This is a genomic window from Pseudoalteromonas sp. J2K-J599 (assembly GCF_059295115.2).
This window is the reverse complement of record NZ_CM200271.1, coordinates 1-115,343: the sequence shown is the minus strand read 5'-3', so window position 1 is coordinate 115,343 and position 115,343 is coordinate 1. Positions and strand designations below refer to the sequence as shown.

Genomic DNA, 115,343 nt, shown 5'->3' with positions numbered 1-115,343 from the left:
AAACGTAGCCGCTTACCTTTCAGCACCGACTTTTACCAATACGATGGCACTGCTGCACCACTACAAGAAGAAATAGCTAAAAGTGTGGCGGGCACTCAACTAGGCCATGCTGGATTTCGCTTACATTACCCATTAAATACTAACGAGTATAAAGACGAAGTAATGGTATTTCAGGGAGCATCGTATTTTAGAGTCGTTGGCCCTCAACAAGTTTATGGCTTATCAGCAAGGGGCCTTGCCATTGATACTGCTGAGAATTCGGGTGAAGAATTTCCAATGTTCAAAGAGTTTTGGTTAGTTAAACCAAAGCCAGAGCAAACACAAATCACCATTTTTGCATTATTGGATAGTCCATCTATTTCTGGTGCGTACAAATTTAGCGTCGACCCTACAACGAATATGCTAGTTGATGTTGATATGCAGGTTTTTGCGCGTAAAGATATTAAAAAACTGGGTGTAGCACCATTAACGAGTATGTTTTATCACGGCGAAAATAGCACCAAATTTTTTGATGATTATCGCCCTGAAGTTCATGACTCGGATGGCCTATTAACTCAATCTGCTGATGACAAGTGGGTATGGCGTCCTCTTAATAACCCATCACAACTCAGCGTTACTTCATTTTCGTACAATAACCCAAAAGGTTTTGGGTTAGCTCAACGAGACCGAGACTTTAATAACTATCTAGACACAGAAGCACATTACCACGACCGCCCTAGCCTGTGGATTGAACCACAAGGTGAGTGGGGAAATGGTCGTGTAGAGCTTGTAGAAATACCGACTGATACAGAAACTAACGACAATATCGTAAGTTACTGGGTACCAGAAAAACCAATGAAGGCCGGAGATTCATTAAAATTAAGCTACAAAATGACGACCTTTAATTCAGTTTTAACTCAGCACGAGAAAGCACGTGTACTACGTACAAGAATTGGTAGCGCCGCATTACCAGGTGAGGACAACCCACCACCAAAAAGCCACCGCCAATTTACTGTTGATTTTACTGGTTCAGAAATAAATCAACTGTCTAAACAGTTAAAACTAGATGCCGACATTCAACTTACAACAGGCGAAGTAACCGACGTGAATGTACAAAAACTTCCGGATTCACGTGGATGGCGTGTAGCCTTTAAAATTGCACCACAGGACGATCAACCCGTTGATATGCGTTTATCGTTAAAACTACGTGACAAAGAAATTAGCGAGGTATGGAGCTATGTTTGGTACCCAAATGACATCAAGTAATAAAGGTAGGGGCACTCCAATGCCATTCAAAACACTAAGAGTATGGCTATTTGCCATTGCGGCACTTGGCACATCTGGCTACGGCATATCTATTATGTTTGAGATTTTAAGCTCAAACGGTATGACATTACTTGAGTATGCCCTTTTAGTATTATTCTCAATCACATTTGCTTGGATTGTAACGGCCTTTTGTAGTGGCACAATCGGCTTTGTACTACAGTTGTTTCGAATTGACCCGCTTACGTTAAAACGTATTAAACCAATTGAGCTCAATAACGAGGCAATTAACGCTCAGAAAACCGCCGTTGTAATGCCTATTTATAACGAAGATACCCACCGTGTTATCGCGGGCTTTGAAGTAAGTCTACAATCGTTAAAAGAAACTGGTCAGCTTGATAATTTTGATTTTTATTTATTAAGCGATACACAAGACCCTCAAATAGTTAAAAACGAGCTAAGTGCATGGCATGCATTGTGCGAACGTTTAGGGGATACAGCAAAGCATGTTTTTTATCGTCGTCGCGAAGATAACAAACACCGCAAAGTAGGTAACCTAACCGACTTTTGTGAGCGCTGGGGAAGTAATTACGACCATATGATTGTGCTTGATGCAGATAGCGTAATGACCGGTAAATGTATGTTAGAACTTACTACAAGCATGCTAAACAACCCACAAGCAGGCCTGATCCAAACGATTCCAATACCTGTTCGTCAAGATACCTTTTTTGGTCGTTTTTTACAGTTTGCGTCAGTGCTATATAGCCCAATGCTCGCTACTGGCTCAGCATTTTGGCAAACAGATAAAGCCAATTACTGGGGTCATAATGCAATCATTAGAGTTGAAGCATTTATAACGTGCTGTGGCTTGCCAACACTCAAAGGTAACGCACCTTTTGGCGGTGAGATTTTAAGTCATGACTTTGTAGAAGCATCACTACTTCATAGTGCAGGTTGGGATGTACTATTACTATCAGATATTGAAGGCAGCTACGAAGAAGTACCAAGTAATATCCTCGATTATGCTGTACGCGATAGACGCTGGGTACAAGGTAATATTCAGCACTTAGGTTTACTATCGTCATCTAAATTAAAATTAATGAGTAAGCTGCACTTTCTATTAGGTGCAACCGCTTATATTTCATCACTAATTTGGCTCTCAATGCTAGCGCTAAGTACTATTGATGCAGTAACGCGCGCATTAAATAGTGATGTGTACTTTAACCGTGTTTATCAATTATTTCCTACATGGCAAATAGCTAAAACCGATCTTATTGATTCACTCTTGTATTTAACTATTGTTATTTTATTAATGCCTAAATTAATGGGCGTAATAGTCACCCTAATACATAGAAACAAACGCTTTGGTGGTTCAATTAAGCTCATACTAGGTTCAATCATTGAAACCGTATTTGCTATTATTGTTGCGCCATTAATGATGGTATTTCATGCTTACTTTGTGCTTTGCGTATTTTTAGGTAAAAAAGTGAAGTGGGATGCACAACCGCGCGAAGGTCGTATGGTTCCGTGGAAAGAAGCGTTTGGTTATACGTTATTCTCTACTATTGTGGCTATAGCATGGGGTAGCACAGCCTACTACTTCACACCTGTATTCTTTTGGTGGCTATCACCTATATTATTAGGCTTAGTATTAGGTGCTCCAATTATCCGTTATACCAGTAGTATCAAACTTGGCGTACAGCTAAGAAAGTTAGGTATATTTATTTGCCCTAGTGAAGTTGATAACGACTCAACTCTAGAGGCGCTTAAAGTACATCTAAAAGAGATTTCCGTGCCAGAGGAAGGAACTTACCCACAAACAATTCCGGCACTGCCACAAGAGCATATGGTATCAATGCCTATACAATCTTTTAAAAAGCCACGCAGGCTAAAGATGAAAGCGCTAAAAGCTAAGGCTATAAAAAAGTTTAATTAGCGCGTTATAAAATAAAAACAAAAAAGGAGCAATTAATTGCTCCTTTTTTCTATCTAAATTAAAAAATCACGCGCTGCATTTACCGCCAATATTTTCTACTTTTTTAGCTAACTTATTACAGTACATTTTAGAAATAGCTGATTGCGTTTCATCATCAAATTGCCAGTTATAAAAATGAAAAACCTTACCATTCTCCAGTTCTACTTTAAAATAGTGAAAAGAAAAAACGAGCTAAATGATACAAAAGTAATTTCCTCACTATTGATATAACGCTCTGTGCATATACGTGTATAGCAAACCCCTTTTTTGTAACTATATATATAAATTGCTCTAGTACCTTTTTATTAATTAAAAATATAGGACTAATTAATAATAAAGAGCTGGTATAAAAAACTATAAAAAATAAAACCAAATTATAGGCAATAAAAAACCCGCAACATGTGCGGGTTTTTTTAAAGAGTTAAAGAGCTAATTACTTAGCAGCTTTTTTCTCTTTTTCTGCAGCGATTACTGTGTCTGCTACGTTTTGTGGACATGGTGCGTAGTGTGAGAACTCCATAGAGAACTGACCACGACCAGATGTCATTGTACGTAGTGAACCAATGTAACCGAACATTTCTGATAACGGAACGTCAGCTTTAATGCGAACGCCAGTTAAACCAGCTTCTTGGTCGCTTAGCATACCACGACGACGGTTAAGGTCACCGATTACATCACCAACGTGATCTTCTGGAGTGAACACGTCAACTTTCATGATTGGCTCAAGAAGTTGTGCGCCCGCTTTAGGGATCGATTGGCGGAAAGCACCTTTAGCAGCGATTTCGAACGCGATTGCAGATGAATCCACGGCATGGAAACCACCGTCAAAAAGTTCAACTTCAACGTCTAATACTGGGAAGCCAGCTAGAACACCTTCGCCCATCATTGACTTAAAGCCTTTCTCAACTGCAGGCCAGAATTCTTTAGGTACGTTACCACCAACAACTGATGATTTAAATGTGAAGCCTGAAGCAACTTCGCCTGGCTTGATGCGGTAGTCGATTTTACCGAACTGACCAGAACCACCAGATTGTTTCTTATGCGTGTAGCTATCTTCGATTTCACGAGTGATAGTTTCACGGTAAGCAACCTGTGGTTGACCAACGATAAGGTCTACACCGTAAGTACGCTTAAGGATATCAACTTTGATATCTAAGTGAAGCTCACCCATACCTTTAAGGATAGTTTCGCCTGAATCTTCATCAGTCTCAACTTGGAAAGATGGATCTTCTGCAACCATTTTACCGATAGCAACACCCATTTTCTCATTACCGCCTTTATCTTTAGGCTGTACAGCAATCGAGATTACTGGAGTTGGGAATACCATTGGCTCAAGTGTTACTGGGTGCTTAGGATCACATAGAGTGTGACCAGTTTGCACATTTTTCATGCCTACGATAGCAATGATGTCACCAGCTTGTGCGCTAGTTAATTCGTTACGGTCATCTGCTTGCATCTCAACCATACGGCCAACACGCTCAGTTTTACCAGTAAACGCATTAAGGATAGTGTCACCCTTATTAAGCTTACCTGAGTAGATACGTACGAAAGTTAATGCACCAAAACGGTCATCCATTATCTTAAATGCTAGCGCCTTGAAAGGTTCGTCAGCAGATACGATTGCGAATTCGCCATTTTCGTTACCTTCTTCATCCATAAGAGGTTGAGGATCAACTTCTGTTGGAGCAGGTAAGTAGTCAACAACAGCATCAAGGATTAGTTGCATGCCTTTGTTTTTGAAAGCAGAACCACAGAACGTAGGGAAGAAAGCAAGGTCACGAGTACCTTTACGGATACAACGCTTGATATCTTCGATAGAAGGTACTTCACCTTCCATGTACGCTTCCATAAGATCATCGTCTTGCTCTACAGCAGTTTCGATAAGCATTTCATGGTATTCATCAGTTTTTTCTACCATGTCTGCAGGAACGTCAGTGATTTCGTAGTTTTCTGGAAGACCAGTGTCATCCCATACGTACGCTTTTTTAGTTAAAACATCTACAACACCAACAAACTCATCTTCGATACCGATTGGTAAAGTCATGATTAGTGGAGTCGCGCCAAGTACTTTACGTACTTGCTCAGTTACACGGTAAAAATCAGCACCCATACGGTCTAATTTATTTACAAAGATAATACGTGCAACTTCTGATTCGTTAGCATAGCGCCAGTTAGTTTCTGATTGTGGTTCAACACCACCAGAACCACAGAATACACCAACACCGCCATCTAATACTTTAAGTGAACGGTATACTTCAACTGTGAAGTCAACGTGTCCAGGAGTATCGATAACGTTAAAACGGTGATCTTTCCAGAAACAGCTTACAGCCGCAGACTGGATAGTAATACCGCGCTCAGCTTCTTGTTCCATGAAGTCAGTAGTAGATTCACCATCATGAACCTCACCTGTTTTATGGATTTGACCAGTAAGCTTTAGGATACGCTCAGTAGTCGTGGTTTTACCCGCATCAACGTGCGCGAAAATACCAATGTTTCTGTACTTCGATAAATCTGCCATTAATTTTACTCTTAATAAAGTCGATAAATTATTCGGCAGGAGTATAACATCACTTAATGCGAACATCACCATACAAGCCGCTTAAAATGCAATCAATTCAATATATTTTTTTTATCGTCAGAATCTATTAAATATCAAACATAACAAAAAAATCGCAAGGCATTGAAATTAATAGCGTTTAATACTTAAGTTTCAGATACACCAAGTTACTTCGCTATTTTATAGCAACGTTCAGGGCGGCCAATACTGCCGTAACTTTGATCCGCTGTTAACTTACCTGATTCAAGCAAATACTCTAAGTAACGGCGTGCTGTAGAGCGACTAACACCAACCAAATCGCCCATTTGCTGAGCAGTAAATGCAGTGGTTGCGTGATCTACAAAAGCATCATGTATTTTTTGCAGGGTAAGTTGGTCGACCCCTTTAGGTAAACGAACAGACGTGTTGGTTTGCTGCTTTGAGCCAAATAACGTATCAACCATTGACTGCGTTACTTCACTTGCATCAGAAAAACATTGCTGACGTGATTCAAAACGTGCAAGTGCTTGATCAAGACGGCTTAACATTAATGGTTTTACTAAAAAGTCGCATGCGCCTAACTGCATTGCTTTTTCAAGGGTTTCGACCTCTTTTGCAGCAGTGAGTAGCATAACTTCGCTTTTAATCGTTCGGCGTCTTAAGTCGGTCAATAAATCAAGTCCGTTACCATCAGGTAAATGTATATCAAGTAAAATCAGATCGGGTTCAATTGCATGCAGTAAAGCCGTTGCCGTACTTAAATTACCTGCAATGCCCACTACCTGATACTGTGCTTGCCTTAAACTTTGCTTTGGCGTTTGATTGCCTGCAATACCATTTGGTAATAACAAGTACTGCGCTAATAGCTGTGCTACCTCTACTTCGTCTTCAATTATTACTACTGAATACGTCATGTTTAATGCTCTTATTATTTTGGAATATAAACACTTAGTCTTGCGCCAAGTAGGTCTGACTCACCAATTTCCAACGTACCGCCGCATGAGTCTAAATTTGTTTTTACTAAATATAAACCAATACCATGCTCTGCTCCTGATTTAGAGCTGTACTGAGGGGTAAAAATAACATCATGGTCAGAACCTAACCCAAAGCCTGTATCTTCTACATCAAATAAGAGGGTTTGGCTGGTTTCATCAACGGTTACCCGTACTTTTGCAGAGCGAGAGTTCGATGATCTAATAGCTGCCTCAATCGCATTATCTATAAGATTACCTAAAATAGACACGACCCGCTCAAGCATATCTTTACGTGCAATAACACCAAGTAGGCTGTCGGGGTTAAGCTCAAGCGCAACATTTAATTCTCTTGCTTTATGATATTTACCTACCAACAAACCAGCAAGCACAGGGTCTTGTATGCGCTCTAACAAGTTATGAATTTGTGCCTGAGAGCCTTGGCTTTCTTGTCCTATTATTTCTATAGCTTGTTCATTTTTCCCCATTTGCACTAACGCTCCAATTAGATTGAGCTTATTGGAGTAGTCATGAGTTTGTACCCTTAAAAGCTCTGCAAAAGCCTGGACTTTAGTTAGTTGTTGGCTTAAATACTCAAGTTCATCAGAGGGGCGCATACTCAGTAAGATACCATCAGCCTGCCCTTGCACCTGCAAAGAAAATCTCGATAAAATAAGGCGTTTATCGGCGGCAAATAATTCAAACCCCACTATTTTACGTCGCTGATTACGCAATAAAAACCCTGCATGTTCAGGTAATAAATCGTTTAAGGTGAGATTCTGATTAATAATTGAAGTTGGTTTATCTAATATTTCGCAGGCGCGTTGATTGAGTTTTCGTACTTTTCCGTCTGGGTCGAGTGCAATAATACCGCTGCGTACGGTATTTAAAATTGCATCTTGTTCTGAAAACAAACGTGCAATTTCATCTGGCTGCAGACCAAAAATAGCATTTCTGACACGTTGTCCAATATAAATAGCCGCCAGTATACTTAAACCTACAAGTATTAAGCCCCATATTAATATTTCACTACTACGAGAGAGGATAAGCGGATCGATTGATTGTACTAAAAAACCAACCGATACAACGCCTACTATTTCATTATTACCTGCGTACACCGGCACTTTGCCACGAATTGATTCACCTAAGCTACCATGAGCTACCGAAATATAGCGCTCTCCCTTTAATGCAGCTTGACTATCACCTCCAACCATTTTTTTGCCAATTTTATCTTCATCGGGATGCACAATGCGAAGCGCATTTTCATCGCCAACAACAATAAAATCAGCACCTACAAACTGTCGTAAATTTTCAATTTGCATGTTAATGGTAGTTAAGTCACTTGGTATTTCCAGTGCATTAATTATATCAGCGCGTGTGGCAATACTGCTTGCCACAGCGAGTGCTTTATCGCCAATATGGTTATGTAAGCTTTGCGCTGTAAGTTGATACACCAACGCGCCAAATAATAAAGCCTGCAATACACACAATCCTGTTACCCAAATAATTAATCGTGTTTCTAATCGCTTAGGTTTTGTGACCATGTTTTGCAATGGATTTAGCTTGTTGGTGTTTCTCATTTCATTCTCAATTATGCATTTACTTTGTCTGCACGGCGTTGCATTAAATAATCTTTTAACGGAAACAACAGCACTAAAATTGAAATTACAAATATGCTCAATGTTAGCGGACGATCCCATAAAAAGCTTAATGAGCCATCAGAAATCATCATTGAACGACGGAAGTTTCGCTCAATCATATCTCCTAATATAAAACCTAATAATAGTGGTGCCATAGGAAACGACAGTAATCGCAATACTAGCGCAACCACCGCAAATCCTACCATCATAAATAAGTCGAAGGTATTGAAGGACACTAAGTAAACACCAATTAAGCTAAAGAACAATATCATCACGGTGAGTACCGACTTAGGCATTGCTAATACTTTTGCAAAGTAAGGAATAAGCGGCAAATTTAAAATAAGCAGTACAATATTACCAAAGTACATACTTACAATAACCGCCCAAAATACACTTGGGTTTTCTTGCATAAGCATTGGACCTGGTTGAATGCCGTAAGCAATCAAAGCACCTAGCATAATTGCCGTAGTACCTGAGCCCGGAATACCAAGCGTTAACAGTGGAACAAACGATCCTGTACACGCCGCATTATTTGCCGACTCTGGCGCAGCTAAACCACGTAATGAGCCTTTACCAAACTTTTCTTTCAAACCTTTTGGCGCTAAATTTCGCTCTGTTGCATAAGCCATAAAGCTTGCAATAGTTGCACCAGCACCCGGTAACACCCCCACTATAAAACCTAAAATAGACGAGCGACCAATCACTGGTGCTATCTCTTTAATCTCGGCTTTACTTAACTTGGTTGAACCTATTTGCGGTGTGTCTGAGTCATTAATGTTTTTAGCATCTTTTTTCTCTGGTTTTACAACATTTACAAGCGCCTCGGCTAATGCAAACGTTGCCATAGCAACCAGTAAAAAGCTTATTCCGTCGAGTAAATCAGGTTGCCCAAAGGTAAATCGGTCAGTCCCTGATGATGGATCAATACCAACCGTTGCTAGCATCAAGCCAAACACCGTCATCATCATTGCTTTTAAAAATTGCCCTTTATTTGAAAATGCTGCAATAGCTGTTAAGCCTAAAAACATCAACACAACATAATCAGGGGATTGAAAACTCAATGACACTTTTGCTAATAAAGGTGCAGCTACCATTAATAATATGGCGCCAATCGTTCCGCCTATAAAGGAGGAATAAGCAGCAATTGCCAATGCTTTACCTGCATGCCCTTGTTTAGCAAGCGGGTAGCCATCAAAGGAGGAAGCTACCGTACCCGCCACGCCAGGCGCATTAATTAAAATAGATGACGTAGAGCCACCAAAAATAGCGCCGTAATAAACACCCGCCATTAAAATCATACCCGAATCGGCGCCAATGCTGTAAGTAATTGGGATCATCAAGGCAATTGCGGTAATTGGCCCCAATCCTGGTAACATACCTATAAAAGTACCTACCAAGCAGCCAGCTATAACGTACATTAAATTATTAAAGTCGAGCACGGTCGACAAACCAAGCATAATTCCATCAAACATAACTTAACTCCACAAATCGCCCGGAACCAAGTAAATACCTAATACTTGAGTCATCAAAAACCAAAAAACCACCGCAACCGGTATCGATGCAAATAGCAAAATTCCCTTACGTCTTTCCCCCATCACAAAAAAGCCCGCTAGCAAAAATGCACTGGTCGAGATTAAAAAACCAAATGGCTCAAGTGCAGCGCTATAAATCACCATTAATATCAGCAAACCAATAGTGTGCAGCACGTGCGACTTCTCAAGAACATCATTGGTATTTGTTTTTTCTTTAGGTTTGATTAATGTCGACCCTATAGAAAGTAAGCACACCACAATACCAAACCCGGCATATACTTTAGGAAGTGTCGCTGAGGTAACCGTTTCGTATTCTTCAAACGGTAGTAGCGGAATTTGCCATGCAACCACAGCGTATAAAGTAAATAGCGCCAAGAATAAACTTGGCCCTATTAATTCTCGATTCGTCATTTTAAACCTCGATTACGGCAATGTGCGGATAAAGCCAAGCTCTTCCATTACAGCTCTAAGCTGCACTTCTTGCGCTTCTAGTGACTTAATAAACTCATCTTTTTCTTGAAAAAGATTTAGCCAACCGTTACGAGCTCTTACAGCTTCCCACTCAGGTGTGCTTTGCAACTCACGTAGTTTTTTTGTGTACTGTGCTAACTTTTCAAGGGGTAAATTAGGTGCCGCAAAAAGACCACGCCAATTAACAAATTCCATATCGTAACCTAGTGACTTAAGTGTGGGTATTTTTGGGTAATCAGGTAAGGGCTCACCCGATGTAACCGCTAAAATACGTGCTTGACCACCGTTAGCGACTTCAAGCGCTTCACTTAAGCCAGTAGAAAGTAAATTCACTTCGCCTGAAAGCAACCCAGCCTTCGCTTTACCGCCTGCATCGTAAGGAATATAACGCAGGCGTCGACCATCTATACCCGCAGCTTTAACTGCTTGAGCCGCCACTAAGTGATCCATACTGCCGCGAGCAGAACCGCCCGCCACTTTTACCGAACTTGGATCTTCTTTTATTGATGTAATAACATCCTCCCAAGTTTTAAATGGAGAGTCATTACGCACTACAAACGCGCCATAATCTGCAATCATACTGGCTACAGGTGTTAAATCGCGATAGCTATAAGGAATTCGACCACTTAACGCGCGCAATACGATAGGCGTTGAGTTAACCATTAAAATATCGCCTTTTTTAGTACCCGACTCAATTAAATACGCAATAGCACGACCGCCCCCACCACCAGACATATTTTGAAAAGATGCATTATTTTCAATGCCCGACTTCACTAAACCTTCGCCTATACCACGGGCTGTTGTATCCCAACCACCGCCAGGTCCGCCTGGGATTAAAAAGTGAGTATCGGCTATTGCCAATGGACTGCTAAGTACTAACGACGCTGCCAATAGGGTCGTTTTTACTGATTTAAATGACTTAAATAACTTCATTGTGTGCTCCCTTAGAATAAATACTGCATACGTGCACTAAAGCCCATACCAGAGTCTTCATCGCCAACAAGTGCTGTAGTGCCGGCGCCCTCTACATCGCTGTAAATTAAATTACCCATAAACTTAATGTCGCTGCTTACGTAATAAGACGTACCTAATGTATACGTCGTTGCCTTCGTCCCTTGTAAGCTACTTGTCGCATCAACTTCTGAAACACGTGCCACCAACTCCCATGCATCTTTAATATTTTTAGGTTGTACAAATAATGCAGAGCTCGCTTTGTATTGACGCTGCTCGCCACCTAAAAAGTAACTAGCAGAAACATGAAAACCATCAAATCGTTCCCCATCTAAAAAATCAGCACTGTTAACTGCATCAAGCGAACGGCTTGCATATTCAGCCTCAAGCGTTAAAGAATCCGCCTGATAAGCAAACTCAAGACCGGTTTGCAATAAACTATCAAGTGGGCTTGTTACACCACCAGCAGCGTAATCAACAAGTCGAGTATTCGCTTCACGCACTTCACCACGCGCAAAACGTGCGCCCAATTCATTACCACCCATATCGCGATATGAATGCCACAAGCCTAAATGAATTACATCGCCAGGTGCTGCACTCGACCATGTAGCACGCCCAGTAATGGCAAGAGTAAGCTTGTCGTTTTCATCGCTACCTGTTGCACCAAATGCATCATTTTTATAAACGCCTATCGCGTAACGAAAGCCTGAGTCTTTAAAATATTGATAGGCAGAAGCACCCCAACGAAAAAAGGGCGAGAAAGTATTGGCAAGCGAGCTGCGCTCAATCGTATTAATGTGCTTTGAACTGGTTAATGCATTTAACGATATATCTTCGCGAATTTTACCGACTTTAACTTTAAGACCGTTATCAAACGCATAGCGAACCCGCGCCATCACTATTTCAGCGGTCCCTTCGCCAAACTCAAGTAATAGCTTATGATCCCAATTTCCATGCTCACTCTCTACGTAAGTACGAATACGTCGCGGAAAAAAGTCGCTCCCGGCAGAGCCCTCATTATCGGCATTGTAAGCGCGATCAAAATAGTTGTAGTCGAGCTGAACCCGTCCACCAAACTCTAAATTAAAACCACTGGTTGTTTTTAGTACACTTACTTCTTTTTGTAACGCATCTAATTGCTCTTGTAGTTTTTGCGTATCGTTATCGGCTAAAACGGATGTACTTGCTAGTGCGGCAGCAACTGCCAAAGCGAGTTGTGTGTTACTTGCTTTCATTATTCTCTCCACGCTTGTGTATTTGTTGTCAGGTAGATAAGCGACGACAAACTGCTATCTAACTCGCAGCTTATTGTTAACGTGAAATTAACTAAATATTTAGAAGGTAAGGTGCATTGATGATCGTTATGTGCTTTTTGCTCATAAAATTCATGAACAAAAAGAGCAAAAGCAGTTACTGTTTATATTTTGATTTATAAACACTTTTAATGGTTTGAATGATTACCATACGAATAAACAGATAAGATTTTTGCAGATCTAACAAAGCCCACAATAAAGTAGGCTTAACTAATTATGATTTAGCAATACAACTAAAAAATCATTTCAGGGACATTTAAGGGGGGGATAAGCATTTCGCACTTACATAGCAGTTTATTTATACACTATTAATTAACTGCTCAACAATGAATTTGTTAACATCTCATTGTCAAAAAAGCCTAAATTTGGTACATTATTCCTTCAATAGTATTTATAAAAACAACTATAAGACCCCACAATGAAATGGAACTTCCTTCGACTCAGTGCTTGGCTAATTGCACTTACCTTATTACTTTTATCTCATAGTATTTTTGCGCAGCAATATAAAATAGATAAACCAGCTAATTGGGTTAATACACATATAATTGAGCAACCCAAGGATTCCGACATAACCAAAGTACGTGACGGCACACTTTATTTGTTACTCGATAACCAATCCTATATACCGAGCAGGCAAAAACAGCAACGCTATACACGTTTGGTTATGAAAGCTTTAAATCAAAGTGGTGTTGATTATATAAGCCAGCTTAGTCTTGATTTTGATCCAAGTTACGAGTCGCTAACACTAAATAGCTTAACGATTATCAGAAATAATGAGCGCATTGATAAGCTTGGTAGCGCGAGAATGACGATTATACAGGGTGAATCTGAGTTAGCTGAGCGTATTTATAATGGTAGCTTATCACTCATTATTATTATTGATGATATGCGCAGTGGCGACATACTCGATTACAGCTACACAGTCACAGGCAGCAACCCTATATATGCTAATAAGTTTAGTACAAGACGCACGCTAAACTGGTCGGTACCCGTAGTGCAACAAAATATGCGTGTACTTTGGGGTAAACAAACACCTCTACATATAAATACAATAAACGGCACAGCAGATATTCAAGAAACGCTTAACAAATATGGTAAAGATTATTCTATAACTCTTTTTGAAGAACCTTTACTGGAGCAAAATTCTCAAACTCCAACATGGTACGACCCATATACACAAGTTTACTTTTCTGAGTTTGACGATTGGGGTCAGGTAGTTAACTGGGCATATCCGCTTTATCAATCAGCCATAGAAACCCCAAACAGCATTTTGGATATAGCTGAAAAAATAAAAGCAAAACACACAAAAACATCAGATAAAATTGCCGCAGCACTGCGCTTTAGCCAAGACGAAATTCGATACTTAGGGCTTGAAATGGGCACTAACTCGCATCAACCAACGTCAGCTTCAGAAACGCTTTCGCTACGGTACGGCGATTGTAAAGATAAAACAGTACTGCTTATTTCGTTATTAAGAGCGATGGATATTAAGGCCTTCCCTGCGCTAGTTGATACAGAGGAAACCAAACGTTTAAAAGAACTTCCACCTTCAGCAAGTGTATTTAATCACGTAATTGTTACGCTAAAGCAAAATGGAGAGCGCTACTGGCTCGATCCTACGGTCAGCTACCAACGAGGTACTCTCGAATATTTAGCACAGCCTGACTATGGCTATGCCCTAATAATTGATAAAGGTGAAAGCGCTTTAACGTCAATGGCGCAAAAGCCTGTACATACAAATGTATCTGTAGAAGATAACTTTTTTATTGCTGAAAAAGTATCCGAGCCATCACGTTTTGAAACCCAGTATACTTATGCTGAATTTGAAGCAATTAACCGAAGAAGTAATATAGCCAGCAGTGGTCTAAATATCGTTGCTAAATCTTATTTCGAGTATTACCAAGGCTTTTTAAATGGTCTATCAATCAATGAAGCAATGACTATTAGTGAACAAGAACAAACGGGTAAACTAATAACCAAAGAATCGTATTTAATTAGTGAATTTTGGGAAAAAACAGACGAAGGCTACGAAGCTAGTTTTTACGCGAATGAAATACAAAATAGCGTTTACGAACCAAAGCAGGTAAATCGCACCGACCCACTCTACTTTGGCTACCCCAATATAATTAACACCACAATAAAACTGCATTTTGCAGAAAAAGGTTGGGGATTTGATAGCGATCAAGAAGAAATTGATAACGACTACTTCAACTTAAAAACAACTACTGAATTTAATGATAATGTTTTAACACTGAGTTATGACTATTACGCAAAACAAGATCATATTAAAGCCGCTCAAATAGATGATTATTTAGCACAGCGTAAAAAGTTAATATCAGCAACTCATTACCCTATTCTAAAATATGCAAAGGCGAGCGAAACGTCTCAAACAACAGCTGATGTGCTAGATAGCTTTGGTTATAGCTGGCTTAAATATGTGTTGGCTGGCTATATTTTAGTACTCATATTCTTTTTCGCCGATTGGCGATTAGAGTCAGCAAAAAAAGTGAAATTTGAAGATAGTCCATTTTATGCAGTATCTATAAGTAAGTTTATTATTTACAGTATTTTAAGTTTAGGCATATTTGTTAACTACTGGAGTTATCGTAACTTTAAAGCCATTAAAGAGCGCGATAACTCAAGTATTATGCCTATTGCTCGAGGTATATTTGCTTTTTTATGGTATTACCCTTTGTATCTTGCACTTGCAGAGCACAGCCAACAACAGTTAAACAAAAATAGAGTAATGCCTAACTGGACTGCCTTAACACTCTGGCTAATGGTACTCGCCAGCGCCTTTGCTTATCGTATGGACGAATACGCAACCATAGTGATTTGTATAATGCCATTTTTATGGTTGCCTCTAGTTAGTTACATTGAACAAACCGATACAAGTAAAGAAGCCCTACATTACAACTCGCACTGGCGAATTAGGCAGTATTTAATCTCGCTTGCGTTTGCACCTCTATTATTTTTAGGCGTACTTCAAGAAGTAAATATTTTACCCAATGCTGCAATTATAAAAGGCGATAGTTTATGGCCTTACCAAGTACACTTTTTAAAACGTAATCGCCTAACACCTGAAAACGAAGAAATACTCTATTTTTATAGCGATACAATGTTTGATTACCGAGAAGACGGTAACGGAATAACCGAGAACTATATTTTTAGTTACTACAAAAACGATGACGGTAAGCTTAAATCAGATCTTAGTCATTTTAAAGACATAGAAAAAATAGAAACCACATACGGTAAAACTAAACTTGATAACACAAGTATTAAAGTAATAAAAACTGACGGTAGTGATTTCTTGCTCATTGTAGGGCGTCTAAACAAGCAGGATAAAGTACTAGTGGAGCAGATTAATTTACGTATAACAGCAAATAAAGTGCGTTAGTGGCTTAAAATATCCAATTAAGTACGAATATTTTTAGCCATAAATTAAAGGCTGTTGATCTTTAGGGGCTAAGGTTTTCCAAGCGATGCTTTTATAATAAAAATCCACATCAAATTATTTAATAAGTATTAAGCATCTATTTTTTATTAAATGGCAGTGCTAACTAACCGATTTATATATGAATAAAAAACAAGCATCACAATAATAAGAATTATTTGCATTTAGGTGTTGACAGATAGTTAGATCTAACTGATAATCAATATCAACAAGACGGATTGCATACCACTTGTTAAGGAATGAATTGATTTGTTTCTCGACCCTGAAACAACGTGTGGCGCACGTAAACAGCTATGGCTACTTGTTATGAACCGCAACGCCCCTTGATGTTGATGATGAGTAACCGCCCTACTATTTTACTTGCTACATTGCTCATATCGGTGACGGTAGATATGAAACTAAAAAAGCCCTTACGGGCTTTTTTTATGTCTGTAATTTAGTGAGTCGCATACTCACATAAATTCAACCATTAACGACGGTTTTTACGTGCGCGTGCTCGGCGTTGTTTTTTCTCTTCTTCTTTAGCTGCTTTTTTAGCTTCTGCTGCAGCGCGTAAACCAGCAACCATTACTTCTTCTTCCTCACGCATTTGCGGAGTTTCCATAGTAATACGGCCAATGATGCCGTCGCGTAATTCGTTGATTAGTATTTCAGACATTTTGTATGTGTCTATTTGGTTACCACCACGAATACAGCCACGTTTTTTACCCGCCATTTCAACAAATTCCCAATCACTTTCTGGTAATTCATCTATTTTATAACGCGCTTTTAAAAGCTCAGGGTATGCACGTAATAGGTACTCAGCGGTATAACTTGCTACTTCTTCATACTCAAGTGCTGTATCACGAATGGCACCGGTAGCGCCTAAACGATAACCTGAGTTTTCGTTTTCTACTTTTGGCCACAACATACCAGGCGTATCGTAAAGCATAATACCGTCTTCAAGCTTAATGCGTTGTTGTGCTTTAGTAACAGCAGGCTCATTACCTGTTTTTGCAACTATACGTCCAGCCAGTACATTAATTAACGTAGATTTACCCACGTTAGGAATACCCATTATCATGGCTTTAATTTGCTTATCGGCACCCACTTTATGCGGCACTAACTTTTTACAAAGCTCATTTATACGACTTACTTCAGCTGCTTTATCATGACCAAAAGAAATCGCTTTAACACCGTTTTCTTGCTCAAAATAATCTTTCCAGATTTGAGTCATTTTAGGATCAGCTAAATCAGCTTTGTTCAAAATTTTGATGACCGGCTTACCTTCACGCAAGGTTGCCACCATCGGGTTTTCACTACTGTAGGGAATGCGCGCATCAAGCACTTCAATGATCACATCCATTTGTGGCATTATTTCTTTAATTTCATTACGGGCTTTATTCATGTGCCCAGGAAACCACTGTATTCCTGCTCTACTCATTTGATTTATATGACCTTTAATTAAAGGCCGCAGCCTATTGGTACTAATATGGGTACTAAAAGTAAAACTATGCTTTTGTACTTTTCGTAATAATAAGTAAGTTTACTACAGAAGAGAGGTATAGTGCTTCTAAAAATAAAATACTAATCAACCGTAATACAATTGAGTGATTAAATGCAAAGAAGATATTGAAGCCGCTATAGGTCAATTACTCCGATATCCTTTATATCTGGGCACTGAACATTGTAGTGGAATATGGATTGTTGGTAGTAATTCACCGTTCACTGATGATTTAACATGGTTCAGCGAAATTAGAAAGAATACAGACTTAGAATTGAAGTATTTCTAAAAAGATACGCTAGCTCATTAGATAATAGTTACACTATTAAGGTCCTCTTTTTGGTTTTTATTATATAAATCAAGTATCGCCAATGGGCATTTATATAAGCAATTAATATCACCGTAGGCTGCAAGCAAATCTTTATCTTGAATACCATGTTTACTTGGTTCAGCCATATGGGCTGACTCAATCACTCCGTAGTTACCAGGGAAAATAAACATATTGGAGACTTTATTTTCAGGATAAACTGATTTTATAGCTTTAGCATAAAAAAACTGCTTAACTAAATCTGGCCAACCTGGCGCTGTTTCTAAACTTTTCGCAGCGTAATATTTAGCATCAATAACTGTAAAATGTTCTGTTTCGGGATCTCTAAGGACTATATCAGTTCTTTGCCCTTTCCTACTCGCTAACCTCAATTCACCATTTATTTTATATACTGGTTTAGCTAGTTTTTTATTAATAGGAAAAACGTTTTTCAGCGTTTTTGATAGCATATGCTCCCACATACCCTCAAACCTTTTTATTCCTATAGAAAAATCACTTTGTTGTGACATACTTTCTAATTTAAGATAGCTAATTAATTGTTTAATCAGATAGATATCACGGTCAGAGTAAGCACGTGTTAACTCATTGTTTAGGTGATAAATCTTCCCATCATTATCCATTAATGAGGCAGGAACATTGATAAGCTGCTTAGTTATAGCTTCATCATCGTTAATTAACCAGCCGACTTTCTGATCTAAATTACGTAAAACCTCCGCATGAATTTTCGCGGTCTCACAGTTGGAATATACTCGCTTGATATAACCTGCTAATTCTAAGTAAACAGGACTATCACCAGACGTATACGGTATAGATTGCTTAATCGTACGGTTCCAATCTACTTTCCCTGAGTTTACTTTCCTTTCAGATACTCGACGTGTAAAAAGGCCGTTGTTGAAGTAGTCTTCAAATAAAGCAAATATTAAACCTAGGTACTCTTGCCCATGAATGCCTTCATCAACTAATTCATCAGCACTTATAGCATTGTCTTTATCATCTAAATAACGTTTAAGTGCTTTCAATAAAGTTGCACATACCTTCTTCGAGGTTGATTCATTGATTTCTTCATAGTCACTATTTCGGGGAAGAAATACAGCAATTTGATCATCAAAGTTAATTAAGCCGCAAAACATAACTTTTTGTCCATTACCGTAAAGTAGCCCCTGCTTATTCAAATTTTGAACTAGCTTCTTGGGCATAGCTTTAACAATGTTTTGCCTATCTTCAAATAGATGTAATTTACGCATTTTTAATTACATCTATTCTGGTTGTTCATCTGCGACAACTTCTTGGTCTTTTTGCGCTTCGGTTAATGCTTCTAATAACTTAGCCTCAAAACTTTCAGAAAAGATAGGATTACCTTCTCCAAATTGATGTGACAGCTGACCGAAAGTACCTGCCACTGATGTATTAAAAATCACATCACGCTTTCCATGACGAAGTACATCATCCCAGAGATAAACTAATATTTTACCTTTTAGAGTATTATTAGCTTCTTCAATAGTAGTAAGCTCTTCATCGGAAACAAAGCGATGGCCTAAAAGACGATCTTCCGGTACTTGCAAAAAAGACAAAGTATCATTAACAACTTCAGCAAATACTTTCCAAGGCACTTCAGGTTTAGAACTATCAGCAAACGTGAGTTTAAAACTGCCATCTCCTGCCTGATTCAAGTCTATAGGTAAGTATTCGAATAACCAACGCCTCTTAAAGGCGGTGTCCATTGGCATGACTGATTGGTCACTACTATTCATAGTGGCAAGAATTGACAGGTTGGAAGGTAAGTAAAGTTCACTAAACTTATCTGATTCTTTTAGATTTTCTTTAATATGAAGCAACATATCGGGATCAGAAGCTTCTATCTTATATTGGCTTTCACCATTCATATCTCGATCTAGTAGCTGAAATATCTCACCAAAAACAGCTGCTGCTGGTGCTCTATTAAGCTCTTCAATTACAAGAAAAACATGTTTACTCGTATCATTTAAGGCTTCTATCAATGCCTTAGTGAATGGCCCAGGTCTAAACTCATAAGAAATCTTTTTTTCACCATTCGAATCTATCATAACTGGCTTTAAAGCGCCTACGAAATCACTGTACTGTGTGTCAGGGTGAAAAACCGTTGTGTAGCGACAATGGTACTCAGTTATTTTGTTTATACGATGACTCTTCCCTGTCCCTGGCGAACCATAGTAAATTTTATTTATGGCTTTTAAGTTATTAGTTGTATAAGTTGTTTGTAACTCTGTAATGGTATTATCTTTGATCTCAAACTCTTCTACATTCATTTTCGAGAAGTATGTCTTTACATCTATATCTTGATTAAAGGCATTTATAAGGACTTTAAGCTTTGACGAGTTAGCTACTACTAAATTACAAGCTAATGCGATACTTGATTCATAAACATCACTACGATCTAAAGTTTTACCTTTGGCAGCCTCAGACTTACGACCAGTTTTTATCCACCAATCACGATCTGACATAAACTTTATAAAAAAGTCTTTCTCATCTGTATTAGTGATGAGGGTATCCAAAATTTCGATAAAGTCTTTCTCTATTTCTGAACCTTGACTCCCCCAAAGCTCACTTGGAAATTGTTTCAAGTAGGTATCAATATCTTTTGCGTTATAGCCTTCTGCTCTTAAACCTTTTTTGATCTCATCTATAACACTTTTATACTCAAAAATAGCACCATATAAGTCACTAAAGCAAAGGGCATACCACAACCCAGACGATGGTACATCTGCACGTAGGCCTGCCTTCCCAATAAACGTGATTGAGAATGGGTTTATGACGTGTGTTCCAGACGAATCAACATTGCCGAGAGCTTTTATTAGTCGTGCTTTTAGCTCTTCATCGATTTGAACATCACTAGAATAATTCAATTTGGTGAATTGATTTTGACATTTATCAATTAAGGTATTGAGATTTTGTAGCAAAATTCCCTCTCACATATTGTCTGATCATTTATACAGTGCTATCCTACCAGGATTAAAACCGGATAAGTAAAACAGCATAATGAGTACTGTTTCAATGAATAACGATATAGCAAGACAAATCAAAAGTATACGAGAAAACTTAGGTTTAGGACGTACAGAATTTGCGAACTTACTTGGCATGGCTTCTACCGGTGAGCGAACAGTTAGAGGGTGGGAAACTGGTGAACACAAGCCTACAGCAAAAAAACTAACTGATATACTTAACCTAGAGTCAGAGTTAAAATCTCATTTAGACAATGCACCTTTTAAACAGAAACCTTTATCAGAATCTGAATTTACATTTATAGATTTATTTGCAGGGATTGGTGGGATCCGATTGCCTTTCCAAAAGCTCGGTGGACACTGTGTATTTACCTCTGAGTGGGATAAGTTTGCGCAAAAAACATATCTAACTAATTTTGGGGAAATGCCTAATGGCGATATTACTCAAATCGCTGCATCAGATATTCCTGATCATGACATACTTTTAGGTGGCTTCCCTTGCCAAGCTTTTTCTCAAGCTGGCCTCAAACAAGGTTTTAGTGATACCCGTGGAACCATGTTTTTTGAAATTCAAAGGATACTCACTGAGAAAAAGCCTAAAGCTTTCGTTCTTGAAAACGTAAAGCAACTTCAGGGGCATGACAAAGGCCGTACTTTAAATACTATCTTAGATATTTTAAGAGGTAACTTTGATTTAGAAATTCCAGAAGATGTGCCTTTAAGTGAAGAAACAAGACATGCGCTATCAGAGAAGTTAAATTATTGGGTTGATTATAAAGTACTTAGGGCGGGTGATTTTGGCGCCCCTCAAAACCGAGAGCGCGTTTTCATAGTAGGGTTTGATAAGAATTACTTTAAAGACTGTGACTTTGGTGAACTATTTAACTGGCCGACCCCGCCTAAAACACCAACAAGAGTAGGTGATATTTTAGAAGACTTAAGCGCTATAACCCCTAGTGATGATAAATTTACAATATCTGAAAAATTATGGGCAGGCCACCAGCGCAGGAAAGCAGAACATAAAACCAAAGGTAATGGCTTTGGTTACTCGCTGTTTAATGCTGAAAGTGAATATGCAAATACAATCAGTGCTCGTTACTACAAAGACGGCTCTGAAATTTTAATTGATCAATCAGAACTTGGTAAACGCCCTCGTAAGCTAACACCTAGAGAGTGTGCTCGATTACAGGGTTTCCCAGAAGAGTACATTGTAAATGCAGTATCCCAGGGCCAGATATACAAGCAATTTGGTAATTCAGTATGTATGAAGGTTGTAGATGCATTGGCAAAGAATGTGACCAGAACTCTACTCAGAAAGTAGTTGGTAGAGTTCATCATAAATAGCTTACAATATTAACTATACCGAGCAACTACTAATTCATTCCATAAGTTATTACTTGCTCGCCAATGTGCATAAGGCCTACGATTTCCTTCATACATTCCTGAATCAAAGAAAACATGTCCTTCTCTAACGAGATTAAGCCAGTTTTCATAACTCATTGGTTCTCCGAAAACAATTTCATGAAATACACCGCTTTCATTTAAAATACATTTAAACCAACCATTTTGATTAAATTTACGTTCTAACTTAGGTTTTATTTTAGCCTTTGTCCATTGCGCAATTAATAAGCTTTCTTTTTGTAACTCTTTGGGAACAATCTCTGATTTATTTATACGCATATCAGCAGATTTACTATAAATAGCCTGTATATCTTGACCTGGTGTAACAATTAATTTTTGCCCAAACCTGTTAAATTGCTTTACTTTGGGCACTGGCATCCCAGACCAAGAGTAACGACCATTTTTATTTGGATTAGCCTGACCAAAGGCGACTAAAAACTCCTTATCACGATTCAGTTTTTTTATTGTTGGTTCAGAACGATAACGACCCCACAACGATTTATCCGGCGACCAATCCCCAAAAGAAGTTTTCGAAGTCGTATCCGTTTTCATTTCATAACCAAGTATATCCGTTGAATTACTTGAATTTGGCTTAATGCCCATCTGTTTTTCTAACCAGTGGCCATGGCTTCCATGATGACGGTTGCCCGTTACTTCAGGCCGTTTGCCTTTTACGTTATCCATAAAAAGATCAATAATTTTTTTTCTGTTCGCTTCCATCTGATCATCCTTGTAAAATAATTTATTCATTAAAAAAGGTACAGAAAAAGTTGTATCATAAAAATTTATATCTATAAAGAAAATATTAGCTCTCTCGGCTAAACACATAACGACGCTGGCTATTATGAATTTTTAACTGGCAATTCATTTAATTGCGCTATACTGACGCAAATTTTTTCAGATTAGTTGTTATGGCTCTTAAATCCACCATTATGAAAGTGCAGTTATCGCTTAGCGATATGGACCGCCACGTTTATCAAGATTTTAATTTAACCTTGGCTCAACACCCATCAGAAACCGACCAACGGTTGATGATTCGCTTACTCGCTTTTGCACTCAATAGCTGTGATGGTTTAGAATTTACCAAAGGGTTAAGTGCTGATGATGAGCCTGAACTTTGGCATGTAAGCTATAGTGAAGAAATAGAACTATGGGTTGAGCTTGGCTTACCAGATGAAAAACGCCTTAAAAAAGCCTGTAATAAATCTAAAAAAGTGGTGCTATATACTTATGGTGAAAACAATCAAGCAATTTGGTGGCAAAAACATCAACCTAAATTGTATGAATTTAAAAATCTAAGTATTTTTAGCCTTGATTACGCAGCAACACAAGCACTTGCTGCTTTGGTTGATCGTGGAATTAAGCTCGCCATTACCATTCAAGATGGTGAAGTATGGGTAAATACCGATACAACCAATATTGAAATAAAACCGCTACAGTTAATGTAATTACGGTAGTTATACCAATTGCATTAAATTAGTTATGTATTATAGCGACAAATAAATAAGTCGATAACAAGGCGAAAATTATGACATATAGTTGTTTTATATAAATAATTTTTAACGCAGGTAGCGGATTATTTAATACGCTAGAATGATCATGTTTTTAATAAAATTGGTATTAGGGAGCATATGAAAGTTAAACACGTTATTGTTTTACATGGCTTGTATATGTCTGGCTTTGTTATGCGCCCACTTTGTTCACGACTTGAAGAATCGGGTATGACGGTATTAAACATTACCTATAATACGCTCGACCCTCACCGCGATACCATATTTGCACAAATTGATGAGTGTATTTCTAACGAACCTGCAGCGCTTGTATGCCACTCAATGGGAGGGCTGATTGCACGTGCTTACCTAGAGGCAAACTCTCCTGCTAGCCAGAATATTACGAAGGTAATTACACTGGGTACTCCACATAAAGGCAGCCATATAGCGCAAAAAATGAAGCAAAAAGGGTTTGAATCATTTTTAAAAAATAGTGTTGAGTTTTTGCTTACTAAAAATGGTAATTGGCCTTTTAAAGCTAAGCTTTATAGTATCGCAGGGGATTTACCTATTGGGCTTATGCCTTTAATAGTCAAAGGTAGCCAGTCAGATGGCACCGTATTACTAGATGAAACCAAACTTAAAGGTATGGCCGAACATAAAGTGTTTCATTTAAGCCATACCAGTATGATTTACTCGCGCCAAGTGCTCGATTACATTTTAAAGTGCTTAAACGAGAAAGATTAATCCTCAGCATTGGCTGCTATTTTATAACTAATTAAAAATATCACAGCCAGTATCAGCGGAATGGGCGCCGCAATGTAACCAAAAAAATCTGAGTTCGCAAAGCTTGCACCTGCTAAGTGCGCTACTAGCCCTAGCACAAATGCGATGACTGCAATTCCTACCACGACTAACTCTGCTTTATTTTGTTTCGCTGTTTTTGCATGCATGTTATCTCTCCTAATTATTTCGACAACATTATTATGCGCCATTAGGGTGGATGATTTTTGACCTACATCAATAAAAAAATAGCTAAGTTATTACCTTGAATAAAGTTTGTTTTAGATCATGATTTATATACTTCTGGGTTTTATTTATTTTTGAGGGGTAGTATTTTTATTAATCAGTCCCATTTCTATTAATAGTCTAAAGTGAATACAGGTATCAAAAACAGCTAATAGGTTAAAACTATTAACTAGATACATTTAAACGATTTTACTAATTTATCGAAATTAGTAATACTTATCACAAGTTCACAAACAAACGGTTATTCAGGAGCAAGTTATGTCACATGTAAACGCAATTGGTCTAAACAGCGCAAAAAGCGAAGACATCATAAAGTCACTCAATACATTATTGAGTAGCTACCAGATTCAATACATGAACGCGCGTGGCTTTCACTGGAATATTAAAGGCCGTAACTTTTTTGAACTACACGTTAAGTTTGAAGAAATTTATAACTTATTACTTCTAAAAGTAGATGAAGTTGCAGAACGTATTTTAACGTTAGATGGCGCACCTCTACATGCATTTTCTGATTACCTTGAAGTAAGTAAAATTAAAGAAGCTAAAGGTATTAGTGATGGCGTTACAGCCGTAGAGAACCTACTTGCTGGTTACAGTACATTAATTCACATGCAGCGTGAAATTTTAACTCAAGCTGGTGATGCAGACGATGAAGGTACAGCCTCACTAATGAGTGATTACATCTCAGAGCAAGAAAAGCTGGTTTGGATGTTAAAAGCTTACTTAGACTAAAGTTAAGCAAAAAAAAGCCCTCAATGAAGAGGGCACAAATAGGGATAAATCGTTAAATAATCAAGCGATTCGGTTACTATATTAGCCTCCTCCCCATACTAAACAACGCCCCTGTTACCAGTGGCGTTGTTTTTGGTTTAAGTGGGCACAATACTTATATATTGGGATAAACGATGTATAAAAAATTACTGCCGCATTATTTTTTCCAATAAAAAAGCCCAGCAATACTGAGGCTTTGTGAACGTAACTAATTAAGTAACTATAGTTAGTGTCGTTATTGTTGGTTAGAATTTACTTCTAAAACCAATGTAGAATGATTGTCCAATTGGGTCATACGTACCTGCATCCGTTTCAGTACCCGTGCTTGAACCACTTACACCCGATAAAATGCGTGGTGGCTCTTTATCAAATAAGTTACTCGCACCAGCGTAAAGCTCTGTTGAATCGCTGATATGGTAACTTGCTTGAACATCATGATATGTCACTGAACCAATCCCTACTCCACCTGGAGCAATACCAAAACCACTTAAGAATTGATCATCAAAGTCTGCAGCGCCAATGTAAGTTAAGCTCCAGTTAAAATCAAAGTCGTTAAGTTTATAACCAAAGTTCCAGTTAGCTTTATGCTCTGATGCACCAATCTCTCCAGCAAACTCATCTTTATCAGCGCCAGGAAGTGGAATGCTATAACCATCGATTAGGTAAGTATAAGCAAGGCGAGTTCTAAACGCACCTGGTCCAATATCAGTAGAGTACGTCAGTGTTAAATCAACGCCTTCTGTACCTAAACCACCACTGTTAGATACACCGCTATCAATAAACTCTAGTGAACCAGCACTATTATTACCTGATGGCGCACTACGACGAGTTACAAAGTCACAAAAGCTTGTATCGCCGCCGCCATAACATTGGTCAAGAATAAACTGACGAGGTGTTGATACGATTGCATCTGTAATTTCGATATCAAAGTAATCAAGCGTAATATCTAGGCCTGATATTAGATTTTCTGGTGTAAATACTAAACCTACTGTTACAGAGTCACCAACTTCTTCTTTTAAATCTTGGTTGCCACGGTTAAAGCCACTAATACCTTGTAAGTCAGACTGGTTAAGCGTGAACTCGCCATTTGAAGCGATATTAGTTGTAACACCAACATCTGTACGACAAGCATCACCTGCGGCACCACCGCCACTATTAGTAACCCCTAAACATGGATCGTTTAAACCGCTTGGAAAAGTTTGTGAAGGTGGAGAGAATAACTCATCAATATTTGGAGCACGCGTTGAACGTGCACGGGTAGCACGTAAACGTAAGCTATCCATTACTTCCCAGTCTACACCCACGTTCCAACTTTCAGTATTGCCTACTGTTGAGTAGTCAGACAAACGAACTGCTGCATTCATAGTTACAGAATCAAGCACAGGGATATTTGCTTCTACATAATACTCAGTTACGTCAAACGAGCCTTCTGTTGCTGGAATTGCATTACCCGCATTAAGGCCAGCTTGCTGTAGAGCATCAAATTCACTGCGTGAGAACTCTTCGCGGTATTCAAAACCAGCAGCGATACCTACAACACCCGCTGGTAGTTCAAATAAATCACCTGAAATATTACCACCAATAATTTCTTGCTCAACCGACGTTGAAAGTGAGCTAGGTGCACTTACAAAATTAATAGCACCTTGTGATAACGAATTGAAACCGTAAATATTTACCGGTGCACAGTTAAAGCCACGTGCTGTCGCATCGATACAAATAGCCTCATCAGTAATACCATCGCCATCTAAGTCTTGGCTATCGATAACAGCTTCTAAACCTTGACGAAAACTTTGTACATTAACTAGACCGCCTGATACTTGTTGCTCTTTTGTTTTACCATATACATAGTAAGTATCGTAGAACCAACCATCGGCTATTTCACCTTGAAAACCAAGCGCTAAACGGAATGTGTCACGCTCTGCTCGTGCTCCACGGTTACCTACATCACTTAAGCGCTTTGCAAAAAAGATATCTCGTGCGCCATCACCATCAGTATCAGTTGCTGCGTTATATATATCATCTGGAACAAACGCATTACGTAGAAGCTCACCGTTTACGTTAAATTCAATTGGTACTTGGCCATTTGCATAAATGTCGTCAGAGGCGAAAGGAAATGGCTCTAATTCAGAAACGGTCGTTGTTGCGGCGTAAGTACCTTCATAAAAAAAGCTATGTTTGTCGCTTAACTCGTAGCTACCGTTTGAGGCGAATAAATAACGTTCTGTAGGTATCGCTATCGTACGTACACCGCTTCGGTTAAAACCATTTGCAGCTACGCCATCGCCACCGTTAGTACTAAATGAGTTTTGTAGGTTGTTTGCATCATTAAACGTAAATGTTTCATCCCCAGCGCTAAAGCGACCCTGTGGCGGAAATGAAGATAAAAATGGGCTTACAGCATCAAATACAGAGCCTGGGTTTGCTGCTGGATCATCTTCAAAGAAAATACCTGAAAATTGGTCTACTGCCGAGCGGTCACGGTCACGTGAAAAAACAGCACCTTGATCCGAATACCCAAGGTGGAACATCGCGTGCCCTTTCCCATCTGAGCTTGATAAGCCTGAGGTAAAGTTAAATTGGCGTGATTCATCATCGCCTTCGCTTGATTCACCATATTGGCCTTCGAATTCAACACCTTCAAAATCATCTTTTAATACAAAGTTAACTACACCAGCAACAGCGTCAGAACCATAAACAGATGAAGCCCCGCCTGTCATAATTTCAACACGTTCGATAAATTGGCTCGGAATAGTATTTAAATCGACAGCAGAGCTACCAGGTACACCTGATACATAACGACGACCATTTACTAAAACCAATGTACGGTTAGAGCCTAAATTACGTAAATCAACAGTAGCAACACCCGCACTTGCGGTATTAAAGTTTGAGTTAGTACGGCTAATAGCTGGTGTACCAAATGCAGGGTTCTCTAATAGTAAGTCTTGAATATTTAACGACCCTGATGCATCAATCGCAGCACTGTCTACAACTTGGATAGGTGCTGATGACATTGCCTCAGCTGAACGAATACGAGAACCTGTAACTTGTACGCGTTCTATTTTAGTTATTTCGTCATCTTCTGCAGCCACACCTTGAAATGAAAAGCTTGCAAGTATCGCGCTGCTTAGCGCAACTGTTAACGACGATTTTTTAAATAGTCGCGCGCTACCTTTGTTAGTTAATGTCATATAATTCCCCTGAATTGTTATTTTTGTAACTAAATGGTTACTTCGCGGATTACAGTAAGGGGATTTATTTAAACACTCTACGGGCATTATTTATGAGGCGTAGTCTTTGGTACGAATAGCAGCTTTTATGGGATGAATTAGTACGTCACAATTATTTTATAAATATATTGTACTTTTCATAACAGTTTTTCCGCTAAGCACGGTCTTTATTATTATATACAGCAAGAGATATAAAATAATGATCGCTTCTTTTCATGCATTAACTTTTGTTAGTAACACTAAGTTTGCAACATTTTTAACAAAGCGCGTGCAAGATCACCGGCACTTTGAATCTCAATCTTTTCTTCAAACAAATAGATTAGATCAAATAGACACAGATCAATACAATGTACTGTTTTACGAACTAACCAACCTAGCTGACCCGATGCAAATAGTGCATTTAACAGAGCTTGCTAAAAAGCTGAAGTTAGTCATTATTGCCCAATCGGGACATTTTGCGAGTTTTGCCTTTGAAGTTGGCGCTGTTGATTTTTTAATATTAGATTCAACTGCATCACGTATTGATAAGTGCTTTGATAAGCTGATTCACCTTTGCCCGATCGCAAGTGCGGCCGAACGCCAATACCAGCAAAGCACACAAGCAGAAAAGCCATCATCACACATTGTGGTTAAAGATGTAGGTAAGGTAAGGCTAATTGATATAAATGATATTATTTGGATTAATGGTGCGGGCAACTATGTAGAGCTGCATTTTACCCAAGGTAATACGCCGGTACTACATCGCGAAACCATGAAAAATATTGAACAACAGCTAGAACCAGAAGGGTTTGTTCGTATTCATCGTTCAACGCTGGTAAGAAAACAAGCTATTTGCGAACTGATGCCTACTGACAGTGGCGATTATAAAGTAAGGCTGAAAAACGATATGTGTTTAAACCTTTCACGGCGCTATAAAGGGTGTTTAGAGAGTATTATAAGCCCTCTTCAATAGCGGTTTATAATACTCATGTTAGTTACCAGTTCTGTTTTATATAACTGTCATTTGGGTGCACTAATAAATAGCTGTCGGTATCTTTATAAAAATTAACTTCTACATCGCTATTTTTCCATACTTTTTCAAACATATTTTTAGCTATGATATTAATGTTTATATAGTCAACTCGTTGATAGCCACGTTCTTTTACACCGGCAAAATAGGTCTCTAATGAATCAAGGCCATCCAAAGTTAACAGCTCAAACTCTCTTAAATTAACAACCACATACTTAATTGTATTCTCAGGGTGAGTGCTCAACTCCTGAACAACGCCATTAGTTAACAGCGTAATGCCTTCATTGTTAAAGCTCCCCTTTAATTCTAAATACATCTGAGGGGGCTGTGAACAAATCTGAAATTCACCATGTGCTCCAAACATAAATCGCCTTACATATATCAACTTCTATATATAGGATAATACAATTTTCTGATTTTGCAGTTAATTTAATAAAGCAATAAAAAAGGCCATTTCGAGTGCTTTTTCCTCTAAACTTTTAAAGCGACCTGATGCACCACCGTGCCCTGCATCCATATCGGTTTTAAAGACTAAAAGATTACTATCTGTTTTAAGCTCACGCATTTTTGCAACCCACTTCATAGGCTCCCAATACTGCACTTGCGAGTCATGAAGACCGGTAGTAACGAGTATGTTCGGATAGTTTTGTGCGCGAATATTGTCATACGGCGAGTAAGCTTCAATTACATCATAAAACTGAGGCTCATTTGGATTACCCCATTCATCGTATTCATTTGTTGTGAGCGGAATACTCTCATCAAGCATCGTGGTTAATACGTCTAAAAATGGTACATGACAGCCAACACCGCAATATAACTCTGGTGCTTGGTTTACAACCGCCCCCATTAATAAACCACCAGCACTGCCGCCTGAGGCAAACACCTTGCTGCTATCACAATAGCCTTGTGCAACAAGCGCTTTTGTCACATCAATAAAGTCACTAAAGCTATTTTGTTTATGCTCTTTTTTACCTTGTTCGTACCACTCGCGACCTAGCATTTCAGAGCCTCGAACATGTGCTATTACATAAACAAAACCACGATCGAGCAAGCTCAGCGATGAACTTGAAAAACTTGGATCAATCGTATAGCCATACGCACCATAGCCGTATTGAAATAACGGATTTGAGCCACCTTTTTTAAAGCTGTCTTTTCGATAAACAACTGATACGGGTACTTTAACTCCGTCGCGAGCAGTTACCATTAATCGCTCAGACTGATAGTCATCGGCATTAAAACTACCGAGTACTTTTTGCTGTTTAAGTAGTGTTTTTTCGCCAGTTGCTAAATTAACATCATATAAAGAACCTGGTGTTGTTAAACTTGAGTAATAAATACGCGCAGTGCGTGTGTCTGGCTCTGGGTTCATTGCTATTGCAGCATAATAACAAGGATCGGCAAACTCAAGTGCCATACGATCCCCTTGCCTATTAACAACTACAAATCGAGCTTGCCCTTGCTCGCGTTCACTCAATACTAAAAAGTCATTAAATAACTCTACACCTTCAAGCAGTACATTCTCTCTGTGAGCTGTATGCTCAACCCATTGTGTTTTATCAGCAATTGTTTCGTTTGTTGCCGTCATTAATCTAAAGTTTTTAGCTTGCCAGTTAGTCACAATATAAAATGTGTCACCTAGCTTATCTACGTCAAACTCGTGGCCATCTTCACGCGGCATTAATGCTTTAAATTCGCCAGTGGGCTTATTAGCATCAAGCACCCATGTATCGTTGGTCTCTGTCGATGCTAAATCAACAATAATTAAGCTTTCATCGCGGCTTTTACCAAGCCCCATAAAAAAGCTGCTGTCTTGCTCTTCGTAGACCATTACGTCTTGGTTTTGCTCGCTGCCAAGCTCATGCCTAAATACTTGGTATCCTAATAGCGTTTTTAAATCTTTTTTTACATAAAAAACAGTTTTATTGTCGTTAGCCCAAACAACTTGTCCTTCTGTATTTTCAAGCACATCAGGAAGCATTTCACCGGTCGCTAAGCTTTTAAAGCGAACATTATAAATACGACGACCTTCAGTATCTTCAGAGTAAGCCATAAGCTGCTCGCATGGACTTAGTGCGACTTCGCCCAGCTCAAAAAACTCAAATCCTTCAGCTAAGACATTCACATCGAGTAAAAGCTCTTTATTATCGGCCTTTATGCTCGTACTTCTATAGTGACGCGAGTATTCATCATCACCACGAACTTCTGAGTGATACCAGTATTTCCCGTCTTTAACGGGTACCGAATTATCATCTTTTACAATGCGTGCTTTTAACTCTTCAAAAAGTGTATTTTGTAGTGGCTTCATAGCAGCTAACTGTTCATCGCAGTACGTATTTTCAGCATGTAAATGAGCAAGTACTTGCTCATCCTGGCGATCGTCATCACGCATCCAATAGTAATTATCAGTGCGTATTTTATTATGAGTACTTAATGTATGGGCTTGCTGTTTAGCAATCGGGAAATTAGGTAATAAACTTAAAGAATAGTCAGGACGAGACACAACAAAACCAATTAAAAAAATAACGTGATTTACAGTTTATCATAAAAATAAAAAAGCCCATCCAATAGTTGGATGGGCTAAAACGGTAAACGCTTCATTACTAAAACCGCTATACCTTTGGGAAGATAATTTAAGCTTTATATTTGCTGCCAAGCCATAGCCCAACTTTGTCCAATACCGGGCTCGAACATAAACTTTTTATCGTCACTCGCGCGGCAAAACTCATTAAATGGCCAAGGCCTACATTGATAAACATGCCCTGTTTTTGGCTGCAATACCTTTGTACCCGCATTATAGTTTTCACAATTTTCAGGGTACACGTAATCATAAGTATCAAGGTTATTAACAACACGCTCATCGCATTTTGCAATACAATGAAAGTCGACGTGTGCTTTACATATACCACTGCTTTGCAAAGCAAAAATTTCATTATTTCTATAGGCTACAATTAAACCCTGTTCGGTCATTTTACCTGCGCTAACCAGAGGAACATGCACATTAATATGCTCGGCAACTAAACGTGGCCATGCGTGAGGCTCACCTTGCTCAAGCGAGGTGATCTTGTAATCAAATGATAAACTAACCAGCTCTCCTTGCATGTCGTAAAAGGTTACACTCACCACATCACCAATAAATAATTGGGTATGATGATTTAAGCAACCTATTGTTGACCACTTTCCACAGGCCAACGACGTATGCATAAACACGGCAACACCTTAAGAGTTACAAAATCTTATCCATACACTATGGATACACAAAAAATACACTGAGGGCAAGTGATACATAACAACACGTTATGCAGTAGTCCCGCTACCATAGCTTTTAAAAAGCCTTAGACCGGAAACTTTGCGTCCTAACCTTTCGGCTAGTTTGCCAGCAATGCGGCGATTATAATTCGACCCCGCATAACAATCAAACAAAAGAATGTAACAAAAAACAAAAACCAACCCTTTAAGATTGGTTTAATGTGTTTTTAACTAAACAAATAAGTTAAAGGCTCTTTCGCCCACGTAAATACCAACAACACCAATAAAGATATAAATATTAACCACGCAGGCCAAGACGCTTTTGTTACTTTAGCCTCAGAGTCATCCGCTTTTAACTCTTTTGAGCCTGTGATCATCGCCTTAACTAGCGGTTTGCCTTTTATTCTATAAATGATAATAGCCAATACGTGTAAGCCAATAGCATAGAGTAAAATGTCAAAATTCAGCTCATGTAGCCAATTGGCAAAATCAATCGTATCGCTAGACACATATTGAGCAAGCGGCCCGTCAGTTAAAATACCATCACTGCTCATTAAGCCACTTGCAAGTTGCGTTATAATTAATATAAAAAACACTATCACCATACAGCTACCGGGTGCTGAATGGCCTAACGAGTCGCTTGGTGTTTTTAGCGCCTTTAAAATAGCACAAGGAGAGTGCAGTAACCCACTTAATCTCGCGGTTTTACTACCAATAACACCCCATATTAAACGTGTTACTATAAGTGCTAAAGTAAAAAAACCAGCGACAAAGTGAAGCTCAATCATGCCCTCTTCAATACTAAAATAAAGCACTGCAATGCTTACAACCAAAAACCAATGAAAGCATCTAATAAACCCATCCCACACTTTTAACGTCGTCATTGTGCCTATCCTTAAAAAAAACAGTATTATTTAATTTGTTAACTACTTTAACATCATAATATTAAGGTATCCTTATGAGCCATTCTACAAGCCGTGAGAGTAAATATCATGCAACCAGTTAAAAAAGCTATTTTAAAAGGCTTTTTAGATATGCTACCACTGTGTTTAGCCGTTGTTCCTTGGGGTATTTTATGCGGCTCTTTAGCGATTCAAAATGGTTTTAGCGCCTTTGAAACCCAAGCAATGTCGTTATTAGTATTTGCAGGCTCTGCACAGCTTGTTGCGATTGAACTTATGGCGGGCAACACACCATTGCTCACAATTTTATTCACAACATTTATTATTAGCTCTCGGCACTTTTTATACGGTTTAGCTGTGCGTCATAAGGTCATTGATCAACCTATGCGTTGGCGCTTACCGGTGAGCTTTGTTTTAACCGACGAGCTGTTTGCGTTTTCTCATCATCGAAAAGCATATAGAACAAAAACACGCTTAATATACGCATTGAGCGCTGGTTTTAGCTTTTATATTGCATGGAATATTTGGACGTTAATTGGCATTGTAGCGGGCACAATGCTGCCCGACTTAACTAATTTAGGGCTCGACTTTGCCATTGCTGCCACGTTTATCGCGTTGGTTATTCCGGGAATCAAAAATTTGGCCTCACTCGTTACGGTAATTGTAGCAGGCGTTAGCGCAACGCTTTTAAAAAGTACCGGATTTGAGTTATGGCTTGTTTGCTCAGCGCTGCTGGCAATGGCCGCAGGTTATAGCACAGCAAGGCTAACCGCTAAAAAGGAAGCAACGCTATGATGACAACTATTTTACTCATGGCGTGCATTACATTTTTTACGCGTTATTTATTTTTACACCGCGCTTTACCGTTTAAAGTAGGTCCTAAAATGCAGCAATTTTTAAGCTTTAGTGCACCTGCGGTGCTTACAGCAATTTGGGTGCCTATCGTGTTTTTGAATGAAGATGGCATTAACTTAGACTGGCAAAACCCTTATTTAAGCGCAGCGATAGTCGCCATCATTGTTGCCTATAAAACACATAATATTTATTACACTACGCTTGCCGGTATGGGGCTATTTCTGATTTTAAATTAGAGCGCTCTTTATACTTTATGAAATACTGTACTCAGGTTAAAATACCGATAACAATAATAAAAAAGACGCCAATATGCACAAATTCCATCAATTAAGCGCAACAAGCTTGCAGGGTCAACCTATTAACTTTAGTGATTTTGAAGGTAAGGTTGCGCTTATTGTTAATACCGCAAGTAAATGTGGATTTACCTACCAATACGAGTCGCTTCAAGCTTTGCATAATAAATATGCCAGCCAAGGTTTAGTTATTTTAGGGTTTCCGTGTAATCAATTTGGTCAGCAAGAACCCGGCGACGCTACACAGATAGAGCAAGGGTGTTTAATTAATTTTGGTGTGAGTTTTTTAATGGCGGCCAAAGTAGATGTAAACGGTAAGCATGCTCACCCAGTCTTTCGTTATTTAAAATCGGCTTTACCTGGTTTTTTAACACGTAAAATAAAGTGGAATTTTACTAAATTTTTAATTGCCGCAGATGGCACGCCAATTAAACGTTATGCACCTTTTACTAAACCCGAAAAGCTAGAACTTACAATTCAAAAAGCTTTAGCACAGGCTAAAAGTACGCTTTAAAAAGTAATAAAGAGGCGCAAGGCCTCTTTATTGCCAATACTATTGAAACTTAAACATACGCATAACTGCACATTTAAACTCTCAATATTAATTGGTATTTTATTTATACTAGTGAAATTTAATCGGTGTAATCGCTTAAATCGTCTTCGCCTAGATTTTTACGCAAGCGTTTTTGCTCAAGGTAGTCTTCCAACTTCTTTTTAACCTTTTGCTTGTTCTTATCGTGTTGATTACGGCCGAGCATTTCGTACTCGTCTTCAACAAAATCGTCATCTAGCGCATCGTAACTAAATGTCTTACCCACAACCCACTCCATAAAGTGTTTGAGACCAACCAAGGATTTTATTATCGCAATAGTCGGTAAAATTAAAATGTTTAACGTCAAAATGCTGTGCAAATTAACATCAAAATAAAGCCACGTGACTACTGTAAATAGTCTTCATGTCAGTAATGTGAATAAATAGCGCTAAATTTGAATTGAGGAAAGTGAGAGTTTTTTATCGTATCGATAAATAAAATTTATTAATTTTTATTAGTTAGCCAATTTGACTAAAAAATAGTTATTTATTAATTGATTTCATTTACTAAAAAACAAACAAAAACAGTTAACCATATGTTTTATATTAAAAAATAAAACTGGCATCAAACTTGTTATTAATTAATCGTCATCAACAAAAAGTAGAGAACAAACATGAAAAAATTACTATTAGTTAGCGCATTAATTTGTCCACCAGCCGCTATGGCTCATAACGATAACGATTCTGCAATTTCATTTAGTAATGATGAATGTAACGTCGAATTTAAAAATGATGTGCGCATTAAGCCAAACGAATTGGAAATTTTTACCGCCAACAATAAAACCATGCAGTTTAATAGCCATGGTGACTTAACCGTAAATGGCGAACTTGTAGCGCTGAATAATTCGCAGCGCGACGCGCTAACCAAGTACTCTGATAGCTTACGCACTCAATTACCTGAAGTAGCTAATATAGCGCTTGAGGGTGTTAAAATTGCAGGAGTAGCATTAGAAGAAGTAGGCAATGCATTTAATATTGACGGTCTTGATAATATGTCTGAGCTTATGGATGACATTAAAATCGAAGTAGAAAACACATTTTACCAGCAAGGTACATTTGTGATGGGCCAACAAAGTTTTAATCAATTTGGCGAAAACTTTGAACAACAATTTGAGCAGCAGATAGAAACAGCGGTTGAATCAGCAGTGATGCAATCAATGGGCAGTATTTTAGTAGCTTTAGGTTCTGAGTTACTTGGTTCAGGCGGTGATATGGATGCTTTTGAACAACGTATGGAAAATATGGGTGCACAAATAGAAGAAAAAGTAGAGCTACATGCAAGCGCACTTGAAGAACGTGCTAACTCTTTATGTGGAAACTTTGCTGATATTGCAAAACAAGAAGAGCAATTAGTAATGCAAGTGCCTGAGCTTAAAGGTTACCAGTTATTTAGCTTTAAGCAAAATTAGTACAGCAAACGTTATTTAACATCCCTTTGGCAGCACTTAAGTTTACTTAAATGCTGCTTTTTTGTATTTCGTTGACTTATACCAACCTGCATAAATCTTTGATCAATTTAACGAATTAAATTGCACTATAACTTCGTTAAAAATTTTTTATTTAGAACAACTAGATACAAAAACTTTTGCCTAGTTCTAGCGTAATTTTCTTAACGTTAAATAGACCCCATATATAAGCAGATTGGTATTACTTTTTAGCTAATAAAGTGAGCTTCCCCAATGTAACTATTGCTTGCTCAATTTGCGCGCTCCATTGCACACCATAACTTAACCTTACACAGCTTTTATATTTATTAGAGGCCGAAAAAATAAGCCCTGGGGTTATGCTAATACCCACTTCAAGTGCAAGTAAAAACAATGTTTGGCTATCGTATTCGCCTCCTAAATCAAGCCACATTACGCAACCTCCTTTTGGATCGCTTATACGTGTATTTTTTGGCATAGCTTGTTGTAAGCACCATCGCATACGCTCTTTGTTATCGCGCAGGCGTTGCCTAAGTACTTTTAAATTTCGGTCGTACTCGCCGCTGGCAATAAACTCAGATAACGTCCATTGGTTTATTAACGAAGCAGAGCAACTTAGTGCTCTTTTATATCGCCTTGCTTGCGTTGCAAATTTACCGGCAATGACCCAACCTACACGATAGCTCGGCGCTGCCGTTTTAGAAAAAGATGAGCAACTAATCACTAATCCTTTTTTAGAGTACGCTAAAGCAGGTGTGCCTCGTTTTGCCGTAAAATATAAATCACCGTATACGTCATCTTCAATAAGCACTACGTCATGACTTTCAAGTAGCTCCACCAGCTGCTGCCTGTTTTCATCTGGCATAAAGCTGCCTACAGGGTTGCTAATTGCAGTCGAGAATAAACACGCTTTTATGTCATGCTCATTCAAAGCGCGTTCCAAATCACTTAACCAAATGCCGTTATCTGGACACAGTGGTATTTCGAGCGCTTTAAGCCCTAGGCTTTCTATTAGCTCTATAATCCCGTGATAACAAGGTGTCTCAATGGCAACTATATCACCTGGCTTTGTCACACATTTAAGCGCAATAGCCATGGCCTCTTGCGCACCATTGGTGATAACAAGCTCGTCCATATCAATGCCAATACCAAAATCTAAATAGCGATGCACTAATTGCTTTTTCAGCGGTACAAACCCATCTGTTGGGCCATAGTTTATGGCTTTACTGCCCGCAATTGTCATTACGCGGCGCATGTTTCTGGCGAGTGCTTTATCGGTAGGTGCTGCGGCAATTGGGTTAGCGATACCAAAAGGGACTACGTTCGCTTGATGAATCGCGCTGTACACCTGCTCTATTAAGGCTTGTTTATTTACCACAACAGGTTCGCGACTTAACTTAACTCGCTTAGGTAAGTTATGCGCGGCGTTAACAGCTTTTAAAAAGTAGCCTGATTTTTCGCGCGCCTCTACTAGCCCTTGATCCTCAAGTGCTTGATACGCTTGTTTTACAGTGGGGATACTTATGCTTAAGTTATCTGCCATTTTACGCAGTGATGGAAGTTTTTCGCCGGGGAGTAAAACTTGTTGAGCACTCATATCCCTAATTAACTGAATAACTTGTTGATATAAAAAATCGTGCCCTTGGCTATTTTTTTGTCTTATCATCACACATCCAATCTGTATAGGTTACATTTTTACTTTTCTGTATATGGTAAGTATACAGATAGGTCTTAAAATAGCCATTCAATCGGGCTTTGAGGACTAACCATGAAAAGTGCAGCGTTATACATTACAACCGTTTTAATTTGGGGTTCTACTTGGTTAGCCATAGAATTTCAATTAGGTGATATTGCGGTAGAGCTATCGTTATTTTATCGCTTTGCTATTGCAGCGCTTTTAATGTGGTTATATGTAGCGTACAAAAAACCGGATATGCGCTTTTCATTAATCGATCATGGCTTTTTTGCTTTATTAGCTCTGTTTAACTTTGGTTTAAATTACTTAATGCTTTACTGGGCACAAAATTACCTAACCTCAGCCATGAGCTCCATTGCCTTTTCGATGCTGCTGGTTATGAACATAGTTAACACTCGACTATTTTTTGGCAAGCCTATCTCAAAACGAATTTATACCGGTGCCGCACTCGCTGTATTAGGTATTGCGTGTCTGTTTTGGCCACAGTTACAGCAGTTCGACTTAAGTAACGGTGCATTGGTCGGGTTACTACTTGCCCTTGGCGGTACCTTTGTGGCTTCATTAGGTAATATGGTAAGCGTTCGTAATTCTCGTAAGCAAATTGGCGTATTGCAGGGCAATGCATGGGGCATGTTATATAGTGCTATAGGCTTAGCTTTATATGTATTAATGAACGATGTGCAATTTAGTGTAAACGCGCCACCGAGTTACTGGTTATCATTACTTTATTTATCAATATTTGGCACCGTAATCGCTTTTGGTTGTTACTTTGCACTACTAAAAAATATAGGCCCCGAAAAAGCCAGCTACGTTATTGTTTTATTTCCATTAGTGGCAGTAACACTGAGTAGCTTTTTTGAAGGCTTTGAATGGCACGCAAATACCTTTGCAGGGTTTAGCTTAGTGCTATTAGGTAACGCCATTGTGCTTACCCCAACAAAACGAATCAACGCCTTTTTAGCTAACAGAGCAATAGCTAAAAATGGCTCCGTCCCCAGTTAGACGCGTTATTAACGCAACTAACGCAAAAGCGCCTACTTTACTGTAGGCGCTTTTTTTATTGGCATATGAAAAAGTAAGGCCTGTCCATGCACACTAACAACTGCAGGAGTTTTACCTATCAGCTCACCATCTGCTTCAATCAATAGCCCTTCAGTATTTATAGAAGCTGTATTTAAGCGACTATAGGTAAGGTTTTTTATATACTCATGACGCTTAAAAAATAACTTAATAAAGCTTATTACATTATAAAAAAGCCCACCCGATCGCATTTGATAACACTCAAGCTGACCATCAGTTAAATCTGCTTTTGGCGCTATTTCTAGCCCGCCACCAAAGTACTTATGATTAGCAAATACAGTAATCAAATTTTGATACTGCCGAGCATCGTTATTAAACGTACCTTGCAACTGCTGAGCTTGATAATAAAATAGCTCTTTAATACTCGTCCAACTGTAATCAAAAGATGAAAAATTAGCTTTCTCGTTAATTGTTTTAATAACATGAGCATCAAATCCGACCCCTGCAATATTAATAAAATAGCGGCTATTAATTTTTCCTATATCAATGGCTGTCGGTGTATTAAATAATGCCTTTCGCCAATCATCTTCTTTGCAATTAAACCCTCTGGAGAAATCGTTACCTGTACCGCAAGGTAATAATGCTAACGAACAGCTGCTCCCTATTAGCGCATTAACCGCCAAGTTCAATGTACCATCGCCACCTAGTGCAACTACTTTGGGAAATTTACTCAGTAACAACCTTATTTGGGCACAGTCATCGTCAAAGCTTCCCGTAGTAGTAAATATACAATAAGAAAAGCCGCGTTTTTTACAGATTTTTTTAAGCCATGCCAATGATTTTTGGCCCTGTTTTTTGATACTTGGTTTAATAATTATTAGTAGTGACAAGCTTTTGTTTCCAGTAATGTATTTTAGAGTGAGATAACAAACGTTTAATTAAATTTTTTTAATCTGAATAAATAATCAAAAAACACTATATAAAATGCATAAAAATAAATTAAAAAACCAAAAACCCCAACATCAAAGGGGTTAAAACCAACCGTCATATAAATAGCTATGCAAAAAAAGTAATACAACTTACTGAATTGCACATTAATAAAATCAATTCAGATTAGTTTAACTAATCCCTCAGGCTCAATTTTTATCGTTGTATTTTTAATCAAACAACGTGCAAAATGCACGCGATTTCAACAGATACAACCGGAGCAAAATAATGAAACCAATTAATACATTAAATCAAACAGCAGCAGCGCAAGTAGCCGTTAAACCAACTAACCGTAAAGCAAGAATGTTAGCTAAACTTAACACGATTGGTAAAAGACTAGCACTTAGCGGTGCAGCTCAATATAAATAATCACCCAACCATGATTATTTTTCGGTGCAGCGAACACTCAACCACTAAATGAAGTCACTTATTTAGCTCCCATTGTTTGCTGCAACCTATTTATTTTATTAAAAATTGCCTTAATTTCCCCTTATTTACAAAAAAAACCTCATTTACGTATATTTTTTAGGCAAACAGTCATTTTGCTATTTACACAGCGGTATCACCTAAGTATTATTCTGCGTCACGGAGAGATGGCAGAGTGGTCGAATGCACCGGTCTTGAAAACCGGCATGGGTTTATAGCCCATCTAGGGTTCAAATCCCTATCTCTCCACCATATTTTAATTGGTGGCTTTTTTTATTCCATCAATACAACCGGTTATGCGTTGGAGAGGTGTCCGAGTGGCCGAAGGAGCTCCCCTGCTAAGGGAGTATAGAGTTTGTAGCTCTATCGAGGGTTCGAATCCCTCCCTCTCCACCATACTTAATTTAAACCACTTAATTGTGGTTTTTTTGTGCCTAAAATTTAACACCGATACTAAATTGGGAGGGTGAGAACCCTCGACATGGTTCGACAAAATGTCTGGAATATTTTAGGCCGCTGCAAGCGTCGCGTAGCGATTGATTACATGGATGTAAGCAAGTCTATCCCTCCCTCTGGACCATACTTAATTTAAACCACTTAATTGTGGTTTTTTTGTGCCTAAAATTTATAAAAACTAAACAAATTGTGCCTAGTAATAACTTAGGGCATTATTAACACAACTTTAGCCACTTATAGGTTTAGCTATGATCCGGTTCATATTGCTATCATTTTGCGCGGCAGCACCATTTTTTACCTTGGCACAAAGTACAACAGTGTATAAGTGTGTAATTAAGGGCGTTCCTACTTTTAGCCAAACGCCTTGCGCTAAAGATGCACAAGTTATTACTCTAAAAGATATAAATGTAATTGAAGCATATAAAAGCTCTACGCCCGGTAAAGGTATTACCGATACCTCTGTTGATGACTACTTAGAGGTTCAGCAGATAGAGCGTGAAATAAAGCGCCTTGAGCTATCTATTGAACAAAGCCAAAAAGAATACGCAGCTAAAAAACAACAAATAGATTATATGACCCAAGATAAGGCCAATCGTTTAGGCGCTTCGTCTATTGCTGATGCTATCGCAACTAAAACAAATTCATTAAAACAAGCCTACGACGCATCAATTAGTCAAACGCAGCAAAAAATAGAGTCATTAAAGCAAAGAAAGCAGCAGCTTAGCCAAAACCCTTAAGCGCTCGTTTTACTATAGAAATAAATTGCGCAACGTCTTCTTGAGTATTATAAATATGTGGCGATACTCGTATTCCAAATTTGCGAGCATCTACACTAACTTTCGCTTTATTAAGCTCTGTAAGTACATGGTCTTGTTGCTTGTTAAAAAACAAAATAGCAGTCCCGCTGCATTTATCACCAATCATAGGTGATGCAACATATTCGCTTAGTTGCTCATGAATAAGCGTAAGCATCGCTAAGTTATGCACCCTTACCTTGTGAGCTGTTAGCTCTGCAAAGTAGGCAATACTATTTGCGGCAATAATATAAGGCGCTACAGAAGGGGTGCCCCCCCAAAACTTAAGCGCACTGGCGTTATATTCAAAGTGGTTAATATCGAACTCAAATGGATTTTGATGCGAAAACCAACCCACATCTTTAGGCTCACAATACTCTATTTGATTTTTGTTAACCCATAAATAAGCTGCACCTGGGCCACCACATAACCATTTAACGCTCGAGCCAATCATAAAGTCCGCATCGAGCACGCTTAAATCAAGCGGTATAACCCCCGCTGATTGAGCAACATCAACTATTGATAAACTATTAGTTAATTTACTTATAGCTACAATATCGTATACAGGCGCCTGTACACCTGTATTTGAATACACATGGCTTATAAAAACTAAATCGATATCACAAGTTATATAACGCTGCCAAACACTAATATCAGTTAGGTTTTCGTGCTCTGGTATAAACATAATTTGTGCGCACTCTGGTAATGCTTTTTGCATTGCAAAACCCATGCTCGGAAAATCACTTTGTGCCATTAGCACTTTACAATTTTTTTGCTGTAACCGTGGGTGCGACATAAGCAACTTTGTTAAGCCACTTGATAAATTAACCTGAGGACAAAACTGCGAACTAGGCGCATTAAATAACTTACCAAGCGCGGTAGTAAATTGCTCAACTGCGGGCAACCATTGTTGCCAAGGTTCTTTATTTGAGCTCTCCCACGGTAAAAAGTAGTGCTGAGCTAAATATTGCTGCGTATTTTTAAGAGGACGCCCTACCGAGTGGTTTAGTAAATAACAGCCATCAGCCATACAAAAATCATTTTTAAGCATGCTATTTAACCCATTCTTTAAGTGTATTTAGATCGTCAAAACGTGTTTTTATATCGTCGCGTTTGGCACTGGCCCGCCTATCTCTTAATTTTTCGAGCGAATCAAGTAACACATGAAGCGGCGGACCACTTGCTGTTACCTTGCTCATATGCTGCTGTTGCATATTTTTTGAAGGCTGAGCAATAAACTTTTCAACCAGTTGATTATGATGACCGACTGCGGTGTCGCCATGTAATTTACACACTTGAATAAATAACGTTGCGTGGCTTTTAAACCAATCTGTATTTTTATATTGCTCTGCTTGTAAAAAGTCATCCATAAAGCTTTGCATACGCATGGCTTCTCGCAGGATTTGTTGATCCTCTGGCATCATATATAAAAACTTATCCACCAGCATTTGCGAGTAACTAGGCTCGTTTGCACTACACAGCCCTAACAGCATATCAATCACGTTAATACCTGCAAAGTCACCAGCATTTGCACCTCTGTAAACCTCTTTACCTACACGGTACGGTTTATAATAAGGGCGAACGCAGTTAAAAAAGCGATCTGCATCGAGCTCAGAATAAAGTGCATTATTTGACTCAATTACATCTATAAGCGCTTGTTTTGCTACTTTTAATAACTCACCACACAGGGGGTGTGAGATACCTAACGGCAATATTTTTAATAAAGCATCACTTGCACGTTTATAGGCCAAAATACCTTGGGTGTTGTAATCAAGAAATAGCTTTTCATCAGGTAAATTGGTAAATCGTTTATAAATACCGTTAAGTGCTTTGTTATGAGTAGTTAAGTGGGCGGTAGCAAAACGAGGGGTTACGCCAATGGATGCGCCTATATGCATAGCAAGCGCTGAGGCTTCAATTAGCGGTGAAGTGGTTTCTCTGCTTGGCTCAGTAATTTCATGGCGCCTACACGCTGCCATAAATAATCCTACGTTACCGAGTAAGTCAAAAGCGCTATCAAAGCCTTGATCTGTGTTTCCCTCGGCTAATAAATTACTAATTAATGCGTTGCCTTCTTTTTCTAATTGTTGCTTTAAGGCCTCACCTATTCCTTCTACATTTGCTTTATCGGTTTGCTGCCAATAAAGCTGCTCTAATTCACTATTTAAAGTGACAAACTCTGTTCGTATCCAGTGATCGAAAATAGCGGTATGTGTGTTCATTGGTGTGCTCTATTATTTTTATAGTTAAATGCTAACAGAGTTCAATTAGGGTAAAACGCCAAAAAAATTAGTAAAAACTGCAATACTTAGCAATAATCACTACAAATATAAAAATAATTAATAAAAGCCGACAACTATGTTAGATAAAAAAGACCAGCAATTACTCATTGCACTGCAAAGCCAAGCTCGTATGTCGGTTTCAGATTTAGCTGGCAGTATTAACCTATCGGATACACCTTGTTTAAGGCGTATAAAAAAGTTAGAGCAAGAAAACATTATTACCGGCTACCACGCCGCCATAAATCCCAAAGCACTTAATCTTAATGTATTGGTATATGCGTTTGTACGATTAAGCCAAAACTCGGTTAGTGCTGCAGAGCAATTTGAGCAACATGTAGAAAAATTACCACATGTATTAGAGTGTTGTGTAATATCAGGAAGCTATGATTATTTATTAAAAATCATTGCACATGATCTTGAGAGCTACGAAACGTTTGTGAAACATCAACTAGGTGGCTTAAGCTGTATCGCAAATATAGAATCAACAGTTGTGCTTAAACAATCATTTAGCAAAAAACAGTTACCTTTATAAAAATAACCAAAATAACTTACTGTTAGCTATACTGATATTTCAAAACGACAATAATAATTGCTTGGACCTTATGTGAAAAATTTTAACTCTAAAAATCATTCCATTATTTTTTACATCATGTTTGCTTTAGCATATTTTTTAGTCGGCATAGCACTCACTAAACTTGCTTTTAACTCGCAAATAATTCCAATTTGGTTACCTGCCGGCATAGCACTAGTCGGTTGTTATATTTGGTGGTGGCGCTTTATCCCGCCTTTATTTGTAGCTGCAATTGCCTTTAACCTTAATATTTTTGACAGTTCTGTTCATGAGCTAGTCCTGGTCGGCAACTCATTCAACGAGGCTATGTATATCGCCTTTGGTGTTGTTATACAGGCAATGGTCGGCGCAGCTCTTTTAAAGTATTGGCTTGGGCACCCGCTGCGCTTTAAAAAGCGCAAGAATATAATTTACTTTATCCTTGTCATAGCAATATTGGTCAGCTTAATTTCGGCTAACTTTGGCGTATTTGCCTTAAGCCAATTCAACTCGGTTTACAGTGTTGATAATCATTGGAAGAATGTTACTTACTGGTGGCTTGGTGATACATTAGGAGTATTAATTGCGACTCCGCTTTTACTTTCTTTATTACCACAAAAGTCTAATCAACATAATATATCGGCGTTTCCGACAATTGCAGTATGCTCTATTTTATTTTTATCAGTCGCGGTAACAACGCAGTTATACGATCAAGAAAATCGTATAAACACTATTAAAATTGCTGAACGTGAAGTCCACGTTATAGAAAACAGCCTTTATAGATATACAAATCTTAGTATTATTGCAGTGCAGAGCCTAGCAAGTCAGGTACAGTCATCTCCCATGCTAAGCCAGCAAGATTTTTATTCTTATGCTAGCCAGTTACTAACTCAGCACGCATTTATTAACGCCTTATCGTGGAACGCAAAAATACCTCAAGATCAACGCGACGTCTTTGCCCAAGAAATATCAAACATTTATCATTTAGATATTGATGTAGTTGGCGAACCTCTTGAAACTAGTGATCCCCTTGTTATAGTAAAATACATAGCTCCTTTTAATGGTAATCAAAAAGCTATTGGCTTTAATGTATTTTCAAACCCTGATCGAAAAAGCTCTCTGCTTAACCCCGCTATAAAGTACATGCCAGTCGGAACTAAAATAATTCAGTTGGTGCAAACCAAACAACCTAAACCAGCCTATTTATTATTTGCCCCTGTGTACTCCCAGCATAGTGATGAAAAAACAATTAAAGGCTATGCCACTGGTGTATTTTTAGTGCGTAGTATTATTGAGCAGGCAATTTCTAAAGAACAGTCTGATATGTTTTCGATTGGTATATACGAAGATACAAACACTCCGCCGTTTTATAGTAATTACTCTCAAAATGTTCAGCAAGCTAAAGGCAGCCGCTTAATGTCGTTTGATGTGGACTTTGCAGGGCAAAAATGGATTGTAAAACTAGCCCTTAAAGAAAGCTTTTTAACACAACATAATAGTCAACTAACTTTATTATTACTCATACTTCAAGTTGCCGTATGTTCTTTAATTTTAATGGTTTTACTGCTGTTTAATCAGCAACAAATCGCACTTACACGTCAAGTTGCAGAGCGTACTCACTCACTCGCACAAGCAAAGAAGCAGTCCGATTTAGCTAATCAGGCTAAAAGCCAATTTTTAGCGAATATGAGCCACGAAATACGAACACCATTAAACGCCGTTATTGGTTTTTCTTCACTTGCTAGAGAAACAGACAATGCAAGTACACTCATTGGCTATTTAGATAAAATAAACTCAGCATCTAAAAGCTTATTAAACTTAATTAATGACATTCTTGATATATCAAAAATAGAATCCCAAAAGTTAGTTATTGAATCTATTGCATTCGACTTAGGTGCTTTAATAACACGTATAAACAACATGTTTGAGCAAAGCGCAGTTAACAAAGGTATTAAATGGCAAGTTAATTCAAAGCTACCTGTTGATACCTGGTTTATTGGTGATCCTATGCGAATTGAGCAAATATTACTTAATTTATGTAGCAACGCGATTAAATTTACAAGCCAAGGCAGCGTTACTTTAAACATAGAAACAGAGTTTACTGCCGCCAATAAAGTACAGCTTGTTATAAACGTTAGTGATACCGGAATAGGTATAAAACCAAGCCAACATAAAAAATTATTTAACGCATTTACCCAAGCGGATAGTTCTACTTCAAGGCAGTTTGGTGGTACAGGCCTTGGCTTAACAATAGCAAAAGAGCTAAGCCAATTAATGGGGGCTGATATAACACTTAAAAGTGAAATAAATAAAGGCTCTACTTTTACATTTTCAATGCGATTAGAAACAACAGAACCTAAAAAAGAACATGTTATTACATTTGATAATACTAATATTACTTCGCTAGATATTTTGGTCGCAGAGGATAACCCGGTAAATCAAATGGTTATTAAAGCGATGCTTGGCTCGTTAGGGATTGTGCCGTATATGGTAGAAAACGGTGAGTTGGCGGTCGATATAGTGAAAAAGCAGCATTTTGACTTAGTGCTTATGGATTGCCAAATGCCTGTAATGGATGGCTATAGAGCAACGGCACTGATCCGCCAGTTTAAAACTGAACAAGAGCTCCCGATTATTGCTTTAACTGCCGACGTTATGCCAGAGGATAAAGCACATGCACAAGCCGTTGGATTTAACCAGCACCTTGCAAAACCGCTTGAACTCATTAAGCTAACCGAGTGTCTTGTCCAATATGCAGAAGTTAATGAACAATAGTGGTTTAATTTTAAGAGTATTTTTAAGAGTAGCTTTTGGTTTTGTTTTAAGTGTTTTTTCTCATATTGCTGTCGCTCAAAACTGTATATCGCAGGCGAGCGACTTTAAATTTATAACAAAAAGTAAGCAACAAGGCTTATTACGCTTTGAAAATGAGCACAACCACCAGCGCTTTAATTACCACGCCATTTTACCATTTAACGATTACTTAGATTTTGCATATAAACATATAAATAAAGCCAATCCACGTGCAAATATGCCATGCCCTGTTATTACACAAACGTACCAGCAATTAGTAACGCAAGGTACGCGAAAACCTGACCCTACTATTGCAGATATTATTGCTCCTTTTGAGCTCACGCATCCAAACAGTAATAAAGTTGCACTACTAATCCACGGACTAACTGATTCACCCTTTACGTATCACGATTTAGCACAAGTGTATTATCAGCAAGGCTATACCGTGCGTACTATATTGTTACCAGGGCATGGAAGCGCCGCAAGTGCTTTACTCAATGTAGACGTTAGCCAATGGCAACAAGCAATAAAATACGGTATTGAACGCTCGGTACAAGACTTTGATGAGGTGATACTCGCAGGTTACTCTACCGGTGCAGCGTTACTTCTTGATTACGCAACCAAACACACTGTATCCCCTAAAATTAAAGCGCTTATGCTTTATTCGCCAGGCTCTGAGCCACATAATAAGTACGGCTGGATAGCAAAGTGGATTGATGCCATACCCTTTGTTAATTGGATTGATAAAGACGCCGATGTAGACTTTGCTAAATATGAGTCATTTCCTTTAAATGCAGCTGCCGCTTCGTACGATGCAATGTCACTTGCAAGCGTAAGTAGCTTAAACAAACGCCCTGCACTTAAATTACCTATTTTTAGTGTACTTAGCGATATTGATACCACGATAGATACGCGTGCCACGCTAAAATTATTAAGTGCATTACACAAAGATAATTCAGTAAAATATAAGCTGCTCGATACTTTAGTACTTTATGGAAGCACTGATATTTTACCGCCAGACTTTGCTAGTGACTACACAGTAAATAACCCGCAGTGCACATCGCCTCAGTGTAAAAAAATTCATGGTATGTCGCATATTGCTATTGTTAACTCACCGCAAAATCCACATTATGGAATTAACGCAACCTATCGTAATTGTGGCAGCTTTATTAACGACGAGTCCCTGTACAAGACATGTAAAACAACAAAAAATCCACAACTAGGAGAGCGAACAAGCGCCAACTTAAAACACTATCCGGCTTTACAACGCTTAACTTATAATCCTCATTTTACCGAGCTTAAAAAGCAAATTAGTACGTTTATTAAAAACGTAGAACAGCTTAGAACAACTACAAGGTAAGTAGTCATGGGAACGTTTTCGCACCAATGGTTTAGCAGTATTAATGAGATTGATCAGGCGCAGTGGCAACGTTTATTTGGTGATGAACCATTTACTCAACATGCTTTTTTATATGCCCTTGAACAAAGCCAATGCGTAACACAAAAAAGCGGTTGGCAGCCCCATCACCTCGCTATTTTTGAAGATGATACGCTCATTGCGCTTGCACCTGGGTATTTAAAAAGTCATTCATACGGCGAGTACGTATTTGACTGGGCATGGGCTGAGGCATACGAAAAACACGGTTTAGAATATTATCCCAAATGGCTATCTGGCATTCCCTTTAGCCCTATTGAAGGCAGGCGTATTGCTATCGAGCACGCTAACCCTAATGCGGTGTATCAGTACATTACAGAGCAACTTAGCATACACAGTGCTGAGCAAAGGTGGTCGGGGTGGCATGTTAATTTTTGCGACCAAGCCCAAGCAACATCATTAACTGAGCAACATGCCATGCTAAGAGTAGGTGTGCAATTTCAGTGGTTTAATAAAGGTTTTGAAACCTTTGACGATTTTTTGCAAATACTTAACTCACGAAAACGTAAGTCACTTAAAAAAGAGCGAGCTAAAATAGCGCAACAAAATATTGATATTGAATGGCTGCAAGGAACGCAAATTACGCCCGAGATAATGCAATTGTTTTGTGAGTTTTATCAGCGTACCTACTTAAAGCGATCTGGTCATTTGGGCTATTTAAATATGGAGTTTTTTGCGCTTTTACATGCATTAATGGCTAATAATCTCGTTATTATGCTGGCCAAAAAAGACGACAACGTGATTGCTGCAACACTTAGTTTAGTAGGTGAGAATACACTTTATGGGCGTTACTGGGGAGCAAGTGAGGAAGTAGATTCGCTTCACTTTGAGTTGTGCTATTACCAAGGTATTGAGTTTGCAATAAAGCATAAACTCAGCTGCTTTCATTCGGGAGCACAAGGTGAGCACAAAATAGCACGCGGATTTGAACCCGTACTTACCTACTCTGCTCACCATATTGTTGATGGCGACTTTAGTAATGCAATAAGCGACTACTTAAAGCGTGAACGCGGCCATATTGATATATATAAAGAGCGATGTAGCTCATTACTGCCGTTTAAAAACGAGTAACTGATTATTTGCAGGCATGGCAGTATCGCTAATAAGCGTAAGCCCTGCTTGCTTAGCTAGTTGTTCAACTGCTTCAAAATCTCTTATTCCACTTAACGGATCGCGCTCTGTTAAAAAGGCACTAAAGTCATCATTACTTGGGCTGGTAAATTCACCTTGGTATTTGAATGGCCCATAAATACACAACATACCGTCGCTATTTAAGTGACGTTTAACACCGTCAAAAAAACGTTCAACTAATTGCCAACTTACAATATGAAATGTGTTTGCAGTATAAATAGCGTCAACCTTATCTACAGGCCATTCATTATTTAAATCAAGCTCAAGTGGTGCATGTAAATTAGTTAAATTAGCTTCGCGGTGCCATAAATTAATCCCTTCGTGGTTTATAGCGCGATCACTTGTATGCCATTGTAAATGCGGTAATTGCTCTGCAAAAAACACACTATGCTGGCCTGTTCCTGATCCGACTTCGAGGACTGTTTTAGTATTTTTTAATACGCCCTTTAATTGCTCTAAAATAGGGGTTTTATTGTTTTCACAGGCTTGTGAAAATGGCTTTGTCATTACTGTGCACCAAAATTGTAGATTAATGCACAACAGTAAAGCAAATTTAGCTTATTTTGTCGTGATGAAAAAAAGCTAATTTTTAAATACTATAACTATCATATGGTTGAGCTGGCTCATTATGGTTGGTACGTAATATGCTTTTATATTGTTAACCCACTAAAGGGTTTAACTTATATTAAATTTCAAAGGATAAAATTATGCATATACCCCCTTATACCGCTGTAGACGCGGCCATTGCTATAACCGAAAAAACCACCGACGATCATAGTTACGCCGTTGATATGAGAGCTACAGTAATCGACTTACTTTCGCACCCTAAACATAATCAACAGGCGATGACCAAACATGAAACAGATCAGATATTTATTCTTGGCTACAATTAATACTCAAATTAGTATCGCAAATAATTTTTATAATAACTGTTTACACTGAAACCGATTAAATGTAATGATAACTATTATCGTTAACTTGAGTCGGTTTTTTTATGTCTTCAAATTATGCCCAGCATCGTTACCATCAAGAACTCTCTTGTCATTGCTTAAGACCTGGCCTGCATGCACCCATGCTCGTTGCCGACTACATAGAAACCGCCCTTAACGTCGCCAAAAAATTTGAGCAACAACATAATCCCTTGCTTCAAGAGTTTTATCTTAGGCGCACACACCATGAAATTATGAACAAAATGTGCGACCCTCTTATACATAATGCTATTCGTAAACAATGTTTAGAGCAGCTATACAAACCATTATTAGCATTAAAACGGTTTTATAAGGTGCATAACAATACTGCACAATTTTTAATACTTGAGCGTGAAGCTCGTATTCTTAGTCACGAATTCAACCCTTTTTAAGGAGCACACTTATGAGCAACTTTAGAACAGAATCAGACAGCATGGGCGAGCTACAAGTACCTACTAATGCGCTCTATCAAGCGCAAACACAACGAGCAGTTAATAACTTTGCCATTAGTGGCTTATCTATGCCAAAGCAATTTATCACTGCACTGGCTTATATAAAACAAGCCGCTGCACAAAGTAACTGCGAGCTTGGCCATTTAAGTAAAGACAAAGCAAATGCTATTGAGCAAGCTTGTCAAAGTATTATTGATGGCGAGCATGTTGAGCATTTCCCCGTTGATATTTTTCAAACAGGTTCGGGCACAAGCTCAAATATGAATGCCAACGAAGTTATTGCAACGCTTGCTAGCCGATTAGGCAGTGAAAGCATTCACCCTAATGATGATGTAAACATGGGGCAAAGTTCTAACGATGTAGTCCCTACTGCTATCGCACTCAGTAGCGCAATAAATGTAGTGTATGAATTACTTCCTTCGCTTGAAAACTTATCACAAAGCCTAGAAAAGAAAAAAGCTGAAGTAGGCCATATAGTTAAAACGGGCCGTACGCATTTAATGGATGCAATGCCTGTAACGTTTGATCAAACACTAAGTGCATGGCAGTCACAAGTTAATCATGCCGCAGCAGGAATTAGACATAGCTTAGAGCGTGTATGCGAACTGGCACAAGGCGGTACAGCTGTTGGAACAGGAATAAATGCAGACCCTAAGTTTGCAGCCAAATTTGCAGAAAACCTGAGTGCCAATGTAGGCATTAGATTTACGCCTAGTAGTAACTTTTTTTATAACATCGGCTCACAAGACGCCATAGTAGCGCTTTCGGGGCAATTAAAAGTACTCGCTGTAGCACAAATGAAAATAGCGAACGACCTACGCTGGATGAACTCAGGGCCACTTGCGGGCTTAGGCGAAATAGAGCTAGAAGCACTTCAACCGGGCTCGTCTATTATGCCTGGCAAGGTAAATCCGGTAATACCAGAAGCCGCAGCCATGGTAAGCGCACAAGTAATCGGTAACGACGCGACCATTACAGTAGCAGGGCAAGCGGGTAATTTTGAGCTAAACGTTATGCTGCCAGTCATTGCGTATAATATTTTGCAAAGCATAGAATTACTTGCCAATAGCGCACAAGCATTGGGCGATAAAGCCATCGCCAGCTTTAAAGTAAATCAGCCTAATATAGATAAAGCACTCGCTAAAAATCCAATTTTAGTGACTGCGCTCAATCCGGTGATCGGTTATGAAAAAGCAGCAAAAATAGCAAAGCAGGCTTATAATGAAGCCCGCCCTATTATTGATGTAGCCGAACAAGAAACCGATTTACCACGCAGTGAACTCGAAAAGCTACTTAATCCCACCAAACTAACGCAGGGTGGACTTTAATAAACGATATTTTTCACGGCTTTAATTACTTGATAATATAGTTTTTATTGCCGTAAAAAATGCACCGTGTATGATAGTGATGAATATTTCATCACTATCAAGGTTTGTTATGCGTACCCCATTGTTAGCCATACTTTTACCACTTTGTTTAACTGCATGCTTAGATAAAACGCCAACTGAAACGCAGCAAGTAACAATAACCTCAGAAACTGAAGCGCCAAAGCAAGAGCTGCAAAAGCTAAAAGAAAACACTCAATTACAAGAAAATACAAAAAATAATGTAATTGCTGAAAGCGTTTCAATAAACGATTTAAAAAACGTTTCAATAGACGATATAAAAACAGCTAAAGCCGAATTAAATACGTTAATTACAGATACGCAATGTGATACCAGCACTCAATGCAGAATAAGTGCAGTAGGCAGTCGCGCATGTGGTGGGCCAAGCAGCTTTATTGTGTACTCAACAAAATCAGCGTCTGAAAAACAAGTAGCAGCCCTTAGCGATAAAATTACTAAGCTTGAAAGTAACTATAATTCACAAAAAGGGATGATGAGCATTTGTCAGCATTTAACAACGCCAAGCACGCAGTGTGTTGAAAATAAATGTGTTAAACTTGAAGGTTCAGCGGTAAGTGCATTTTAAGGATAACGTTATGAGTTGTTTACCATCGGCAATTAAACTATCAATTTTAAGCATTGCTAGCAGCATTTTATTACTAAGTGGTTGTGCTAGTACTGTGACGTCAAATGAGCAAAGTAAAAACTTGTCTGACTTAAACTATGATCTTAGTAACATGGTGAGTAATAACAGCTGCACCGCAAGTTTTCAGTGCAAAGTACTTGAAGTGGGCGCCCGCGCATGCGGCGGACCGAGTAAGTATGCTGTTTATTCAACGCTGAACACATCTCAAGAAGAAGCAGAACAGCTTGCTCAACAAATAACAAAACAAGAAAAAATACAAAATAAAGCACAAGGCTTAACCGATTGTTCACCAGTACTTGAAGTGCAGTCGCTGTGTATTAATCACCAATGCCAGTCGTTTGATATAAAATAAAAATGGTCGCGTATAATTTAATCTCAGCGTTAACCTAAATACGGAATTAACGCTGAAATTACAACAACCAGCACTACGCAAATACCCGCTTTTATAATGTACTTCATGGGCATTGTTTTAAGCACCCAATATGCATAAATAAAGCGTACAAAATAACTCGCCGCAGTACCAAACAACGCAAAAATAAGTAGATAAGCAATTAGAGTAATATTCATAATAATCTAGTGCAACTACTTAGTTTTTTTAGTGTGAGCAATTAGTAAGTCAGCTACTTGTTGTTTTACGGCTCGCTTATCATCACTTGGGACATCAAAGCGACTGGCTAGTTGCGCAATCTCGTCATCATTTAAATTAAACGATAAACGTTGACGCGTTTTTTTAGATTTTACATCTAAGCCAAGTATTTTACGGATCATATCTGACGGCGTTAACTCTTGGTCAATAGCTTGCTTTTTTATCAGCTTTTGAACTTCACTGCTTAGATCAAATGCCATTTGTGTGGCACGTACAGCTTGTTCCTGACGCAACCACTTGTCTTTAGCATCACTCACTTAGCATCTCCGGGAAACAAGTCTACAATGTCTGACATTGGGCGCGTCAGTGTTAGCGATACTTCGGTTTCGCCGCCATCCCAAATTTCGATATTTAAACCAAAGCCTTCATTATCTGATGCTAAACAAATCATTTCGCATGGCTCACCACCTTCTTGCTCATAGCGAGGTAATGCTTGGTTGCGGTAGTCTTTATTATGGAAATAACACACATAAGGCGACTCGCTTTGTTGATAGCTTTTAGCTAAAAACTGCATAAAGCGCTCTGGTGTATTTTGCACTGTAATGTGGGTTAACGACTCTTCATCAAAAATACGCGCAAACTCATCAAGGCCAAATATCTCTTCAACTTCGTTTCGCTGAATTTTAATAGAAAAGTTAGCCCACTCTTCGCCGTCATCTTGCTCAATTTGTAAAAATACAACTTGGCCGCTATTTGTCTCAAGTACAAACTCAGTATCGCTGCTGTGCTGATATTGGTAAGTCTGAATATCAGTAACACGTAGCGTTTCACCTTTTAACCATGCCGGATAAGCAAATGAGTCGATAACACTAAACATGTCGCCTTTTTTAAGCTCGCTCGGATGATTAAGCTGACGCTCTGGCTCTTTTTTAGATTTGAAAAAATTAAACATAGGAAGGCTGCCTTCTAAGCAAAAAAGGTAACTGAGCAAAACTCGGTTACCTTTTTAAAGTATAAACGTAATGGTTAGCTATTTTGCTTCGCTTTGATGCGAGCTAAAATATCAGCGCTTTTTGGACTTGTGTCGCCAATGCCTGCTTCAGCCATTTTTGCTTTTAAGTCATCGCCATTTACGTCTGACTCAAGTTGCTTTGCAGCACCTAGCTGGTCGCTACGATCTTGTTGACGCTGTTTAATGCGTTCAAGCGATTGACGAGCCGATGTCATAGACGAGCTGTTTGTATTAAGCGTGCTGTTAACAGCCATTGTTGCTTGCTGTACGCTTTCAGTGGTTTTAACCATTGTAAGCTGGCGCTGATTCTCTTTAATCGATTTTTCAGCATCTTTAACTTGCTGCTTAAGCGCAACAATATGGTTACTAAAACCAGATAATACTTGCTCGTTTTCGGCTTTTTCAGCTTCAAAGTCACCAATTTTTTCTGCAATTTCTAATGCCAGCGCTTCGTTGCCCTTTTCAAGAGCTTGGCCTGCATACGCTTCGTGTTCAGCGATTGATGCATCTACAGCGCTAATTTTACGCTTAGTTTGCATTTCTTTGGCCATTACTTCAGTAAGGCTTTTTTTAGCACGGTGAAGTGCATTTTGCGCGTCTGCAATTTCTTGCTCAAAAATACGGATGCCATTTTTGTCTACAATTGCTTCGCCTGCTTCACGAGCGCCGCCACGTACTGCTGTAAATAATTTTTTTAAAATACTCATAATCTTAACTCCACTAACTGGCTATTAATCGTTTAAATACAAGGTCACGGCTTCTAGTGCATCGATAGCGTTATCGGCTAATGTCACTAGTTCGTGGGTAACGTCATCTAATGATGAATTTACCGACAGTGCACCAAAAATCGCGTATTTGTTATCGATTTTAGCAAATGCACTCAGTGGAATTGGCACGTTTAAACGTAGTAATGTTTCGTTTAACTCGTTGCGTAATTCACTCTTAACTTCATCTTCGTCAAACAAGTAGCTAATACATAACAACTGCTCTTGCGTTTGTGTAACAAAAATTGGAAGTTCATCATTTCCATCAACAATGACTTGTAAAACATCTTGCTCGCCAGGGTTGGCAATCAAGAAAGACTCAAAGTTAGCGCCTTCAGTTTCAAAAGAAGCTAATTTTATTGAAAGTTCATTTAATTCCATGTCTCTGCCTTTTGTCGTTTGACATATTATGTCTGAGTTAAGATTCTCATGGCTGACATATTATGTCAACCATGTTTTGTTAGTTTTTATACAATTCGCTTTCTATTTGCCATGCAGTTCGGTAGTAATCATACAACTGACCAGATCCTAACCTATTGACCTCAATACTTTTAACTTGTTCAAAGTAGTGGTTAGGAAATACAAAGCTTGCCAATAAATATTCTTTACTAATCCACCTTGATGGCACAGGCATAGCCGTCGCATCATTAATACGGCCACTGGCCGACTGACCCATTTTAGTGGCTATAGTCCAGCCCCACTGCCCAAACGAAGGTATGTTTTGCTGATACTGCTCAACATACTCAAACCCTGCGGCTTTAACTGTTTTAGCAATGCTTAAAAACGCTTTTTTAGCGTGGTAAGGTGAAGTTGATTGAACCGCCATTGCGCCATCGGGTGCTAATAACTGACGTACGTGATTATAAAAGTAGTCACTGTACATTTTATTTAGATCAGGGTGATTTGGGTCCGGTAAATCAATTAAGATAGTGTCGAACTGCTTAGATTGATCAAGCAGCTTTTCAACTTCTAAAAATGCATCACCCACAATTATGTTGGCTCGCGAGTCTTGCATCGATTTATTGTTTAGCTGTAGTAATCGCTTATTGATGTGCTCTGGGGGCGTAAAGTCACCGTCTTTATGACCAAATAAATTGAGAAGCTGCGCGTCTAAATCTATTAGCGTTACTTCACTCACAGGCCATTTTAAAACATCTCTAAGCGCTAACCCGTCACCACCACCAATTATTAATACACGGTCGTGTCTGTTAGAGGCAAGCATTGCAGGGTAAACCAGCATTGAATGATATATTTGCTCATCAATACTTGAGAACTGTAAACGCCCATTTAAATATAAATCGGTGATTGGCTGAGGTTGGTTTTTGCTTAATCTTTCGGTTAAAACTACGTGTTGGTATTTAGTTGCTTGCGAATAAATTACTTTATCTTTGTATAAAACATTACTTAGACTGTTCATCCAGCTACTGCCAAATACTAAAATAAAGCCAAACAATGCCAGCAGTACTATATGGCAAACTAAAAGTGCCTTAGCAAAGCGCACATGGGCATGGTAACGCCATAAAAAAGCGAGCCCTGCGATGATATTAAATAACGCCGTCCACGCCGCAGCTTGCATTATAGGCATTGAGAGCATGATACTTACCCAAATGGCGGCACCAATACCAGCACCAATATAATCGGCACCATAAATAGTCCCTGCGTTGTTTTCTAAAAAACGACCATAAACGTGCTGACGAATGCGCGCTATAAGCGGTATTTCCATACCAATAAATAAGCCCAGTATTAAACCAAAAACATAAGGTAGAAAACGTGACCACTCTTGTAGCTTTTGAAATACGTAACCATTAAGTACAACATCTGGGGGTAAATTAAAAATGCTCGAAAATAAATGAGGAAGAGAATAACTTACAGCTATTACACCCGCTATCGCTAAAATGCAGCCCATGCCAACCAAAGCAATAATGCTTTCTAGCCAAGCAAAAGCGGTAAATGCATCTTTAAACCAACGCGCTAAAAAAGCGCCTAAGCCCATTGCTACAATCATAGTACCGATCATGGCGTAAATAGCACTTTCTACTGAGCCAAGTACACGCCCCGCATAATGAGACAGTAAGTATTCATAAATAAGGCCGCACCCAGCAAGCACGGCCATAACAGTAATTAGTAATATATCGTGCCCAAGTAAGCGAGACTTACTTGGGGGAGTGTTGGTTGATGACACTGATTATGCGCCTAGTAAGGTTGCCATAGTGATACCTACAGCAAATGATACTGCTGCAGAAATAGCTGCTACACCTACATTTTTTTGACGATTAACTTCATCGGAAATATCGCAACCAGATAAAATTATTTTAATTGTCACTAAGTGCAAAATAATAAATGCGACAAGGCTCACTACTGCGCTAATAGCCCAGTATAGTAAACTCGCATTAATGTTATCAGCAGCGTATGGCGCAACACCCGTTGCAGCTGTAATAGCTAATGCACTACCTATTAGAAATCCAGCGTAACGAATACCCACAGCTAAGTTACCATCAACAATTGCTTGTTGTAGGCAGTCGCCACTTTTGTTTGTACGCTTAAATAACTGCACTCGGTACTGGCTAACAAGTAGTAATACAACACTACCTATAATAAAGGCTGCAATTACAATTGGAAGGCCATGCCAGTCATCAGTAGCTACCCATAAAAGTGCTGAGCGAATAACTATTGCAACGCTAACAACATGACCAAAATCAATTATTGAAGCTGTAACGTTACCTTTAACTATTTCGTCGTGCAGGCTTACTTTACGAAGCGCTACTTTATCTTGAAAAAAGTGACCCAACTTAATAAGTACAATTGCTAATGCGCCATAAGCTAACATTTGCAGTGCTTCTTGTTGCAGTGTTGCAGCAAAAGCACCACTACTTACACCTGTTAATACAATCGCCAGTGCCACTAAACCAGCGGCAAAGCTAATACCAAAAGCAAAGTTATCACGCTCTGTTATTTCATCATTTGCGTGTAAGTTTGAAACCCAGCCTTTTATATATTTAAGGCTTACAAATAATAAAACAATAATTACAAAATCAATCGCCAATGCTTGTAGCGACCACATAGTTATTCCATTAAATTCATACATATTATTCTAACTCCAACTTTATTCTTTTACTTACCACGGCTCACGCCACGAGAGGTTCTGCTACCGCTATCACGCACCGATCCTGAGCTATTGCTATAACTGCTCGAACGAGAATAACTACTGCGGCTTTTTGGTGGCGTATAACTACTACGGCTTAAACCGGATGCACCTGTTTTTTTACTCGCATAAGGGCTTGTAAACTGCTTACCTTGGCGTTGGTATGTTTGGCGCGTGCGTGTTTCTAGCGCGCTTTGGGTTTTAATTTGTTTAGGGCTTGAATAACGCGAACGGCCATAGTCATTGTAATAACTATACTTTCGGCGCTTGCTCCAACTACCATATTCAACACGGTCAAATACATCGCCTAAAATACGGTACATGCCGTACCATTGCCAAAAGCTAATACCATTACTATTTGTTTGCCAGTTACCATAGTTAGGGTTACCTACCATTTGGTTACCAACACCCTCACCTTCAGCTTGCTTACTAATTGCGCCTACACGCGCTAAAGTGCCTTTGGACATATCAGCCAGCATATTAATAGGATCGGTTAACGCATCAGAAAATAGCGTAGGTTTAGACGCATCACGCAACAAATCAATGCTATGCAACGTATCTTCGTAAGGAGGAATTAAGTAAGTTCCTTTAATATCTTTAAGTCGCTGTGTTAAACCACTATAAAGTGCACCTTGGCGCGTTGCATCAAGGGTAATTACATCAACAACTTTTGTAAGCTCTGGTTGTTGTTTTTTAAGGAGCTCGCCATATTCTTTAAGTAATACAGCATTGCGCACATTCCCATTATCAAGCGCAGTACCAAGCTGTGACAGCTCTGTATCTGCTTTTTTAATAGACTCTTGAATTGTTTGTTGCAGCTGCTCTTCTTTAGATTGACAACCCATAAGCACTGCGAACAAACAAAACAGGCTTATAAGTTTCCAAGCTTTAATATTCGACATTCATGTCACCTGATTTACTAAATTAACTAAGGTAGTTTTACACAGGTCACTTATTAAACCAAGAATGAAATTGCAACAAAGTAAGTCAGTACAAAATTAAATAAACAGCTATATTTAGTATATGAATTTAAAAGCATTCTCAATGTTAGGCTTTTAGTGCTACAAAGGGCGTAATAAGTAACTTTTTTGTAATTATGGATTGCCTGATTACACAATAATAACTAAAACATAATTAAATGACGGTTAAGGGTTAAATTTGATGCTTCATAGTATTCGATATAAATTTATTATAATAACAACGGTTTTAATTATATTTAGCGCAAATTTAGTTTTTTTCCTCGCGATTAATGAACACGAAGATTTATATCGCCAATCTGTTAAACAAAATTTAGATGCAATGTCTTCAAATATTTCCGATAGCTTATTACGTGTTATGTCTGAGCAAGTTGATTTGTTCTCTATAACCACAGAATTGCTCGGTTTTGATCGGTACGAACACATTAAGTTTGTTAATGTATTTGACGCTGACTGGCAATTAATCCAATCGTATGTCCACCCCAACTATTTAGAGCTTGAGAGCTTTAAGCCTGAACTTATAAGTATTCAACCAAAAAATTTACCTTATGCGGTTACAATAACCAATGAAGGACTAGTGGCCTTAAAGCCAATTGGAGAGGAGCAATTTCCTATTGGATATTTGCTCATTGTGCAAGACTTTAAAAAGCCACTGAATGAAAGTAAAATTAGCCTTTTTTATAGTGCAGCTCCATTTGTTGTTTTAATTATTGCACTCACCATTATTATTTCATTTTGGATATATCAGCGTTTATTAAGCCCACTTTTAGCGCTCTCGAAGTTCACACAGAAAGTTGAAAAATCAACAAATTATAAGCTTCAATACCAAGTCACTGGTCATGATGAAGTATCTCAACTTGGTAACGACATTAATGCATTACTACAAACAATTGACTCCCAAGTCCAAACCAATCATAAACACACCGCACAACTTTTAGTACAAACGCATTCAATGGAGCGCCTCGCCAATTACGATATATTAACAGGTTTACCTAATCGCATGTTTTTTATGGACCTACTCAAACTCGAACTAGCTAGTAGTAAAAGTAACGACCGAGACGTTGCGATTATGTTCTTTGATGTTGATAGTTTTAAAGGCGTTAACGACACCCTAGGCCATGAAACCGGAGATATGCTTTTACAAGCTGTGGCTAAAAAAGTGAAAAGTTATCTGCGTAGTAACGACATAATTGCACGCTTAGGCGGTGATGAGTTTTTAATTATGCTACCTAATATCACTGAGCAATCTATTGTTATAGATATTGCCGAAAATATCATTGAGGGTATGAAAGAGCCATTCACTATAAATGAGTGGGACGTACCAGCGGGTATTAGTATTGGTATTGCAAGTGCCAAAGAGGCTGAATTTGATATAAATACATTTATCAGTAATGCCGATATTGCAATGTACACATCAAAAGAAAAAGGCAAAGGCGCATATACAATATTCCACCATAAAATGCTTGAAGATAACAAACGAAAAGCGCAAGTCGCTAACTTAATATCTCACGCAATAGCGCAAAATGAATTTGAGTTATTTTATCAGCTTAAAATGTCGAATACAGGCGAAACTCAGGGCTTAGAAGCCTTAATAAGATGGCAAAGCAAAGAGCTAGGTTTTGTTTCTCCTAGTGAGTTTATACCTATAGCGGAACAAGCAGGTAAAATAAAAGCGATTACCCAATGGGTGATCACACAAGTATTTAAAGATATGCAAATGCTAAAACAACTTATGGGGAATAATGTACTCGTCTCCATGAATCTTTCAAGCCATGACTTAAAAGATCATAACTTCATTCATACTGTAAAAAGTAAACTACTTGAACATAGCGTCGATATTTCAAATATTCAGTTTGAAATAACAGAATCAAGCTATTTAGAAAATTTTGAAAACGCGAATCAATTTTTTAATCAAGTAAAAGTTATGGGAGGCTCAATTGCATTAGATGACTTTGGCACAGGTTATTCTTCATTGAGTTACCTTACTAAAATTGAAATTGATACATTAAAAATAGATCGAATGTTTGTAAATCAATATGCAAGCTCAGCAAAAGACACTGCAGTATTACAAGCAATACTCGATTTAGGCCAACGCCTTGGTTTAAAAATATGTAGCGAAGGAATTGAAACAACCGACCAAGCTAACTACCTAGTATCAAATGGTAGTGATGAAATGCAGGGCTATTACTTTGCAAAACCAGTGTGCATTGCACAACTACCACACGCAATTGAACGAGCGAAAACATTATTTAAAGAACTAACAATAACTTCAAAATAACTCAGTGTAATTGATTTTTTACTAAGCAAACGGCTTACTTTTAATTTAGTGCAATTATGGTGAGCTCTTTAGGTATAGTAATTCCTGCTGGAAGGTAAGCTACTGAGTCTTCAACGGTTAGTAAGTACTCTATAACCTCTTCTGTAGACTCAAATTCAACAGGGGGCTTGCTGCGCCCCGTGAATCGCATTTGGGCCCAATAAGCTTGTATTCTAGATTCAGTAAGACCTACCATCCTAGTGTTAAAATTTATTCTAAGCGGATTGCCGACAAATAGGTTAACTGCTTTAAATTGTCTGCTCATAGCTCCGCCCATATAAATATGGCGAATTTGTTGCTTACTAAAAGATAAGTTTTTATCTGTGGTATTTACTACAATAATGACGTTCGAGGGGTTTGTATTTTCTGCATAAACTGAAATGCTAAAACCAAATAGGCTACTAGCGAATACAAAGAGCATCATTATTTTTTTAATGTTATTAATAGGTTTAAAAAATATCATTAAAACACCCAATCCAAACCAATAAGATAAAGATTAGTTTTTTTATCAAAATCAGAGTCATCAGGAGTAACGAAAAACGAGTCTTTTACATCGTCGCCTTCTAGGGTTGAAAACTCAGCTTTTAAGGCAAGGTTTGGCAACACATCCCAGCGTACACCAACCGTCCAACTCTTAATTGAGTCAGGCGTAGATTCATCAAAAATACGATTGTACCCATATGCAAGTTGATCTAAGTCGCTATTAATACCTAACGGAATTTCATTTTCAGCAGAACGAGTTTCTACGTCGCTATCTGCAAATGTTAAGTGGTAAGTAAAAGGAGCATGATTAACACCGGCAGTTAAATAATAGCTTTGAATTATAGGCACTATCCCTAAATCAGTTTTAATGCGGACCCATTCACCTCTAAAAAAATAATCTAAATTGTCGTAAATTACGCCGAATTGGTCTGCATGTGCCCTACCTTTTGTTTTTACCGAGCTGGCACTTTTTGTAAAATTAAGGCTATTAAGAACATTTTCTAGCTGTCTTATCTCATCAATATCAAGCTTGATATTCCCATTATAACGGGAAACTCTAAATTCTAAGTTTTCAATATTAATCTTACCAATGAACCCTAAAAGGTTATCAACTTCAAAGCCCGTTCTTAAGGCGCCTATCCCTATATCACCCGACTCTTCACCATAGTAACCTTCAAAGCTCAAATCAAAGTTTTCTGCACCAAATTTATAAACAGCATCTATGCCATTAAATGTTTTAAATAAATAAGTATCATAAACTTGTTGAGGTGGATTGATCCATGGGTACGCAAAACCAACATCCGAAAAGTCACTCATAGTAAAAAAAGGTGTGCGTAATTTTCCTAGTTTTATCTGAATATTATCAGTTGGCCTATATGTTAAATATAACCACTCTAACCCTGAGTTGTCAGAAGCTGTTGTGTTATTGCTTCTTAGCAAAACTTGGGCTGTTGCAGACCACTTATCATCAAATTGATACTCGCCTTGGAATCCAATTAAACTAGATGGAGAAAATTTAATACTGTCTTCATATCCCTTAAATTCGACATTTTTTTCGTCTAAGTAACCACCAATAACTCGAGCATAACCAGAAAATTCTAACTCATTAGAAAAAGCTGAAAAATGAGTAAGCATAGTGGTAAAAAGTAAGCACCAAGATATTTTATATCGCATCAGAGAAAATTAAATCCTTTGTTGAATTATGCAAAGTACAATGAAGATTAATTATGCTAACAAGGAAATAATTCACCAGTTCGAATAATCAATTATTTAATTATTTTAAGTAGCGCTCTTTACCGCGACCTAGGAATAATGATTATAGTCAATGAATTACATGTTGGCACAATATATGTGCTCTATAAGAGTATTAAGTACCTAGTTAACACTGTTTTCACCTCAATCCCATTCAGTATTATTGAGATAGAGCTTAACTATATTTATATAGATACTTATCAACTAAGTAGGGGATCAAACTGATTCTTAATTTATCTCGTTCACCGAGATTGAGTGCTTAATATAAGTGTTTGGTAGGATGTAAATTAGCTAAATTATAATGTGATATGTGAGTAATTCACCACATTTAACTTTTCTGCAGACGTAAAAAAGCCCGACTATTTCTAGTCGGGCTCTCTACAATTTGAAGCCTGGTAATGTCCTACTTTCACATAGCAAATGCTACACTATCATCGGCGCTGTTTCGTTTCACTACTGAGTTCGGCATGGAGTCAGGTGGGTCCAAAACGCTATTGTCACCAAGCAAATTTGGGCGTTAATTCGTATTTCTACGCACTAACTGAATTTGGAAAATATCTGATAATATTTTTTAAGTCTTTATTAAGTAATATCTACTTTAGTTATATTAACTTCTGTCTAAACTGTCGCATAAAACGCGTTTGGCGTTGTATGGTTAAGCCTCACGGGTAATTAGTACAAGTTAGCTTAATGGCTCACACCACTTCCACATCTTGCCTATCAACGTTGTAGTCTTCAACGGCCCTTCAGAGACTTTAAAAGTCTAGTGAGAACTCATCTCGAGGCCTGCTTCGCGCTTAGATGCTTTCAGCGCTTATCAGTTCCGAACGTAGCTACCGGGCAATGCCATTGGCATGACAACCCGAACACCAGCGGTTCGTTCACTCCGGTCCTCTCGTACTAGGAGCAACCCCTCTCAATTCTCAAACGCCCACGGCAGATAGGGACCGAACTGTCTCACGACGTTCTAAACCCAGCTCGCGTACCACTTTAAATGGCGAACAGCCATACCCTTGGGACCGACTTCAGCCCCAGGATGTGATGAGCCGACATCGAGGTGCCAAACACCGCCGTCGATATGAACTCTTGGGCGGTATCAGCCTGTTATCCCCGGAGTACCTTTTATCCGTTGAGCGATGGCCCTTCCATTCAGAACCACCGGATCACTATGACCTACTTTCGTACCTGCTCGACGTGTCTGTCTCGCAGTTAAGCTGGCTTCTACCATTACACTAACCGTACGATGTCCGACCGTACTTAGCCAACCTTCGTGCTCCTCCGTTACTCTTTAGGAGGAGACCGCCCCAGTCAAACTACCCACCAGGCACTGTCCGTAACCCCGATTCAGGGGCCAACGTTAGAACATCAAAACTACAAGGGTGGTATTTCAAGGACGACTCCACAACAACTAGCGTCGCTGCTTCAAAGTCTCCCACCTATCCTACACATGTAGGTTCAATGTTCAGTGCCAAGCTGTAGTAAAGGTTCACGGGGTCTTTCCGTCTAGCCGCGGGTACACAGCATCTTCACTGCGATTTCAATTTCACTGAGTCTCGGGTGGAGACAGCGTGGCCATGGTTACACCATTCGTGCAGGTCGGAACTTACCCGACAAGGAATTTCGCTACCTTAGGACCGTTATAGTTACGGCCGCCGTTTACCGGGGCTTCGATCAAGAGCTTCTCCCTAAGGATAACCCCATCAATTAACCTTCCGGCACCGGGCAGGTGTCACACCGTATACGTCATCTTGCGATTTTGCACAGTGCTGTGTTTTTAATAAACAGTCCCAGCCACCTGGTCACTGCGGCTCCCGTCCGCTTAGAGAGCAAGTCTCATCACAGATAGGAGCGTACCTTCTCCCGAAGTTACGGTACGATTTTGCCTAGTTCCTTCACCCGAGTTCTCTCAAGCGCCTTAGTATTCTCTACCTGACCACCTGTGTCGGTTTGGGGTACGATTCCATATAATCTGAAGCTTAGAGGCTTTTCCTGGAAGTATGGCATCAACAACTTCATCACCGTAGTGACTCGTCTCGTGTCTCAGTCTTAATAGCAACCCGGATTTACCTAAGTCGCCAACCTACTCACTTTCACATGGACTACCAACGCCATGCTTGTTTAGCCTGCTCCGTCCCCCCATCGCAATTATATCGAGTACAGAAATATTAATCTGTTTCCCATCGACTACGCCTTTCGGCCTCGCCTTAGGGGTCGACTTACCCTACCCTGATTAACATGGGATAGGAACCCTTGGTCTTCCGGCGTGGGAGTTTTTCACTCCCATTATCGTTACTCATGTCAGCATTCGCACTTCTGATACGTCCAGCATACCTCCCGGTACACCTTCAACCGCTTACAGAACGCTCCCCTACCACTCAGAATAAATTCTGAATCCGCAGCTTCGGTGCATAGTTTAGCCCCGTTACATCTTCCGCGCAGACCGACTCGACCAGTGAGCTATTACGCTTTCTTTAAAGGATGGCTGCTTCTAAGCCAACCTCCTGGCTGTCTGGGCCTTTCCACATCGTTTCCCACTTAACTATGACTTTGGGACCTTAGCTGGCGGTCTGGGTTGTTTCCCTCTTCACGACGGACGTTAGCACCCGCCGTGTGTCTCCCGGATATTACTTTACGGTATTCGGAGTTTGCAAAGGGTTGGTAAGTCGGGATGACCCCCTAGCCTTAACAGTGCTCTACCCCCGTAAGTATTCGTCCGAGGCTCTACCTAAATAGATTTCGGGGAGAACCAGCTATCTCCCGGTTTGATTAGCCTTTCACTCCTAGCCACAGGTCATCCCCTAACTTTTCAACGTTAGTGGGTTCGGTCCTCCAGTTGATGTTACTCAACCTTCAACCTGCCCATGGCTAGATCACCGGGTTTCGGGTCTATACCTTGCAACTATTCGCCCAGTTAAGACTCGGTTTCCCTACGGCTACCCTATTCGGTTAACCTCGCTACAAAATATAAGTCGCTGACCCATTATACAAAAGGTACGCAGTCACCCAACAAGTGGGCTCCTACTGCTTGTACGTACACGGTTTCAGGTTCTATTTCACTCCCCTCACAGGGGTTCTTTTCGCCTTTCCCTCACGGTACTGGTTCACTATCGGTCAGTTGGGAGTATTTAGCCTTAGATGATGGTCCACCTATATTCAGTCAAAGTTTCACGTGCTCCGACCTACTCGATTTCACTTAAAATGTCTTTTCATGTACGGGACTATCACCCTGTATCGTGGCACTTTCCAGAGCCTTCCATTAACACATAATAAGCTTAAGGGCTGTTCCGATTTCGCTCGCCGCTACTTTCGGAATCTCGGTTGATTTCTTTTCCTACGGGTACTTAGATGTTTCAGTTCTCCGCGTTCGCCTCGTTAACCTATGTATTCAGTTAACGATACCTGCAAGCAGGTGGGTTTCCCCATTCGGAAATCCTAGTCTCAAGCGCTTTTTACTAGCTTGACTAGGCTTATCGCAAGTTAATACGTCCTTCATCGCCTCCAACTGCCAAGGCATCCACCGTGTACGCTTAGTCACTTAACCATACAACCCAAACGGGTCTTTGTTTTGTGACAGTTTAACTTCGCCAGAAGTCAATATTGAATACTAAAGTAGATACCAATCAATCAACTCAAAGAGTTAATTAAATGGCACTGAATGGTACTGCTACCATTCTTTTTTTACTTTTGAAAACTCTTGATAAATACAATGTATTCATCAGAATTTTATTATCAGCTTTTCCAAATTTTTAAAGAGCAAGAGATACAAAAACCTCTCAAAATTAAACACACTCTATTCTCAGGCTGTTAATAGCCCGATAAAGAATATTTATTTTTAAGAAGTAAAAGTGGTGGAGCTAAGCAGGATCGAACTGCTGACCTCCTGCGTGCAAGGCAGGCGCTCTCCCAGCTGAGCTATAGCCCCACATATGCTGGTACTTACTGTTTTAACCATCTTCTTGATTAGACAAGAAGTGGTGGGTCTGAGTAGATTTGAACTACCGACCTCACCCTTATCAGGGGTGCGCTCTAACCAGCTGAGCTACAGACCCAAAACAATAAGTGTTGTTCTCTTTACAATAACAATCATCTGTGTGGACACTACGAACAAATAAGTTCTAAATCGTATAAGGAGGTGATCCAGCCCCAGGTTCCCCTAGGGCTACCTTGTTACGACTTCACCCCAGTCATGAATCACTCCGTGGTAAACGTCCTCCCGAGGGTTAGACTATCTACTTCTGGAGCAACCCACTCCCATGGTGTGACGGGCGGTGTGTACAAGGCCCGGGAACGTATTCACCGCGTCATTCTGATACGCGATTACTAGCGATTCCGACTTCATGGAGTCGAGTTGCAGACTCCAATCCGGACTACGACGCACTTTAAGTGATTCGCTTACTCTCGCGAGTTCGCAGCACTCTGTATGCGCCATTGTAGCACGTGTGTAGCCCTACACGTAAGGGCCATGATGACTTGACGTCGTCCCCACCTTCCTCCGGTTTATCACCGGCAGTCTCCTTAGAGTTCTCAGCATTACCTGCTAGCAACTAAGGATAGGGGTTGCGCTCGTTGCGGGACTTAACCCAACATCTCACAACACGAGCTGACGACAGCCATGCAGCACCTGTATCAGAGTTCCCGAAGGCACCAAACCATCTCTGGTAAGTTCTCTGTATGTCAAGTGTAGGTAAGGTTCTTCGCGTTGCATCGAATTAAACCACATGCTCCACCGCTTGTGCGGGCCCCCGTCAATTCATTTGAGTTTTAACCTTGCGGCCGTACTCCCCAGGCGGTCTACTTAATGCGTTAGCTTTGAAAAACAGAACCGAGGCTCCGAGCTTCTAGTAGACATCGTTTACGGCGTGGACTACCGGGGTATCTAATCCCGTTTGCTCCCCACGCTTTCGTACATGAGCGTCAGTGTTGACCCAGGTGGCTGCCTTCGCCATCGGTATTCCTTCAGATCTCTACGCATTTCACCGCTACACCTGAAATTCTACCACCCTCTATCACACTCTAGTTTGCCAGTTCGAAATGCAGTTCCCAGGTTGAGCCCGGGGCTTTCACATCTCGCTTAACAAACCGCCTGCGTACGCTTTACGCCCAGTAATTCCGATTAACGCTCGCACCCTCCGTATTACCGCGGCTGCTGGCACGGAGTTAGCCGGTGCTTCTTCTGTCAGTAACGTCACAGCTAGCAGGTATTAACTACTAACCTTTCCTCCTGACTGAAAGTGCTTTACAACCCGAAGGCCTTCTTCACACACGCGGCATGGCTGCATCAGGCTTGCGCCCATTGTGCAATATTCCCCACTGCTGCCTCCCGTAGGAGTCTGGGCCGTGTCTCAGTCCCAGTGTGGCTGATCATCCTCTCAAACCAGCTAGGGATCGTCGCCTTGGTGAGCCATTACCTCACCAACTAGCTAATCCCACTTGGGCCAATCTAAAGGCGAGAGCCGAAGCCCCCTTTGGTCCGTAGACATTATGCGGTATTAGCAGTCGTTTCCAACTGTTGTCCCCCACCTCAAGGCATGTTCCCAAGCATTACTCACCCGTCCGCCGCTCGTCAGCAAAGTAGCAAGCTACTTTCTGTTACCGCTCGACTTGCATGTGTTAGGCCTGCCGCCAGCGTTCAATCTGAGCCATGATCAAACTCTTCAATTAAAAAGTTTTATGTCTTTCGACAGCTCAATGAATTCTGAATTTTTTAATATCTTTCGATATTGAATTGACTGTGCCGAAGCAACTTATAAATAAGTTACCTCTGTTGGTCACTCAGTTTTCAATTGAGACTCTAATTTGTTTGCCTCGCTACCTAAGTAGGTTGGCTGTTAGAACTCAATCTGTACGAGTGCCCACACAGATGATTGCTTTATATTGTTAAAGAACGTTTTGAGTCGCTTTAGCGACTCAAGGGATGCGAATAATACACCCTTTATTTTTCGAGTCAACACTTTGTTTTAAATTTTCTTTTGGAAGATTTAAAACCGAAGTTTTATTTAACTCTCTGAGTAGTTCGTACCTTGCTATGCTTCGGCGTTTCCCGTCTCAGTGGGGTCGCATTATAGGGAGAACAGATTTTTACGCAAGTACTTTTTTAAAGAAAAAGTAAAAAAAGATACTGTTCGGTCAGTATCTGAACTAAACACCCTAAAACTGATAGTTTTGTAACCAAACAGTGCCTTTTATGGTACAAAAATAACCTTGCTGATACACTCAAAGCTAATAACTATTATCTAAAAGGTACTAAATATGGCAATCCGTTCTTATAAAGGTGTAACTCCTTCTTTTAATTCGTCTGTTTATATTGATGAGTCATCAGTTTTGGTTGGTGATATTACTTTAGGTGATAATAGTAGTATTTGGCCTTTAGTAGCCGCCCGAGGCGATGTTAACTATATACGTATTGGTAAACGCTCCAATATACAAGATGGCAGTGTATTGCATTTATCTCGTGCAACTAAAAGCAATCCAGCTGGTTATCCACTTATTATAGGTGACGATGTAACTGTAGGTCATAAGGTAATGCTGCACGGATGTATATTAGGAAACCGTATACTTGTAGGTATGGGCGCTATTATTATGGATAACGTAGTTGTTGAAGATGATGTGATTATAGGTGGCGGCTCTTTGGTACCACCAAACAAACGTTTAGAGTCTGGTTACTTATATGTAGGGAGTCCAGCTAAGCAAGCCCGCCCTCTAACGGAGCAAGAACTTGCCTTTTTAAAAATATCTGCAGATAACTATGTATCACTTAAAGATGAGTATTTAGCTGAAATGGCTAACTTAAGTTAATAAGCTTACTTCAATTTGGCCTGCCGAGTTATAGCTTTCTTCTTCGATAAGCTCCTCGGCACGTTCTTCATAATCAAAACGATACTTTTCAAAATACTCTGTTGCATGGCTTTCGTCTGTTAATTTAAGTGTATTTACTTCTATTACACACTCCACCAGCATGCCACTAACTTGTGCAAAAAATACTAACTGATGATCGGGCTCTCTAAACTCTAGCCTATCTATAAATTGTATTGCCTGATTCATTTAAGCGTTCCTTGTTTGAGCGCATCAACAATGGGAAGTATTTTTGGCATTTTATTACGCCATACATAATATGCTTGAGCAGCTTGGCCAACTAGCATGCCACTGCCATCTAAAAGCTTAGCGTTAATATTATGCTGTGCAACCCAATTCATAAAAATGGTATTTTGCAGTGAATAAAACATGTCATAAGCGACTTCACAGTTAGTTATGTGTTTTTTATCAAGTGCTGGAAGTTCGTTATTCATACTGCTAGAGGTAGAGTTTATAATTAGTGAGTAATCGCTTACTGGTAAATCATCAAAACCAAAGCCAGATACTGGTCCATATTGGGTAAACAGCTCTGCGAGTTCTTTGGCTTTTTGTGCTGTGCGATTAACTATTATTATTTCCTGAGGGTTATGCTCTAACAAAGGTAAAATAACCCCTCGAGCAGCACCGCCCGCACCTATGATTAAAATGCGTTTATTAGTTATGGCTACTTCATTAGCGAGTAAATCATTTACAAAGCCCACACCATCGGTGTTATCACCGAGTAATGAGCCATCATCTCGTTTTTTTAATGTATTAACAGCCCCTACTATTTTGGCTAATGGCGTAAGCTCATCAGCCATTGCATAAGCTTGCTCTTTAAATGGCATTGTAACGTTAGCACCCACACCGCCTTGCTCAAAAAAAGACAATACTGTTTTTTCAAAGTTATCGATAGGTGCTAATATTGCGCGATAGTCGATTTGCTCACCCAGTGATACAGCAAATTGTTTATGTATCGCGGGGGATTTTGAATGTTTAATTGGATTTCCAAAAACCGCATATTTGTCCATTTTAAAGCAACCTCTTTGCAGCTATAACACTGCCTATTAACGATGATAAGTAATATGATTAAGCGACTTTTTTCTAAATCTAAGCCGGCTCCCGAGCAACAGGCTCCTACTCCTGAAAAAACACCGTATGAAATAATAGGTGGAGAGAAAGGGGCGCGAGCTATCTCCAATCGATTCTACGACATAATGGAGTCAGATGAATACGCTAAACCGTTATATGATATGCATCCTCTGCCATTAGATCGAATTCGCCAAGTATTTTTTGAATTTTTATCTGGTTGGTTAGGCGGGCCAAACCTATTTACTGAAAAACATGGCCAGCCAATGCTACGTAAAAGACATATGCCTTTTACTGTAGATAAAGCATTACGCGATCAGTGGATGTACTGCATGAATAAAACGCTGGATATAGAAATAGACAACCCGTTGTTACGTGAAAGCTTAAAGCAATCATTCTCTCAACTAGCAACGCACATGATCAATCAGCATTAAATTTATATTTAGCCACAATGCAAAAAGGCGCTAATTAGCGCCTTTTTGATTATTGTTTAATTTTTATAATTTCCACTCTCTGGCTATCAGCTCACTTGGTTGACTCGTTAACCACTCTTGCGGGCGTAAGTAATACTGATATAGGTTAGCTTCTGGGCTACTTGGCCCTGGTTTATAGTTATATTCCCAGCGTGCAAGTGGTGGCATAGACATTAATATAGACTCAGTGCGCCCGCCACTTTGTAATCCAAATAAAGTGCCCCTATCCCATACTAAATTAAACTCAACGTAGCGCCCGCGACGATAAAGCTGAAAATCACGTTGTTGCTCTGTGTATTCGTCATTTTTGCGACGTTCAATAATAGGTAAATAGGCATCTAAAAATCCATTACCCACCGATTGCATAAACGCAAAACTCTTTTCAAAACCAAGTTCGTTTAAATCGTCAAAGAACAAACCGCCTACTCCGCGAGTCTCATCTCTGTGCTTTAAATAAAAGTACTCGTCGCACCAGGTTTTGTATTTTGGATAAATGTCGCTGCCAAAAGGCGCACAAATGTCGTGAGCAACTTGATGCCAATGTTGTACGTCTTCTAATACTGGATAAAAAGGAGTGAGATCAAACCCGCCACCAAACCACCATATTGGCTCTTCGCCTTCTTTTTCAGCTATAAAAAAGCGCACATTGGCATGACTTGTTGGTACATGAGGGTTTTTAGGATGAATAACTAACGACACACCACACGCATGAAAGCTGCGCCCTGCAAGCTCTGGCCTATGTGCTGTTGCCGAGCCAGGCATTGAAGCGCCAAATACGTGTGAGTAATTAACTCCGCCTTGCTCTATTACAGTACCATTTGTGGTTACACGTGTGCGACCACCACCACCTTCTGCTCGCTGCCAGTTATCTTCTATAAATTTAGCACTGCCATCTGCAGCCTCCAAACCTTGGCAAATAGTGTCTTGCAAAGCCATAAAGTATGCTTTTACTTGATCTAATAATTCGCTTTGCATATTAACCTCTAAATATTTTGCCAGTCATGGCGTCTTTTATTGTGCTTGGTTGAGTATTACCACCTAACGGCTCGTCAACGTAAAAGCCAACTTGTTCTGCAAATTGCGCTTTGGCTTGCTCAATACTAATTACCGTTTCTTGACCGGTTAAGTTTGCACTGGTTGATACTAGTGGCTTACCAAACTCTTGGCACAAACGCTTTACTGTTGGATGGTTTGTTACTCTTACTGCGATGGTATCAAACTGCCCTGTGAGCCATTTAGGCGTATTTTTAGATGCAGGCATAACCCATGTAATTGCAGCAGGCCAACTCGAAAAAATATTAGCGCGTTTATCCATTGGTATTTTTGCATCATCTACGTATTTTAATAATTGTCCGTAGTTATCAGCGATTAAAATAAGCCCTTTTTCAACCGGGCGCTGCTTAATAGCTAATAGTGCTTCAACGGCTTGTTGATTATCTGGATCACAACCTAAACCATATACAGCTTCTGTTGGGTATAAAATAACTTCGCCTTGCGTTAAGCATGTTATTGCAGTGGGCGTATTTGAAAGGTCTGACAAAGTAGTCTCCAGATATAATTAAACGTTATTCAGTTGGGGTGAGCTTATGCATGCAGCTTTTTTGTGGGCATTGCAATAATATGCCGTTTGCCATATTTCTTTCTATGACGATAGGCCAGTCACATTCAGGACACGGATGTTCAACCGGTTTATTATTAAGCGTGTATTTACAACTTGGGTAGCAATCACAAGAATAAAATACTTTACCAAACTTATTACTGCGCGCGACTAAATGACCTTTTTTGCATTTAGGGCAACTAGGCAAAGTATCTTCGCTTTGCTTTTCTTCATTTTCGTTAGCAATGTAATGACACTCTGGATAACCCGTACACCCAATAAACATACCATAGCGGCCATTTTTAACCACCAGCGGTTTGCTACACTCAGGACATGCTGAATCTTCTAATATTTTGATTTCGTTACTGTCGTGATGTGCCAGCGGCCTAATAAAGTCGCATTTGGGATAACTTGCGCATCCTAGAAAAGGGCCTGATTTACTATTGCGGATCACTAACTCTGAACCACACTGTGGGCATATCTCGTATTCTTTTTCGAGGGCGTGCTTGTTCGCCGAGAAAAGCGAATGGTCGATTTTACTCATGGTGATCCTAATAGGTTGGTGAATTTTCGCCTAATATACCCAAACCACTTAAAGATACAAGCAATGCCGTGCTTATCCTTTTAAGTAATTTTAGTACAATTAAGATAATTATCTCTAATGAAGAAGTTCGCTGGGTTCATCAAAAATCAAATCTTCCATTTGCTCATATGCCTCTTCAGAGCCAGGAACGTTAAACAAGATCATAAGTACAATCCACTTTAAGTCTTCTAGGCTTATAGTTGGTTTATCGAGAGAGGCTAAACAGTCCATTACCATTTCACGTGTTACATTGTTAATTACGCCTATTTGTTCAATAAACATTAAAAAGCCACGACACTCAGCGCTGAGCCTTTGGCATTCACTATCGGTAAATATACGCACAGCATCTTTAGGGTTAGCAATAAGATAAGGAGACTCATCGCTGTGTTGTAAATCGGCTAGTTGCTCTAACCAATCAAGAGCTTTAAATATCTCAGGCTTATTAAAGCCCGCACGCAGTAGCTCATCGGTTAACTCATTTTGCTCTGCAAATATATCCGCTTCGCTATGAATGTAATTTTCAAAAAGATACAAAAGAATATCAAACATATTACCTTCCTGCGCTTAACTTGATGTAACCATCTAACACTCGCTCAATCTGATCGTCTAATTCTAAATCGAGCAACCTACTGAGTACTTTATCTATTGGCCACTGCGCACGACGCACAATGTCATCTACACTGGTTACTTCAAAGCCAATACTATTTAAAACCTCACATTGAGAATTGGCTTGAATCGGCTGCTCTTTATTACATACATTATTGTCGTAAGTAAAACTCACCTCATCAAGAATGTCAGCCACGTTTTCTACCAGCTTAGCACCTTGCTTTATTAAAAAGTGACTTGCCTGCGCTAACGGGTTTTTAATAGAACCCGGTACTGCAAATACCTCTTTATTTTGTTCAAGCGCATAGCGTACTGTAATTAACGAACCACTTTTAATTTCAGCCTCAACAATAAGTACTCCTAACGATAACCCAGAAATAATACGATTACGGCGCGGAAAGTTGTGCGCATGAGCAGCGGTGCCTGGTAAAAACTCACTCACCAGCAGGCCGTTTTCTAAAACTTGGTCTGTTAATAGTTTATGGCGTTTGGGGTAGTAAATATCAACCCCAGTACCAAGCACAGCTATGGTTTTACCTGTACCAGCAAGAGAACCTTTGTGTGCTGCACCATCTATTCCCCGCGCCATGCCTGAAGTAACTGTAATACCCGCCAAAGTTAACTCGTATGCAAATTCTGAGGCTATTTCAAGCCCGGTAGGTGTAGCATTACGGCTGCCAACAATTGCAATCTGTGGAGTTGATAATAACGAGACATCTCCCCTGCAAAAGAGTAATAAAGGCGCACTGGCAATCTGCCGGAGATCTTCTGGGTAAAGCGCATCAAAAATACAGACAACAGTAATGTTGTTCAGCGCTATTAATTGCTCATAATGACTGACTTGTTGCCAATTGGTGTTGAGTAAATTACTCGCTTGATTAGCGGTTAACCCAAGCTGTAAAAGCTTGTCATGAGATAAGTCGAATAACGACCCAAGGGAATAGTTTGTAGATAGTGCTAAAAGGGTTTTTATACCCAACCCTTTACACATATAAAAGGCAAGCCAGTGGGCTAGCTTGCCAGATGACTGATCCATGCTCTCTCCTAGAGCACCGTCTCGCTACTTCTTAATGAATAACTGCAATATCTCCAATGCGAATTGGGTGCTGGTTTTTAGTTATTAATGCATAACTTACTTTGTCATACACTTTAAAGACAATTAGCTCACCAACTTTTTCTTTAGGCATGGTCCACGTTGTGTTTTGTTCGTCAGACTCATCACCAAATAATTGGCTCACATCAGATAAAAGCTTCTCATATTTACTAGAATCTTCTGGATAACGAGGGCCACGAGGACCATCAATAACCGTTGGCGATTGACGCTCTAGATCTAATACATGACCCGCTTCTATATTTTGTTCACTGCCTAAGTTTAGCACCACAACATCCATTGTGCTGAATTCTCTAACTTCGCGTGGTGAAGCAATAATATTACCTGTTACAGGTTCTGAAGGACGGTGTATATCAAAGTACGCAGGAAGCATTTGGCCTTCCATTGCCGGCATTAAAAAATCACCTTGCTGAATTTCTCGTTTAACAGACTCAACGCGTAATGACGAAGGCACGCCATTTTTCTCATCGCCCGCTCTAAAAGCACGTGCTATACCCACATAAGATGCACGCGTTGCTAACACCTCACCGGTTAAATCAGTGTAGGGGTCACCTTTATGGTAAATAGCATATGCTTTATGTACTTGTAAGTCGCCTTTAACATATAAAATATGGCCTAGCGTTTGTGTTTTAGTATTTTCGTTTGCACCTAAAATATAAGGTTTGCCTTTAATATCGTCACTGTTCATTGCTTGCTCGTAACTGACATAAGGTTTGATCATTTCAAGCGGCAAAGTAGTTATAGCATCACGCCCTTTTGGTGTAATACGACCCTGAGGAGATAGCTTTCTATATCCTTTATTTATCACTAAACGTGGGTTTCCATCTGCATCGTATATCAACGCTAATGCATCACCGGGGTAAATTAGGTGTGGGTTGTCAATTTGTGGATTCATTTGCCAAAGTTCAGGCCATAGCCAAGGCTCATCTAAATAGATGCCAGAAATATCCCAAAGTGTATCGCCTTTTTTTACAACATACTGTTTTGGTGCATCTTTTTTTATTTTAAGTACATCAGCAACTGCGGGAAACGCAGCGCTTAACGTAAGCATGATTGCAAGTAGTGGAGATTTCATCGAGCTTCCTTGTATTGTTTTTTCATTATTATTGCCCAAAACCTGTTAAAGGTGAACGCGAATGGCTAAAATAAGAGCATACAATACCCTAAATTAAGCACAAGTGAAAAAGGTAACTATGGCTAGGTTAGAAGTTTTAAGATTTCCAGATGAACGTTTACGTACTGTAGCAAAAGATGTTGTACAAGTTGACGACACAGTACGCCAAATTGTAAAAGACATGCTAGAGACAATGTACGATGAAAATGGCATTGGTCTTGCGGCCACGCAAGTAGATATTCATCAACGAATCGTTGTTATTGATGTATCAGAAGAGCGCAATGAGCCACTGGTATTAATTAATCCACAAATCATTAAAAAAGACGGCTCTACCGTTAGCGAAGAAGGCTGTTTATCAGTACCTAACTCGTATGCAAAAGTAGATCGCGCAGAAACAGTAACAGTCGCAGCACTTAACGAAAACGGTGAAGAATTTGTACTAGATGCAGATGAATTATTGGCTATTTGTATTCAACATGAACTAGATCACCTTCAAGGTAAGCTATTCATTGATTACTTATCTCCATTAAAGCGCCAACGTATTCGTAAAAAGCTTGAAAAAGAAGCCAAGTTTGCAGAACAGTAATAAGCACCTTAGGAAAACTCAGTGACTCAACCATTACGCATTATATTTGCCGGTACGCCGGACTTTGCCGCACGTCATTTACAAGCGCTGATACAAAGCGAACACCAAATAGTGGGTGTATATAGCCAGCCAGATCGCCCTGCAGGTCGTGGTAAAAAATTAAAAGCCAGTGAAGTGAAAGAGCTAGCGCTTGAGCACAACTTACCGGTTTTTCAGCCACAGTCATTAAAAAATGATGAAGCACTAGCTGAGCTAACAAGCTTAAATGCCGACATTATGATTGTTGTAGCATATGGCTTAATTTTACCTAAAGCTATTTTAGAAGCGCCACGTTTAGGTTGTTTAAACGTGCATGGCTCTATATTACCGCGCTGGCGCGGTGCTGCACCTATTCAACGCGCAATTTGGGCAGGTGATAAACAAACCGGCGTAACAATAATGCAAATGGATGAAGGGCTAGATACCGGCGATATGCTACATATCAGCCGCTGCCCTATTAGCACAACAGAAACTAGCGCAAGCTTATATACAAAGCTTGCTGAGCTAGGTCCAGATGCGTTAATTGAAACCATTAATAAATTAGCTAATGGTGAGATCACCCCTGAACCTCAAAACGATGAACTTGCTAACTACGCTAAAAAGCTTTCTAAAGAGGAAGCTGATATCGACTGGTCCATGAGTGCGCTTCAAATCGAGCGAAACATTCGCTCTTTTAACCCGTGGCCAATGTGCTTTACCCAAATGGGTGGGCAAACAGTAAAGATTCATCAAGCGCAGGTTATGCTGCAATCAGGTGATCCTGGGCAAATTTTATCAAGCGACAAAAATGGCGTAGTAGTGGCGTGTGGCGAACACGCTTTATGTATTACGCAATTACAGCCGCAAGGTAAAAAACCAATGGCAATTAACGACTTTTTAAATGGTCGTAGTGACTGGGTTACTCCTGGCACAATATTAGGCGAAAACAATGAGTAATGTTCCAAACGTACGAGCGCTTGCCGCTGAAACTTTATATAACGTAGTTGATAAAGGCGCATCGCTTAATCAAGAACTTCCATTTGCAAGCCAAGGCTTGCCGCCTAAAGATAAAGCGTTGCTACAGCAAATTTGTTATGGCGTTTTACGCTACTTACCGAGCCTTGAAAATTACTGCCAACACTTAGTAGAGCAGCCATTAAAAGGTAAACGTAGAATATTTCAGTTTTTATTATACGTAGGTATTTATCAACTGCAGCATATGCGCGTACCACCTCATGCTGCCATTTCAGAAACGGTTAACGCACTGGCTCAACTACGCGCTTTAGGATTAAAAGGACTGATAAACGCCATTTTACGTAGCTTTCAGCGTCAACAAGCTGAGCTTGAAGAAAAAGCGAAGCTTATTCCGGTATGTTTATACAACCATCCAAATTGGTTTATTAAACAGGTGCAAACAGCCTACCCAGATAGCTGGGAAGCACTACTTGAAGAAAACCAGCAACAAGCGCCAATGTGGCTTCGTGTCAATCAAGCCCAATTTAGCACGCAAGAATACAGTGACATGCTCAGCGCTAACGATATTGAACACACCTTAAACCCTGATTTTATTGATGGGATTAAGCTTGCCAAACCACGTGATGTATTTTCGTTACCTGAGTTTGATACAGGTGCATGTTCAGTACAAGATGCTGCAGCACAGTTGGCAGCCCGCTTTTTAGAACCTAAAGCAGACGACTATATTTTGGATGCCTGCGCAGCCCCTGGCGGTAAAACATGTCATATTTTAGAGCTTGCTGATGCTGATGTACTTGCACTTGATAGCGACTCAACTCGCCTTGAACGTGTTAAGCAAAACTTAACGCGTATTGGCTTAGGTGCAGACCTACAATGTGGCGATGCATCGCAACCACATACCTGGTGGGATGAAAAATTATTTGATCGTATTTTACTTGATGTGCCTTGTTCGGCCACTGGCGTAATTCGCCGTCACCCTGACATAAAATGGTTACGTCGCGCATCAGATATCGAAGACTTAGCCAAGTTACAAAGCGATATTCTTGATAGCATTTGGCCACTGTTAAAACCAGGTGGCACATTGGTATATGCTACGTGTTCGGTTCTTCCACAAGAAAACCAACAGCAAGTTGCTAAGTTTTTAGCTAATAACGATGATGTAGAACATATACCTCTACACGAAAACGATACCGTAACAACGCCAGGTTTGCAGTTACTGCCCGGTGAAAGTGATGGATTTTATTACGCTAAGCTAGTTAAAAAAGCCTAATAGCCGTACACTAAATAGTTAGCCATTTATGAAACATTAAATGGCTATTTTTTTAATTAAATTATGATCAATACCACGGGTAAATAATGAAAATAATTATACTCGGTGCCGGGCAAGTTGGTGCTACGCTTGCTGAAAACTTAGTTGGCGAACAAAACGAAATTACCGTTGTTGATATAGACGGTAACCGATTACGTGAACTTCAAGATAAGTACGACTTACAAGGGGTTATGGGCCACAGCGCGCATCCTGATGTATTACGCCGCGCAGGTGCTGAAGATGCCGATATGATTATAGCGGTAACTAGTTCAGATGAAGTGAACATGGTTGCATGCCAAGTGGCATACAGTATTTTTAAAACACCCACTAAAATTGCCCGCATTCGCTCAGAGCAATATTTAAAATACCGCGAAAAACTTTTTCAAAACGACGATTTACCAATCGATCATTACATTGCTCCCGAAGCACTGGTCACTAAGTATATTCGCCGTTTAATTGACTACCCTGGTGCTCTGCAGGTATTGCAGTTTGCTGATGGCATGCTCTCGTTAGTAGCCGTAAAAGCTTACTATGGCGGTTTACTTGTAGGTTATGCGTTATCTGCACTTAAAGAACATATTCCTAATGTAGAAACTCGTGTTGCCGCTATTTATCGTCAAGGTAAAGCAATAAAACCATTGGGTACCACCGTTATTGAAGCCGATGACGAAGTATTCTTTATTGCCGCTACAAAACATATACGCGCGGTAATGAACGAGCTACAAAAACTTGAGCGTTCGTACAAAAAAATTATGATAGCTGGTGGCGGTAACATTGGGGCAGGCCTTGCCCGCTCACTTGAAAAAAACCACACCGTTAAACTAATTGAACGCAGTAAAGAACGTGCTGAGCAACTCTCAGAAATGCTCGATAATACGGTTGTTTTTTGTGGTGACGCATCTGATCAAGAACTGCTCTCAGAAGAGCATATTGAACAAGTCGATGTATTTATTGCCGTAACCAATGACGATGAAGCAAACATTATGTCAGCCATGCTTGCAAAACGTATGGGCGCACAAAAAACCATGGTGCTTATCCAGCGTGGTGCTTACGTTGATTTGGTACAAGGCGGCGAAATAGATATTGCCATATCCCCACAACAAGCAACTATATCAGCGTTATTAACGCACGTACGCCGTGGTGATATTGTTAACGTGTATTCACTGCGTAAAGGCGCAGCAGAAGCCATTGAAGCGGTTGCTCATGGTGATGAAAACACATCTAAAGTGGTTGGTCGTGCGATTGCCGACATAAAACTTCCTGCGGGTACAACTATTGGCGCAATAGTACGTAATGACGATGTGCTGATAGCTCATGATGATACAATTATTATGTCGGGCGATCATGTCATCATGTTTTTAATCGACAAAAAACACATTACCGTTGTAGAAAAACTATTCCAAGTAAGTGCTATATTCCTTTAACTAGTTACGCTAATTAGTTAATTTAAAATACAAAAAAGCCGCTGACTAAGGCGGCTTTAGTGGAGTATCTTCGAATATTGATTACTGTACTTTTGAAAACTCTTCTTTAGAGATTTCACCATTTCCATCAGCATCTAAATCATCAAAAATCTTTACAAGTTGAGGGTTAACCTTCGCTTCTTCCATTGTAATCGCACCGTCGCCATCTGCATCAAAAGAGGCAAAGTCCACTGCTGCGTATGCTGCTGATGAAGATGCTAAAACGATAACTGCAAGTGTTGTATTGAATGTTTTCATAATAATATTCCTAGTAATATGGGAAGTCCTTTTCAAAGATCCCTGACTGTGAAAAATGTTTAATTAGTAATTAGCGAACTCTTCTTTAGAAAGCTCGCCGCTACCATCTGTGTCTAGCTCAATAAATTCAGCCATTAAATCGGTATCGACTGCCGCTTCGCTTGGGCTAATTGTGCCGCTACCATCGATATCAAGGCTGTCAAAATCTGATGCTGCAAATGCAGCTGAAGAAGATGCTAGTACTATAAGTGCTAATGCTTTATTTAAATGTTTCATAACTTAATCCTTCAATGTTCTATCAAAAAAATTGCTTCGTTTAACTTAAAACGTAATTTTTCACTTCCTTGTTATCCTCTTTCGTAAGCTCCCTTGCCTACTTAGGTTGTCTTTGGCAACTCAGGATAAATACTTTTTAATTAAGCTTCTGAAAATTCTTCTTTTGATAACTCACCATTTTGGTCGGTATCAAGCTCAGAAAACATGCTCATTAATTTTGCGTCTACTGATGCTTCTGCTTGGCTAATTGTGCCACTGCCGTCTACATCAAGTGTGTCAAAATCTGTTGCTGCAAAAGCGGCTGAAGAAGATGCAATAGCGATAAGTGCTAAAGTTTTATTAATGCTTTTCATAATATGTATCCTTCAAATTTATGTGTGTGCGATTAAGTATTTCACTTTGAATCACGATTTCGTTCAGTACACCCTGACTATTACAACTTAAATGCCAACATTGAAAAGCCATTAACTTTCAATAAGTTAAAAATAAAACGTACAATAAGTAGGAATTTTCAGAGTCATTACTGTTGCCTTTTCGCAACACGCTTTAAAGGTGAAAAACTAAAGTCATTAAAAACAAATAGTTATGTTTATATAAAAAGATACATTTTAAAATGTAGAGCTATAAAAGGAGGGATTTTAAAAAATAGTTAAGGTTAATTTTAACGAAGTAGCTATAACAACAAAAAACAAGCCATAATAAAAAATACGTAAAACATTGTTTTATTTGAATAATATTTTTAATTATATAAAAACAAAAAAACACTTTATAAATACTCACTTAAAACGCCATTTTGTTGCAAATAAGCGAAAAACGATTTAGTCAACGGTGGGCTCAAGCGCAGATGGGTCTATAAAATGCTCTTTCATAAAGGTTTTCATTTCATCCTCGCTTGCTAGTAGCTTAATTCCGCAGTGCACACCTGCAGCATGCTCTTTAACACTGCAAATTTCACCTTCAAAATCTTTATCACTACTATTGAGGACGACAGTGCATTGCATATCTTTTATACCTTCAGCTTGCTGATCGCCTCTAATATCAAACATTACACCAGTGAGTGAAATGTCCTTAATAAGGCCTTCAAGCACTCTATCGTCACTTAGTTTTAGCTTTGCAGGTAATAAGGTAGGTATGCGTGTTTGCGAGCGTAGCGCAAATAGCTGCACTTGCTTAGGAAAATTAATAAAGACGAGTTTAGCAGGATGCGAGGCTACTGACATAATTTGCTGGCGAAACGCAATAACTTGCCCACCACTGCCTTCAATCAGTGCTCTTACAACAACCATTACGCCATCACGTAAATAGTCACTCGCCGCAGGTAAACGCTTTGCATTGGGATAATTTAAAATAATAAACTGTTTATCGAGTAAACCAACTAATTCAGTTTTAACACGCTTACTGCTTGTAGGTGTTAATATTTCTAGGTCGACTAAGCTGCCTACACTTATATGCTTTAGCTTTTCTAAATTTGTTGGCATATCCCTTTCCCAATAGTTCGTAATTTAAAACTTAAGCCGCTCGTTTATCCACGCCAAAAAGTAGGCGTAAATAAGACTAATAAAGTAAATATTTCTAGGCGACCAAACACCATTGCAATGGTAAGCAACCATTTAGCACCATCGGTTATAGCACCATAATGCGACGCTACATCTCCTAAACCAGGCCCTAAGTTATTTAAACAAGCCGCAGTGGCTGAGAACGCAGTTATGTTATCCATACCCGTGCCCATAAGCGCTAACATGATAATAATAAATACCAGCGCATAAGCAGAGAAAAAACCCCACACAGCTTCTACTACTTTATCTGGCAACGCCTTACGACCCAGCTTGATTGAATATATAGCACGAGGATGCACTAAACGATTGAGCTCACGCACACCCTGCAAATAAAGTAAAAATACGCGGACTACTTTCATGCCACCACCGGTAGAGCCTGCACAGCCACCAATAAAGCTCGAAAATATAAGTAAAATAGGTAAAAACAAAGGCCATGTTGAAAAGTTATCCGTAGCAAAGCCTGCTGTTGTACTCATTGAAACAGCTTGAAATAATGCCTGATCGAGGGTTTCATCGCCATTAGCAAATATTTCATTAGAGGAAAGTACAGTAAAACAAATAACCACCAGCGCTAATTGAATACACAAAAACACCTTAAACTCAGGATCTCGAATATAAACTTGTATATTTCGGCTCGCCACTGCAGCGTAGTGCAGGGAGAAGTTAACAGCGGCAATAATTAAAAAGAACACACAAATAAAGTTAATTACAGGGCTGTCAAAGTGCCCCATGGAGGCGTCGTAAGTAGAAAAACCACCTATAGCCACCGTTGAGAATGCATGACATATCGCATCAAACCACTCCATTCCTGCAGCCCAATAAGCCAGCATACAAGTAATAGTCAACGACACATAAATATACCAAAGGTGCTTTGCAGTATCGGCAATTCGCGGGGTCATTTTAGAATCTTTTACAGGCCCAGGTATTTCAGCGCGGTACAACTGCATACCACCAACACCTAGCATTGGGAGTATAGCAACAGCGAGTACGATTATACCCATACCGCCAAACCACTGGAGTTGCTGGCGATAAAACAATACCGACTTGGGTAAATACTCAATACCGGTAAGTACTGTAGCGCCGGTGGTTGTTAAGCCAGAAAATGCTTCAAATACCGCATCGGCGAGCGATAAATTAGGTTCTTGTAAAAAGATAAGCGGCAAGGACGCAAACGCCCCAAGTACCAGCCAAAACAAAACAACAATTAAAAAGCCTTCACGTGCTTTTAAATCACCGTTTTCATGGCGGTTTGGGTAATAAGCCATCATGCCAATAACAACACTAAAAATAAATGCTAAAACAAAGGGAACACCACCACCGTCTTTGTATATTAAAGACACCAGTGCCGGAGGCACCATGGTAATACTAAACAGCGCAACAAGTTGGCCAAGAATTTTTATGATGGTACGAAATTGCATTTAGCTTGTCGCTTTTATTATTAGTAAATTCAGGCTGAGTAGTATCAACCAAATTAAATAGGGTCAGTATGCATTATATGCAATTTGTGTAGGTTATTACTCTTTAATAGTTAACTCAACTGCGCCGTGACTTAAATCAAAAATATCTTTGATTGCTTGCTGAGCTTCGCGGCTATCGATTGTAATCACCCACTCAATATTAGCAGTAAATTGCTTATCAATATTAAGCACTTGATACTTTGTTTTTAATAACTGCTCAATCGCGCCTTGCATGCTGTACTCACTACTCCCAGTAATTTCAACGCTGGGAACTTTAAGCACCGTTTGCAATTTTACTAGTGCATTATTTAATGAGCCACCATAAGCACGTACTAGTCCGCCGGTGCCTAATTTTATGCCGCCAAAATAACGTGTCACCACGGCAGTAATTTCGCCAAGGCCCGAACCCACCAGCACATTTAGCATAGGCTTTCCTGCAGTGCCATTAGGTTCACCATCATCCGAAAAACCATAAACATGGCTGCCACCGGGGGTGCCTGCCACATGTGCCCAGCAGTTATGACGTGCATCGCTATACTTTTCTTCAATGCTTTTAATAAATTTTTTTGCTGAATTTAAATCGGGGGTGTGTGCAATGTGGACTATAAACGTACTTTTTTTTATTTCTTCTTGATGAAAAACGTCAGCAGCAGGATATTTATATTCAGACATATTAAAAGCTCAATTAAAAATGGGGCCTAAAGGCCCCGTTCATATGCATATTTTAACGTTTATTCGCTAACTCGTCTTTATAGAAATTAATCGAGTTCTAAATTACGCGTCATATTCTCTAGGCTATCTTCGTGAACAATAATGTTATCTTCAATACGAATGCCGCCAAATGGTTTAAATGACTCTACCTTTTCCCAGTTAATAAACTGCTTATTATCGGTTTGCGCTAAATCACCAAGCAGTGAATCAATAAAGTATAAACCTGGCTCAATAGTAAACACTTGGTTTTTTTCGATCAGGCGAGTACAACGCAAGAACGGATGCCCTTCCGGCGATGGTTGATGTGTGCCCTTTTCGTCACTCATAAAACCGCCCATATCATGCACTTGTAAACCTAGGTGATGTCCTAGCCCATGCGGGAAGAAAGTAGATGTAATTTTACGCTCAACAATTTCCTCCGCGGGTAGGTTAACAATTTTAAAGTCACTAAGTATTTGTGCGATACGATTATGACATTCAACGTGTAAATCACCATAAAGCATGCCCAGCTTTAAACCTTTACCTAACTCGATTTGTTGAACAGTCATGGCTTGTACAAGCTCAGCAAACTCACCCTGTTTTTTAAAATCATACGTACGAGTAATATCAGCAGCGTAACCATTAAAGTTTGCACCGGCATCAATTAAAAATGAGTTGTGGGTATGTGGCACTTTTGGATCAAAGTGCGTGTAGTGCAAAATAGCGCAGTTTTCGTTAAGCGCAACAATGTTGCCGTACGGCATTTCATTTTCGCTTTGACGTGTCGCCATTAAGTACGCTTGCTGAATGTCGAACTCGCTACCACCATTAAAGAATGTATCGCGTGCAGCTTTATGCCCATCTACTGCAATACGGTTAGCATTGCGTAAACATTCAAGTTCGTACTGCGTTTTATAAGCGCGGTGGTAATGAAAATAGTTAAGTACAGGCTCAGGGTTCATAATACTAAAACCAAGAGCTTGCGCTACTTCAATGTATTCACCCATGTAAGCATATTTAGCTTTATCGTATGGTAATAACTTTTCGACTTGATCAGGCTGAAGTAGTAGCTCTATATCAAAGTACTCAGCCCAAAAGTCGCGAGGCTCGTCTGGTACTTTATGCCAAAAATCTACTGGACGATAAAATATTAGCTTTGGTTTGTCGCTGCCATTTACCACAATCCAGCAATGAGGGTTATCAATAACCGGTAACCATGCTTTAAACTGTGGATTAACTTTAAATGGATAATACATATCATCTAAAAACTGGCGCTTAGCTTGGCCTGAATGAATTACTAATCCTTCTAACCCTTCGCTATTACAAATTGTACGAGTACGCTGTTGCAGTGTTGCAATATGTTCGGCGTATAAAACGGCTAATTTATCCATTGTTAATCCATCTGTTAAATTTAACTTGCTATGAGTCTATCACTTATACCAATTGCATTAAATTAATGATCTATTATAGCGATAAGAAAATAGCTTAATAACAAGGCTAAAATTATGATACATAGTTGTTCTATATAAATAATTTTTAACGCAGTTATTGAATTATTTAATACGCTAGAATGATCATGTTTTTAATAAAATTGGTATTACCCTCAGCGCTCAAAAAAGGGGATATCTAAACGCATTAGATATCCCCCTACTTTAAACTTATGTTTACTAACCGCCCATTTTCATTTCGAGTAGCGGCGCTAATACATTACCTTCTCGGCCCATTCTTGTATGGTAAACCTGCCTGTACGCAAATACATTTTTTACGTAATCGCGGGTTTCGCGATACGGAATAAGCTCTACCCATAACTCAGCCGGAATAGCGTCATCAGGTAACCAACGCTTTATACGGTGATAACCCGCATTATAAGAAGCCGTAGCCAGTACTTCATTGCCATGGTTTTTCTTTTTTAAGTACTGTAAGTAACTCGTACCTAACCTAATATTTGTTTTAGGTTGATATAAACGACTACTTGTCACACTGCCTTTATTTACATACTCAGCAGTACTAGGTAATAACTGCATTAAACCACGCGCATTAGCATGCGAGCGTGCATCTGGCGCAAAAGAGCTTTCGCGCCTTGCAATAGCAATACTCCAAGCAACATCTATCTTGCTACGTTTACTGTAGCGCTCAAAAACATCTTGAAACGCAAACGGAAAACGTTGCTCTACGTTATCCCATGCTTTAATTTTTGCTAAAGTAAAAATAGTACTGTCGTGCCAACCTAAATCGGTAGATAGTTGTGATGCTGCCAGCTTTTCTTCATCGCTGGAGGTATCCGTTAAGTAATTCCATTCACGGCGTGCCGACGTAAAGCGCTCAATATCATAAAGTGCTTTTGCACGCTTAAAGCCTGGTGCATTACTCACTTTATCTACAAGTACCTTATCGACTGCTAAAGGCTGATTATTTAAATCAACGGGCAACCCCAAACGTGCTGCGGCTAAAAAGCCGTAATAATCACGATTAGCCGCTACTTTTTTCCAGATGTCGTCTGCTTTTTGTTGCTCGCCACGTTGTGCATAGCTATAAGCTAACCAATATTGCTGACCAAGACTTAAATTTTCTTTACCTGTAAAAAATGCAGCAATCCCTTCCCAATCTTGGGTTTTGAGCATATTGCCCAGTTGCCATTGAATAAGCTTGCTGTCTAGTCGCTCTTTTGGCACTTTATTTAGCCAAAAGCTCGCTTGTTTATGCCCGCTAGAGGCAAGTGACAATGCAAAGGTGTAATACACATCCGCTTTTTCTTCATCGCTGTACTTAAATATATTTTCTAGCTTTTCCCATGCTTTTAAAGCTAGCTCTTTATCGCGCCAAACCAAACGCTTAACACCATAAATAGCTATTTGCCCTTCTTTAGCCGACTTGTTTTTATATCTATATAATCCAGCGGCTGCGCTTGGATCTTTTCGCACTTTTAAATATAAGTCAGCTAAGTAACGCTCCTTACTTGGTAATAAAGTTTTTAAGTAAGGTAATAGGCTTTGCGTTCCGCCTTGTGCAGCAAGTGTTACACGCTTCCAAACCGTTTCTTCTTTCATGTAGCCTTTTTTACGCCACGTAGAAAATAAACTATCACAACCATTAGGTTGCGATTTACCTACAGCCCATAAGTCGGTCACCTGATTTAGAATTGCCTTTTCGGGCGCACCTAAATCAAGCTGAAAATCTAAATAAGTACAAGTAAGCTCCGTATTAGACGTTTCACGATAGTTGCGGATATACGCCGCCTTTTCGTTGTTATCTTTTAAATATTCTAACCACGCTTTGCGCACCGGCCACTCAAGCGGCGTATGCTGGTATATATTTAAATATTCTTCTATTTCTGCCTGATGTTTAATGCTCGGATGGCGTTGCCAATACGTTTTTTCAACATAAGGTTTTAACGGATGATTTAGATTACTAACCGCTTGTTTAAAGTCTTGGTAACTGCCGTACCTTACTTTTTTTTCGGCATCTAAAAATGCATCGTTATCGATACTTGCCTCGGCAGAATGAAGAGGAAAAATGAATGCAGCTGCCGCAACACTTAGTAAATATTTTTTCATAATGTCCTTTAATAAAAATTAAAGTTGTGAATAAAAACTTTTCAACCACCTTAGCACCAAACCAGCTATATTTTAACCAGTCGATTGTAACCGAGTTAAATTTTTCGTTGCATTTTTAATTTAAAGCAAGCACACTGATTGAAATGCAAACTCATCGTACCAGTCTTAGTTCGTCAACTAGGGAGAATAATAATGTTATATAAAAGCGATTCCTTTGAAGTTAGCTTCCTAAAGGAAAACATCGCCGAGTTTAAGTTTTGTGTTGCAGGTTCTGTAAACACACTATCTCAAAAAACTCTTTCAGATTGCGCAGCAGCATTAAAAGAATTAGCCGCCAATACTGATATCAAAGGCATGATTTTTACCAGTGATAAAGACCACTTTATTATTGGTGCCGATATCTTCGAATTTTTACCTACATTTACTAAACCTGAAGAAGAATTAGTAGTGTGGATCAAAAACGCAACCGACGTTTTTGATGCAATCGAAGATTTACCATTCCCAACTCTAAGCGCTATAAACGGTATGGCACTTGGCGGTGGTTGTGAGTGGGCACTTGCTACCGATTATCGTGTGGCAAGCGAAACAGCTAAAATGGGCCTACCAGAAGTTAAACTTGGCATAATGCCAGGGTTTGGTGGCACAGTGCGCTTACCACGTATCATTGGCGCCGATAACGCGATGATGTGGATTACCTCAGGCGCAGAAAACCGCGCAGCAGATGCCCTTAAAGTAGGTGCGTTTGACGCGGTAGTTAGTGCTGACAAACTTCTAGAGTCAAGTGTATCAACACTTGAACTGGCGATTGCTGGCAAGCTAGATTGGCAAGCAAAACGCAACGTAAAACTACAGCCACTTAAATTAAACCGTGTTGAGCAAGGCATGAGCTTTGCTATGGCAGAAGGTATGGTCATGGGTAAAACCAAAGGCCACTATCCTGCACCGGTTATGGCTGTACGTACTATTAAAGCAGCGGCAAACTGTACTCGCGATGAAGCAATGGCAATCGAAAATGCCAACTTTGCTAAATTAGCACGTACACCAGAAGCAGCAGCACAAACTGGTATATTCCTAGCTGATCAATACATTAAAGGTAAAGCACGTAAATTTGCTAAGCATAGCGATGTAGAAATTAAACAAGCAGCTGTATTAGGTGCAGGTATTATGGGCGGCGGTATTGCATACCAGTCTGCTTATAAAGGCACGCCTATTATAATGAAAGACATCCAACAAGATGCGCTTGATTTAGGTATGGGTGAAGCATCTAAATTGTTAGGTGCAAAAGTTAAGCGTGGCCACATGCCAATGGAAAAAATGTTGGCGACACTTAGCAAAATTAAACCAACACTTAACGAGTCAGACCTACAAAGTGCCAACATTATTGTTGAAGCGGTAGTAGAAAACCCTAAAGTTAAGCAAGCAGTACTCGCCGATCTTGAAAAGAACATGCCAGAAGGCACTGTACTTACTTCAAACACATCGACTATTTGTATTGATTTACTAGCACAAGCGCTAGATAAGCCAGAAAACTTCTGTGGTATGCACTTTTTCAACCCTGTGCCAAAAATGCCATTAGTAGAAATTATCCGTGGCGCAAAAACCTCAGATAAAACTATTAATGCAGTAGTTGATTACGCGCTTAAATTAGGTAAATCACCAATTGTTGTTAACGATTGCCCAGGCTTTTTTGTAAACCGTGTTTTATTCCCTTACTTTGCAGGTTTTAGCAAATTAGTGGTTGAAGGCGCTAACTTTGCAAAAGTAGATAAAGTAATGGAAAACGTATTTGGCTGGCCTATGGGTCCGGCTTACCTACTTGATGTTGTAGGTATTGATACAGCGTTCCATTGTACTGGCGTAATGGCTGACGGTTTCCCTGAGCGTATGGCTCGTGCTGATAAAGACCCTGTGACTATTTTTGCCAACGAAAAACGTTTTGGACAAAAGAACAAAGCCGGTTTTTACAAATACGAAACAGATCGTCGCGGTCGTCTTAAAAAGTCTCATGACGAGACAGCAATTGAGCTACTAAGCCCAATCACAGACGCACCAAAAGAATTTGATAAACAAGAAATCATCGACCGTTGTATGATTCCAATGATTAACGAAGTGCTACTGTGTTTGCAAGAAGGCATTATTGCCTCGCCGCAAGAAGCAGATATGGCATTAGTTTACGGTGTTGGTTTCCCTCCATTTAGAGGCGGCGCGTTCCGTTACTTAGATCAAACTGGTTTAGCTAACTTTGTTGCAGCAGCAGACAAATACGCTCACCTAGGTGCGATTTACCAAGTATCTGAACAAACTCGCAAGTGGGCCGAAGAAGGTCGTGTTTTCTATAAGGTGGAAGGTTAATATCATGAATAATCCAGTAATTGTAGATTGTATCCGCACACCAATGGGTCGCTCTAAAAGTGGTGTATTCAAACATAAACGTGCAGAAGACTTAAGCGCACATTTAATGAAAGGCTTACTAGATCGCAACCCAGCAGTTGATCCAGCATCAATTGACGATATTTATTGGGGTTGTGTACAGCAAACATTAGAGCAAGGCTTTAACGTAGCGCGTAACGCATCATTGCTTGCCGGTATTCCGCACAGCGTTCCTGCTGTTACGGTTAACCGTTTATGTGGCTCTTCTATGCAAGCATTGCATGACGCAGCACGCGCAATAATGACAGGCGCTGGCGACACTTACCTAATTGGTGGTGTTGAGCACATGGGTCACGTACCTATGACTCACGGCAACGACTTTCACCCAGGCTTAGCAACATCAATTGCACAAGCGTCTGGCTCTATGGGCTTAACAGCAGAATACCTTGCTACGCTTCATGGCATTAGCCGTGAGCAACAAGATGAATTTGCTTACCGTTCACATCAACGAGCACAAGCTGCAACTGTTGAAGGCCGTTTCCGTCGCGAAATTTTAGCAATGGAAGGCCACGCAGCAGATGGTTCGCTTATCTTAGTTGAAGACGACGAAGTAATTCGCCCAGAAACAACAGTAGAAGGTCTATCAAAGCTTCGCCCTGTATTTAATCCTGCATCAGGTACGGTAACAGCCGGTACGTCTTCTGCACTTTCTGACGGCGCATCTGCAATGTTAGTAATGAGCGAAGAAAAAGCAAAAGAACTTGGCTTACCAATTCGTGCGCGCATTAAAGCAATGGCAGTCGCTGGTTGCGATCCATCAATTATGGGTTACGGCCCAGTACCAGCAAGTAAAAAAGCACTGGCACAAGCCGGTATTACAATTGATGACCTAGGCGTAGTAGAACTTAACGAAGCCTTTGCAGCACAATCATTACCTGTAATGAAAGATTTAGGTTTAATGGATGTTGTTGACGAAAAAGTGAATTTAAATGGCGGCGCAATCGCACTTGGTCACCCACTGGGTTGTTCGGGTTCGCGTATTAGCACATCGCTTATTCACTTAATGGAAGACAAAAATGTACGATACGGTTTAGCAACTATGTGTATTGGTTTAGGCCAAGGCATTGCAACTGTATTTGAACGTGTTCAAGACTAATTAGTTTAAACATGTAAAACCATCTTGGTGATTAAAAAGGCGAACTGATTTTATTCAGTTCGCCTTTTTTATTAGCTTCAATTAAGTGAAGACAATCCTTTATGAAGCAAGTATGTAACAGCGTAATTGTGTGATCGGGCGTATTATTAAATAAAGCATTTTGAAACTGCTAAAAGCATTAAGTAAAATAGTTAAATTACACTCAAAATTGCGCTAAACTGCCAAACTTATTAATTGCTATACCCAAGCACTCGCATACACAGCAATCACTTTAATTAAACAGGCCAATTTATTATGAGCTTTGATAATCCCGATCACCAATTAGATGCCATAGGCCTTCGCTGCCCAGAGCCAGTAATGATGGTACGTGCTGCTATTCGTAAAATGAATGATGGTGAAACGTTATTAATAACTGCTGATGACCCATCAACCACTCGCGACATTCCGAGCTTTTGTACGTTTATGGATCACACGCTGGTGGCTAAAGATGCAGAAGAAGCACCGTATAGGTATGTGGTGAAGAAAGGGCTTTAAACTCTTGTAGGTCGGGTTGAGTTTTACGAAACCCAACGTATTTAATAACCACCAAAATAGTTTTGTTCGCCACACATGTTGGGTTTCGCTTCACTCTACCCAAACTACGAAACCCCCTTGGTGTTAATGCTGAATAAATCCTACAACGTCCTTGTCACAAATCCATCAACCCACTAGGGCTATTAAATAGCTAAAAATCACTTCTTCGTTATCGTCACTTGTGGCTTATCGTAGTCACTGTAATCAATACTTACTATGTACGTGCCTTTTATTGCTGGTGTGAAACTAAAGTAGTTATAAATAGTATTACAGTCTGCGATAGCTGGCTGGCCCAGTGTTAGCTTTTGTCCTGCTGGTTGTGCGTCGCTGTAACCACAGTTGTAACCTTCACTAAAATCGGCATCGGCTATTTTAAATTCGTACACTTTACCTGGGGTCGAAAATTTAACTTGCGCTTGATAAAGCGCAGGGCCAACTGGCGCAAACTGATACTGGGGTTCTGCATCCCACAATGTAAAGTCGCCACGTAAGTAAATTGTGCGGTCAAGCTCTTGCTGTGGCAATACATCGTTAATCGAAATTTGGCTTGTACAGGCAGTAAGTAAACCAGCAATTGCTAAAGTTAAAATTCGTTTCATAGAAATCATCAATGGGTATCCTTTGCATACAGTGAAAACTAAAAAGCCAGCAAAACGCTGGCTTTTAAAATTGCTAATCGGTGTTATTTTTGTAAAACAGAAATATCTGCAATACCTAAAAACAATCCGCTTAGCTGGCTTAATAGCGCAAGACGATTTTGCTTAACAGCTTCATCGTCGGCCATAACCATTACGTTGTCAAAAAAGTTATCAACACTTTCACGAATACCCGCCAATTGGCTCAATGCTTCTTGGTAGTTTCCATCTGCGTAAAGTGGTGCAAGGTCAGTGGCAAATTTTGCTACTTGTGATGCCAATACTTTTTCGGCGTCGTCGCTTAATAAGCTCTCATCAACACTACCTTGGCTGGTAATGTCGTTTTTAGCCAGAATGTTACCTACACGCTTATTAGCTGCTGCAAGCGCTTCTGCTGCGTCTAATGTACGGAAGTGGCTTACGGCTTTAACACGGCGGTCAAAATCAACAGGTTTAGTCGGACGACGTGCAAGCACTGCTTGAATTACGTCTACTTCAATACCTTCGTCTTGATACCAAGCACGGAAGCGCCCTAGCATAAACTCAAATACGTCAGTTGATACATTTAAGTTAGTTAACTTGTCGCCAAACAATGTTTGCGATTTAGCTACTAGGTCTAAAATATCAAGTGGTAGTTCTTTTTCTACCATGATGCGCAGTGCACCAATAGCAGCACGACGAAGAGCAAATGGGTCTTTGTCACCTTTAGGTGCTTGGCCTATACCAAAAATACCCACCAGCGTGTCAAACTTATCAGCAATCGCTACTGCGCAGCTAATTAAGTTTGTTGGTAAGTTATCCCCTGCAAAGCGTGGCATGTACTGCTCGTTTTGAGCTACGGCTACATCTTCGGCTTCACCATCGTGGCGAGCGTAATGCATTCCCATTACACCTTGCACGTCGGTAAATTCCATAACCATTTCAGTCATTAGGTCAGTTTTACTTAATAAGCCTGCACGCTGTGCTAGGTCTTTATCAGCACCTAATTGCTCAGCAATATAACCTGCAAGTTCACTAATACGCTGAGACTTATCTTTAAGCGTACCAAGTTGCTTTTGGAACAATACACTATCAAGCGACTCTAATCGGCTTTCTAGGGTTTTCTTTTTATCTGTTTCAAAGAAGAACTGTGCATCGGCTAAACGCGGGCGCACTACTTTTTCGTTACCAGAAATAACCACACTTGGATCTCTACTTTCGATGTTAGATACAAACAAAAACTTATTTAAAAGTTTGCCGTTTTGATCTAATAACGGGAAATATTTTTGATCGTCTTTCATGGTGTAAATTAACGCTTCGGCTGGTACATCTAAAAATGCTTCTTCAAATGTTGCCGTTAAAGTAACTGGCCACTCTACAAGTGATGTTACTTCTTCTAGTAAATCTTCATCCATTGCAACAACAGCGTTAACTGCGCTTGCAGCCTCTTCTATTTGTGCTCGAATTTGCGCTTTACGTTGCTCGTAATCAGCAATAACGTAAGCAGATTTAAGTACGTCAAAAACGTCATCTGCATGGTTAATGCTAATTTTTTCTGGGTGATGAAAACGATGACCCTGAAGCTGGTTAGTTATTTGCTTACCAAGAATTTCGCCTTCAAGTAGCTCATCACCAAATAAAATAGTGACTGTATGCACAGGACGAATAAATTGTGTTTTATTCGCGCCCCAACGCATTGGTTTAGGGATTGGTAATTTACTTAACGCTTTAGTGATAGCATCTGTCATTAGGGTTTTAGTTTCTTGCCCTGCTACTTTAGCAATGTGCAATAACCAAGCGCCTTTATCGGTTTCAAGTGTTTGTGCGTCTTTTACTTCAATACCACAACCACGTGCCCAACCCATTGCTGCTTTTGTTGGGTTACCTTCGCTGTCAAACGCTGCCTTTGTTGCTGGGCCACGCTTTTCAACTTCTTTGTCTTGTTGCTTAGCTTCAAGCGCTTTTACTTGTAAACCCAAACGACGAGGCGATGCATACCAGCTTACGCCTTGGTGTGCTAATTCTAATGTTTCTAGCTCTTGAGTTAAGTTTGCAGCAAAGGCTTCTGCTAATTTACGCAATGCTTTTGGTGGTAACTCTTCAGTGCCAATTTCTACTAATAAATTTTGTGCTGACATTTTACTTATCCTTACACAGCGGGAAACCAAGCGCTTCACGTTTGTCATAGTAACTTTGTGCACACGCTTTTGATAACGCACGAACGCGTAAAATATAACGCTGACGTTCGGTTACCGAAATTGCGTGGCGTGCGTCTAGTAAGTTAAATGCGTGCGATGCTTTCATTACTTGCTCGTATGCAGGTAGTGGTAAGTTAGCTTCAATTAACTTTTGGCTTTCTGCTTCACACTTATCAAACTGTGCAAATAAGTCTTCTACGTTTGCATGTTCAAAATTATAAGTAGATTGCTCTACTTCATTTTGATGGAACACGTCGCCGTATGTTACGCGCCCTAGTGGACCGTCTGCCCATACTAGGTCGTAAATGCTATCTACGCCTTGAATGTACATTGCTAAACGCTCTAGGCCGTAAGTAATTTCGCCTGTTACTGGTGAGCACTCTAAGCCACCCACTTGTTGAAAGTAGGTAAACTGCGTTACTTCCATGCCGTTTAACCAAATTTCCCATCCCAATCCCCATGCGCCTAGTGTAGGTGATTCCCAGTTATCTTCTACAAAGCGAACTTCGTGAGTAAGGGTATCAATACCCATTGCCGCTAATGAGCCTAAGTAAAGCTCTTGGATGTTATCTGGCGATGGTTTTAAAACTACTTGGAATTGGTAGTAATGTTGTAGGCGATTTGGGTTTTCACCATAGCGGCCATCCGTAGGACGACGACACGGCTGAACGTACGCGCTCGACATTGGCTCTGGACCAATAGACTTTAAAAATGTTTGTGGGTGAAATGTCCCGGCGCCCACTTCCATATCAAGTGGTTGAATAATGACACAGCCTTGCTGCGCCCAATAATCCTGTAAAGCCAGGATCAAACCTTGAAAGGTTTTTACGTCATATTTTTGCATATTTGGCTTTTTACTATCTAAGAAGTAGCGTGAAAATTACCCTTAGTATACCGTGTGTACACTCAGGTTTTAAGCAGTTTGTGTAATTGAAAAAATAAAAAAGGAGCCATTAGGCTCCTTTTTCGGTGTAAGTAATATTTTTACACGTCTAGATTAACTACGCGTAGAGCGTTAGTTTCGATAAACTCTCTACGAGGCTCCACTTGATCACCCATTAGAGTGGCAAATAATTGATCCGCGCCAACAGCATCTTCAATTGTTACTTGTAACATACGACGAGCACTAGGATCCATTGTTGTTTCCCAAAGCTGGCTTGGGTTCATTTCACCCAGTCCTTTATAGCGTTGAATGTAGATCCCGCGCTTAGATTCTGTGATCAACCATTCCAAAGCATCCACAAAGTTATCAACAGGTTTTGTTTTCTCACCACGTTGAATATAAGCACCTTCTTTTAGGATGTTTGCAATGTTAGTACCAGTCACAGCAATGCGTTGGTAGTCACGTGATGCAATAAAGTCATAATGAAGTACATGTGCTTTATCAACACCGTGCTGACGAATATTCACAACCGGGTAATACATATTACGCTCAGCGTCAAACTCTGTACCCGCATGGAAAATAGTTGCATCTTCATCACGTGCAATTAGGTCATCAACTAACTCTTTTGTCCAAGCAATTACTTTAGCTTCGTCAGAAAGGTCATCAGTTTTCAACTCTGTTTGGTAGATTAAGCGCTCCATTACCGTGTTAGGATATTTACGCTTTAAACGCTCAATAACTTTAACTGTATTTTGGTAATCGTGAACGACTTTCTCTAGCGCTTCACCTTCTAGCGCAGGAGCATCTGCACTTGGATATAAAGCAGCATTATTAAGCGCAAGCGACGTTAAGTATTCTACTAATGCAGGATCATCTTTAATATAACGCTCTTGCTTACCCTTTTTCACTTTATAAAGTGGTGGTTGAGCAATATAAATATAACCGCGTTCTACAATTTCAGGCATTTGACGATAGAAGAATGTTAGTAGTAACGTACGAATGTGAGAACCATCCACGTCCGCATCGGTCATGATGATGATACGGTGATAACGTAATTTCTCAGGGTTATATTCGTCACGACCAATACCACACCCTAATGCAGTAATTAGTGTTGCTACTTCTTGTGAAGATAACATTTTATCAAAACGTGCTTTTTCTACGTTTAATATTTTACCTTTAAGCGGAAGAATAGCTTGGTTTTTACGATTACGTCCCTGCTTGGCTGATCCGCCAGCAGAGTCCCCTTCCACTATATATAGTTCAGATTGGGCTGGGTCTTTTTCTTGGCAATCAGCTAGCTTACCTGGTAAGCCTGCTAAGTCCATTGCACCTTTACGTCGTGTCATTTCACGGGCTTTACGCGCCGCTTCACGTGCACGTGAGGCATCAATAATCTTACCTACAACAATTTTGGCATCAGTTGGGTTTTCTAATAAAAACTCAGTGAACTTTTCAGCCATTGCTTGTTCAACCGCAGATTTAACTTCACTTGATACTAGCTTGTCTTTAGTTTGTGATGAGAACTTAGGATCAGGAACTTTAACACTAACAACAGCCGTTAAGCCTTCACGGGCATCATCACCGGTAGCATTGCTGGTTGTTTTAGCTTTTTTGTTAAAGCCTTCTTTTTCCATGTAGTTATTAAGTGTACGTGTTAGCGCTGATCTAAAACCGGCTAAGTGAGTACCACCATCACGTTGTGGAATATTATTTGTGAAACAGTAAATGTTTTCTTGGTATGCATCATTCCACTGCATTGATACTTCAACGCTAATACCATCTTCTTCACGTTCGTGAGTAAAATGGAACACACCTTTATGTATAGGTGTTTTATTACGATTTAAATATTCAACGAAAGCTTGAATACCGCCTTCATATTTAAAGTGGTCAGATTTATTTTCTTCACGCTCATCATTTAATATGATGCTCACACCTGAGTTTAGGAATGAAAGCTCGCGTAAACGCTTAGCTAAAATGTCGTAATGAAAATCTAAATTTGTGAATGTTTCAGCGCTTGGCCAAAAACGTAATTCTGTACCAGTTGTTTCTGAGTCACCAATTATAGCCAAAGGTGCATCTGGAACACCCATAGTATAAAACTGCTCATGAAGCTTGCCTTCACGACGAACGGTCAGTTTTAGTTTTTCTGAAAGTGCATTTACAACAGAAACACCAACACCGTGTAGGCCACCTGATACTTTATAAGAGTTATCATCAAACTTACCACCGGCATGAAGTACCGTCATAATAACTTCGGCTGCAGATACGCCTTCTTCTTCATGGATAGAAGTTGGGATACCACGACCGTTATCTCGAACTGAGACAGAACCGTCTAAGTGAATCGTTACATAAATATCATCACAATGACCTGCTAAGGCTTCATCGATCGAGTTATCAACGACCTCAAACACCATGTGGTGTAAGCCTGTGCCATCATCGGTGTCCCCAATATACATTCCAGGACGCTTTCTTACTGCGTCTAATCCTTTAAGTACTTTAATACTCGACGAGTCATAATTCTCAGACATGGTTAATCCCACTTATCTTGTTATTAGGTTGCCATGTTTCACGTGGAACATTTGTAGTTCTCGTTGCATGGGTTCCACCACAGCAGAAATACTTTCAGATAAAATTGAAGAGATAAAAATTTGAGAACTGCAGTGAGCAAGTAATTGTCCCACTTTCTCTTTTGTATCTTCGCCTAATTCTGAAGGTAGATCATCTATTAGCAATATAGATTGCTTATCTGTCTCTGACTCAATTAAGCTATTTTGCGTAACTTTCAACGCATACAATAGTAGCTTCAATTGACCGCGTGAGAATGTATTCTCCACGCTGTTGCCAGCGACACTAAAACTAAAATCGGCCTTATGAGGGCCTTTACTTGTAAACCCTTGGCGAGCATCTCGCTCAAAGTTTTGCTCTAACGCATCTGCAAGAGATTCAGTCTCTTTCCAGCCTGTGCTAAAGGTCATTTCTAAATCACGTACAAGCGTTAATTCTGCACACATTTTATCAAAAAATTGCTGCTTAAACCTACTTATATACGCCAATCTTAATTTATTTATTTCTTCAGCCAGTCTAACAAATTCTTTGTCCCAAAACTTAATTTGGTCAAAATAATTCTTGGGCTTAGTTTTTAATAATGCATTACGTTGTTTAAGTACTTTATTAAATGATTGCCACAAAAAAAAGAACTCATGTTCCACGTGGAACAAACCTAAATCTAAAAACTTTCTGCGCTCCTTAGGTCCACCAAAAAACAAAGAATAACTCTCTGGTGTAATAATTTGTACAGGCATAAGTTGAGCGAGTTCTGATATCTTACGGCTCGCCTTACCTTGAATTTTTAAATTAGTCTCACCCGTTTGCGTTTTACTAATACCAATCGGAATAGATAAATTGTGTATTGTTTTACGCCCGTGAATTACAAACTGCTCTTGCTGGTGCGCAATAATACTTTTGTGTTTTGGAGTACGAAAAGATTTGCCATGAGAAAGGTAATATATAGCCTCTAAAAGGCTGGTTTTTCCACTGCCATTTTCACCATAAATTATATTAACGCCGTTGACTGGTTCTAGCGTCAGCGCCTCAATATTACGAAAATATTTGAGGCTCAAATGACTTAAGCTCATTATGTATTTATAGTCTTATAAACGCATAGGCATAACAACGTACATTGCTTCTTCATCGCCTGCACCTTCAATTAATGCACTGCTGTTTGAGTCGGCTAATGTAAATAGTACGTCTTCTGTTTTTAATGTGTTTAGTACATCTAATACGTAAGACACGTTGAATCCTATTTCTAGGTCCGCGCCTTCGTAACTTACTTCAACAACCTCTTCAGCTTGTTCTTGCTCTGGGTTATTAGCAGTAATTTTTAATAAACCGTTTGATAGGTTTAAGCGTACACCACGAAACTTTTCATTCGATAAAATAGACACTCGTTGAAAGGCATTACGTAACCATTCTCGGTTAGCTGTAATTACTTTGTCGCCACCACGTGGTAATACACGACGGTAATCAGGAAAACGTCCATCAACTAGCTTACTTGTAAAAGTAAACTCAATATCAATAATACGAATATGGTTAGCACCAAACTGAATTGTAACCAATTCATCGTCAGCTACCATAAGGCGCATAATCTCTTGCACACCCTTGCGAGGTATAATTAATTGACGTTGAGTGTTAAGCGATTGCGTTAATTGCTTTTGCGCAATAGCTAAACGGTGACCATCTGTTGCCACTGTTTTTATATCTGTATTATCTACTTCAAACGACATACCGTTTAAGTAGTAACGTACGTCTTGATTCGCCATCGAAAAATGTGTGCTTTCGAGTAATTTACGAAGCTCTAAACGAGTTAGTTGAAATTCAACCTCGCCATCCCACTGTTCTAAATTAGGAAAATCATCAGCAGATAAAGTCGTTAATGAAAAACGGCTTTTACCACTGGTTAAAAGTAATTGGTGCTCTTGCAAGCTTAAAGTAATGTCTGAACCATCTGGTAGACTTTTACAAATATCGAGTAACTTTTTAGCGGGTAACGTTAGTTTTGTATCGGCAATATCATCACCTACAAATACGCCAGAAACTAATTCAATTTCAAGGTCAGTACCCGTCATTGAAAGTTGTCCGTTTTCTACCACTAACAAAACGTTAGATAAGATTGGTAGCGTATGTTTGCGCTCTATTGCACCCGACACTTGCACCAATGGCTTTAAAAATTGTTGTCTTGATATTGTTATTTGCATAATAAAGTCAGCCCTAAGATGACAATGTTCTTATTAAGTTTTGGTAATCTTCTTTAATTTCGTGGCTTTCGTCACGTAGTGATTTTATCTTACGACATGCGTGTAATACGGTCGTATGATCGCGTCCACCAAATGCGTCACCAATCTCAGGTAAGCTGTGATTAGTTAATTCTTTAGATAATGCCATGGCAACTTGGCGTGGCCTTGCTATAGAGCGGCTGCGGCGCTTAGACAATAGATCTGACACTCGAATTCGGTAGTACTCAGCAACGGTGCGCTGAATATTATCTATCGTAACCAGCTTATCTTGCAAGGCAAGTAAATCGCGTAGTGCTTCTTTTACAAAATCAATCGAAATTGGACGACCTGTAAAATTAGCATTAGCAATTACACGGTTAAGTGCGCCTTCTAGTTCACGTACATTTGAACGTAATTTTTTGGCGATAAAAAAGGCAACTTCATGTGGCAAGTTAATCTTACTTTGCTGTGCTTTTTTCATCAAAATAGCAACGCGAGTTTCAAGCTCTGGTGGCTCAATCGCGATTGTTAATCCCCAACCAAAACGTGATTTAAGACGGTCTTCGACCCCTTCAATCTCTTTTGGATAACGATCAGAGGTTAAAATAATTTGTTGGTTGCCTTCAAGCAATGCATTAAAGGTATGAAAAAACTCTTCTTGTGAACGCTCTTTATTAGCAAAAAATTGAATATCATCAATCATTAATGCGTCAACACTGCGGTAATAACGCTTAAATTCTTCTATCGCATTATTTTGCAGTGCCTTTACCATATCTTGAACAAAGCGTTCTGAATGCATGTAAACAATTTTAGCATCTGGCTTTTTTGCCATAATGCCGTTACCTACTGCATGTAATAAGTGAGTTTTACCTAAACCAGTACCACCGTAAATAAATACAGGGTTAAAAGCAGAGCCAGGATTATCGGCAACTTGAGTGGCCGCTGCTTTTGCTAATTGGTTTGATTTACCCTCAACAAAGCTGTCAAAGGTATAATTTTCTTTAATGTTAGATTTGTAGCCTGACTTAGGTGCAGGTTCAACAACAGGCTTTTGCTCACGAGGCTGTTGTTTTGTAGAAGCTTGTGGTGCTGATTGTGTTTCTATAACCGGTGCAGCTTGTGCATTTAATAAAGGCTTACTACCTACATCAAAACGTAGCTTTGGTGCTTCAACACCACAAATTTCTACTAATAATTCGTTAATTCTATTTAGGTACTTTTCTCTTACCCAATCAAGCACAAAGCGATTAGGTGCATAAATCGTCAAGGTATCTTCGGTACTTTCTGCTTGTAGTGGTCTTACCCACATACTGAATTGCTGCGAAGGCAGCTCATCTTGCAATACATATAAACAACTTTGCCAAACCGACAGATACACAGTTAAACTCCCAGAGATATAATTTTTATTCCCGCACATCATTAATGATTATAAATCATACATTTATTGCGTTCAAATGGTCCAATAAGCGACCCAAGACCGCGTATTATGAAGGCACTTTATCCACAAGTAAAAGATTGATTTTTATAAAATTGTTGATATCGATGTATAAAATCATTAACAACCTGATTTAAAACAGTTTTTATTTTAGATCCGAAGAGGAGATCATAACAAAATAACACCAAGATCGCGAACCAAATTTACGATCCAATTTTCTTTTCCCCCGCTTTTATTCACTTTTTATACAGGGGCTGTGGAAAACTTCTTATTTATGATGATCCTATCAGATCGCTCTACATGATCTCTTTATGGACCATAAGTAGGCTATATACTGCGAACGTAATTATGATTGACTTTACGTTACTTACTCTATAATATCTCGCGCTCGCAATGGCACCTATGCCAGGATCGCGACCTGTATAGGATGTTTTAACTTTAACCGATCGGATGAGATTGTTATGAAAAGAACTTTTCAACCTAGCGTTTTAAAACGCAAACGTGCACACGGCTTCCGTGCTCGCATGGCAACTGTAAATGGCCGTAAAGTATTAGCACGTCGCCGCGCTAAAGGCCGCAAAGTTCTTTCTGCTTAATTTATAAGTGGAAGACTTTAGCTTTGGCAGGGAGTTACGTCTGTTAACTCCCTCGCATTACTCTCGTATATTTAATGAACCCGCTCGGGCTGCAACTCCTTTCTTTACTCTATTAGCTAAACCAAATGACCAAGAAAAACCTCGGTTAGGTCTTACTGTTGCTAAAAAACGCGTAAAAAAGGCATGCCAACGAAACCGTATTAAACGTCTCGCTCGCGAAAGTTTTCGTTTAAATCAACACAGCATCGATAATATTGATATTGTGCTTATGGTGAAAAGTGGTATTGATGAACAGTCTAATGAAGAAATAACCAAACAACTTACTAAATTATGGCGAAAAATTAACGAACGCTGTAAACCAGGTGCACCTAAACCGCCACCTTTTAAGAAACGCCCAAACAAATCAGCTAAATCTAATAAACAAACCTAATTGCAATAGAATTGCAGGGTTAATTAATGTATCTTTAGCTCACCTTTTAATCATGCATTTAAAATTTCTAATTGAGTCTTTAAATACATGATATCTATCTCACTAAACTTAAGTAGGGGCATAAACATCATGAGGTTAATTAAACCACTTGTTGCTTTTCCTAAGGTTTGTTTAGTGTTATTTATTCGCGGTTATCAAAAGTGGATTAGCCCGCTGTTAGGTCCGCATTGTCGTTTTAATCCAAGCTGCTCACATTATGCAATTCAAGCAATTAATTTGCATGGATTTATAAAAGGTAGTTGGTTAGCTTTAAAACGCATATTAAAATGCCATCCTTTACATTCAGGTGGAGACGACCCCGTACCTGAAAAATTAACCCATATTAACCACCAACACGAGAAATAAGAGCTGTTATGGAATCGCAACGCACGTTTTTATTAATTGGCCTAATGCTAGTGTCGTTTTTATTGTTCCAAGAATGGGATAATGATTACAACAAGCCTAAAGCCGATCCAAGTGCCACAACACAAACACTACAAGCAAATTCACCAGAGTCGGATGATTATATTCCTTCATCGTCAGATTCAGGTTTACCCGCTTCAACAACTTTAGCTAAACGTTCAGTTATTGAAATCACAACTGACGTTTTTAAAGTTAAAATTGACACCAAAGGCGGTGACATTGTTGAAACAGACCTTCTTCAATACGAAGAAACTAAAGGAAGTGACACTCCTTATATGCTTCTTGGTCAGCTTGATAGTGGCAAACAATACTTTTCACAAAGTGGCTTAATTGGCTTAAATGGCCCTGATGCATCAGCTAATGGTCGCCCTACTTATAGTACCGAACAAAAATCATATACCTTAACGAGTGATGAGCTTCGCGTTCCACTTCAGTTTACTGATAGTAATGGTGTTAGTTTTACTAAAACGTATGTATTCAAAAAAGGTCAGTATGACGTAGGCTTAGAATACAAAGTTAACAACACTACCAGCGCACCTCTTCAAGTACAGCTATACACGCAAATTAAGCGTACCGTACAAGAAAAAGGTAGCATGGTTGATCAAAACTATTTAGGTGCTGCATACGGTACTGACGAAGAACCATACGAAAAGTATAGTTTTTCGGATATGGCTGATAAAAACCTAAACAAAAACACGCAAGGTGGTTATGTTGCATTTATACAACATTACTTTGTAAGTGCTTGGGTTCCAATGCAGGATCAAACAAATACAATTTATAGCTTAATTACAAAAAGTAATGCCGCTATTATTGGTGCTAAAGATCCCGCTGTAAATATTCAAGCTGGTAGTGAGCAAATACTAACTGCTACTTATTATATGGGTCCGAAAGAGTCAGATATTCTTGAAGCAATTCACCCAGACTTAGACTTAACTGTAGATTACGGTTGGTTATGGTTTATTTCGCAACCTTTATTTGTATTGCTAAAATGGCTACATAGCATTTTAGGTAACTGGGGTGTAGCAATTATTGCCATCACTATTATCGTTAAATCGTTAATGTACCCACTTACTAAAGCGCAATACACTTCAATGGCAAAAATGCGTGCCCTACAGCCTAAAATGGCAGCTCTTAAAGAAAAGTTTGGTGATGACCGTCAAAAGTTCGGCCAAGCAACTATGGAAATGTACAAAAAAGAAAAAGTTAACCCAATGGGTGGCTGTTTCCCTATTTTGCTACAAATGCCAATTTTCTTAGCCTTGTTCTACGTATTCTTAGAGTCTACTGAACTTCGCCATGCTGAATTTATTTTTTGGTTAACTGACCTTTCTGCACAAGACCCGTACTACGTATTACCAATCTTGTTTGGTGCGAGTATGTTTGTGACGCAAAAACTACAGCCTATGACGGTAACTGATCCAATGCAGCAAAAAATGATGACCTTTATGCCGGTTATCTTCTCTGTATTTTTCTTATGGTTCCCATCTGGTTTAGTTCTTTACTGGTTAGTGTCTAACCTTATTTCTATTGTCCAGATGTTAATCATCTACCGTGGCATGGAAAAGAAAGGAATTAAAGTAAGAGGCTAGCGCCTATACCCAAGCCACATCAAGATGCAAAATTCAGCGTTTCACAGGGGCTTAAGATCAAGGCGTTACTTTGCAAGAATGGCAGTCCCTTTTAAAAAGTAACAACGATGAAATTAAGTACCTGTGAAACGCCCAAAGGGTTGGTTTAAAAGCGATTTATACTGCGTTATTGATTTTAACAATAGAACCACTATTATTCTCAATCAATGCCTTGCCTAAATAGCTTTTAACTCCAACTGAAACTCGCATCTTGAGATGGCTTGGGTATATTACTTATATAAAGGCGACTTCGGTCGCCTTTTTTATTGCCTGTTTTTCACCAGAGTATTCGCGAGTGTTTATTTCATAGGTTACAATACCGCCATAAAGTTACTCATCGTTGGCAAATTAATAGCATGATCAATCAAGATACAATTGCAGCACAAGCAACTGCCCCCGGACGTGGTGGTGTTGGTATTATTCGCGTTTCAGGCAGCCTTGCTAAAAGTGTCGCCGAAAAAGTAGTAGGTAAAATTCCTAAAGTTCGCTACGCCGATTACGTGCCATTTAAAAGCCTAGCTGGCGAGCAACTTGACCAAGGTATTGCCATTTACTTTGAAGGTCCTAACTCATTTACTGGTGAAGACGTACTTGAATTACAAGGCCACGGCGGTCCTGTAGTACTTGATATGCTACTTAAAGAAATTAGTAAAATAGAGGGCGTTCGTTTAGCAAAGCCTGGTGAGTTTTCTGAGCGCGCATTTATGAATGACAAGCTTGATTTAACACAAGCAGAGGCCATCGCCGACTTAATTAATGCTACAAGCGAACAAGCTGCCAAAAGCGCCCTACAGTCTCTCCAAGGTGAATTTTCTAAACACATAGAAACGCTTGTAGAAAAAGTAATTCACTTACGTATGTATGTAGAAGCGGCAATAGATTTTCCTGATGAAGAAATTGATTTTTTATCAGACGGTAAAGTATCAGGCGACTTAGACGCCATTATTACCCAGCTTAATACCGTAACCAACCAAGCAAAACAAGGTAGCATCATGCGCGAAGGTATGCGTGTTGTTATTGCTGGGCGCCCAAATGCCGGTAAATCAAGCCTACTAAACGCCCTAGCTGGTCGTGAAGCTGCAATCGTAACAGAAATAGCCGGTACCACTCGCGACGTACTACGAGAGCATATACATATAGATGGTATGCCATTGCATATTATAGATACCGCAGGCCTACGAGAGAGCCCAGATAGAGTAGAACAAATAGGTATTGAACGGGCGTGGGATGAAATAAACCAAGCCGATCGCGTTTTATTTATGCTTGATGGCACTGACACTATAGATACTGACCCGCATAAAATTTGGCCTGAATTTATGGCCAAATTACCAGAAGGTATGGGGGTTACGGTCATCAGAAATAAAGCTGATTTATCGGGTGATATAGTCGGAATGGAGCAAGAGCAACAATACCCGGTCATCAGCTTAAGTGCTAAAAATGCTGACGGTATTGAGCTTGTTCGCGAGCATTTAAAAGCCTGTATAGGCTTTCAAGGCGCAACAGAGGGTGGCTTTATGGCGCGCCGTCGTCATTTGGATGCGCTAGAGAGTGCTGCGTATCATTTAGAAACAGGTAAAACACAATTAGAAATGCACATTGCTGGTGAAATATTGGCTGAAGAACTGCGTTTAACACAGCAGTATTTAAACGAAATAACCGGTGAATTTACCTCAGACGACTTACTTGGCAAGATATTTAGCTCATTTTGTATTGGTAAATAAGCACCTTATTACAGATATATTTTTATTATAAGAGCACTTAGGTGCTCTTTTTTTATGTAAAATATTCACTATAAAATATGTATTTGTACCGTCAATCCCAGCCAGTTCTGCCAATTAAATCATACCCAAAGCGATAATTATTACCAGCCAGATTATGTAGATTAGACAGTGAAAAGAGCCTTTAAGTAAGGTATTAATAGCGCAAGTAACACCCATTTTAAGGTCAAAACCGATACATATTTCAAACAAAAATACGTTTTAAAATCGTTATCCTCCACACAAAAGTTAGTTATAAATAGCTTTTTTATAATTACCTAGCTCATAAAAACTGATGTTATTTGCTCAATTTAAGAGCTAAAACGTGACGATAAACACTCTAAAAAACCAACTTTATACAACATATGGACAGACGATCACTGCGGCTTTTTAATAAAAATGACTCGAGATTTGAGTGCGTCAAACTTTTGATCTACCAATCCACTAGCAAAATACATAAAAAAGCAGCTATAAATACGCATTAAATTAAATATATTGAGATCACTTATCCACAAAACCTAATTTTTAGCTCAAATAAATAGTAAATTGAGCCACCTCGCAGAGAAAAACCTAATGTTCTATTAAAAATTATCTGTTTATAAGCTTATTTTTAATTAATTTCGTTAGATCAGCCCAATTAGATCATTTAATAAAATTATTTTCGATCTAAATTTAAGGTTATCAACAACCTTTATATCCACATTATGATCACCTTGTGCTTTTTATGCCTAGATTTATAATTAAGTCTTTCACTAAATAGTAATATCAATAACTTAGCGATTATTAAACAACCTAAAAGGTGTGTTTAAACAGAGCTTTCCCCACTGTTATCAACAACTTGATCAGAAGATTACATTTAAAGATATTTTGTTAACCCCTATAATATCAACAACTTAAGGAGCCGCTTTCAAATAAGAATAAAATTAGCACAAAATTAGCACAAAAATAGTTATACAAAAAAGCACTCTTAACTTTACTGTTACTCACACTCAGTTATCATAGGCAGCAATTAAAACCAATGTGATCACTAATATTCATGAGTTCAGTAAATCTTATTGTTGGCAGCCAAATGGGATCAGCCGAGTATGTTGCAGAGCAACTAAGCGACGCGCTTAATAACCTTGGTATTACTACACAACTATATGATCAACCTGAATTTAGCGATATTGATCAGCAAAATACCATTTGGTTAATTTGCACATCTACTTATGGTGCAGGTGATTATCCTGAAAACTTTATTAGCTTTGTTGAAGATGTGACTCAAGCTAATGATTTATCAGAATTAAAATACTCAGTAATCGCTTTAGGTGATACCAGTTATGACACTTACAACCAAGCTGGACGTAATATAGATGCCTTATTATCTCAAAAAGGCGCTATAAAAGTAGCAGAACGCTTAGAGCTTAATATTCTCGATGAAGCACTACCAGAAGACACAGCATTAGCATGGTTAGACTCTTGGATAACCAAAACAGGCTTAAAATAGATAGATCAAGTAAAAAGTTATATATAAAGTTACCCACAATTTACTAATAATTTAATAGATTTTGTGGATAAAGATTGAATAAACTGCTTTTTAAAGCATGCTTATCCATGGGATAAGATCCAACTGATTCAGCCCTGTGCATAAGGTGCCTTTTTGATCAGAGCTTATTTGCTGGATGATCCGATCATATTAACACCTTTAGATCTGATCTAATTTCATGTTTTAAATGAAGATCTAAACCTTATCAACAGAAAAGCTGATCAGTAGTAGTAATAGTAATAAAAGATCTCTTTAAAAGATCCTTTATATTATTAGAGATCACATACTTAGATCTTGCTCTTTGTTTAATCATTTATCTTCTGCCAATTTCTAGGTAGAATACGCTCCCTTTTGAAGTTTACCGGTTTGATTTAAGTAGGATCCCATTAATGATTTTTCACGAAAATTTTGACGTTATCGTAGTAGGTGGTGGACATGCTGGCACTGAAGCCGCATTAGCAGCTGCCCGTATGGGGATGAATACCCTGCTACTGACTCACAATATGGATACCCTTGGTCAAATGTCTTGTAACCCAGCGATTGGTGGGATTGGCAAAGGTCATTTGGTAAAAGAAATTGATGCGCTTGGCGGTGCAATGGCACAGGCCATTGACAAAGGCGGGATCCAATTTCGCACACTAAACTCTTCAAAAGGACCTGCTGTTCGTGCAACTCGAGCACAAGCAGATCGCGCTTTGTACAAAGCAGCTATTCAAACAACATTACAAAATCAAGATAACCTTAAGATTTTTCAACAATCATGTGATGATCTTATTGTTGAAAACGATCGTGTTACTGGCGTAGTAACTCAAATGGGTTTACGTTTTAGTGCTCCAAGTGTTGTTTTAACCGTGGGTACCTTTTTAGGCGGCCAAATACACATTGGTTTAGAAAATTACAAAGGCGGTCGTGCTGGTGATCCACCATCAATTGCATTGGCTGAACGTTTACGCGAACACCCTTTTAGAGTGGATCGCTTAAAAACAGGTACTCCGCCACGTATTGATGCACGTACTGTTGATTTTACAAAAATGGAAGCACAGCCTGGTGATATGCCAACACCTGTATTTTCATTTATGGGTAAACAATCAGATCACCCACAACAAATACCGTGTTACATCACTTACACCAACGAAAAAACACATGATGTTATTCGTAAAAACCTACATCGCTCACCTATGTACTCAGGTGTTATTGAAGGTATTGGTCCACGTTACTGCCCATCAATTGAAGATAAAATTGTACGTTTTGCAGATAAAGATAAGCACCAAATATTTGTTGAACCTGAAGGCTTAACATCATACGAATTATATCCAAATGGTATTTCTACTAGTTTACCGTTTGATGTACAACTTGAGATTGTGCAATCTATTTCTGGTTTTGAAAATGCACATATTTGTCGACCAGGCTATGCAATAGAATATGACTACTTTGATCCACGCGATTTAAAGCAGTCTTTAGAAACAAAATTTATCGAAGGCTTATTTTTCGCGGGTCAAATTAACGGCACTACCGGTTATGAAGAAGCGGGTGCACAAGGCTTAATTGCAGGTATGAATGCTGCATTAAAAGTGCAAGGTAAAGATTCTTGGACGCCACGTCGCGATGAAGCATACGTGGGCGTATTAATTGACGACTTAGCAACACTAGGTACGAAAGAACCGTACCGGATGTTTACTAGCCGTGCCGAATACCGTTTACTACTTCGTGAAGATAATGCAGATATTCGCTTAACTGAAAAAGGCCGTGAGCTGGGTTTAGTTAATGACGAACGTTGGCAGGCATTTAACGAAAAAATGGAAGTAATTGAGAAAGAAAAACAACGCATTAAAGATACGTGGATTCATAAAGATCACGTCGTTGTTGATCAAGTAAATGCATTACTAAAAACACCATTAACTCGTGAAGCAAGTTTAGAAGAATTACTTCGTCGTCCAGAGGTTCGTTATAACGATCTTATGGCTATTGACGGTTTAGGATCTGAATTTACAAACGTAGCAGCACTTGAACAAGTTGAGATCCATACTAAGTACGCAGGCTATATTGCGCGTCAACAAGATGAGATCAATAAGCAGCTTCGTCATGAGCAAACAATTTTACCAAAAGAGTTTGATTACAAAACTGTATCAGGTTTATCAAATGAGGTTGTTGCTAAGCTTATTGAGTCACGTCCAGACACTATTGGCCAAGCATCGCGTATTTCTGGTATCACCCCAGCGGCGATTTCGCTATTATTAGTGTATCTGAAGAAGCAAGGCTTATTACGCAAATCTGCGTAACGATAAGGGTACATAGTGTTACAGCAACAATTAACTACATTGTTAGCGCAAACTAATATTGCGCTAACGGAAAAACAACAGCAACAGCTAGTTCGTTACGTCGAGTTATTAGATAAGTGGAATAAAGCTTATAATTTAACTTCGGTACGCTTACCTGAAGAAATGATGATTAAGCATATTATGGATAGTTTAGTTGTTGCACCTCACTTACCCGGTCATCATTATATTGATGTTGGCACTGGGCCTGGCCTTCCGGGCATTGTATTAGCGATTGCATTACCTAACACACAATTTGTGTTATTAGATAGTCTAGGTAAACGCGTTCGCTTTTTAATGCATGTTAAACATGAGCTTGGCCTTGATAACGTAACACCTGTTCAGTCAAGAGTTGAAGAATATCAGCCAAGTGTTAAATTAGATGGCGTACTCAGTCGTGCATTTGCTTCATTACAAGATATGGTTGACTGGTGTTCGCACTTAATTGATCATTCGGGTAAATTTATAGCGCTTAAAGGTGTGTTCCCTAGTGAAGAGCTAGAGTCATTACCTACTGGCGTTAAGTTTGAGCAAAAAATTGCATTAGAAGTACCTAAGTTAGATGCACAACGACATTTAATTATTCTTTCTAAAGACTAGGGATCAGAGACACCGTGGCAAAAGTCATCGCATTAGCAAATCAAAAAGGTGGAGTGGGTAAAACTACAACCGCTGTTAACCTCGCTGCGTCTATGGCTGCAACGAAACGTAAAGTGCTGTTAATTGATCTCGATCCGCAAGGCAATGCGACTATGGGAAGTGGCGTAGATAAGTACGGCGACGTACCAACTATTTACGACTTACTAATTGAAGATAAACCTATAGAAGACGTTATTATCAAAGAAACGTCTGGCGAATACCATATGATTGCTGCAAACGGTGATGTAACCGCTGCAGAAGTTAAACTTATGGAATTATTTGCCCGTGAAGTGCGTTTACGTAACGCACTTGAAAAAATTCAGGATCAGTACGAATTTATTTTTATCGACTGTCCACCCTCTTTAAATATGTTAACTGTTAACGCAATGGCCGCAGCTGATTCTATTTTAGTGCCAATGCAGTGTGAGTATTATGCACTTGAAGGGTTAACCGCATTAATGGATACGATTACGCAGCTTGCTAAGTTAGTAAACCCTAGCTTACAAATTGAAGGCATACTTCGTACTATGTATGATCCGCGTAACCGTTTAGCGAATGACGTATCAGAACAATTAAAACAACATTTTGGCGACAAAGTATACCGTACGGTGATCCCGCGTAATGTTCGTTTAGCAGAGGCACCTAGTTTTGGTACACCTGCTATGTATTATGACCGGGCATCAAGTGGCGCTAAAGCATATTTAGCACTCGCTGGTGAAATGTTACGTAGAAAAGAAAAAACAGCGTCCGTTGTCGCCTAACTTTGAGGTAAAAAAATAACATGTCTGCTAAAAAACGAGGTTTAGGCCGAGGACTCGATGCACTTTTAAGTTCGTCAAAGCCTGCACCAAGCGTAAGCAAGGAACAAGACACATCAAACGTGACTGAAGCTGTAAAAAATGCGGCTGAGCCAACTAACAGTGAATTACAAAAACTCCCAATCGAGTTTTTACACTCTGGTAAATATCAACCTCGTAAAGACATGTCCGAAGAGGCACTAGAAGAGCTTGCTAGTTCTATTCGCTCACAAGGTATTATTCAACCTATAGTCGTGCGCCCTATTGCACAAAATAGTTTTGAAATTATCGCTGGTGAGCGTCGTTGGCGTGCAGCGCAAATAGCTAAGCTTGAAACAGTACCTTGTATTATAAAAGACGTACCAGATGAAGCTGCAGTTGCTATTGCGCTAATAGAAAATATTCAGCGTGAAGACTTAAATGCCATGGAAGAAGCGGTTGCGTTAAATCGCTTACTTAATGAGTTTGAACTAACACATCAACAAGTAGCAGATGCAGTTGGTAAATCACGTACTACAGTAACTAACTTACTTCGTTTAAATAATTTAAACAGTGATGTAAAAATTCTGTTAGAACATGGCGACATTGAAATGGGGCACGCTCGTTGTTTATTAGCCCTTGAGGGAGAAGCACAATCAGATGCTGCTCGTTTAGCTGTCGCTAAAGCACTAACCGTTCGTGAAACCGAAAAGTTAGTTCGTTCAATTTTAGAACCAGTGCCAGCTAAAGAAATAGCTGAAAAAGATCCAGATGTTAAACAGTTAGAGCAACAACTCGCTGAAAACCTAGGTGCCAAAGTAGAAATAAATTACAACAAAAAAGGCAAAGGTAAGCTTGTTATTTCTTATACTAATTTGGACGAACTTGACGGCATTTTAAATCGCATTAATCAAGACAATACCCACCATTAGTTTTCTACATGTCTAAAAAGGGACATTTGTAGCTATTTCGTGTTACAAAGCGTCTACTCAAGTTGCAAAAC

Annotated in this window: 100 protein-coding genes, 4 tRNA genes, 3 rRNA genes and 1 riboswitch (1 of these 108 running past the window's edge); of the genes, 46 read left to right on the top strand and 61 right to left on the bottom strand. The window is 39.4% G+C overall.

The window, feature by feature from the left end; genetic code table 11:
* Positions 1–1,245, top strand: partial view of an OpgD/OpgG family glucan biosynthesis protein gene (locus AC5NT5_RS00535; protein WP_182675521.1) — the 3' portion only. It extends 375 nt beyond the left edge of the window; 1,245 of the gene's 1,620 nt are visible here — the last part of the coding sequence; its start codon lies beyond the left edge, outside the window; its stop codon occupies positions 1,243–1,245.
* Positions 1,217–3,178, top strand: a complete 1,962-nt coding sequence (gene mdoH, locus AC5NT5_RS00530) for a glucans biosynthesis glucosyltransferase MdoH (protein ID WP_494514164.1) — start codon at positions 1,217–1,219, stop codon at positions 3,176–3,178. Before AC5NT5_RS00535 ends, mdoH begins: the two co-directional genes overlap by 29 nt.
* Before the next feature lie 472 nt (positions 3,179–3,650).
* On the opposite strand, the gene fusA is transcribed toward mdoH, so the two are convergent.
* The 7 genes from fusA to AC5NT5_RS00495 all read right to left on the bottom strand — a co-directional run bounded on the left by fusA (position 3,651) and on the right by AC5NT5_RS00495 (position 12,553).
* On the bottom strand, positions 3,651–5,735 hold the full coding sequence (gene fusA / locus AC5NT5_RS00525) for an elongation factor G (protein ID WP_004334977.1): 2,085 nt from the start codon (positions 5,733–5,735) through the stop codon (positions 3,651–3,653).
* A 206-nt stretch (positions 5,736–5,941) separates the two neighbouring features.
* On the bottom strand, positions 5,942–6,667 hold the full coding sequence (locus AC5NT5_RS00520) for a response regulator (RefSeq protein ID WP_182756134.1): 726 nt from the start codon (positions 6,665–6,667) through the stop codon (positions 5,942–5,944).
* 14 nt (positions 6,668–6,681) lie between these two features.
* Positions 6,682–8,304: an ATP-binding protein gene (locus AC5NT5_RS00515; RefSeq protein WP_494514165.1), complete on the bottom strand. Its 1,623-nt coding sequence runs from the start codon at positions 8,302–8,304 to the stop codon at positions 6,682–6,684.
* Between the two features lie 11 nt (positions 8,305–8,315).
* A complete protein-coding gene (locus AC5NT5_RS00510) occupies positions 8,316–9,836 on the bottom strand; it encodes a tripartite tricarboxylate transporter permease (protein ID WP_008136529.1) in 1,521 nt (506 codons plus the stop codon).
* Between the two features lie 3 nt (positions 9,837–9,839).
* Positions 9,840–10,307 carry a tripartite tricarboxylate transporter TctB family protein gene (locus AC5NT5_RS00505; protein WP_494514166.1) on the bottom strand — a complete coding sequence of 156 codons (468 nt, stop codon included), beginning with the start codon at positions 10,305–10,307 and terminating at the stop codon, positions 9,840–9,842.
* A 12-nt stretch (positions 10,308–10,319) separates the two neighbouring features.
* Complete coding sequence (locus AC5NT5_RS00500) at positions 10,320–11,300, bottom strand: Bug family tripartite tricarboxylate transporter substrate binding protein (protein WP_494514167.1); 981 nt, start codon at positions 11,298–11,300, stop codon at positions 10,320–10,322.
* Positions 11,301–11,311: 11 nt separating this feature from the next.
* Entirely contained in the window at positions 11,312–12,553 is a 1,242-nt protein-coding gene (locus tag AC5NT5_RS00495) for an OprO/OprP family phosphate-selective porin (RefSeq protein WP_494514168.1), read from the bottom strand.
* Between the two features lie 496 nt (positions 12,554–13,049).
* Between AC5NT5_RS00495 and AC5NT5_RS00490 the strand changes: the two genes are divergently transcribed.
* Positions 13,050–16,028 carry a DUF3857 domain-containing transglutaminase family protein gene (locus AC5NT5_RS00490; protein ID WP_494514169.1) on the top strand — a complete coding sequence of 993 codons (2,979 nt, stop codon included), beginning with the start codon at positions 13,050–13,052 and terminating at the stop codon, positions 16,026–16,028.
* A gap of 526 nt (positions 16,029–16,554) precedes the next feature.
* Here AC5NT5_RS00490 and ylqF read toward each other — a convergent pair.
* The 3 genes from ylqF to AC5NT5_RS00475 all read right to left on the bottom strand — a co-directional run bounded on the left by ylqF (position 16,555) and on the right by AC5NT5_RS00475 (position 20,832).
* Positions 16,555–17,508, bottom strand: a complete 954-nt coding sequence (gene ylqF, locus AC5NT5_RS00485; protein ID WP_182672444.1) for a ribosome biogenesis GTPase YlqF — start codon at positions 17,506–17,508, stop codon at positions 16,555–16,557.
* A 366-nt stretch (positions 17,509–17,874) separates the two neighbouring features.
* Complete coding sequence (locus AC5NT5_RS00480) at positions 17,875–19,140, bottom strand: LlaJI family restriction endonuclease (RefSeq protein WP_182672445.1); 1,266 nt, start codon at positions 19,138–19,140, stop codon at positions 17,875–17,877.
* Positions 19,141–19,152: 12 nt separating this feature from the next.
* Positions 19,153–20,832: an McrB family protein gene (locus tag AC5NT5_RS00475; protein ID WP_182672447.1), complete on the bottom strand. Its 1,680-nt coding sequence runs from the start codon at positions 20,830–20,832 to the stop codon at positions 19,153–19,155.
* A 79-nt stretch (positions 20,833–20,911) separates the two neighbouring features.
* Between AC5NT5_RS00475 and AC5NT5_RS00470 the strand changes: the two genes are divergently transcribed.
* Entirely contained in the window at positions 20,912–22,195 is a 1,284-nt protein-coding gene (locus tag AC5NT5_RS00470; RefSeq protein ID WP_182672449.1) for a DNA cytosine methyltransferase, read from the top strand.
* Between the two features lie 32 nt (positions 22,196–22,227).
* Here AC5NT5_RS00470 and AC5NT5_RS00465 read toward each other — a convergent pair whose 3' ends face one another.
* Complete coding sequence (locus tag AC5NT5_RS00465) at positions 22,228–22,995, bottom strand: LlaMI family restriction endonuclease (protein ID WP_494514170.1); 768 nt, start codon at positions 22,993–22,995, stop codon at positions 22,228–22,230.
* 191 nt (positions 22,996–23,186) lie between these two features.
* Here AC5NT5_RS00465 and AC5NT5_RS00460 point away from each other — a divergent pair, with 191 nt between their 5' ends.
* Complete coding sequence (locus AC5NT5_RS00460; RefSeq protein WP_024593828.1) at positions 23,187–23,723, top strand: YaeQ family protein; 537 nt, start codon at positions 23,187–23,189, stop codon at positions 23,721–23,723.
* A 183-nt stretch (positions 23,724–23,906) separates the two neighbouring features.
* Positions 23,907–24,512 carry an alpha/beta fold hydrolase gene (locus AC5NT5_RS00455; protein ID WP_004334986.1) on the top strand — a complete coding sequence of 202 codons (606 nt, stop codon included), beginning with the start codon at positions 23,907–23,909 and terminating at the stop codon, positions 24,510–24,512.
* Here AC5NT5_RS00455 and AC5NT5_RS00450 read toward each other — a convergent pair.
* Positions 24,509–24,718 carry a hypothetical protein gene (locus AC5NT5_RS00450; protein WP_182672451.1) on the bottom strand — a complete coding sequence of 70 codons (210 nt, stop codon included), beginning with the start codon at positions 24,716–24,718 and terminating at the stop codon, positions 24,509–24,511. The two genes, AC5NT5_RS00455 and AC5NT5_RS00450, sit on opposite strands and share 4 nt — an antisense overlap.
* Positions 24,719–25,052: 334 nt before the next feature.
* Between AC5NT5_RS00450 and AC5NT5_RS00445 the strand changes: the two genes are divergently transcribed.
* Positions 25,053–25,526, top strand: a complete 474-nt coding sequence (locus AC5NT5_RS00445) for a Dps family protein (protein ID WP_182672452.1) — start codon at positions 25,053–25,055, stop codon at positions 25,524–25,526.
* Between the two features lie 284 nt (positions 25,527–25,810).
* On the opposite strand, the gene AC5NT5_RS00440 is transcribed toward AC5NT5_RS00445, so the two are convergent.
* Positions 25,811–28,753, bottom strand: coding sequence for a TonB-dependent receptor domain-containing protein (locus AC5NT5_RS00440; RefSeq protein WP_182672455.1), 2,943 nt, complete (start codon positions 28,751–28,753; stop codon positions 25,811–25,813).
* A 238-nt stretch (positions 28,754–28,991) separates the two neighbouring features.
* Here AC5NT5_RS00440 and AC5NT5_RS00435 point away from each other — a divergent pair, with 238 nt between their 5' ends.
* On the top strand, positions 28,992–29,744 hold the full coding sequence (locus AC5NT5_RS00435; protein WP_182672457.1) for a LytR/AlgR family response regulator transcription factor: 753 nt from the start codon (positions 28,992–28,994) through the stop codon (positions 29,742–29,744).
* Positions 29,745–29,766: 22 nt separating this feature from the next.
* Here AC5NT5_RS00435 and AC5NT5_RS00430 read toward each other — a convergent pair whose 3' ends face one another.
* The 4 genes from AC5NT5_RS00430 to AC5NT5_RS00415 all read right to left on the bottom strand — a co-directional run bounded on the left by AC5NT5_RS00430 (position 29,767) and on the right by AC5NT5_RS00415 (position 33,931).
* Entirely contained in the window at positions 29,767–30,165 is a 399-nt protein-coding gene (locus tag AC5NT5_RS00430; protein WP_182672459.1) for a hypothetical protein, read from the bottom strand.
* 60 nt (positions 30,166–30,225) lie between these two features.
* The gene (locus tag AC5NT5_RS00425; protein ID WP_494514171.1) at positions 30,226–32,301 is read right to left on the bottom strand and encodes a S9 family peptidase; all 2,076 of its coding nucleotides are present in this window, start codon (positions 32,299–32,301) and stop codon (positions 30,226–30,228) included.
* A 137-nt stretch (positions 32,302–32,438) separates the two neighbouring features.
* Positions 32,439–33,002 (bottom strand): hypothetical protein, encoded by a 564-nt coding sequence (locus tag AC5NT5_RS00420; RefSeq protein ID WP_024589489.1) that lies wholly within the window; start codon positions 33,000–33,002, stop codon positions 32,439–32,441.
* Between the two features lie 96 nt (positions 33,003–33,098).
* Positions 33,099–33,186: riboswitch (cyclic di-GMP riboswitch) on the bottom strand.
* An 88-nt stretch (positions 33,187–33,274) separates the two neighbouring features.
* Entirely contained in the window at positions 33,275–33,931 is a 657-nt protein-coding gene (locus tag AC5NT5_RS00415; protein WP_494514172.1) for a cytochrome b/b6 domain-containing protein, read from the bottom strand.
* A gap of 108 nt (positions 33,932–34,039) precedes the next feature.
* Between AC5NT5_RS00415 and AC5NT5_RS00410 the strand changes: the two genes are divergently transcribed.
* The 3 genes from AC5NT5_RS00410 to AC5NT5_RS00400 all read left to right on the top strand — a co-directional run bounded on the left by AC5NT5_RS00410 (position 34,040) and on the right by AC5NT5_RS00400 (position 35,611).
* Complete coding sequence (locus tag AC5NT5_RS00410; protein ID WP_004335013.1) at positions 34,040–34,744, top strand: AzlC family ABC transporter permease; 705 nt, start codon at positions 34,040–34,042, stop codon at positions 34,742–34,744.
* Positions 34,741–35,040, top strand: coding sequence for a branched-chain amino acid transport AzlD family protein (locus tag AC5NT5_RS00405; RefSeq protein WP_024597147.1), 300 nt, complete (start codon positions 34,741–34,743; stop codon positions 35,038–35,040). The genes AC5NT5_RS00410 and AC5NT5_RS00405 overlap by 4 nt, the downstream gene beginning before the upstream one ends.
* 73 nt (positions 35,041–35,113) lie before the next feature.
* Positions 35,114–35,611 carry a glutathione peroxidase gene (locus tag AC5NT5_RS00400; RefSeq protein ID WP_182672468.1) on the top strand — a complete coding sequence of 166 codons (498 nt, stop codon included), beginning with the start codon at positions 35,114–35,116 and terminating at the stop codon, positions 35,609–35,611.
* 118 nt (positions 35,612–35,729) lie between these two features.
* On the opposite strand, the gene AC5NT5_RS00395 is transcribed toward AC5NT5_RS00400, so the two are convergent.
* Positions 35,730–35,915 (bottom strand): PA3496 family putative envelope integrity protein, encoded by a 186-nt coding sequence (locus AC5NT5_RS00395; protein WP_007579801.1) that lies wholly within the window; start codon positions 35,913–35,915, stop codon positions 35,730–35,732.
* A 387-nt stretch (positions 35,916–36,302) separates the two neighbouring features.
* Here AC5NT5_RS00395 and AC5NT5_RS00390 point away from each other — a divergent pair, with 387 nt between their 5' ends.
* Positions 36,303–37,097 carry a YggN family protein gene (locus tag AC5NT5_RS00390; RefSeq protein ID WP_494514173.1) on the top strand — a complete coding sequence of 265 codons (795 nt, stop codon included), beginning with the start codon at positions 36,303–36,305 and terminating at the stop codon, positions 37,095–37,097.
* Positions 37,098–37,335: 238 nt separating this feature from the next.
* Here AC5NT5_RS00390 and AC5NT5_RS00385 read toward each other — a convergent pair whose 3' ends face one another.
* Positions 37,336–38,778: an aminotransferase-like domain-containing protein gene (locus AC5NT5_RS00385; RefSeq protein ID WP_494514174.1), complete on the bottom strand. Its 1,443-nt coding sequence runs from the start codon at positions 38,776–38,778 to the stop codon at positions 37,336–37,338.
* 102 nt (positions 38,779–38,880) lie between these two features.
* Here AC5NT5_RS00385 and AC5NT5_RS00380 point away from each other — a divergent pair, with 102 nt between their 5' ends.
* The gene (locus AC5NT5_RS00380; RefSeq protein ID WP_494514175.1) at positions 38,881–39,810 is read left to right on the top strand and encodes a DMT family transporter; all 930 of its coding nucleotides are present in this window, start codon (positions 38,881–38,883) and stop codon (positions 39,808–39,810) included.
* A gap of 32 nt (positions 39,811–39,842) precedes the next feature.
* On the opposite strand, the gene AC5NT5_RS00375 is transcribed toward AC5NT5_RS00380, so the two are convergent.
* Positions 39,843–40,718 carry a diacylglycerol/lipid kinase family protein gene (locus AC5NT5_RS00375; protein WP_188162159.1) on the bottom strand — a complete coding sequence of 292 codons (876 nt, stop codon included), beginning with the start codon at positions 40,716–40,718 and terminating at the stop codon, positions 39,843–39,845.
* Between the two features lie 325 nt (positions 40,719–41,043).
* Here AC5NT5_RS00375 and AC5NT5_RS00370 point away from each other — a divergent pair, with 325 nt between their 5' ends.
* From AC5NT5_RS00370 to AC5NT5_RS00355, 4 genes are all read left to right on the top strand, one after another.
* Entirely contained in the window at positions 41,044–41,184 is a 141-nt protein-coding gene (locus AC5NT5_RS00370; protein ID WP_004335040.1) for a hypothetical protein, read from the top strand.
* Positions 41,185–41,402: 218 nt separating this feature from the next.
* Positions 41,403–41,493: transfer RNA gene (locus AC5NT5_RS00365), tRNA-Ser, on the top strand.
* 51 nt (positions 41,494–41,544) lie between these two features.
* Positions 41,545–41,637 (top strand) — tRNA-Ser (locus AC5NT5_RS00360).
* A gap of 308 nt (positions 41,638–41,945) precedes the next feature.
* Entirely contained in the window at positions 41,946–42,434 is a 489-nt protein-coding gene (locus AC5NT5_RS00355) for an RNA-binding protein (RefSeq protein WP_024597153.1), read from the top strand.
* On the opposite strand, the gene AC5NT5_RS00350 is transcribed toward AC5NT5_RS00355, so the two are convergent.
* The gene (locus AC5NT5_RS00350; RefSeq protein WP_494514176.1) at positions 42,418–43,542 is read right to left on the bottom strand and encodes an aminotransferase class V-fold PLP-dependent enzyme; all 1,125 of its coding nucleotides are present in this window, start codon (positions 43,540–43,542) and stop codon (positions 42,418–42,420) included. The two genes, AC5NT5_RS00355 and AC5NT5_RS00350, sit on opposite strands and share 17 nt — an antisense overlap.
* Before the next feature lies 1 nt (position 43,543).
* Entirely contained in the window at positions 43,544–44,713 is a 1,170-nt protein-coding gene (locus AC5NT5_RS00345; RefSeq protein WP_182672480.1) for a PrnB family protein, read from the bottom strand.
* Between the two features lie 136 nt (positions 44,714–44,849).
* Between AC5NT5_RS00345 and AC5NT5_RS00340 the strand changes: the two genes are divergently transcribed.
* The 4 genes from AC5NT5_RS00340 (at position 44,850) to AC5NT5_RS00325 (ending at position 50,622) form a co-directional block, all read left to right on the top strand.
* Positions 44,850–45,305 (top strand): Lrp/AsnC family transcriptional regulator, encoded by a 456-nt coding sequence (locus AC5NT5_RS00340; protein WP_024604725.1) that lies wholly within the window; start codon positions 44,850–44,852, stop codon positions 45,303–45,305.
* A gap of 72 nt (positions 45,306–45,377) precedes the next feature.
* Positions 45,378–48,098 carry an ATP-binding protein gene (locus AC5NT5_RS00335; protein ID WP_494514177.1) on the top strand — a complete coding sequence of 907 codons (2,721 nt, stop codon included), beginning with the start codon at positions 45,378–45,380 and terminating at the stop codon, positions 48,096–48,098.
* A complete protein-coding gene (locus AC5NT5_RS00330; RefSeq protein ID WP_494514178.1) occupies positions 48,088–49,476 on the top strand; it encodes an alpha/beta hydrolase in 1,389 nt (462 codons plus the stop codon). The genes AC5NT5_RS00335 and AC5NT5_RS00330 overlap by 11 nt, the downstream gene beginning before the upstream one ends.
* 6 nt (positions 49,477–49,482) lie before the next feature.
* Positions 49,483–50,622, top strand: a complete 1,140-nt coding sequence (locus AC5NT5_RS00325) for a GNAT family N-acetyltransferase (protein WP_494514179.1) — start codon at positions 49,483–49,485, stop codon at positions 50,620–50,622.
* Here the strand turns inward: AC5NT5_RS00325 and AC5NT5_RS00320 are convergent.
* Entirely contained in the window at positions 50,599–51,189 is a 591-nt protein-coding gene (locus tag AC5NT5_RS00320) for a DUF938 domain-containing protein (RefSeq protein WP_182682757.1), read from the bottom strand. The genes AC5NT5_RS00325 and AC5NT5_RS00320 overlap by 24 nt on opposite strands.
* Positions 51,190–51,389: 200 nt before the next feature.
* Here AC5NT5_RS00320 and AC5NT5_RS00315 point away from each other — a divergent pair, with 200 nt between their 5' ends.
* From AC5NT5_RS00315 to AC5NT5_RS00295, 5 genes are all read left to right on the top strand, one after another.
* The gene (locus AC5NT5_RS00315) at positions 51,390–51,575 is read left to right on the top strand and encodes a hypothetical protein (protein WP_010554833.1); all 186 of its coding nucleotides are present in this window, start codon (positions 51,390–51,392) and stop codon (positions 51,573–51,575) included.
* A 101-nt stretch (positions 51,576–51,676) separates the two neighbouring features.
* Complete coding sequence (locus AC5NT5_RS00310; RefSeq protein ID WP_223231703.1) at positions 51,677–52,042, top strand: hypothetical protein; 366 nt, start codon at positions 51,677–51,679, stop codon at positions 52,040–52,042.
* A gap of 11 nt (positions 52,043–52,053) precedes the next feature.
* Positions 52,054–53,430: a class II fumarate hydratase gene (locus AC5NT5_RS00305; protein WP_494514180.1), complete on the top strand. Its 1,377-nt coding sequence runs from the start codon at positions 52,054–52,056 to the stop codon at positions 53,428–53,430.
* 109 nt (positions 53,431–53,539) lie between these two features.
* Positions 53,540–54,073 (top strand): hypothetical protein, encoded by a 534-nt coding sequence (locus tag AC5NT5_RS00300; protein WP_272451728.1) that lies wholly within the window; start codon positions 53,540–53,542, stop codon positions 54,071–54,073.
* A 10-nt stretch (positions 54,074–54,083) separates the two neighbouring features.
* Entirely contained in the window at positions 54,084–54,485 is a 402-nt protein-coding gene (locus AC5NT5_RS00295) for a hypothetical protein (protein ID WP_004335077.1), read from the top strand.
* A gap of 29 nt (positions 54,486–54,514) precedes the next feature.
* On the opposite strand, the gene AC5NT5_RS00290 is transcribed toward AC5NT5_RS00295, so the two are convergent.
* From AC5NT5_RS00290 to AC5NT5_RS00255, 8 genes are all read right to left on the bottom strand, one after another.
* The gene (locus AC5NT5_RS00290) at positions 54,515–54,700 is read right to left on the bottom strand and encodes a hypothetical protein (protein ID WP_024597424.1); all 186 of its coding nucleotides are present in this window, start codon (positions 54,698–54,700) and stop codon (positions 54,515–54,517) included.
* Positions 54,701–54,715: 15 nt separating this feature from the next.
* Positions 54,716–55,036, bottom strand: coding sequence for a hypothetical protein (locus AC5NT5_RS00285; protein ID WP_024597423.1), 321 nt, complete (start codon positions 55,034–55,036; stop codon positions 54,716–54,718).
* Entirely contained in the window at positions 55,033–55,671 is a 639-nt protein-coding gene (locus AC5NT5_RS00280; protein ID WP_494514181.1) for a DUF4178 domain-containing protein, read from the bottom strand. Before AC5NT5_RS00280 ends, AC5NT5_RS00285 begins: the two co-directional genes overlap by 4 nt.
* A 74-nt stretch (positions 55,672–55,745) precedes the next feature.
* Positions 55,746–56,438 carry a PspA/IM30 family protein gene (locus tag AC5NT5_RS00275; protein WP_004335088.1) on the bottom strand — a complete coding sequence of 231 codons (693 nt, stop codon included), beginning with the start codon at positions 56,436–56,438 and terminating at the stop codon, positions 55,746–55,748.
* Between the two features lie 24 nt (positions 56,439–56,462).
* Entirely contained in the window at positions 56,463–56,876 is a 414-nt protein-coding gene (locus tag AC5NT5_RS00270) for a YjfI family protein (protein WP_004335098.1), read from the bottom strand.
* 79 nt (positions 56,877–56,955) lie between these two features.
* Complete coding sequence (locus AC5NT5_RS00265; protein ID WP_182682754.1) at positions 56,956–58,677, bottom strand: polyamine aminopropyltransferase; 1,722 nt, start codon at positions 58,675–58,677, stop codon at positions 56,956–56,958.
* A 3-nt stretch (positions 58,678–58,680) separates the two neighbouring features.
* Positions 58,681–59,580, bottom strand: coding sequence for a DUF350 domain-containing protein (locus AC5NT5_RS00260; RefSeq protein ID WP_494514182.1), 900 nt, complete (start codon positions 59,578–59,580; stop codon positions 58,681–58,683).
* A 26-nt stretch (positions 59,581–59,606) separates the two neighbouring features.
* Positions 59,607–60,539 (bottom strand): CHAD domain-containing protein, encoded by a 933-nt coding sequence (locus AC5NT5_RS00255; RefSeq protein ID WP_182672490.1) that lies wholly within the window; start codon positions 60,537–60,539, stop codon positions 59,607–59,609.
* 397 nt (positions 60,540–60,936) lie between these two features.
* Here AC5NT5_RS00255 and AC5NT5_RS00250 point away from each other — a divergent pair, with 397 nt between their 5' ends.
* Entirely contained in the window at positions 60,937–62,892 is a 1,956-nt protein-coding gene (locus AC5NT5_RS00250; protein WP_494514183.1) for a putative bifunctional diguanylate cyclase/phosphodiesterase, read from the top strand.
* Between the two features lie 40 nt (positions 62,893–62,932).
* Here AC5NT5_RS00250 and AC5NT5_RS00245 read toward each other — a convergent pair whose 3' ends face one another.
* From AC5NT5_RS00245 to AC5NT5_RS00215, 7 genes are all read right to left on the bottom strand, one after another.
* The gene (locus tag AC5NT5_RS00245; RefSeq protein ID WP_182672492.1) at positions 62,933–63,394 is read right to left on the bottom strand and encodes a hypothetical protein; all 462 of its coding nucleotides are present in this window, start codon (positions 63,392–63,394) and stop codon (positions 62,933–62,935) included.
* Entirely contained in the window at positions 63,394–64,587 is a 1,194-nt protein-coding gene (locus AC5NT5_RS00240; RefSeq protein WP_182672493.1) for a TonB-dependent receptor, read from the bottom strand. Before AC5NT5_RS00240 ends, AC5NT5_RS00245 begins: the two co-directional genes overlap by 1 nt.
* Before the next feature lie 468 nt (positions 64,588–65,055).
* Positions 65,056–65,170: ribosomal RNA gene (gene rrf / locus AC5NT5_RS00235) — 5S ribosomal RNA — on the bottom strand.
* A 146-nt stretch (positions 65,171–65,316) separates the two neighbouring features.
* Positions 65,317–68,206, bottom strand: a 23S ribosomal RNA gene (locus tag AC5NT5_RS00230).
* A gap of 305 nt (positions 68,207–68,511) precedes the next feature.
* Positions 68,512–68,587: transfer RNA gene (locus tag AC5NT5_RS00225), tRNA-Ala, on the bottom strand.
* A 50-nt stretch (positions 68,588–68,637) separates the two neighbouring features.
* Positions 68,638–68,714 (bottom strand) — tRNA-Ile (locus AC5NT5_RS00220).
* 76 nt (positions 68,715–68,790) lie between these two features.
* Positions 68,791–70,326: ribosomal RNA gene (locus tag AC5NT5_RS00215) — 16S ribosomal RNA — on the bottom strand.
* Together the 16S, 23S and 5S rRNA genes with 2 tRNA genes alongside form the textbook arrangement of a ribosomal RNA operon.
* A gap of 588 nt (positions 70,327–70,914) precedes the next feature.
* Between AC5NT5_RS00215 and AC5NT5_RS00210 the strand changes: the two genes are divergently transcribed.
* Positions 70,915–71,460 carry a gamma carbonic anhydrase family protein gene (locus AC5NT5_RS00210; protein WP_182756972.1) on the top strand — a complete coding sequence of 182 codons (546 nt, stop codon included), beginning with the start codon at positions 70,915–70,917 and terminating at the stop codon, positions 71,458–71,460.
* On the opposite strand, the gene AC5NT5_RS00205 is transcribed toward AC5NT5_RS00210, so the two are convergent.
* On the bottom strand, positions 71,452–71,706 hold the full coding sequence (locus AC5NT5_RS00205) for a DUF1488 family protein (RefSeq protein WP_004335144.1): 255 nt from the start codon (positions 71,704–71,706) through the stop codon (positions 71,452–71,454). The genes AC5NT5_RS00210 and AC5NT5_RS00205 overlap by 9 nt on opposite strands.
* Positions 71,703–72,527, bottom strand: a complete 825-nt coding sequence (gene aroE / locus AC5NT5_RS00200) for a shikimate dehydrogenase (protein WP_494514184.1) — start codon at positions 72,525–72,527, stop codon at positions 71,703–71,705. The genes AC5NT5_RS00205 and aroE overlap by 4 nt, the downstream gene beginning before the upstream one ends.
* A gap of 54 nt (positions 72,528–72,581) precedes the next feature.
* On the opposite strand from aroE, the gene AC5NT5_RS00195 reads away from it, so the two are divergent.
* Complete coding sequence (locus AC5NT5_RS00195; protein ID WP_494514185.1) at positions 72,582–73,019, top strand: group II truncated hemoglobin; 438 nt, start codon at positions 72,582–72,584, stop codon at positions 73,017–73,019.
* 63 nt (positions 73,020–73,082) lie between these two features.
* Here AC5NT5_RS00195 and hemF read toward each other — a convergent pair whose 3' ends face one another.
* The 6 genes from hemF to AC5NT5_RS00165 form a co-directional block, all read right to left on the bottom strand.
* Positions 73,083–74,033, bottom strand: a complete 951-nt coding sequence (hemF, locus tag AC5NT5_RS00190) for an oxygen-dependent coproporphyrinogen oxidase (protein WP_494514186.1) — start codon at positions 74,031–74,033, stop codon at positions 73,083–73,085.
* Position 74,034: 1 nt separating this feature from the next.
* The gene (gene tsaC / locus AC5NT5_RS00185; protein ID WP_494514187.1) at positions 74,035–74,598 is read right to left on the bottom strand and encodes an L-threonylcarbamoyladenylate synthase type 1 TsaC; all 564 of its coding nucleotides are present in this window, start codon (positions 74,596–74,598) and stop codon (positions 74,035–74,037) included.
* A 25-nt stretch (positions 74,599–74,623) separates the two neighbouring features.
* On the bottom strand, positions 74,624–75,199 hold the full coding sequence (locus AC5NT5_RS00180; protein WP_004335155.1) for a DNA topoisomerase family protein: 576 nt from the start codon (positions 75,197–75,199) through the stop codon (positions 74,624–74,626).
* Between the two features lie 114 nt (positions 75,200–75,313).
* On the bottom strand, positions 75,314–75,787 hold the full coding sequence (locus AC5NT5_RS00175) for a DUF494 family protein (RefSeq protein WP_004335158.1): 474 nt from the start codon (positions 75,785–75,787) through the stop codon (positions 75,314–75,316).
* A gap of 1 nt (position 75,788) precedes the next feature.
* A complete protein-coding gene (gene dprA, locus AC5NT5_RS00170) occupies positions 75,789–76,880 on the bottom strand; it encodes a DNA-processing protein DprA (protein WP_004335159.1) in 1,092 nt (363 codons plus the stop codon).
* A gap of 31 nt (positions 76,881–76,911) precedes the next feature.
* Positions 76,912–78,030 (bottom strand): LysM peptidoglycan-binding domain-containing protein, encoded by a 1,119-nt coding sequence (locus AC5NT5_RS00165; RefSeq protein WP_494514188.1) that lies wholly within the window; start codon positions 78,028–78,030, stop codon positions 76,912–76,914.
* Positions 78,031–78,148: 118 nt separating this feature from the next.
* Here AC5NT5_RS00165 and def point away from each other — a divergent pair, with 118 nt between their 5' ends.
* The 4 genes from def (at position 78,149) to trkA (ending at position 82,381) form a co-directional block, all read left to right on the top strand.
* The gene (gene def / locus AC5NT5_RS00160; RefSeq protein WP_004335162.1) at positions 78,149–78,655 is read left to right on the top strand and encodes a peptide deformylase; all 507 of its coding nucleotides are present in this window, start codon (positions 78,149–78,151) and stop codon (positions 78,653–78,655) included.
* Between the two features lie 21 nt (positions 78,656–78,676).
* The gene (gene fmt, locus AC5NT5_RS00155) at positions 78,677–79,630 is read left to right on the top strand and encodes a methionyl-tRNA formyltransferase (protein ID WP_188162276.1); all 954 of its coding nucleotides are present in this window, start codon (positions 78,677–78,679) and stop codon (positions 79,628–79,630) included.
* A complete protein-coding gene (gene rsmB, locus AC5NT5_RS00150; protein ID WP_004335167.1) occupies positions 79,623–80,918 on the top strand; it encodes a 16S rRNA (cytosine(967)-C(5))-methyltransferase RsmB in 1,296 nt (431 codons plus the stop codon). Before fmt ends, rsmB begins: the two co-directional genes overlap by 8 nt.
* Before the next feature lie 86 nt (positions 80,919–81,004).
* Positions 81,005–82,381 carry a Trk system potassium transporter TrkA gene (trkA, locus tag AC5NT5_RS00145; protein ID WP_004335170.1) on the top strand — a complete coding sequence of 459 codons (1,377 nt, stop codon included), beginning with the start codon at positions 81,005–81,007 and terminating at the stop codon, positions 82,379–82,381.
* Positions 82,382–82,462: 81 nt separating this feature from the next.
* Here the strand turns inward: trkA and AC5NT5_RS00140 are convergent, their stop codons facing one another.
* From AC5NT5_RS00140 to AC5NT5_RS00105, 8 genes are all read right to left on the bottom strand, one after another.
* Positions 82,463–82,678, bottom strand: a complete 216-nt coding sequence (locus tag AC5NT5_RS00140) for an EF-hand domain-containing protein (RefSeq protein WP_182673059.1) — start codon at positions 82,676–82,678, stop codon at positions 82,463–82,465.
* Positions 82,679–82,741: 63 nt separating this feature from the next.
* Positions 82,742–82,954: an EF-hand domain-containing protein gene (locus AC5NT5_RS00135; protein WP_004335174.1), complete on the bottom strand. Its 213-nt coding sequence runs from the start codon at positions 82,952–82,954 to the stop codon at positions 82,742–82,744.
* 140 nt (positions 82,955–83,094) lie between these two features.
* Entirely contained in the window at positions 83,095–83,307 is a 213-nt protein-coding gene (locus AC5NT5_RS00130) for an EF-hand domain-containing protein (RefSeq protein WP_004335175.1), read from the bottom strand.
* Between the two features lie 465 nt (positions 83,308–83,772).
* Positions 83,773–84,432, bottom strand: coding sequence for a flagellar brake domain-containing protein (locus AC5NT5_RS00125; protein WP_149601907.1), 660 nt, complete (start codon positions 84,430–84,432; stop codon positions 83,773–83,775).
* A 44-nt stretch (positions 84,433–84,476) separates the two neighbouring features.
* Positions 84,477–85,928: a TrkH family potassium uptake protein gene (locus AC5NT5_RS00120; protein ID WP_004335179.1), complete on the bottom strand. Its 1,452-nt coding sequence runs from the start codon at positions 85,926–85,928 to the stop codon at positions 84,477–84,479.
* 96 nt (positions 85,929–86,024) lie between these two features.
* The gene (locus AC5NT5_RS00115; RefSeq protein ID WP_494514189.1) at positions 86,025–86,639 is read right to left on the bottom strand and encodes a YigZ family protein; all 615 of its coding nucleotides are present in this window, start codon (positions 86,637–86,639) and stop codon (positions 86,025–86,027) included.
* 86 nt (positions 86,640–86,725) lie between these two features.
* Positions 86,726–88,048, bottom strand: coding sequence for a Xaa-Pro dipeptidase (gene pepQ / locus AC5NT5_RS00110; protein ID WP_182738749.1), 1,323 nt, complete (start codon positions 88,046–88,048; stop codon positions 86,726–86,728).
* Between the two features lie 276 nt (positions 88,049–88,324).
* Positions 88,325–90,211: a transglycosylase SLT domain-containing protein gene (locus AC5NT5_RS00105; protein ID WP_494514190.1), complete on the bottom strand. Its 1,887-nt coding sequence runs from the start codon at positions 90,209–90,211 to the stop codon at positions 88,325–88,327.
* A 192-nt stretch (positions 90,212–90,403) separates the two neighbouring features.
* Here AC5NT5_RS00105 and fadB point away from each other — a divergent pair, with 192 nt between their 5' ends.
* The 3 genes from fadB (at position 90,404) to tusA (ending at position 94,271) form a co-directional block, all read left to right on the top strand.
* On the top strand, positions 90,404–92,563 hold the full coding sequence (fadB, locus tag AC5NT5_RS00100; RefSeq protein ID WP_188162270.1) for a fatty acid oxidation complex subunit alpha FadB: 2,160 nt from the start codon (positions 90,404–90,406) through the stop codon (positions 92,561–92,563).
* A 4-nt stretch (positions 92,564–92,567) separates the two neighbouring features.
* A complete protein-coding gene (fadA, locus tag AC5NT5_RS00095; protein WP_004335189.1) occupies positions 92,568–93,737 on the top strand; it encodes an acetyl-CoA C-acyltransferase FadA in 1,170 nt (389 codons plus the stop codon).
* 294 nt (positions 93,738–94,031) lie between these two features.
* Positions 94,032–94,271, top strand: coding sequence for a sulfurtransferase TusA (gene tusA, locus AC5NT5_RS00090; protein WP_004335190.1), 240 nt, complete (start codon positions 94,032–94,034; stop codon positions 94,269–94,271).
* Positions 94,272–94,468: 197 nt separating this feature from the next.
* Here tusA and AC5NT5_RS00085 read toward each other — a convergent pair whose 3' ends face one another.
* From AC5NT5_RS00085 to dnaA, 7 genes are all read right to left on the bottom strand, one after another.
* The gene (locus AC5NT5_RS00085; RefSeq protein ID WP_004335197.1) at positions 94,469–94,918 is read right to left on the bottom strand and encodes an early set domain-containing protein; all 450 of its coding nucleotides are present in this window, start codon (positions 94,916–94,918) and stop codon (positions 94,469–94,471) included.
* Positions 94,919–94,992: 74 nt separating this feature from the next.
* The gene (gene glyS, locus AC5NT5_RS00080; RefSeq protein WP_494514191.1) at positions 94,993–97,062 is read right to left on the bottom strand and encodes a glycine--tRNA ligase subunit beta; all 2,070 of its coding nucleotides are present in this window, start codon (positions 97,060–97,062) and stop codon (positions 94,993–94,995) included.
* 1 nt (position 97,063) lies between these two features.
* Complete coding sequence (gene glyQ, locus AC5NT5_RS00075; protein WP_004335201.1) at positions 97,064–97,966, bottom strand: glycine--tRNA ligase subunit alpha; 903 nt, start codon at positions 97,964–97,966, stop codon at positions 97,064–97,066.
* A gap of 140 nt (positions 97,967–98,106) precedes the next feature.
* A complete protein-coding gene (gene gyrB / locus AC5NT5_RS00070) occupies positions 98,107–100,533 on the bottom strand; it encodes a DNA topoisomerase (ATP-hydrolyzing) subunit B (RefSeq protein ID WP_494514192.1) in 2,427 nt (808 codons plus the stop codon).
* Positions 100,534–100,545: 12 nt separating this feature from the next.
* Complete coding sequence (gene recF / locus AC5NT5_RS00065) at positions 100,546–101,640, bottom strand: DNA replication/repair protein RecF (RefSeq protein WP_494514193.1); 1,095 nt, start codon at positions 101,638–101,640, stop codon at positions 100,546–100,548.
* Positions 101,641–101,655: 15 nt separating this feature from the next.
* Positions 101,656–102,759 (bottom strand): DNA polymerase III subunit beta, encoded by a 1,104-nt coding sequence (gene dnaN, locus AC5NT5_RS00060; protein ID WP_004335206.1) that lies wholly within the window; start codon positions 102,757–102,759, stop codon positions 101,656–101,658.
* Between the two features lie 13 nt (positions 102,760–102,772).
* On the bottom strand, positions 102,773–104,155 hold the full coding sequence (gene dnaA / locus AC5NT5_RS00055) for a chromosomal replication initiator protein DnaA (protein WP_494514194.1): 1,383 nt from the start codon (positions 104,153–104,155) through the stop codon (positions 102,773–102,775).
* A 518-nt stretch (positions 104,156–104,673) separates the two neighbouring features.
* Here dnaA and rpmH point away from each other — a divergent pair.
* The 10 genes from rpmH to AC5NT5_RS00005 all read left to right on the top strand — a co-directional run bounded on the left by rpmH (position 104,674) and on the right by AC5NT5_RS00005 (position 115,272).
* Positions 104,674–104,808 carry a 50S ribosomal protein L34 gene (rpmH, locus tag AC5NT5_RS00050; protein ID WP_004335215.1) on the top strand — a complete coding sequence of 45 codons (135 nt, stop codon included), beginning with the start codon at positions 104,674–104,676 and terminating at the stop codon, positions 104,806–104,808.
* A 7-nt stretch (positions 104,809–104,815) separates the two neighbouring features.
* The gene (rnpA, locus tag AC5NT5_RS00045; RefSeq protein WP_494514195.1) at positions 104,816–105,238 is read left to right on the top strand and encodes a ribonuclease P protein component; all 423 of its coding nucleotides are present in this window, start codon (positions 104,816–104,818) and stop codon (positions 105,236–105,238) included.
* 129 nt (positions 105,239–105,367) lie between these two features.
* Positions 105,368–105,643, top strand: coding sequence for a membrane protein insertion efficiency factor YidD (gene yidD, locus AC5NT5_RS00040; RefSeq protein WP_149594807.1), 276 nt, complete (start codon positions 105,368–105,370; stop codon positions 105,641–105,643).
* Between the two features lie 8 nt (positions 105,644–105,651).
* A complete protein-coding gene (gene yidC, locus AC5NT5_RS00035) occupies positions 105,652–107,289 on the top strand; it encodes a membrane protein insertase YidC (protein WP_494514196.1) in 1,638 nt (545 codons plus the stop codon).
* 395 nt (positions 107,290–107,684) lie between these two features.
* A complete protein-coding gene (gene mnmE, locus AC5NT5_RS00030; protein ID WP_494514197.1) occupies positions 107,685–109,049 on the top strand; it encodes a tRNA uridine-5-carboxymethylaminomethyl(34) synthesis GTPase MnmE in 1,365 nt (454 codons plus the stop codon).
* A gap of 1,072 nt (positions 109,050–110,121) precedes the next feature.
* Positions 110,122–110,571: an FMN-binding protein MioC gene (mioC, locus tag AC5NT5_RS00025; RefSeq protein ID WP_494514198.1), complete on the top strand. Its 450-nt coding sequence runs from the start codon at positions 110,122–110,124 to the stop codon at positions 110,569–110,571.
* Between the two features lie 428 nt (positions 110,572–110,999).
* Positions 111,000–112,889 carry a tRNA uridine-5-carboxymethylaminomethyl(34) synthesis enzyme MnmG gene (gene mnmG, locus AC5NT5_RS00020; protein ID WP_494514199.1) on the top strand — a complete coding sequence of 630 codons (1,890 nt, stop codon included), beginning with the start codon at positions 111,000–111,002 and terminating at the stop codon, positions 112,887–112,889.
* A 15-nt stretch (positions 112,890–112,904) separates the two neighbouring features.
* Positions 112,905–113,525, top strand: a complete 621-nt coding sequence (gene rsmG, locus AC5NT5_RS00015) for a 16S rRNA (guanine(527)-N(7))-methyltransferase RsmG (RefSeq protein ID WP_188162265.1) — start codon at positions 112,905–112,907, stop codon at positions 113,523–113,525.
* A 14-nt stretch (positions 113,526–113,539) separates the two neighbouring features.
* On the top strand, positions 113,540–114,325 hold the full coding sequence (locus AC5NT5_RS00010; RefSeq protein ID WP_004335235.1) for a ParA family protein: 786 nt from the start codon (positions 113,540–113,542) through the stop codon (positions 114,323–114,325).
* 20 nt (positions 114,326–114,345) lie between these two features.
* Positions 114,346–115,272 carry a ParB/RepB/Spo0J family partition protein gene (locus AC5NT5_RS00005; protein WP_149594801.1) on the top strand — a complete coding sequence of 309 codons (927 nt, stop codon included), beginning with the start codon at positions 114,346–114,348 and terminating at the stop codon, positions 115,270–115,272.
* Positions 115,273–115,343 lie beyond the last annotated feature (71 nt).

Bases quoted from the DNA above. Each gene is read 5' to 3' on its own strand.
- AC5NT5_RS00350 (WP_494514176.1), bottom strand. From the start codon at position 43,542: ATGCTTAAAAATGATTTTTGTATGGCTGATGGCTGTTATTTACTAAAC.
- glyS (WP_494514191.1), bottom strand. From the start codon at position 97,062: ATGTCAGCACAAAATTTATTAGTAGAAATTGGCACTGAAGAGTTACCA.
- AC5NT5_RS00310 (WP_223231703.1), top strand. From the start codon at position 51,677: ATGTCTTCAAATTATGCCCAGCATCGTTACCATCAAGAACTCTCTTGT.
- AC5NT5_RS00130 (WP_004335175.1), bottom strand. From the start codon at position 83,307: ATGAAAAGCATTAATAAAACTTTAGCACTTATCGCTATTGCATCTTCT.
- rpmH (WP_004335215.1), top strand. From the start codon at position 104,674: ATGAAAAGAACTTTTCAACCTAGCGTTTTAAAACGCAAACGTGCACAC.
- ylqF (WP_182672444.1), bottom strand. From the start codon at position 17,508: ATGAGTAGAGCAGGAATACAGTGGTTTCCTGGGCACATGAATAAAGCC.
- AC5NT5_RS00370 (WP_004335040.1), top strand. From the start codon at position 41,044: ATGAAACCAATTAATACATTAAATCAAACAGCAGCAGCGCAAGTAGCC.
- AC5NT5_RS00245 (WP_182672492.1), bottom strand. From the start codon at position 63,394: ATGATATTTTTTAAACCTATTAATAACATTAAAAAAATAATGATGCTC.
- AC5NT5_RS00210 (WP_182756972.1), top strand. From the start codon at position 70,915: ATGGCAATCCGTTCTTATAAAGGTGTAACTCCTTCTTTTAATTCGTCT.
- mdoH (WP_494514164.1), top strand. From the start codon at position 1,217: ATGTTTGGTACCCAAATGACATCAAGTAATAAAGGTAGGGGCACTCCA.
- aroE (WP_494514184.1), bottom strand. From the start codon at position 72,527: ATGGACAAATATGCGGTTTTTGGAAATCCAATTAAACATTCAAAATCC.
- recF (WP_494514193.1), bottom strand. From the start codon at position 101,640: ATGAGCTTAAGTCATTTGAGCCTCAAATATTTTCGTAATATTGAGGCG.
- AC5NT5_RS00120 (WP_004335179.1), bottom strand. From the start codon at position 85,928: ATGCAATTTCGTACCATCATAAAAATTCTTGGCCAACTTGTTGCGCTG.
- AC5NT5_RS00300 (WP_272451728.1), top strand. From the start codon at position 53,540: ATGCGTACCCCATTGTTAGCCATACTTTTACCACTTTGTTTAACTGCA.
- AC5NT5_RS00330 (WP_494514178.1), top strand. From the start codon at position 48,088: ATGAACAATAGTGGTTTAATTTTAAGAGTATTTTTAAGAGTAGCTTTT.
- AC5NT5_RS00420 (WP_024589489.1), bottom strand. From the start codon at position 33,002: ATGCATACGTCGTTGGCCTGTGGAAAGTGGTCAACAATAGGTTGCTTA.
- AC5NT5_RS00165 (WP_494514188.1), bottom strand. From the start codon at position 78,030: ATGAAATCTCCACTACTTGCAATCATGCTTACGTTAAGCGCTGCGTTT.
- pepQ (WP_182738749.1), bottom strand. From the start codon at position 88,048: ATGGATAAATTAGCCGTTTTATACGCCGAACATATTGCAACACTGCAA.
- AC5NT5_RS00345 (WP_182672480.1), bottom strand. From the start codon at position 44,713: ATGAACACACATACCGCTATTTTCGATCACTGGATACGAACAGAGTTT.
- hemF (WP_494514186.1), bottom strand. From the start codon at position 74,033: ATGCAAAGCGAATTATTAGATCAAGTAAAAGCATACTTTATGGCTTTG.
- def (WP_004335162.1), top strand. From the start codon at position 78,149: ATGGCTAGGTTAGAAGTTTTAAGATTTCCAGATGAACGTTTACGTACT.
- AC5NT5_RS00275 (WP_004335088.1), bottom strand. From the start codon at position 56,438: ATGAGTATTTTAAAAAAATTATTTACAGCAGTACGTGGCGGCGCTCGT.
- AC5NT5_RS00105 (WP_494514190.1), bottom strand. From the start codon at position 90,211: ATGAAAAAATATTTACTAAGTGTTGCGGCAGCTGCATTCATTTTTCCT.
- AC5NT5_RS00400 (WP_182672468.1), top strand. From the start codon at position 35,114: ATGCACAAATTCCATCAATTAAGCGCAACAAGCTTGCAGGGTCAACCT.
- mnmE (WP_494514197.1), top strand. From the start codon at position 107,685: ATGATCAATCAAGATACAATTGCAGCACAAGCAACTGCCCCCGGACGT.
- AC5NT5_RS00520 (WP_182756134.1), bottom strand. From the start codon at position 6,667: ATGACGTATTCAGTAGTAATAATTGAAGACGAAGTAGAGGTAGCACAG.
- AC5NT5_RS00455 (WP_004334986.1), top strand. From the start codon at position 23,907: ATGAAAGTTAAACACGTTATTGTTTTACATGGCTTGTATATGTCTGGC.
- AC5NT5_RS00125 (WP_149601907.1), bottom strand. From the start codon at position 84,432: ATGCCAACAAATTTAGAAAAGCTAAAGCATATAAGTGTAGGCAGCTTA.
- yidD (WP_149594807.1), top strand. From the start codon at position 105,368: ATGAGGTTAATTAAACCACTTGTTGCTTTTCCTAAGGTTTGTTTAGTG.
- AC5NT5_RS00205 (WP_004335144.1), bottom strand. From the start codon at position 71,706: ATGAATCAGGCAATACAATTTATAGATAGGCTAGAGTTTAGAGAGCCC.
- AC5NT5_RS00255 (WP_182672490.1), bottom strand. From the start codon at position 60,539: ATGTCGAATATTAAAGCTTGGAAACTTATAAGCCTGTTTTGTTTGTTC.
- yidC (WP_494514196.1), top strand. From the start codon at position 105,652: ATGGAATCGCAACGCACGTTTTTATTAATTGGCCTAATGCTAGTGTCG.
- AC5NT5_RS00410 (WP_004335013.1), top strand. From the start codon at position 34,040: ATGCAACCAGTTAAAAAAGCTATTTTAAAAGGCTTTTTAGATATGCTA.
- AC5NT5_RS00435 (WP_182672457.1), top strand. From the start codon at position 28,992: ATGATCGCTTCTTTTCATGCATTAACTTTTGTTAGTAACACTAAGTTT.
- rsmB (WP_004335167.1), top strand. From the start codon at position 79,623: ATGAGTAATGTTCCAAACGTACGAGCGCTTGCCGCTGAAACTTTATAT.
- mnmG (WP_494514199.1), top strand. From the start codon at position 111,000: ATGATTTTTCACGAAAATTTTGACGTTATCGTAGTAGGTGGTGGACAT.
- AC5NT5_RS00290 (WP_024597424.1), bottom strand. From the start codon at position 54,700: ATGAATATTACTCTAATTGCTTATCTACTTATTTTTGCGTTGTTTGGT.
- AC5NT5_RS00405 (WP_024597147.1), top strand. From the start codon at position 34,741: ATGATGACAACTATTTTACTCATGGCGTGCATTACATTTTTTACGCGT.
- AC5NT5_RS00305 (WP_494514180.1), top strand. From the start codon at position 52,054: ATGAGCAACTTTAGAACAGAATCAGACAGCATGGGCGAGCTACAAGTA.
- AC5NT5_RS00500 (WP_494514167.1), bottom strand. From the start codon at position 11,300: ATGAAGTTATTTAAGTCATTTAAATCAGTAAAAACGACCCTATTGGCA.
- trkA (WP_004335170.1), top strand. From the start codon at position 81,005: ATGAAAATAATTATACTCGGTGCCGGGCAAGTTGGTGCTACGCTTGCT.
- AC5NT5_RS00490 (WP_494514169.1), top strand. From the start codon at position 13,050: ATGAAATGGAACTTCCTTCGACTCAGTGCTTGGCTAATTGCACTTACC.
- AC5NT5_RS00470 (WP_182672449.1), top strand. From the start codon at position 20,912: ATGAGTACTGTTTCAATGAATAACGATATAGCAAGACAAATCAAAAGT.
- AC5NT5_RS00510 (WP_008136529.1), bottom strand. From the start codon at position 9,836: ATGTTTGATGGAATTATGCTTGGTTTGTCGACCGTGCTCGACTTTAAT.
- mioC (WP_494514198.1), top strand. From the start codon at position 110,122: ATGAGTTCAGTAAATCTTATTGTTGGCAGCCAAATGGGATCAGCCGAG.
- AC5NT5_RS00340 (WP_024604725.1), top strand. From the start codon at position 44,850: ATGTTAGATAAAAAAGACCAGCAATTACTCATTGCACTGCAAAGCCAA.
- AC5NT5_RS00355 (WP_024597153.1), top strand. From the start codon at position 41,946: ATGATCCGGTTCATATTGCTATCATTTTGCGCGGCAGCACCATTTTTT.
- AC5NT5_RS00240 (WP_182672493.1), bottom strand. From the start codon at position 64,587: ATGCGATATAAAATATCTTGGTGCTTACTTTTTACCACTATGCTTACT.
- dprA (WP_004335159.1), bottom strand. From the start codon at position 76,880: ATGGATCAGTCATCTGGCAAGCTAGCCCACTGGCTTGCCTTTTATATG.
- AC5NT5_RS00280 (WP_494514181.1), bottom strand. From the start codon at position 55,671: ATGTTTAATTTTTTCAAATCTAAAAAAGAGCCAGAGCGTCAGCTTAAT.
- AC5NT5_RS00325 (WP_494514179.1), top strand. From the start codon at position 49,483: ATGGGAACGTTTTCGCACCAATGGTTTAGCAGTATTAATGAGATTGAT.
- AC5NT5_RS00515 (WP_494514165.1), bottom strand. From the start codon at position 8,304: ATGAGAAACACCAACAAGCTAAATCCATTGCAAAACATGGTCACAAAA.
- AC5NT5_RS00415 (WP_494514172.1), bottom strand. From the start codon at position 33,931: ATGACGACGTTAAAAGTGTGGGATGGGTTTATTAGATGCTTTCATTGG.
- AC5NT5_RS00380 (WP_494514175.1), top strand. From the start codon at position 38,881: ATGAAAAGTGCAGCGTTATACATTACAACCGTTTTAATTTGGGGTTCT.
- AC5NT5_RS00085 (WP_004335197.1), bottom strand. From the start codon at position 94,918: ATGATTTCTATGAAACGAATTTTAACTTTAGCAATTGCTGGTTTACTT.
- AC5NT5_RS00445 (WP_182672452.1), top strand. From the start codon at position 25,053: ATGTCACATGTAAACGCAATTGGTCTAAACAGCGCAAAAAGCGAAGAC.
- gyrB (WP_494514192.1), bottom strand. From the start codon at position 100,533: ATGTCTGAGAATTATGACTCGTCGAGTATTAAAGTACTTAAAGGATTA.
- AC5NT5_RS00385 (WP_494514174.1), bottom strand. From the start codon at position 38,778: ATGATAAGACAAAAAAATAGCCAAGGGCACGATTTTTTATATCAACAA.
- AC5NT5_RS00480 (WP_182672445.1), bottom strand. From the start codon at position 19,140: ATGCGTAAATTACATCTATTTGAAGATAGGCAAAACATTGTTAAAGCT.
- AC5NT5_RS00135 (WP_004335174.1), bottom strand. From the start codon at position 82,954: ATGAAACATTTAAATAAAGCATTAGCACTTATAGTACTAGCATCTTCT.
- AC5NT5_RS00195 (WP_494514185.1), top strand. From the start codon at position 72,582: ATGATTAAGCGACTTTTTTCTAAATCTAAGCCGGCTCCCGAGCAACAG.
- AC5NT5_RS00465 (WP_494514170.1), bottom strand. From the start codon at position 22,995: ATGGAAGCGAACAGAAAAAAAATTATTGATCTTTTTATGGATAACGTA.
- AC5NT5_RS00115 (WP_494514189.1), bottom strand. From the start codon at position 86,639: ATGTCTGAATATAAATATCCTGCTGCTGACGTTTTTCATCAAGAAGAA.
- AC5NT5_RS00430 (WP_182672459.1), bottom strand. From the start codon at position 30,165: ATGTTTGGAGCACATGGTGAATTTCAGATTTGTTCACAGCCCCCTCAG.
- fadB (WP_188162270.1), top strand. From the start codon at position 90,404: ATGTTATATAAAAGCGATTCCTTTGAAGTTAGCTTCCTAAAGGAAAAC.
- AC5NT5_RS00250 (WP_494514183.1), top strand. From the start codon at position 60,937: ATGTCTTCAAATATTTCCGATAGCTTATTACGTGTTATGTCTGAGCAA.
- AC5NT5_RS00505 (WP_494514166.1), bottom strand. From the start codon at position 10,307: ATGACGAATCGAGAATTAATAGGGCCAAGTTTATTCTTGGCGCTATTT.
- AC5NT5_RS00390 (WP_494514173.1), top strand. From the start codon at position 36,303: ATGAAAAAATTACTATTAGTTAGCGCATTAATTTGTCCACCAGCCGCT.
- AC5NT5_RS00260 (WP_494514182.1), bottom strand. From the start codon at position 59,580: ATGTATGAATTTAATGGAATAACTATGTGGTCGCTACAAGCATTGGCG.
- AC5NT5_RS00315 (WP_010554833.1), top strand. From the start codon at position 51,390: ATGCATATACCCCCTTATACCGCTGTAGACGCGGCCATTGCTATAACC.
- fusA (WP_004334977.1), bottom strand. From the start codon at position 5,735: ATGGCAGATTTATCGAAGTACAGAAACATTGGTATTTTCGCGCACGTT.
- AC5NT5_RS00270 (WP_004335098.1), bottom strand. From the start codon at position 56,876: ATGGAATTAAATGAACTTTCAATAAAATTAGCTTCTTTTGAAACTGAA.
- glyQ (WP_004335201.1), bottom strand. From the start codon at position 97,966: ATGCAAAAATATGACGTAAAAACCTTTCAAGGTTTGATCCTGGCTTTA.
- AC5NT5_RS00320 (WP_182682757.1), bottom strand. From the start codon at position 51,189: ATGACAAAGCCATTTTCACAAGCCTGTGAAAACAATAAAACCCCTATT.
- AC5NT5_RS00175 (WP_004335158.1), bottom strand. From the start codon at position 75,787: ATGTTTGATATTCTTTTGTATCTTTTTGAAAATTACATTCATAGCGAA.
- AC5NT5_RS00495 (WP_494514168.1), bottom strand. From the start codon at position 12,553: ATGAAAGCAAGTAACACACAACTCGCTTTGGCAGTTGCTGCCGCACTA.
- AC5NT5_RS00295 (WP_004335077.1), top strand. From the start codon at position 54,084: ATGAGTTGTTTACCATCGGCAATTAAACTATCAATTTTAAGCATTGCT.
- AC5NT5_RS00140 (WP_182673059.1), bottom strand. From the start codon at position 82,678: ATGAAAACATTCAATACAACACTTGCAGTTATCGTTTTAGCATCTTCA.
- AC5NT5_RS00180 (WP_004335155.1), bottom strand. From the start codon at position 75,199: ATGAGTAAAATCGACCATTCGCTTTTCTCGGCGAACAAGCACGCCCTC.
- AC5NT5_RS00450 (WP_182672451.1), bottom strand. From the start codon at position 24,718: ATGCATGCAAAAACAGCGAAACAAAATAAAGCAGAGTTAGTCGTGGTA.
- dnaN (WP_004335206.1), bottom strand. From the start codon at position 102,759: ATGCAAATAACAATATCAAGACAACAATTTTTAAAGCCATTGGTGCAA.
- fadA (WP_004335189.1), top strand. From the start codon at position 92,568: ATGAATAATCCAGTAATTGTAGATTGTATCCGCACACCAATGGGTCGC.
- tusA (WP_004335190.1), top strand. From the start codon at position 94,032: ATGAGCTTTGATAATCCCGATCACCAATTAGATGCCATAGGCCTTCGC.
- AC5NT5_RS00440 (WP_182672455.1), bottom strand. From the start codon at position 28,753: ATGACATTAACTAACAAAGGTAGCGCGCGACTATTTAAAAAATCGTCG.
- AC5NT5_RS00460 (WP_024593828.1), top strand. From the start codon at position 23,187: ATGGCTCTTAAATCCACCATTATGAAAGTGCAGTTATCGCTTAGCGAT.
- AC5NT5_RS00005 (WP_149594801.1), top strand. From the start codon at position 114,346: ATGTCTGCTAAAAAACGAGGTTTAGGCCGAGGACTCGATGCACTTTTA.